The sequence below is a fragment of the Micromonospora sp. NBC_01699 genome (genome assembly GCF_036250065.1).
GTDB lineage: Bacteria > Actinomycetota > Actinomycetes > Mycobacteriales > Micromonosporaceae > Micromonospora_G.
The window spans coordinates 2643997-2758048 of the sequence record NZ_CP109199.1 but is presented as its reverse complement, the minus strand read 5'-3'; the positions used below and the strand labels follow the sequence as shown (position 1 = coordinate 2758048).

The 114052-nt window shown below is 70.4% G+C and carries 106 protein-coding genes, 1 tRNA gene and 2 pseudogenes (2 of these 109 running past the window's edge); 52 read left to right on the top strand and 57 right to left on the bottom strand.

The features are described 5' to 3' along the window. A protein-coding gene (locus tag OG792_RS12410; protein ID WP_329109570.1) for a glycosyltransferase family 2 protein crosses the window boundary here: on the top strand, positions 1 to 904 show its 3' portion. Its footprint begins 110 nt before the window's first position; only the last 904 of its 1014 coding nucleotides appear in the window; the start codon falls outside the window, past its left edge; the stop codon is at positions 902 to 904. Continuing rightward, positions 901 to 1938, top strand: coding sequence for a glycosyltransferase family 2 protein (locus OG792_RS12405; protein WP_329109569.1), 1038 nt, complete (start codon positions 901 to 903; stop codon positions 1936 to 1938). The genes OG792_RS12410 and OG792_RS12405 overlap by 4 nt, the downstream gene beginning before the upstream one ends. Positions 1939 to 2162: 224 nt before the next feature. Here OG792_RS12405 and OG792_RS12400 read toward each other — a convergent pair whose 3' ends face one another. Next, complete coding sequence (locus tag OG792_RS12400) at positions 2163 to 3716, bottom strand: hypothetical protein (protein ID WP_329109568.1); 1554 nt, start codon at positions 3714 to 3716, stop codon at positions 2163 to 2165. A 433-nt stretch (positions 3717 to 4149) separates the two neighbouring features. On the opposite strand from OG792_RS12400, the gene OG792_RS12395 reads away from it, so the two are divergent. Both OG792_RS12395 and OG792_RS12390 read left to right on the top strand, forming a co-directional pair. Then, the gene (locus OG792_RS12395) at positions 4150 to 4506 is read left to right on the top strand and encodes a hypothetical protein (protein ID WP_329109567.1); all 357 of its coding nucleotides are present in this window, start codon (positions 4150 to 4152) and stop codon (positions 4504 to 4506) included. Continuing rightward, positions 4493 to 5518 carry a T3SS (YopN, CesT) and YbjN peptide-binding chaperone 1 gene (locus OG792_RS12390; protein ID WP_329109566.1) on the top strand — a complete coding sequence of 342 codons (1026 nt, stop codon included), beginning with the start codon at positions 4493 to 4495 and terminating at the stop codon, positions 5516 to 5518. The genes OG792_RS12395 and OG792_RS12390 overlap by 14 nt, the downstream gene beginning before the upstream one ends. A gap of 193 nt (positions 5519 to 5711) precedes the next feature. Here OG792_RS12390 and OG792_RS12385 read toward each other — a convergent pair whose 3' ends face one another. Next, positions 5712 to 6209 (bottom strand): MarR family winged helix-turn-helix transcriptional regulator, encoded by a 498-nt coding sequence (locus tag OG792_RS12385; RefSeq protein WP_329109565.1) that lies wholly within the window; start codon positions 6207 to 6209, stop codon positions 5712 to 5714. Between the two features lie 98 nt (positions 6210 to 6307). On the opposite strand from OG792_RS12385, the gene OG792_RS12380 reads away from it, so the two are divergent. The 5 genes from OG792_RS12380 (at position 6308) to OG792_RS12360 (ending at position 13677) form a co-directional block, all read left to right on the top strand. Further along, a complete protein-coding gene (locus tag OG792_RS12380) occupies positions 6308 to 8383 on the top strand; it encodes an MMPL family transporter (protein ID WP_329109564.1) in 2076 nt (691 codons plus the stop codon). Positions 8384 to 8454: 71 nt separating this feature from the next. Next, complete coding sequence (locus OG792_RS12375; RefSeq protein ID WP_329109562.1) at positions 8455 to 9186, top strand: ABC transporter ATP-binding protein; 732 nt, start codon at positions 8455 to 8457, stop codon at positions 9184 to 9186. Further along, positions 9183 to 11759 carry an ABC transporter permease gene (locus OG792_RS12370; RefSeq protein WP_329109561.1) on the top strand — a complete coding sequence of 859 codons (2577 nt, stop codon included), beginning with the start codon at positions 9183 to 9185 and terminating at the stop codon, positions 11757 to 11759. The genes OG792_RS12375 and OG792_RS12370 overlap by 4 nt, the downstream gene beginning before the upstream one ends. A 44-nt stretch (positions 11760 to 11803) precedes the next feature. Then, entirely contained in the window at positions 11804 to 13039 is a 1236-nt protein-coding gene (locus tag OG792_RS12365) for a sensor histidine kinase (protein ID WP_329109559.1), read from the top strand. Then, positions 13027 to 13677, top strand: a complete 651-nt coding sequence (locus OG792_RS12360) for a response regulator transcription factor (protein WP_329109558.1) — start codon at positions 13027 to 13029, stop codon at positions 13675 to 13677. The genes OG792_RS12365 and OG792_RS12360 overlap by 13 nt, the downstream gene beginning before the upstream one ends. 178 nt (positions 13678 to 13855) lie before the next feature. Here the strand turns inward: OG792_RS12360 and OG792_RS12355 are convergent, their stop codons facing one another. After that, a complete protein-coding gene (locus tag OG792_RS12355; protein WP_329109556.1) occupies positions 13856 to 16324 on the bottom strand; it encodes a beta-N-acetylhexosaminidase in 2469 nt (822 codons plus the stop codon). A gap of 315 nt (positions 16325 to 16639) precedes the next feature. On the opposite strand from OG792_RS12355, the gene OG792_RS12350 reads away from it, so the two are divergent. Further along, positions 16640 to 17794 carry a magnesium and cobalt transport protein CorA gene (locus OG792_RS12350; RefSeq protein ID WP_329109555.1) on the top strand — a complete coding sequence of 385 codons (1155 nt, stop codon included), beginning with the start codon at positions 16640 to 16642 and terminating at the stop codon, positions 17792 to 17794. 10 nt (positions 17795 to 17804) lie between these two features. Here the strand turns inward: OG792_RS12350 and OG792_RS12345 are convergent, their stop codons facing one another. Continuing rightward, the gene (locus OG792_RS12345) at positions 17805 to 19229 is read right to left on the bottom strand and encodes a short-chain fatty acyl-CoA regulator family protein (RefSeq protein ID WP_329109554.1); all 1425 of its coding nucleotides are present in this window, start codon (positions 19227 to 19229) and stop codon (positions 17805 to 17807) included. Between the two features lie 209 nt (positions 19230 to 19438). Between OG792_RS12345 and aceA the strand changes: the two genes are divergently transcribed. Together aceA and aceB are read left to right on the top strand one after the other, a co-directional pair. After that, entirely contained in the window at positions 19439 to 20782 is a 1344-nt protein-coding gene (gene aceA / locus OG792_RS12340; RefSeq protein ID WP_329109553.1) for an isocitrate lyase, read from the top strand. An 11-nt stretch (positions 20783 to 20793) separates the two neighbouring features. After that, positions 20794 to 22416: a malate synthase A gene (aceB, locus tag OG792_RS12335; protein WP_329109551.1), complete on the top strand. Its 1623-nt coding sequence runs from the start codon at positions 20794 to 20796 to the stop codon at positions 22414 to 22416. 28 nt (positions 22417 to 22444) lie between these two features. Here the strand turns inward: aceB and OG792_RS12330 are convergent, their stop codons facing one another. Further along, positions 22445 to 23302 (bottom strand): SCO6745 family protein, encoded by an 858-nt coding sequence (locus OG792_RS12330; RefSeq protein WP_329111231.1) that lies wholly within the window; start codon positions 23300 to 23302, stop codon positions 22445 to 22447. Between the two features lie 408 nt (positions 23303 to 23710). On the opposite strand from OG792_RS12330, the gene OG792_RS12325 reads away from it, so the two are divergent. Continuing rightward, positions 23711 to 24187, top strand: a complete 477-nt coding sequence (locus OG792_RS12325; RefSeq protein ID WP_329109550.1) for a hypothetical protein — start codon at positions 23711 to 23713, stop codon at positions 24185 to 24187. 253 nt (positions 24188 to 24440) lie between these two features. On the opposite strand, the gene OG792_RS12320 is transcribed toward OG792_RS12325, so the two are convergent. The 6 genes from OG792_RS12320 to OG792_RS12300 all read right to left on the bottom strand — a co-directional run bounded on the left by OG792_RS12320 (position 24441) and on the right by OG792_RS12300 (position 26518). Continuing rightward, on the bottom strand, positions 24441 to 24629 hold the full coding sequence (locus OG792_RS12320; protein ID WP_329109549.1) for a DUF397 domain-containing protein: 189 nt from the start codon (positions 24627 to 24629) through the stop codon (positions 24441 to 24443). Between the two features lie 50 nt (positions 24630 to 24679). Continuing rightward, on the bottom strand, positions 24680 to 24868 hold the full coding sequence (locus tag OG792_RS12315) for a DUF397 domain-containing protein (RefSeq protein WP_329109548.1): 189 nt from the start codon (positions 24866 to 24868) through the stop codon (positions 24680 to 24682). Between the two features lie 152 nt (positions 24869 to 25020). Beyond that, a complete protein-coding gene (locus tag OG792_RS34675; protein WP_442932407.1) occupies positions 25021 to 25239 on the bottom strand; it encodes a Scr1 family TA system antitoxin-like transcriptional regulator in 219 nt (72 codons plus the stop codon). Continuing rightward, entirely contained in the window at positions 25233 to 25331 is a 99-nt protein-coding gene (locus tag OG792_RS34670) for a hypothetical protein (protein ID WP_442932406.1), read from the bottom strand. Before OG792_RS34670 ends, OG792_RS34675 begins: the two co-directional genes overlap by 7 nt. A 210-nt stretch (positions 25332 to 25541) precedes the next feature. Further along, entirely contained in the window at positions 25542 to 25730 is a 189-nt protein-coding gene (locus tag OG792_RS12305; RefSeq protein WP_329109547.1) for a DUF397 domain-containing protein, read from the bottom strand. Then, complete coding sequence (locus OG792_RS12300) at positions 25721 to 26518, bottom strand: helix-turn-helix domain-containing protein (protein ID WP_442932405.1); 798 nt, start codon at positions 26516 to 26518, stop codon at positions 25721 to 25723. The genes OG792_RS12305 and OG792_RS12300 overlap by 10 nt, the downstream gene beginning before the upstream one ends. Positions 26519 to 27388: 870 nt before the next feature. Between OG792_RS12300 and OG792_RS12295 the strand changes: the two genes are divergently transcribed. The 5 genes from OG792_RS12295 (at position 27389) to OG792_RS12275 (ending at position 29218) form a co-directional block, all read left to right on the top strand. After that, entirely contained in the window at positions 27389 to 27583 is a 195-nt protein-coding gene (locus OG792_RS12295) for a hypothetical protein (protein WP_329109546.1), read from the top strand. A 497-nt stretch (positions 27584 to 28080) separates the two neighbouring features. Next, positions 28081 to 28299, top strand: coding sequence for a hypothetical protein (locus OG792_RS12290; protein ID WP_329109544.1), 219 nt, complete (start codon positions 28081 to 28083; stop codon positions 28297 to 28299). A gap of 11 nt (positions 28300 to 28310) precedes the next feature. Next, positions 28311 to 28595: a hypothetical protein gene (locus OG792_RS12285; RefSeq protein WP_329109542.1), complete on the top strand. Its 285-nt coding sequence runs from the start codon at positions 28311 to 28313 to the stop codon at positions 28593 to 28595. 138 nt (positions 28596 to 28733) lie between these two features. After that, complete coding sequence (locus tag OG792_RS12280; RefSeq protein WP_329109540.1) at positions 28734 to 28943, top strand: hypothetical protein; 210 nt, start codon at positions 28734 to 28736, stop codon at positions 28941 to 28943. Then, positions 28943 to 29218, top strand: coding sequence for a hypothetical protein (locus OG792_RS12275; protein ID WP_329109539.1), 276 nt, complete (start codon positions 28943 to 28945; stop codon positions 29216 to 29218). Before OG792_RS12280 ends, OG792_RS12275 begins: the two co-directional genes overlap by 1 nt. 269 nt (positions 29219 to 29487) lie before the next feature. Here the strand turns inward: OG792_RS12275 and OG792_RS12270 are convergent, their stop codons facing one another. Both OG792_RS12270 and OG792_RS12265 read right to left on the bottom strand, forming a co-directional pair. Beyond that, a complete protein-coding gene (locus OG792_RS12270; protein WP_329109538.1) occupies positions 29488 to 30447 on the bottom strand; it encodes a hypothetical protein in 960 nt (319 codons plus the stop codon). Beyond that, positions 30444 to 30800: a PadR family transcriptional regulator gene (locus tag OG792_RS12265; protein ID WP_329109537.1), complete on the bottom strand. Its 357-nt coding sequence runs from the start codon at positions 30798 to 30800 to the stop codon at positions 30444 to 30446. The genes OG792_RS12270 and OG792_RS12265 overlap by 4 nt, the downstream gene beginning before the upstream one ends. Positions 30801 to 30924: 124 nt before the next feature. Here OG792_RS12265 and OG792_RS12260 point away from each other — a divergent pair, with 124 nt between their 5' ends. The 3 genes from OG792_RS12260 (at position 30925) to OG792_RS12250 (ending at position 33510) form a co-directional block, all read left to right on the top strand. Beyond that, entirely contained in the window at positions 30925 to 32064 is a 1140-nt protein-coding gene (locus OG792_RS12260; RefSeq protein ID WP_329109535.1) for a sensor histidine kinase, read from the top strand. Continuing rightward, positions 32061 to 32723, top strand: coding sequence for a response regulator transcription factor (locus OG792_RS12255; protein WP_329109534.1), 663 nt, complete (start codon positions 32061 to 32063; stop codon positions 32721 to 32723). The genes OG792_RS12260 and OG792_RS12255 overlap by 4 nt, the downstream gene beginning before the upstream one ends. A 112-nt stretch (positions 32724 to 32835) precedes the next feature. Continuing rightward, positions 32836 to 33510: a DUF2306 domain-containing protein gene (locus OG792_RS12250; RefSeq protein ID WP_329109533.1), complete on the top strand. Its 675-nt coding sequence runs from the start codon at positions 32836 to 32838 to the stop codon at positions 33508 to 33510. A 72-nt stretch (positions 33511 to 33582) separates the two neighbouring features. Here OG792_RS12250 and OG792_RS12245 read toward each other — a convergent pair whose 3' ends face one another. Beyond that, entirely contained in the window at positions 33583 to 38811 is a 5229-nt protein-coding gene (locus OG792_RS12245; protein ID WP_329109531.1) for a ThuA domain-containing protein, read from the bottom strand. Positions 38812 to 39159: 348 nt separating this feature from the next. Between OG792_RS12245 and OG792_RS12240 the strand changes: the two genes are divergently transcribed. The 3 genes from OG792_RS12240 to OG792_RS12230 are packed head-to-tail and all read left to right on the top strand — an operon-like array spanning position 39160 to position 40786. Beyond that, positions 39160 to 39588, top strand: coding sequence for a hypothetical protein (locus OG792_RS12240; protein WP_329109529.1), 429 nt, complete (start codon positions 39160 to 39162; stop codon positions 39586 to 39588). Continuing rightward, positions 39582 to 39818 carry a helix-turn-helix transcriptional regulator gene (locus tag OG792_RS12235; protein ID WP_329109528.1) on the top strand — a complete coding sequence of 79 codons (237 nt, stop codon included), beginning with the start codon at positions 39582 to 39584 and terminating at the stop codon, positions 39816 to 39818. The genes OG792_RS12240 and OG792_RS12235 overlap by 7 nt, the downstream gene beginning before the upstream one ends. Continuing rightward, a complete protein-coding gene (locus OG792_RS12230; protein ID WP_329109526.1) occupies positions 39815 to 40786 on the top strand; it encodes an NAD(P)-dependent alcohol dehydrogenase in 972 nt (323 codons plus the stop codon). Before OG792_RS12235 ends, OG792_RS12230 begins: the two co-directional genes overlap by 4 nt. Here the strand turns inward: OG792_RS12230 and OG792_RS12225 are convergent. From OG792_RS12225 to OG792_RS12200, 6 genes and pseudogenes are all read right to left on the bottom strand, one after another. Continuing rightward, on the bottom strand, positions 40779 to 40985 hold the full coding sequence (locus tag OG792_RS12225) for a low temperature requirement protein A (protein ID WP_442932466.1): 207 nt from the start codon (positions 40983 to 40985) through the stop codon (positions 40779 to 40781). The two genes, OG792_RS12230 and OG792_RS12225, sit on opposite strands and share 8 nt — an antisense overlap. Positions 40986 to 41032: 47 nt before the next feature. Beyond that, positions 41033 to 42040, bottom strand: a complete 1008-nt coding sequence (locus OG792_RS12220) for an SDR family oxidoreductase (RefSeq protein ID WP_329109525.1) — start codon at positions 42038 to 42040, stop codon at positions 41033 to 41035. Continuing rightward, positions 42037 to 43806, bottom strand: a complete 1770-nt coding sequence (locus OG792_RS12215) for a thiamine pyrophosphate-dependent enzyme (protein ID WP_329109524.1) — start codon at positions 43804 to 43806, stop codon at positions 42037 to 42039. Before OG792_RS12215 ends, OG792_RS12220 begins: the two co-directional genes overlap by 4 nt. A 116-nt stretch (positions 43807 to 43922) precedes the next feature. After that, a complete protein-coding gene (locus OG792_RS12210) occupies positions 43923 to 44102 on the bottom strand; it encodes a hypothetical protein (RefSeq protein WP_329109523.1) in 180 nt (59 codons plus the stop codon). 147 nt (positions 44103 to 44249) lie between these two features. After that, the gene (locus OG792_RS12205; RefSeq protein ID WP_329109522.1) at positions 44250 to 45671 is read right to left on the bottom strand and encodes an Nramp family divalent metal transporter; all 1422 of its coding nucleotides are present in this window, start codon (positions 45669 to 45671) and stop codon (positions 44250 to 44252) included. 76 nt (positions 45672 to 45747) lie between these two features. Continuing rightward, positions 45748 to 46014 (bottom strand): annotated as a pseudogene (locus tag OG792_RS12200) (GNAT family N-acetyltransferase); the annotation flags it as partial. A 17-nt stretch (positions 46015 to 46031) separates the two neighbouring features. Here OG792_RS12200 and OG792_RS12195 point away from each other — a divergent pair. After that, positions 46032 to 46418 (top strand): metalloregulator ArsR/SmtB family transcription factor, encoded by a 387-nt coding sequence (locus tag OG792_RS12195; RefSeq protein WP_329109520.1) that lies wholly within the window; start codon positions 46032 to 46034, stop codon positions 46416 to 46418. Then, a complete protein-coding gene (locus OG792_RS12190; protein ID WP_329109519.1) occupies positions 46415 to 46924 on the top strand; it encodes an SRPBCC family protein in 510 nt (169 codons plus the stop codon). Before OG792_RS12195 ends, OG792_RS12190 begins: the two co-directional genes overlap by 4 nt. A gap of 14 nt (positions 46925 to 46938) precedes the next feature. On the opposite strand, the gene OG792_RS12185 is transcribed toward OG792_RS12190, so the two are convergent. Together OG792_RS12185 and OG792_RS12180 are read right to left on the bottom strand one after the other, a co-directional pair. After that, entirely contained in the window at positions 46939 to 47412 is a 474-nt protein-coding gene (locus tag OG792_RS12185; RefSeq protein ID WP_329109517.1) for an SRPBCC domain-containing protein, read from the bottom strand. A 46-nt stretch (positions 47413 to 47458) separates the two neighbouring features. Continuing rightward, positions 47459 to 48547: an FAD-dependent oxidoreductase gene (locus tag OG792_RS12180; RefSeq protein ID WP_329109516.1), complete on the bottom strand. Its 1089-nt coding sequence runs from the start codon at positions 48545 to 48547 to the stop codon at positions 47459 to 47461. 144 nt (positions 48548 to 48691) lie between these two features. Between OG792_RS12180 and OG792_RS12175 the strand changes: the two genes are divergently transcribed. Then, entirely contained in the window at positions 48692 to 49546 is an 855-nt protein-coding gene (locus OG792_RS12175; protein WP_329109515.1) for a helix-turn-helix domain-containing protein, read from the top strand. 40 nt (positions 49547 to 49586) lie between these two features. On the opposite strand, the gene OG792_RS12170 is transcribed toward OG792_RS12175, so the two are convergent. From OG792_RS12170 to OG792_RS12155, 4 genes are all read right to left on the bottom strand, one after another. Next, positions 49587 to 50099, bottom strand: coding sequence for a DinB family protein (locus tag OG792_RS12170; RefSeq protein ID WP_329109514.1), 513 nt, complete (start codon positions 50097 to 50099; stop codon positions 49587 to 49589). Between the two features lie 253 nt (positions 50100 to 50352). Continuing rightward, a complete protein-coding gene (locus OG792_RS12165) occupies positions 50353 to 51462 on the bottom strand; it encodes an AAA family ATPase (RefSeq protein ID WP_329109513.1) in 1110 nt (369 codons plus the stop codon). Then, positions 51459 to 52106 (bottom strand): nicotinamide riboside transporter PnuC, encoded by a 648-nt coding sequence (gene pnuC, locus OG792_RS12160; RefSeq protein ID WP_329109512.1) that lies wholly within the window; start codon positions 52104 to 52106, stop codon positions 51459 to 51461. Before pnuC ends, OG792_RS12165 begins: the two co-directional genes overlap by 4 nt. Positions 52107 to 52214: 108 nt before the next feature. Then, the gene (locus tag OG792_RS12155) at positions 52215 to 52979 is read right to left on the bottom strand and encodes an SDR family oxidoreductase (RefSeq protein WP_329109511.1); all 765 of its coding nucleotides are present in this window, start codon (positions 52977 to 52979) and stop codon (positions 52215 to 52217) included. A 91-nt stretch (positions 52980 to 53070) separates the two neighbouring features. On the opposite strand from OG792_RS12155, the gene OG792_RS12150 reads away from it, so the two are divergent. Continuing rightward, the gene (locus OG792_RS12150) at positions 53071 to 53553 is read left to right on the top strand and encodes an RrF2 family transcriptional regulator (RefSeq protein WP_329111227.1); all 483 of its coding nucleotides are present in this window, start codon (positions 53071 to 53073) and stop codon (positions 53551 to 53553) included. Between the two features lie 114 nt (positions 53554 to 53667). Here the strand turns inward: OG792_RS12150 and OG792_RS12145 are convergent, their stop codons facing one another. After that, a complete protein-coding gene (locus OG792_RS12145) occupies positions 53668 to 54159 on the bottom strand; it encodes a hypothetical protein (protein ID WP_329109510.1) in 492 nt (163 codons plus the stop codon). Positions 54160 to 54460: 301 nt separating this feature from the next. On the opposite strand from OG792_RS12145, the gene OG792_RS12140 reads away from it, so the two are divergent. Together OG792_RS12140 and OG792_RS12135 are read left to right on the top strand one after the other, a co-directional pair. Then, on the top strand, positions 54461 to 55645 hold the full coding sequence (locus OG792_RS12140) for a hypothetical protein (RefSeq protein WP_329109508.1): 1185 nt from the start codon (positions 54461 to 54463) through the stop codon (positions 55643 to 55645). A gap of 101 nt (positions 55646 to 55746) precedes the next feature. Then, positions 55747 to 56553: a phosphatase gene (locus OG792_RS12135; protein WP_329109506.1), complete on the top strand. Its 807-nt coding sequence runs from the start codon at positions 55747 to 55749 to the stop codon at positions 56551 to 56553. Positions 56554 to 56697: 144 nt separating this feature from the next. Here OG792_RS12135 and OG792_RS12130 read toward each other — a convergent pair whose 3' ends face one another. Next, entirely contained in the window at positions 56698 to 57219 is a 522-nt protein-coding gene (locus OG792_RS12130) for a GNAT family N-acetyltransferase (RefSeq protein ID WP_329109504.1), read from the bottom strand. A 208-nt stretch (positions 57220 to 57427) separates the two neighbouring features. On the opposite strand from OG792_RS12130, the gene OG792_RS12125 reads away from it, so the two are divergent. Both OG792_RS12125 and OG792_RS12120 read left to right on the top strand, forming a co-directional pair. Then, entirely contained in the window at positions 57428 to 58027 is a 600-nt protein-coding gene (locus tag OG792_RS12125) for a hypothetical protein (RefSeq protein ID WP_329109503.1), read from the top strand. Positions 58028 to 58113: 86 nt separating this feature from the next. Further along, complete coding sequence (locus tag OG792_RS12120; protein WP_329109501.1) at positions 58114 to 58521, top strand: hypothetical protein; 408 nt, start codon at positions 58114 to 58116, stop codon at positions 58519 to 58521. A 54-nt stretch (positions 58522 to 58575) separates the two neighbouring features. Here the strand turns inward: OG792_RS12120 and OG792_RS12115 are convergent, their stop codons facing one another. Continuing rightward, complete coding sequence (locus OG792_RS12115) at positions 58576 to 59157, bottom strand: CGNR zinc finger domain-containing protein (RefSeq protein ID WP_329109500.1); 582 nt, start codon at positions 59155 to 59157, stop codon at positions 58576 to 58578. 107 nt (positions 59158 to 59264) lie between these two features. Here OG792_RS12115 and OG792_RS12110 point away from each other — a divergent pair, with 107 nt between their 5' ends. Continuing rightward, the gene (locus OG792_RS12110) at positions 59265 to 59975 is read left to right on the top strand and encodes an SDR family oxidoreductase (RefSeq protein ID WP_329109499.1); all 711 of its coding nucleotides are present in this window, start codon (positions 59265 to 59267) and stop codon (positions 59973 to 59975) included. A 77-nt stretch (positions 59976 to 60052) separates the two neighbouring features. Here the strand turns inward: OG792_RS12110 and OG792_RS12105 are convergent, their stop codons facing one another. The 5 genes from OG792_RS12105 to OG792_RS12085 all read right to left on the bottom strand — a co-directional run bounded on the left by OG792_RS12105 (position 60053) and on the right by OG792_RS12085 (position 71011). Next, entirely contained in the window at positions 60053 to 60439 is a 387-nt protein-coding gene (locus OG792_RS12105; RefSeq protein WP_329109498.1) for a TSCPD domain-containing protein, read from the bottom strand. Between the two features lie 186 nt (positions 60440 to 60625). After that, positions 60626 to 64696, bottom strand: coding sequence for a ThuA domain-containing protein (locus tag OG792_RS12100; protein ID WP_329109497.1), 4071 nt, complete (start codon positions 64694 to 64696; stop codon positions 60626 to 60628). A 72-nt stretch (positions 64697 to 64768) separates the two neighbouring features. Then, positions 64769 to 66043 carry a multicopper oxidase domain-containing protein gene (locus tag OG792_RS12095; protein WP_329109496.1) on the bottom strand — a complete coding sequence of 425 codons (1275 nt, stop codon included), beginning with the start codon at positions 66041 to 66043 and terminating at the stop codon, positions 64769 to 64771. 67 nt (positions 66044 to 66110) lie between these two features. Continuing rightward, the gene (locus OG792_RS12090; protein WP_329109495.1) at positions 66111 to 69248 is read right to left on the bottom strand and encodes an OmpL47-type beta-barrel domain-containing protein; all 3138 of its coding nucleotides are present in this window, start codon (positions 69246 to 69248) and stop codon (positions 66111 to 66113) included. A 506-nt stretch (positions 69249 to 69754) separates the two neighbouring features. Then, positions 69755 to 71011, bottom strand: a complete 1257-nt coding sequence (locus tag OG792_RS12085; RefSeq protein WP_329109494.1) for an alanine racemase — start codon at positions 71009 to 71011, stop codon at positions 69755 to 69757. 150 nt (positions 71012 to 71161) lie between these two features. Here OG792_RS12085 and OG792_RS12080 point away from each other — a divergent pair, with 150 nt between their 5' ends. Genes OG792_RS12080 through OG792_RS12050 form a run of 7 tightly spaced genes read left to right on the top strand, consistent with a single transcriptional unit; the run spans position 71162 to position 78833 of the window. After that, complete coding sequence (locus OG792_RS12080; protein WP_329109493.1) at positions 71162 to 72460, top strand: helix-turn-helix domain-containing protein; 1299 nt, start codon at positions 71162 to 71164, stop codon at positions 72458 to 72460. Next, the gene (locus OG792_RS12075) at positions 72457 to 73737 is read left to right on the top strand and encodes an amidohydrolase/deacetylase family metallohydrolase (RefSeq protein ID WP_329109492.1); all 1281 of its coding nucleotides are present in this window, start codon (positions 72457 to 72459) and stop codon (positions 73735 to 73737) included. The genes OG792_RS12080 and OG792_RS12075 overlap by 4 nt, the downstream gene beginning before the upstream one ends. A gap of 3 nt (positions 73738 to 73740) precedes the next feature. Further along, positions 73741 to 74121: a RidA family protein gene (locus tag OG792_RS12070; RefSeq protein ID WP_329109491.1), complete on the top strand. Its 381-nt coding sequence runs from the start codon at positions 73741 to 73743 to the stop codon at positions 74119 to 74121. Between the two features lie 56 nt (positions 74122 to 74177). Beyond that, positions 74178 to 75464, top strand: a complete 1287-nt coding sequence (locus tag OG792_RS12065; RefSeq protein WP_329109490.1) for an extracellular solute-binding protein — start codon at positions 74178 to 74180, stop codon at positions 75462 to 75464. Continuing rightward, positions 75464 to 76360, top strand: a complete 897-nt coding sequence (locus OG792_RS12060) for a carbohydrate ABC transporter permease (protein WP_329109489.1) — start codon at positions 75464 to 75466, stop codon at positions 76358 to 76360. The genes OG792_RS12065 and OG792_RS12060 overlap by 1 nt, the downstream gene beginning before the upstream one ends. After that, positions 76357 to 77193, top strand: a complete 837-nt coding sequence (locus tag OG792_RS12055; protein WP_442932404.1) for a carbohydrate ABC transporter permease — start codon at positions 76357 to 76359, stop codon at positions 77191 to 77193. Before OG792_RS12060 ends, OG792_RS12055 begins: the two co-directional genes overlap by 4 nt. Further along, positions 77193 to 78833: a beta-N-acetylhexosaminidase gene (locus OG792_RS12050; protein ID WP_329109488.1), complete on the top strand. Its 1641-nt coding sequence runs from the start codon at positions 77193 to 77195 to the stop codon at positions 78831 to 78833. The genes OG792_RS12055 and OG792_RS12050 overlap by 1 nt, the downstream gene beginning before the upstream one ends. A gap of 37 nt (positions 78834 to 78870) precedes the next feature. On the opposite strand, the gene OG792_RS12045 is transcribed toward OG792_RS12050, so the two are convergent. Next, positions 78871 to 79521 (bottom strand): formylglycine-generating enzyme family protein, encoded by a 651-nt coding sequence (locus OG792_RS12045; protein ID WP_329111224.1) that lies wholly within the window; start codon positions 79519 to 79521, stop codon positions 78871 to 78873. Positions 79522 to 79656: 135 nt separating this feature from the next. Here OG792_RS12045 and OG792_RS12040 point away from each other — a divergent pair, with 135 nt between their 5' ends. The 6 genes from OG792_RS12040 (at position 79657) to OG792_RS12015 (ending at position 84541) form a co-directional block, all read left to right on the top strand. Further along, a complete protein-coding gene (locus tag OG792_RS12040; RefSeq protein WP_329109486.1) occupies positions 79657 to 79881 on the top strand; it encodes a hypothetical protein in 225 nt (74 codons plus the stop codon). A gap of 129 nt (positions 79882 to 80010) precedes the next feature. Beyond that, the gene (locus OG792_RS12035; RefSeq protein WP_329109485.1) at positions 80011 to 81147 is read left to right on the top strand and encodes a hypothetical protein; all 1137 of its coding nucleotides are present in this window, start codon (positions 80011 to 80013) and stop codon (positions 81145 to 81147) included. A 217-nt stretch (positions 81148 to 81364) separates the two neighbouring features. Further along, the gene (locus tag OG792_RS12030; RefSeq protein WP_329109484.1) at positions 81365 to 82036 is read left to right on the top strand and encodes a response regulator transcription factor; all 672 of its coding nucleotides are present in this window, start codon (positions 81365 to 81367) and stop codon (positions 82034 to 82036) included. Further along, positions 82036 to 83319, top strand: coding sequence for a sensor histidine kinase (locus OG792_RS12025; RefSeq protein ID WP_329109482.1), 1284 nt, complete (start codon positions 82036 to 82038; stop codon positions 83317 to 83319). The genes OG792_RS12030 and OG792_RS12025 overlap by 1 nt, the downstream gene beginning before the upstream one ends. Before the next feature lie 207 nt (positions 83320 to 83526). After that, positions 83527 to 83910: a hypothetical protein gene (locus OG792_RS12020; RefSeq protein ID WP_329109480.1), complete on the top strand. Its 384-nt coding sequence runs from the start codon at positions 83527 to 83529 to the stop codon at positions 83908 to 83910. A 163-nt stretch (positions 83911 to 84073) separates the two neighbouring features. Beyond that, positions 84074 to 84541, top strand: coding sequence for a DoxX family protein (locus OG792_RS12015; RefSeq protein WP_442932403.1), 468 nt, complete (start codon positions 84074 to 84076; stop codon positions 84539 to 84541). Positions 84542 to 84665: 124 nt separating this feature from the next. On the opposite strand, the gene OG792_RS12010 is transcribed toward OG792_RS12015, so the two are convergent. Continuing rightward, entirely contained in the window at positions 84666 to 84893 is a 228-nt protein-coding gene (locus tag OG792_RS12010; protein WP_329109477.1) for a hypothetical protein, read from the bottom strand. Between the two features lie 367 nt (positions 84894 to 85260). On the opposite strand from OG792_RS12010, the gene OG792_RS12005 reads away from it, so the two are divergent. After that, positions 85261 to 86730 carry a phosphoesterase gene (locus tag OG792_RS12005; protein WP_329109476.1) on the top strand — a complete coding sequence of 490 codons (1470 nt, stop codon included), beginning with the start codon at positions 85261 to 85263 and terminating at the stop codon, positions 86728 to 86730. A gap of 247 nt (positions 86731 to 86977) precedes the next feature. Here the strand turns inward: OG792_RS12005 and OG792_RS12000 are convergent, their stop codons facing one another. From OG792_RS12000 to OG792_RS11990, 3 genes are all read right to left on the bottom strand, one after another. Continuing rightward, entirely contained in the window at positions 86978 to 87244 is a 267-nt protein-coding gene (locus OG792_RS12000; protein WP_329109475.1) for a superoxide dismutase, read from the bottom strand. Positions 87245 to 87249: 5 nt separating this feature from the next. Continuing rightward, positions 87250 to 87864 carry a superoxide dismutase gene (locus OG792_RS11995; protein ID WP_329109474.1) on the bottom strand — a complete coding sequence of 205 codons (615 nt, stop codon included), beginning with the start codon at positions 87862 to 87864 and terminating at the stop codon, positions 87250 to 87252. Positions 87865 to 88192: 328 nt separating this feature from the next. After that, the gene (locus OG792_RS11990) at positions 88193 to 88870 is read right to left on the bottom strand and encodes an ABC transporter permease (RefSeq protein WP_329109473.1); all 678 of its coding nucleotides are present in this window, start codon (positions 88868 to 88870) and stop codon (positions 88193 to 88195) included. An 83-nt stretch (positions 88871 to 88953) separates the two neighbouring features. Between OG792_RS11990 and OG792_RS11985 the strand changes: the two genes are divergently transcribed. Next, positions 88954 to 89724 (top strand): Crp/Fnr family transcriptional regulator, encoded by a 771-nt coding sequence (locus OG792_RS11985; RefSeq protein WP_329109472.1) that lies wholly within the window; start codon positions 88954 to 88956, stop codon positions 89722 to 89724. A 1070-nt stretch (positions 89725 to 90794) separates the two neighbouring features. Then, a complete protein-coding gene (locus tag OG792_RS11980) occupies positions 90795 to 91433 on the top strand; it encodes a hypothetical protein (RefSeq protein WP_329109470.1) in 639 nt (212 codons plus the stop codon). Positions 91434 to 92088: 655 nt separating this feature from the next. Here the strand turns inward: OG792_RS11980 and OG792_RS11975 are convergent. Further along, positions 92089 to 92910 carry an SAM-dependent methyltransferase gene (locus OG792_RS11975; RefSeq protein ID WP_329109469.1) on the bottom strand — a complete coding sequence of 274 codons (822 nt, stop codon included), beginning with the start codon at positions 92908 to 92910 and terminating at the stop codon, positions 92089 to 92091. Between the two features lie 387 nt (positions 92911 to 93297). Continuing rightward, positions 93298 to 93936, bottom strand: a complete 639-nt coding sequence (locus tag OG792_RS11970) for a TetR/AcrR family transcriptional regulator (protein ID WP_329109467.1) — start codon at positions 93934 to 93936, stop codon at positions 93298 to 93300. Positions 93937 to 94001: 65 nt separating this feature from the next. Between OG792_RS11970 and OG792_RS11965 the strand changes: the two genes are divergently transcribed. From OG792_RS11965 to OG792_RS11955, 3 genes are all read left to right on the top strand, one after another. Then, complete coding sequence (locus OG792_RS11965) at positions 94002 to 94670, top strand: class I SAM-dependent methyltransferase (RefSeq protein ID WP_329109466.1); 669 nt, start codon at positions 94002 to 94004, stop codon at positions 94668 to 94670. Positions 94671 to 94869: 199 nt separating this feature from the next. After that, positions 94870 to 95280 carry an SAM-dependent methyltransferase gene (locus OG792_RS11960; RefSeq protein ID WP_329109465.1) on the top strand — a complete coding sequence of 137 codons (411 nt, stop codon included), beginning with the start codon at positions 94870 to 94872 and terminating at the stop codon, positions 95278 to 95280. A gap of 160 nt (positions 95281 to 95440) precedes the next feature. Continuing rightward, the gene (locus OG792_RS11955; RefSeq protein ID WP_329109463.1) at positions 95441 to 95794 is read left to right on the top strand and encodes a tyrosine-type recombinase/integrase; all 354 of its coding nucleotides are present in this window, start codon (positions 95441 to 95443) and stop codon (positions 95792 to 95794) included. Positions 95795 to 95907: 113 nt separating this feature from the next. Here the strand turns inward: OG792_RS11955 and OG792_RS11950 are convergent. From OG792_RS11950 to OG792_RS11875, 16 genes and pseudogenes are all read right to left on the bottom strand, one after another. Beyond that, a tRNA-Pro gene (locus OG792_RS11950) sits at positions 95908 to 95981 on the bottom strand. Between the two features lie 192 nt (positions 95982 to 96173). Then, the gene (gene der / locus OG792_RS11945; protein WP_329109462.1) at positions 96174 to 97574 is read right to left on the bottom strand and encodes a ribosome biogenesis GTPase Der; all 1401 of its coding nucleotides are present in this window, start codon (positions 97572 to 97574) and stop codon (positions 96174 to 96176) included. A gap of 64 nt (positions 97575 to 97638) precedes the next feature. Next, complete coding sequence (cmk, locus tag OG792_RS11940; RefSeq protein WP_329109461.1) at positions 97639 to 98319, bottom strand: (d)CMP kinase; 681 nt, start codon at positions 98317 to 98319, stop codon at positions 97639 to 97641. A gap of 484 nt (positions 98320 to 98803) precedes the next feature. Then, positions 98804 to 99634, bottom strand: coding sequence for a pseudouridine synthase (locus tag OG792_RS11935; RefSeq protein ID WP_329109460.1), 831 nt, complete (start codon positions 99632 to 99634; stop codon positions 98804 to 98806). Then, entirely contained in the window at positions 99621 to 100538 is a 918-nt protein-coding gene (scpB, locus tag OG792_RS11930) for an SMC-Scp complex subunit ScpB (RefSeq protein ID WP_329109459.1), read from the bottom strand. The genes OG792_RS11935 and scpB overlap by 14 nt, the downstream gene beginning before the upstream one ends. Next, a complete protein-coding gene (locus tag OG792_RS11925) occupies positions 100535 to 101692 on the bottom strand; it encodes a segregation and condensation protein A (protein WP_442932402.1) in 1158 nt (385 codons plus the stop codon). The genes scpB and OG792_RS11925 overlap by 4 nt, the downstream gene beginning before the upstream one ends. A 40-nt stretch (positions 101693 to 101732) precedes the next feature. Further along, a complete protein-coding gene (locus OG792_RS11920) occupies positions 101733 to 102662 on the bottom strand; it encodes a ParA family protein (RefSeq protein ID WP_329109458.1) in 930 nt (309 codons plus the stop codon). Positions 102663 to 102851: 189 nt separating this feature from the next. Continuing rightward, positions 102852 to 103856 (bottom strand): site-specific tyrosine recombinase XerD, encoded by a 1005-nt coding sequence (locus OG792_RS11915; protein WP_329109457.1) that lies wholly within the window; start codon positions 103854 to 103856, stop codon positions 102852 to 102854. A gap of 91 nt (positions 103857 to 103947) precedes the next feature. Further along, on the bottom strand, positions 103948 to 105063 hold the full coding sequence (gene ald, locus OG792_RS11910) for an alanine dehydrogenase (RefSeq protein ID WP_329109455.1): 1116 nt from the start codon (positions 105061 to 105063) through the stop codon (positions 103948 to 103950). 314 nt (positions 105064 to 105377) lie between these two features. Beyond that, positions 105378 to 105992 carry an NUDIX hydrolase gene (locus OG792_RS11905; protein ID WP_329109454.1) on the bottom strand — a complete coding sequence of 205 codons (615 nt, stop codon included), beginning with the start codon at positions 105990 to 105992 and terminating at the stop codon, positions 105378 to 105380. Next, positions 105989 to 107794 carry a CTP synthase gene (locus OG792_RS11900; protein WP_329109453.1) on the bottom strand — a complete coding sequence of 602 codons (1806 nt, stop codon included), beginning with the start codon at positions 107792 to 107794 and terminating at the stop codon, positions 105989 to 105991. Before OG792_RS11900 ends, OG792_RS11905 begins: the two co-directional genes overlap by 4 nt. After that, positions 107719 to 110219, bottom strand: a pseudogene (locus tag OG792_RS11895) (hypothetical protein). The gene OG792_RS11900 and the pseudogene OG792_RS11895 overlap by 76 nt, the downstream one beginning before the upstream one ends. After that, positions 110219 to 111394, bottom strand: coding sequence for a glycosyltransferase family 4 protein (locus OG792_RS11890; RefSeq protein ID WP_329109451.1), 1176 nt, complete (start codon positions 111392 to 111394; stop codon positions 110219 to 110221). Before OG792_RS11890 ends, OG792_RS11895 begins: the two are co-directional and overlap by 1 nt. Before the next feature lie 52 nt (positions 111395 to 111446). Further along, on the bottom strand, positions 111447 to 113129 hold the full coding sequence (gene murJ, locus OG792_RS11885) for a murein biosynthesis integral membrane protein MurJ (RefSeq protein ID WP_329109450.1): 1683 nt from the start codon (positions 113127 to 113129) through the stop codon (positions 111447 to 111449). Between the two features lies 1 nt (position 113130). Next, positions 113131 to 113997, bottom strand: coding sequence for a hypothetical protein (locus OG792_RS11880; protein ID WP_329111221.1), 867 nt, complete (start codon positions 113995 to 113997; stop codon positions 113131 to 113133). Continuing rightward, on the bottom strand, positions 113997 to 114052 hold the 3' end of the coding sequence (locus tag OG792_RS11875) for a copper transporter (protein ID WP_329109448.1). The gene runs 889 nt beyond the window's last position; only the last 56 of its 945 coding nucleotides appear in the window; its start codon lies beyond the right edge, outside the window — the gene reads right to left on this strand; the stop codon is at positions 113997 to 113999. The genes OG792_RS11880 and OG792_RS11875 overlap by 1 nt, the downstream gene beginning before the upstream one ends.

The following is a 114052-nucleotide window of genomic DNA, read 5'->3' as shown; positions in this document are numbered from 1 at the left end:
CGTGGTGGACGATTGCAGCACCGACGACTCGGTGACGGTCGCTCAGTCGTACGGCGCCCGCGTCCTGCGTACGCCGGAGAACTCCGGACCGGCGGCGGCCCGCAACCTGGGTGCGGCGAACGCCACCGGCGAGATCCTCTTCTTCATCGACTCGGACGTGGCGGCCAAGCCGGACGCGGTCGCGAACGCGGTCGAGGTGCTCGCCTCCGACCCCGAGATCGGGGCGGTCTGCGGCAACTACGACCCGGTGCCGCTGATCCGGGACAGCCTGGTCGAGGAGTACCGCTGCCTGCAACAGTCCTACTGGCTGATCGCCGACGAGGGCCGGATCATGACCCTCTACACCGCGCTGCTCGCCATCCCGGCCCCGGTCTTCGCCGAGATCGGGCCGTTCAACCCCCGGCTGCGCGAGACCGAGAACGCCGACTACGGCCTGCGCCTGGCCCAGCGCTACCAGATCTGGCTCACCCCACGGGTACGCGGCGTGCACGACCACGACCACGAACTGCGGGTGCTGGTCCGCAAGGTCTTCACCCGCACCGCCCTGCACATCCCCATGTACGCCCACAAACCCGAGTTTCCCGGCGGGCTGAGCAGTGGGCCCCGGGCCTGGGTCAGCATCGCCGCGCTGCTGACCCTGCTGACGCTGGTCCTGCCGGTGCTGTTCGGGCCGGTGTTCCTGCTGGTCCCGCTGGCCGCGTTCGCCGCCTTCGTCGCCGGTGACCTGCCGATGTACCGGTTCGTGCTGCGGGAACGCAACTCGCTGTTCCTGGTCTACTTTGTCGCGATGCACTTCTTCCTCAACCTGGTGATCGCGGCTGCCGCGATGACCGGGGTGATCGCCTGGCTGGCCTCGGCACGGTTCCGCCGGCTCTACAACCGACCGGAGGCGGCGACCCGATGAACCCCCAACCACTCGTCTCGGTGATCGTGCCGAACTACAACTACGCCGAGTCGCTCGACCTGTGCCTGCGCTCCATCCTCGACCAGACGTACCCGAACGTGGAGATCCTGGTCGTCGACGACTGTAGTACCGACCAGTCGATCGAGGTCGCCGAGCGGCTCGGCGTACGGGTGATCAGCACCGGGGTGAACAGCGGCTGCGGCCAGGCCCGCAACATCGGCGCCGCGAACACCAGCGGCGACCTGCTCTGTTACGTCGACTCCGACCTGGTGATGGCGCCCGACGCGGTGGCCAACGCCGTACGCCTGCTCGCCGGCGACTCGACCATCGGGGCGGTGTGCGGCATCGAGGACCCCGAACCGCTGCTGCACGACACCGCTGTGGCCCGCTACCGGGGCCTCCAGTACCACTACTGGTCGATCAGCTCCGAGGGCGACATCTCGTTCCTCTTCCCGGCGGTCTGCGTCATCCGGCGGGACGTCTTCGACGAGATCGGCCCGTTCAACCCGGCGCTGCGACAGACCGAGGAGGTCGACTACGGCTACCGGCTGACCCGGCGCTACCGGATGGTGCTCACCTCCGACGTGCACGGCCGGCACGACCACGACCACGAGCTGCGCGGACTGCTGCGCAAGCTGTTCCACCGGGGTCGGCTGCGCATCCCGCTGTACGCCCGCGCCCGCCGGTTCAGCAAGGGCTTCGAGACGGCGTCCCGGGCCGGGGGCAGCCTGGCCGCGTTCGCCGTACTGCCCGCGCTGGTGGCGCCGCTGCTGTTCGGCCCGTGGGCGGCGGTGCTCCCGGCCGGTCTGCTGGTCACCTCGCTCGCCCTCGACGCCGGCATGTACGGCTTCGTCTACCGCAGACACGGCCTGCCCTTCCTGGCCTTCTTCGCCGTGCTGCACTTCGTCGTCAACGTGACCATCACCCTCGGGGTGGCCACCGGCGCGTTGCAGTGGCTCGGCTCGCGGACCTTCCGGGGGCTCTACGACGCGTCGTTCCCGGTCGACGGGCGGCCGCTGCGGGGGGCGGCGTAACAGGCACCCGCTCGTGGGTGGCGCGACGGCCGCGATCGTGCTTACATTGGTGGCGGAACGGCCGGTCATCTCCCCCCGTGGATGCCCGGCCTTTCTTTTTGCCTTCCGCGCGGCCGTGGCGCACCCGCCGCTGTGACGAGCCGCCGCCCGCACCCGGGCTTCCACACCCGGGCCGGGCGGCGGCTTGTCGAGCTACCGCTGATCATCGCGGGACGGTGCGACGGTCAGCCGAAGCAGTTCGGCACCGTGACCGGGCTGCCCACGCAGTTGGTCGGGCGGTTGTCGACGATGACCGCCCGGTCGTCGACCGTCACCTGCGAGGCGCTGGCGAAGACACCGCCGCGTGGCAACGCCGAGTCGTTGCGGCTCACCCGGGCCTCGGTCAGGGTGAGGCTGCCGGTGATGGTGTAGATGCCGGCACCCTGCGACTGCGCGCCGTTGGCCCGGTTGGAGTCGACCAGGCTCTTGCGGAGGATCACGTTGCCGAGCACGTTGTAGACGCCACCACCACTGCTCCGGGTGGTGTTCTCGCTGATCCTGCTCTCCTCGATGACGGCCTGACCGTTGGCGTTGTAGATCCCGCCGCCGAAGCCGCCGGCGCCGTTGCGGACAACCTCCGTGTGCCGGACGTGCAGGGCGGCGGAGATGTTGAAGATGCCGCCGCCGGCCGCCGTGTCGGCAGTACTCTCGTTGTCGGTCACCGCGCTGTACTCGATCTTCGTGACGCTGCCGTCGGTGGCGTAGACCCCGCCGCCCAGCCCCGTCGCGACGTTGTGCAGGATCTCGGCCGAACGCAGTACGGCGCTGCCGCCCCCGTTCACGAGCCCGCCGCCGTCACGAACGGTGTTGTTGCCGCCCACCTCGGCACCGTCCACACCGAGGAACCCGGTGCTGTAGACGCCGCCGCCGTCGTCCTGGGCGCTGTTGTTGTTGACCTTGGTGACGTACTCGTGGGTATCGTGGTCCCAGCCGTCCTTGCTCCAGGCATCATCGGTCCAGCCGTCCAAGCGGGCGCCGGCCTCGTCCGCCGCCCCGTTCGCCGCCCCGTCCTCCGCGCCGTTCGCCGCGCCGCTTTCGGAGGCGGCGCCGCTCGACTCGGGCGAGGGATCCGGGTCCTTCGGCTCGACCGAAGCCTCCGGGTCGCCACCACCCATGCCGCCCCTACCACCCTTGCCGTCCTTCGAGGAGACGATCCAGGTGATGCCGTGGTTGGTGATCCCGCCACCGGTCGTGGCGCTGCGGTTCTCGACGATCCTGCTGTCCTCGACGGTCGCCTTGCCACCGGACTGGACCAGCAATCCGCCACCGCCGAGATCGCTACGATCGTCCCCGCCCCGGACCGTGACCCCGTGCAGGGTCAGCTCCCCACCCGGACCGACATTGAAGACGCGGAACGGCGCCGCGCTCGCCGCCCGCTCGATCGTCGCCCCTTCGCCCTTGATCGCAATCGGTTGGGTGATGACCGGCAACCCGTCCTGACCCTGGTACGCCGTCAGCGAGTACGTGCAGCCCTTGCTGAGCTTGAGCTTGGCCCCGTCGCGCGCGTTTGCCTCGACGAGAGCGGAGATCAGCTCGTTCGGGTCGCAACCGACCTCCCTGGCCTCCCCGTCCCATTCGACGCGCCAACCGCCCGGATCCTGACCACCGGTGTCGTCGCTCGCGACACCGCCGTCCCGGGCCAGCGCGCTGCTGCCCAGCCGGGGCAGGCCCATCGCGTCCGTAGCCCTCACCACGGCCGGCACACCGCTCATTCCCGCCACGGCCGCCAGGCTGGCCACACCCACCAGGCTGGTCGCACCCGTCACGTACCAGCGCGCCCGGCGCCCGGCTCCGTCAGGTGTCGAGCGACCGTCGCCCGTACGCCCCAGAAAACGCAGATGTTTCGGTAGTTGGTTGGACATCATCGTTACCTGACCCCTCCTCCTACGTGACATGCCGACACGGCCACAAACAGGGTCGTGCCCACTGATCGCCACCGTAGGCGGAGGTTCCCGGCCAATGCCGGCTTATATGAAGACTTCACACATTTGGTTCAAGGTGCTTCGGGAAGAGCCCTGACCAGGTACGCCGCCACCCCGGTTGCCCTCGGAGGGGAGCACGAGCGCTTGTCTTCGGCCGCTACCGTTCAGGCGTGGCCGGCGGGCGCACGGTCGCCGACACGGCCAGACGCCGGGTAGGTAGGCAGGCGACCACAATCAGTACAGTAGGGGCGTGTCTCTATGGATCGCCGCGACTTGGGGACTTGTCGGCAGCGCCGTCTCCGAAGCACTGAACCTCTACGCCATGATGCGCCCGACAACCGAGTCGAAGGGACGATGGCAGTGGCCGTGGCGAGACAAGCGGGACCGTCCAATCGTGATGTTCGCGGTGGCACTGCGGGCGCTCGCCGGCACCGGGCTGGCCGCCGCCGCCTCCGCCGGCGGACTGGCCACGACGGCCTTCGCCACGTTCACCTTCGGAGTGGCGGCCCCCCTGGTCATCGCCAAGATGTTCGACCAGATCCGGGTGCTGGACCGACCGTCGACAGAGGACAATCAGCCGGGACGGAGCGACGATGACGCGGCCTGACGGATTCTTCCGCCGGCTGAGCTGGGCCCTCGCGGCCCGGCCGTCCACCACCACCGCCTCCGTGCCGTTGCCGACCCGTACCCGGCTCGCCGCGGCGCTCGCCGCCAGACCGGTGACCCAGACCCGCGGCCTGGCCGACCTGACCGCCGGGGCCGGCGACAAGCTCACCGACCAGGTCAAGTGGGTGGTGGCCCATCTGCTCGGCACCACCCCGGACCAGTTGCGCGTCGACTCCGACGGAGACATCGGCGTCCGCGCGGGGTCGGCCATCATTTTCGTACGCGCACAGGAGGAGCCGCCGCTGGTCGACGTCTTCTCGCCGCTGCTCACCGGCGTGCAGCCGACCGAAACCCTCTACCGGCGCCTGTCCGACCTGACCAACGAGATGCCGATCGGCCGGATCTACTGCACCGGGGACACGATCTGGGCCTCCGTACCGGTCTTCGGGCAGGACTTTCAACCGTCCCACCTGTTACTCGCGATCCAGACGATGATCAGGCTCGCCGACGATCTCGACGATCACCTCCGACAGGAGTTCGGCGGGAGCCGGTTCTTCGGGGCGGAGGCGTCCGGGCTGGTTCCCGTACCGGATCCGACCGGGTATCTGCGCGACCTCGCCGACTCCGGTGAGTCTCGCGCGGGCCGCATACTGGCGGATCTGTTGGCCGATCGGGGCCGTATCGACGAGCTGCGGATCCGCGCGGAGAGCGGCAACGGACACGCCGCCGCCCGGCTCGCCGCGCTGCTCCTCGACCAGGGCCACACCGACGAGGCCGAACACTTCTGGCAACTCGCCGTGGAACAGGGCGAGCCGAGCGCCCGCCCCGAGTTGGCCGAACTACTCATCGCACGCGGCCGGATCGAAGAGGCGACCGACCTGCTGCGGTCCGGCCCGGCAGACGACTGGCGCTCCACCGGCCTCCTCCTCGCCCTACTCACCAAACACGGCCACACCACCGAAGCCCTCCACCTCCTCCACACCCAAACCCCACCCCCCACCCCCCTCCCCTAAACCTCCCTCCCCCCACCCCTCCCCTCCCCCCTCCCCCCCCCGCCGCGCCCCACCCCCCTGCGCGTCGATCTAGGGCAAATACGTGTCGATAGAGATCAACACGCACGTATTTGCCCTAGATCGACGGGGTGAGGTGGGCGCGGGGGGAGGGGGGAGGGAGGGAGGGAGGGAGGGGGGAGAGGGGAGGGAGGGGTTACTTGGGGTGGGGGGAGGGGCGGAGGGTGTCGCGGTGGTGGCGCATTGAGGTGACCATCATGCGCATGAAGCGGTGGACGACTTCCAGGTCCTCGTCGGTGAACTGGTCCATCACCAGGTCGGTGCGCTGGCCGAGCGGGCGGAAAAACTCCACCGCTACCCGGGCGCCCTGGTCGGCGTACCGGAGGAAGACCTTGCGGCGATCGGCGGTGTCCCGGTCCCGGCGGATGTGGCCGGTCCGCTCCAGCCGGTCGATCAGCGCGGTGACCGACCCGGAGGAGAGGTTGAGCTGCTCCCCCAGCCGGCCCGGCGTGATCAGCTCGCCCCGGCGTTCCGCGTGCATGACCGCGATCAGCGCTTGCAGGTCGGTCACGCCCAGGCCGTGCAGGGCGGCGAACGCGTGCCCGATGTGTTGGGCGTCCACGGTGTAGTTACGCAGGTCGGAGACTATCTCGCCGGAGAGGACTGCCCGTCGGGTGTCCCGCGGTCGATACATGCCGTCCACCACTGTGCCGCTTCCCTCCACCCGGCTTGCACCTTACCTCACCCGCCGATAATCTCGGCCATCGAGATACTCGACCGTCGGGAGTTATCATGGGTACGTTCGGGTCAAGGATCGCGCAGGCCGTCAGCGGGCGGTGGAGCGCCTGGCTCGTGCTGGTGATCGCGACGGTCCTCTCCGGGATCGTGATCGCCCTGGGCGGCGAACCACACGCCGACAACGACCCCACCTCCGCCCTGCCCGACTCCGCCGAATCCGTACGGGTCGCCGCACTCCAGCGCCAACTGCCCAGCGGGCAACTCAACCCGGCCCTGGTCGTCTACTCCCGCGACGGCCAGCCCCTGCGCCCCGAGGACGAACGCGCCATCGCCGACGACGCCCGCGCGTACGTCACCGAGGCGACCGGTGGACAGGTCTCGCCACCGGTCCTCTCCCCCGACCGGCGGGCCGCCCTGCTGGCCGTACCGCTGCCGGCCGACCTGCCCAACGACGAACTCGCCGGCATCGTCGAACAGCTGCGCGCCACCGCCCGCGACGGCCTGCCCGAGGGCACCGTCGCCCAGGTCACCGGCGGCGCCGGCTTCACCACCGACGTCTCCTCCGCCTTCGACGGAGCCAACGTCACCCTGTTGCTGGTCACGGTCGCGGTGGTCGCGGCCCTGCTGATCGTCACCTACCGCAGCCCGTGGCTGTGGCTGGTGCCGCTGGCCGTGGTCGGCACCGCCGACGTGGTCGCCAACGCCGTCATCGCGATGGTCAGCCGGGCCGCCGCGCTGGACATCGACGGCTCGACCACAGGCATCGTCGACGTACTCGTCTTCGGCGCCGGCACCAACTACGCGCTCCTGCTGATCGCCCGCTACCGGGAGGAACTGCGCGGCACCGCCGACCGACGCGTCGCGCTGCGCCGCGCGCTCGCCTCGGCCGGGCCGGCGATCGCGGCCAGCGCCGCCACCGTCTGCCTGAGCCTGCTCACCCTGCTCACCGCGGTCCTCGGCAACGACCGGACCATCGGCGTCACCGGTGCGATCGGCATCGTGATCGCCGCGCTGTTCGGGCTGGTCGTGCTCCCGGCCGCGCTGTCGGTCTGCGGGCGCGGCCTGTTCTGGCCGTTCGTGCCCCGCGAGGGGCAGACCGACCCGACCCGTACCGGGGTCTGGTCGCGGATCGGCGCCCTGGTCGCCCGGCGCCCACGAGCGGTGCTCGTCGGCACGCTGGTCGTACTCGCGGTGCTGGCGACCGGGCTCGGCGGTGCCCGACTCGGGCTGAGCAAGACCGAGCAGTTCCGGGTGCAGGCCGAGTCGATCGACGGGCTGGAGACGCTGAGCCGCTACTTCCCGGCCGGTTCGGCCGACCCGACCGTGGTCGTCACCCGCTCCGGCGGCGAACGGGCGGTGTTGGAGACGATCGAGGCGACGCCGGGGGTGTCGAGCGCCCGGGTCACCGAACGCGCCGGTGACCTGGTCGCCATCGACGTCGTACTCGACGCGGAGCCGGACAGTGCCGCCAGCTACCGGACCATCGAGGACCTGCGCGACCGGGTCGGCGCCGGGTCCGGGGCGGAAACGCTGGTCGGCGGTACGGTCGCGGCCAACCTCGACACCCGGCAGGCGGCCGTACGCGACCTGCGGGTGGTCGTACCGCTGATCCTGGCCGTGGTCCTGCTCGTGCTGGTCCTGCTGCTGCGTTCGCTGCTCGCCCCGCTGGTACTGGTCGCCACCGTGGTGGCCACCTTCTTCGCCGCCCTCGGCGCCAGCAACTTCCTGTTCACCAGGGTCCTGGACTACGCCGCCCTGGACACCTCCGTACCGCTGCTGGCGTTCCTCTTCCTGGTCGCGCTCGGGGTGGACTACAACATCTTCCTGGCGACCAGGGCCCGGGAGGAGGCGTTGGCCGGGGACACCCGGCAGGGCATGCTCACCGCGCTCGCCGTCACCGGCGGGGTGATCACCAGCGCCGGCGTCCTGCTCGCCGCCGTGTTCGCCGTACTCGGGGTGCTGCCGCTGGTGACGCTGACCGAGATCGGGGTCATCGTCGGGCTCGGCGTGCTGCTCGACACCCTGCTGGTGCGTACGCTGCTGGTCCCGTCGATCGCGATCACCCTGGGCCGCCGGTTCTGGTGGCCGGGCACACTGTCCCGAACGCCTGCGGCGGAACTCCGGAGGTAGGGACAGCCCCACCACCGGGTTCATGGTTGGCCATGTGTTGCCCGGACGGGCCCTGCACCAGGCTGATCACCATGGGAAACACAGCGGTGGTCGAAGTGGTCGAGGTGACGAAGACGTACCCCGGAGGTGCCGGGATACGCGCGCTCGCCGGGGTTTCGGTGGCGTTCGCCGCCGGTACGTTCAACGCGGTGATGGGGCCCTCCGGCTCGGGCAAGTCCACTCTGCTGCACTGCGCCGCCGGACTCGACACACCGGACAGCGGCCGGGTGCTGCTGGCCGGGCAGGAGATCAGCGGATTGCGCGAGCCCCGGCTGACCGAGGCCCGTCGCCAACGGGTCGGTTTCGTGTTCCAGTCCTACAACCTGCTGGACTCGCTCTCGGTGTGGCACAACATCCTGCTGCCGCAGCGGCTCGCCGGGGTACGCCCCGACCTCGCCCTGGCCCGTGAGGTGATGCGGCGGGTCGGTCTCACCGGCCGGGAGAACGACCGCCCGGCGCGGCTCTCCGGCGGGCAGCGCCAGCGGGTGGCGCTGGCTCGGGCGCTCGCCGCCCGACCGGAAGTGATCTTCGCGGACGAGCCGACCGGGGCGCTGGACCTGTCCACCGGCCGGGAGGTCCTGGGACTGCTGCGGGAGGCGGTCGACTCCTTCGGCACCACGGTTGTCATGGTCACCCACGATCCGGCCGCCGCCGCCCGAGCCGACCGGGTGGTCTTCCTCGCCGACGGGCGCATAGTCACCGAGTTGGCGGACCCGACGGCGGAGAAGGTCGCGGCGGAGATGATGTCGGTGAGCGCCCGATGATGCGCCTGGCCCTCGGCACGCTGCGCCGCCACCGTGGCGCGTACGCCGGCACCTTTTTCGCCGCGTTCCTCGCGGTCGCCCTGCTCGCCGGCAGCGGTCTGCTGCTGTTCTCGGTGCTCACCGCGAAGCCACCGGCCAACCGGTTCGCCGCGACGGACCTGGTCGTCTCCGGTGCGCGGCAGGTGAGCCTGGAGACGGTGACCACGAAGGAGAAAAAGGACAAGGTCAAGGTCAAGCGGAAGGTCAAGACCGAACGGCTCACCGGCGCCGGGGTCCTACCGGCCGACCTCGCCGGCCGGATCGGGGCGCTGCCCGGTGTCGCGTCCGCCGTCGCCGACGCCGCCTTCCCGATCCAGGTGACCACGTCGACCGGACGGGTCGTGCGCGCAACGGACGACGCGCCCGTCATCGGCCACGGCTGGGCGTCGGCGGCGCTGACGCCGTACACGCTGGTCCGGGGCAGCGGGCCCGATGCCGGCCGGGTGGTCGTCGACGCGGATCTCGCCGCGCGCGGCGGACTCGTCGTCGGCAGCGAACTCGTGCTCACCACCCGCACCGGAACACGCACCGTGCAGGTCAGCGGCATCGCCGCGCCCGCCGGTCGGTCCGGCCTGGCCGCACAGGGCGCGCTGTTCCTCGCCGACGGCGAGGTGCCGACGGTGTCCGGACTCGACGGTCCGACCGCGGTCGGGGTGGTCGCCACGCCCGGCGTCGACCGGGACGCGCTGTTGGCCGCCGTACGCGAAACCGCCGGCGGGGCAGACGTGCTGACCGATGCCGAGCGGGTACGGGCCGACCTGCCCGGAGCACTGCCCGACTACATCGGACCGATCTCCATCTTCGGCTTCGTCATCGGCATCACCGCCTTCGCCGCGGTGTTCGTGCTCACCGGCACGGTGACCCTCGGCGTACGGCAACGGCTGCGTGAACTGGCCCTGCTGCGTACGGTGGGCGCCACGCCGGGCCAGCTGCGCCTGCTGCTCGGACTGGAGAGCGTTGTCCTCGCCGCCGTCGCCGCGATACCGGCCGCCCCGCTAGGCGTGCTCTTCGCGCACCTGGTGGCCGATCGGTTCCGGACCCTCGGGGCGGTGCCGGCCCAGTTCACGGTCCGGGTCAACGTACCGGTGCTGCTGGTGGCGGGGCTGGCCGGCGTACTGGTCACGTTCGTCGCCGCCCGGATCGCCGGCCGGCGGGCCGTACGGGTCGCGCCGACCCAGGCGCTCGCCGAGACTGCGACGGCACCGGCCGGCGGCACGGCCGTCCGGGTGCTGCTCGCCCTGGTGACGGCCGGCGGTGCGATCAGCGTGCTGACGTTCGTGCCGCTCGACGGGGTGCTCGGCATGGGCATGAGCTTCGTGTCCTGCGCCCTGCTGCTCTGCACGGTCGCCGCCCTCGGTCCGGTCCTGGTACGGATCCTGACCGCGCCGCTGGCGCAGCTGGCCCGGCTGGGCGGCGCGACCGGTTGGCTGGCCGGGCTCGTCACCCGCGCCGAGAACCGGCGGGTGGCGGCCGTCGCGGTGCCACTGGTACTGATCTTCGCGATCAACGCCACCATGCTGCTCAACGGCGCCCTGCTGGAGCGGCTGACCGCGCGGGAGCAGACGGCGCGAACGGCCACCGCGACCGCTCAGGTGACCGCGACCGGCGGGCTGCCGCTGAGCACCGTCGACCGGCTGGCCGCCCTGCCCGGGGTGACCGGTGCCGCGGCCACCCTGCCGACCAGGGTGATCGTGGCGCAGGGCGGCAAGCCCGAGGACTACCCGGCTCAGGGACTGCTCGTCGCCGGCAGCGAACCAGCACTCGACCTGGGCGTACGGCGCAGCCCCGCGGCCGGCGCCGGTACGGCGTCCGTCCCGGACGTACTCGGCGGGGACGACACCTTCGCCGCGAGTGCCGCCCTGGTCGGCCAGTACGGCTGGCGGGTCGGTGACGAGGTGCCGCTCTGGCTCGCCGACGGGCACCGTACGGAACTGCGGCTGACCTCGGTGTACGAGCGGGCCCGAGGGTTCGGCGAGCTGGTTCTTCCGGCCCCGCTGGTCGCCGCGCACGACCCCCGTGGGTTGGTGAGCACGGTCGCTCTGCGCTACCAGGGGAACGCGGCCGCCCGGATCCACGACGACTGGCCGGGCCTGCGGGTGACTCCCACCGCCTCGGCGTCCCCGGCCGGAGACGCGCAGAACCAGCAGGGCGCCTGGGAGCTGATGGTCGTCATCTCGCTCGGCTTCACCGCGATCGCCGTACTCAACACCTTCGCCGTCGCCACCGCCGCCCGCCGCCGCGAGTACGCCGACCTGCGGCTGGTCGGGGCGACCACCGGACAGTTGCACCGGCTCGCCGACCGGGAGGCGCTGATCACCGTCACGGTGGGGCTGCTGCTCGGGGTCGCCGTCACGGCGATCGTGGTCGGTGCGTTCAGCATCGCGCAGGACGGGGCCTTCCGGCTGATTGTCGACCCCGGCACGTACGGCGGCATGCTCGGCGGCGTCGCGCTGCTCGGCCTGCTCGCCGGGGCGCTGCCGGCCAGGTTCATCCTGCGCCGGCGCGGCCTGCCGGCACTCGCCGACGGGCGCTGACGGTGCCGTTCGGGGTCCGCGCCGCCGCCACTAGCATCCTGGCGATGACAAAGGCGACGGCGCGGGCCCTGGTGTACCTGGTCAGTGGGGTGGTTGCCAGCGCCGCCGGGTTCGCCTTCAGCCTCGCCGCGCTCGTCGGCGTCGGCCTGCTGGCCGTCACCCAGCTCGGCGGGCCCGCGTTCCTCGGCGCCGCCCGGGTCAGCCGTACGCTCGCCGGCATCGAGCGGCGGCGCGCCGGCTGGGTGCTCGGAGCGACGATTCCCGCACCGTATCTGCCGGGCACCGCCGGCACGATCCGCCAACGGGTCACCGCCGTGGGGACCCAACCGGCCACCTGGCGCGACCTCGCCTGGCTGGTGCTGCTGATCCCGCTGGGTCTCGCCGGTGGATGCGCCGCGCTCGTGGTCACCGCGGTCGACCTCGGCGCCATCGTGGCACCGGCCTGGGCGTGGGCGGTGCCCAACCCGCGCGCACCGTTCCCGATGAAGCCGCTGATGACGACACCGTCCGGCCGGATCGTCCTCACCGTACTCGGGCTGCTGCTGGTGCCGGTGGTCGCGTGGCTGCTGCGTACCCTCGCGGTTTTGCAGGCCCGGTTGGCGCGGGCCCTGCTCGCGCCGGGCACCCACCGACGCCTGGTGGAGCAGGCGGCCCACCTGGCCGCGACCCGGCAACGGGTGGTCGACGCGCAGGCCGCGGAGCTGCGCCGGATCGAACGCGATCTGCACGACGGGGCGCAGGCCCGGATCGTGGCCGCCGGCATGACCCTGGCCCTGGCCGCCCGCAAACTGCGCACCGGCGGCGGTACGGGCGGCGGAGCGGAGGCCGACGTCGCCCTCGCCCGGCGGCAGCTCGACGAGGCGCTCGCCGAGCTGCGCCGCCTGGTACGCGGCATCCACCCGCCGATCCTGACCGATCGCGGCCTGCACGCCGCACTCGCCGCGCTGGCCGGCGACAGCCCCCTCACCGTCGAGGTACGCGCAGACACCGCCGACCGTTACCCGGCCGCGATCGAGTCCGCGGCCTATTTCGTGGTCGCCGAGGGGCTCGCCAACGCCGGCAAGCACGCCGACGCCACGACCTGCACCATCGACATCTCCCGGACCGTCGACACGCTCCGGATCCGGCTCGCCGACAACGGGCGGGGCGGGGCCGACCCCGGCGGTTCCGGACTCGACGGACTGCGCCGACGGGTCGAAGCGCTCGACGGCGTACTCACCCTGACCAGCCCGGTGGGCGGGCCGACCATCCTGGACGCGGAGTTCCCATGCGCATCGTGATCGCCGAAGACCTGCTCCTGCTCCGCGAGGGTCTGGTGCGGTTGCTGACCGACACCGGTCACACCGTCGTGGCGGCCGTCGACAACGCCGACTCGCTGGTGGCGGCGGTGACGGAGCAGCGACCCGACCTGTCGATAGTCGACGTACGGCTGCCGCCCGGATTCCGGGACGAGGGCCTGCGCGCCGCCCTGCGGCTGCGGGCCGCCGACCCGGACACCAGGGTGCTCATCGTCTCCCAGTACGTCGAACGCGCGTACGCCGCGGAACTGCTCGCCGACGGCCACGGCGGTGTCGGTTACCTGCTCAAGGACCGGGTCACCGCGCTGGACGACTTCCTCGACGCGGTCGAGCGGGTCGCCGCCGGTGGCACCGTAATGGATCCCGAGGTGGTCCGGCAGCTGTTCACCCGCAACAGCCGCAACCACGGCATCGACGGCCTCACCCCACGCGAGCGCGAAGTGCTCGCCCTGATGGCAGAAGGCCTGTCAAACTCCGCAATCTGCGCACGCCTGGTGCTGGCCCCCGTCTCGGTGGAGAAGCACATCACCAACATCCTCGCCAAACTCGACCTCCCACCCGCCACCACCGCCCACCGCCGCGTCCGCGCCGTCCTCGCCTACCTCAACGCGCCTCTCTAACCCACCCCCACCCCCGCCCCCCACCCCCCGCCCCTCGCCCCCCACGCCCCCACCCCGCCGCGCCGATCTAGGGCGAATACGTGTTTGTTGATCTCTGATCACCCCCATTCGCCCTAGATCGCGGGAGGGGTGGGGGTGGGGGGGGAGGGGGGCGCGGGGGGCGCGGGGGCGGGGGGGGTTAGAGGCCCTGGCACTGGGGGGTGGTTGGGCCGTGGACGGTGTTGGGGAGGTTGGCGTTTACCGGGGCGGGGGTGTTGGTGGTGCAGGTGAGGGGGCCGTTGATGGTGTTGGCGGCCAGCAGGGGTGGTGGGGTGGTGGCGGTGGCGGTCAGGGTTAGTGGGCCGTTGACCCCGACTCGTTCCACGATCACATCGCCGGTGGTGCCGGTGATGGTCAGCGGGCCGTTGACCGAGCCGCCGAGCAGTTCGACCACCACGGCGCCGGTGGCGGTCACCGGGCCCCGGATCGAGGCGCCGGTGGCGATCAGGGAGGCGCCCGGTCGTACCACCACGGGGCCGGAGACGGTGGCGCCGGTCAGGCAGGTGACGCCGTCGGCGACGACCAGGGGACCGTTGTGGTGGCCCGAAACCGTGGCGGTGCAGGTGTTCACGACCACGGTGAACCGGGCGGTCGTGCTGCCGCCGGGGCGGGTGGCGGTGATGGTGGCCCGGTAGACGCCGTCGCGGGCGTACGCGTGCTGCGCGGTTGCCGAATAGATGCCGTTGATGCTCTTGTTGGTGCCGGCGGTACCGCTCAGGGTCGCCGCCGACGTGGTCCCGTCGCCCCAGTCGACCGTCGCCGTCACCTGGTCGAGCGGCGCGCCCGGGGTGACCACCGAGGCGATTTCCCCCGACACCGTCCGACGGTCGCTGGTGATGTCCGGCGCCGACACGTCGACCCGCCACGGCACCTGCGGGGAGGCGTAGAAGTTCTGGCCCTGCACCTGCCGGCGTACGCCGTGACCGGCGATCCGGGAGACGAAGGAGGCGAGGTTGCGTTCCGGGTGGACGTTCGGTGACCAGCCGATCTCCGCCGTCGCCGGCATCCGGGGGAAGACCTGGAACTCGATGTCGGCCAGGGTCCGCAGCGTCTCGGACCAGATCGGCGCCTCGACACCGAGGATGTCGGCGTCGGTCACCGCCGGCAGGGTGACCCCACCGGTGGTCCGCGCCGGGATGTAGGTGGCCGGGTCGCTGCTGGTGCCGGTCCAGTTGTAGAACTGCGACACGTCCAGCCGGCCGGCCCAGCTCAGCCCGAGCGGGCTGCCGACGAACTGCTGCATGTCCAGATAGGTGTGGTTGGCCGGTGACATGACGACCTTCATGCCCTTCTGCACCGCCCGCCGGGCCGAGTCGCCACCGGCGCCGGTCGGGTTGCCGTTGTTCCAGAACTGGGCGACGGACTGCGGCGATCCGGGCTGGCCGAAGTTCGCCTGGGAGATCTCGGCCCAGCCCATCACGATCTTGTCCTGCGCCTTGACGATCTGGGACTCGCGGTCGACGAAGTCGACGTACCGGGCGCTCGACAGGATCGACGCCGGCACCTCGTCGCCGCCGAGGTGGTAGTACGGGCCGGGGCTCATCGCGCTGAGCTGGTTGACGATGTCGGTGATGATCGCCCAGGTGTTCGGGCTCTCCGGGCACATCGCGCTGTAGCCGACGGCGGTGGTCAGGTTCCACTGCGGCGGGGTGCGGTTGGTGCAGTTGACGTCGGGCAGGACCGGGTCGGCCTGCGGTCCGGCGTACGACATGACTATCGCGTTGGTGTGCCCCGGCGTGTCCACCTCGGGGATGACGGTCATATGGTGTGCGGCGGCGTAGTTGACGACGTCGACGTACTCGGCCTGGGTCCAGTAGCCGCCGGGATCGTTGTTGATGGAGAACTGGCCGCCGATGGTGGTGAGTTCGGGCCGCCCGTTGATCGCGATCCGGAACCCCTGGTCGTCGCTGACGTGCAGGTGCAGCACGTTCATCTTGTACGCCGACGCCTGCTCGATCAGCCGCTTGGCGACCTCCGGCGACTGGTAGTGCCGGGCGATGTCGAGCATCACGCCCCGGTAGGCGTACCGGGGGCGGTCGGAGATCCGTACGCCGGCCACGGTCCACGGGCCGGGGCGTACGGTCGGGCTCTCGATCCACGGCGAGAGCAGTTGGCGCAGGGTCTGTACGGCGTAGAAGAGCCCGGCCGGCTCGGCCGCTGCCAGCCGTACCCCGGTGTTCGAGACGTCGATCCGGTAGCCCTCGGCGCCGAGATCGCCCGGTTCGCCGAGGTGGAACGCGATGTCGCCGGGCCGGGAAGGGGCGATCGAGACCGGCAGTGGGTAGCCGGTCGACGGGCGCAGGATCGCCGCCAGGGTGTCCGCGACCGGCAGGGCCCCGGCGCCGCCGGTGGCCACGACTATCCGGGTCGTCGGTCCGACCACGAAGGACTGACCGGGTACGTCGACCGCGCTGACCGGGATCGGTACGAGTTGGGCCGGGCCGGTCGGCGCGGTGTCGGCCAGTGCCGGTGTCGGCGACGGGCCGGCGAGCACCATCGTCTGCACCACGAGCGCGAGCGCGAGTACGGTGCCGCCGAGGCGCCGTCGTCGTACCCGGGTGGTCCGCCTGTCCCCTGTTCCCGCCAACAACCGGCCGGACGTCTGCATGTCACGCTCCCTGCTCCGGGGTGCGCGGCGTCCGCCGGGCATCCACCGACCGCTGGCTCACTGGTCGGTGCGGACGCGGGCAGTGGCGGTCGACCGGCGCGGGTTGGGTGATCAACGCGAAGGACGCTGGTCGAATGATAGGCGCCGATGGAACCTACTGTAAAGACTCCTTACATTGAGTGACGCGGGTCAGCCGGCAGACCGCACAGGAACCACAGCTGAATCCTCCGGATCCGCCGGGGCTGGTCCGGGCACCGGCGATCTCTGGAACTGTGGGTACGAGGGTTGTCGGCCCACCGGGGGTGGAGGCGTGGCATGTCCGATTGGCGGTCCCGCGCCCAGCGTCCGGCAAAACGCGCCTGGCGGCGGTCGCACGAGCGCTACCCGCAGCCGTCGCCACCGGAACTGTCGATGGACCCCCGCGCCGCCAACCAGTCGGCGCCGGTCGAGGCGAGCGTGGTCACCTCCGGCATCTACCGGGACGGCCACCGCGTCGACGCGCCGGCCAGCGTCACCGGGACCTGCGAACTGCTCCGCCGACAGCCCGGCACGATGGCCTGGATCGGCCTGTACCGACCGGCCGAGGCGCAGCTCATGGCGGTGGCCGAGGAGTTCGGCCTGCACGAACTCGCGGTGGAGGACGCCGTCGTCGCCCACCAGCGTCCCAAGCTGGAACGGTACGGCGAGACCCTGTTCGTGGTGCTGCGCGCCGCCCGCTACCTCGACGAGATCGAGGAGGTCGACTTCGGCGAACTGCACGTGTTCGTCGGCCCGAACTTCGTCCTCACCGTCCGGCACGGTGAGGCACCGGACATGGGCGCGGTCCGGCGCCGGCTGGAGGACGACCCCGACCTGCTGCGACGCGGCCCGGAGGCGGTGCTGTACGCGATCCTCGACGCGGTGGTCGACGGTTACGCCCCGGTGGTCGCCGGGCTGCAACACGACATCGACGAAATCGAGACCGAGGTTTTCGGCGGCGATCCGAAGGTGACCCGGCGGATCTACGAACTCTCCCGTGAGGTGATCGAGTTCCAGCGCGCCTCCCGGCCCCTGCTGGACATCCTGCGGGCGCTGACCGCCGGCTTCGCCAAACACGGCACCGGCGAGGAGCTGCGCCGCTACCTGGGCGACGTGGCCGACCACGCCACCACCGCCGCCGAACGGGTCGACGGCTTCCGGCAGATCCTCACCGACATCCGCACCCTGAACGCCACCCTGGTCTCGCAGGCACAGAACGAGGAGGTCAAGCGCCTGACCGAGGCCAGCTACACGCAGAACGAGGAGGTCAAGAAGATCTCCGCGTGGGCGGCGATCCTGTTCGCCCCGACCCTGATCGGCACCATCTACGGGATGAACTTCGACCACATCCCGGAACTGCACTGGAGCTTCGGCTACCCGTTCGCGCTGTCGCTGATGGCCCTGGTCTGCACCTGTCTCTACCTGGTGTTCAAGCGCCGCAACTGGCTCTGAACGGAGACGGTCAGCGGTCCGGGTCGGCGACCGGGTACGGCGCGAAGGTGCTGTGGTTCTCGTCGATGGACAGCCCTCGCCCGATCTGGGGGAAGGCCCGCTGCGCACAGCCGCTGCGTTCGCAGACCTTGCAGCCGATGCCGATCGGCACGGCGGCGTCGGCGTTGTCGAGATCCAGCCCGGTCGAGTAGACAAGACGACCGGCCTGGCGCAGGTCGCAGCCGAGGCCGATGGCGAAGGACTTGCCGGGGCGCCCGTACCGGCCGGGGGCGCGGGTGACGGTTCGGGCGATCCAGAAGTAGCGCCGGCCGTCGGGCATCGCCGCGATCTGGGTCAGGATCCTGCCCGGTGCGGCGAACGCCTCGTAGACGTTCCACAGCGGGCAGGTCCCACCGGTACGGGAGAAGTGGAAGCCGGTCGCCGACTGCCGCTTGGACATGTTGCCGGCCCGGTCGACCCGGACGAACGAGAAGGCGACCCCGCGCGCCCGTGGGCGCTGGAGCGTGCTGACCCGGTGACAGACGGTCTCGTACCCGACGCCGTAGTGGGTGGCGAGCCGGTCGAGGTCGTAGCGGAACTCCTCTGCCCGCGCGTGGAAGTCGCCGTACGGCAGGATCAGCGCGGCGGCAAAGTACTTGGCCAGCCCGATCCGGGCCAGTGTCTCGGAGTCCGGGCTGCTCAGCGATGCCGCGTCGACCAGGTTGTCGAGGCTGTCACCGACCTCGGCGAAGGCGAGCTGGGTCGCCATCCGGATCGCCAACTGCCCCGGCCGCAGGTAACCGGACAGGTGCAGCAGCTGGCTCCTCGGGTCGTACCGGTGCAGTTCGTCGCCGTCGCCACCGGAGCCGGGATCGCCGACCCGGACCCTGATCCCGTGTACGCCCAACCGCTGCGCCAGCAGCGGACGCATGTCGCCGGGACGGATGCCGATGACGGCGGCGAGCCGTTCGGCCGCCTCGTCGAGTTCGGCGATGTAGTTGTGCCGCTGGTAGAAGTAGTCGCGGATCTCCTCGTGCGGCCCGGACCCCAGCTCGCCGACCTCGTGCTCGCGGTCGCCGGTGAGGGCGGCCAGCTGTTCGGCGAGCTGCCGGTAGCGGCGGTGCATGGTGACCAGCGCGTGCGCGGTGTGCGGCAGGCGTTGGGCCAGCTCGGCGGCCTCCTCGGTCGGGATGTCGATGCGCAGCGTGTCGTCGGAGGAGACCTCCCGGATCTCGGCGGTCAGCCTGGCCGTGTCGTGGGTGGCGAAGAAACCGGCGTCCACCCCCAGCGACTCGCTGATGCTCAAGAGCACCGGTACGGTCAGTGGCCGCGATCCGTGCTCGATCTGGTTGAGGTAGCTCGGCGAGATGCCGAGCATCCGGGCGAAGGCGGCCTGCGTCATCCGGCGTTCCTCGCGCAGCCTGCGTAGCCGCGCGCCGGCCACGTCCTTCTGCATCAGCGCTCTCCCCTCGCCGTCGGTTCTCCTGCGTTTGTCCGCCCGTGGGCCCGCCAGTTTGCCAACAGTACCTTCGCAACCTTTGCAAAACCGGGGCGAAGATTGGCAACTGTTGGCTGATTGGGGCCGTCGACCAGCGCGTTCACCTATGTCACGGTCGATCCATGGGCAGTGCCGAGTCAAGCAAATCAGGATGGAAGGACATTGACATGGACGAGTTCACCGCACCGACGACAACAAGCACGGCGCCGGAATCGGCATCGGGGACGGCGGGCACGGCCGGGGAACTGGCCCGGCGGTGGGAGCGGGATCCGCGCTGGCGCGACATCCGGCGGGCGTACTCGGCCGACGACGTGGTTCGGCTGCGCGGCAGCGTGGTGGAGGAGCAGACGCTGGCCCGGCGCGGCGCGCAGCGGCTGTGGGAGTCGCTGCACGGCGAGGACTTCGTGCCCGCGCTCGGGGCGTTGACCGGCAACCAGGCGGTGCAGCAGGTGGCCGCGGGCCTCAGGGCCATCTACCTCTCCGGCTGGCAGGTCGCCGCCGACGCCAACCTCGCCGGCCAGACCTATCCCGACCAGAGCCTCTACCCGGCGAACTCGGTGCCGGCGGTGGTGCGGCGGATCAACAACGCGCTGCTGCGGGCCGACCGGATCCGGCACGCCGAGGGCGGTGTGGGCGGGCCGGCGGACTGGTTGGTCCCGATCGTCGCCGACGCCGAGGCCGGCTTCGGCGGGGTGCTCAACGCGTACGAGCTGATGGGTGCCATGATCACGGCCGGCGCGGCGGCGGTGCACTGGGAGGACCAGCTCGCCTCGGAGAAGAAGTGCGGCCACCTGGGCGGCAAGGTGCTGATCCCGACCGGCCAGCACATCCGTACGCTGAACGCCGCCCGGCTGGCCGCGGACGTGGCCGACGTGCCGACGCTGCTCATGGCGCGGACGGACGCGGACGCGGCGACGCTGATCACGACCGACGTGGACGAGCGCGACCGGGAGTTCCTCACCGGTGAGCGCTCGGCCGAGGGGTTCTACCGGGTCCGGCCGGGCATGGCCCCGTGCATCGCCCGAGGGCTCGCCTACGCGCCGTACGCCGAACTGCTCTGGATGGAAACGTCCACTCCCGACCTGGACGCGGCCCGTACGTTCGCCGAGGCGATCAAGGCCGAGTACCCGGACCAGTTGCTTGCCTACAACTGCTCGCCGTCGTTCAACTGGCGTAGGCACCTGGACGACGCGACGATCGCCAAGTTCCAGCGGGAGCTGGGCCATATGGGGTACAAATTCCAGTTCATCACGCTGGCCGGGTTCCACGCGCTGAACCACTCGATGTTCTCGCTCGCCCACGGCTACGCCGCAAACGGCATGTCGGCGTACGTCGACCTTCAGGAGCGCGAGTTCGCCGCCGAGGCCGACGGCTACACCGCCACCCGGCACCAGCGCGAGGTCGGCACCGGCTACTTCGACCTGGTCAGCACCGTAATCAACCCGACCAGTGACACCGTCGCGCTGCGCGGGTCGACCGAGGAGGAACAGTTCACCGGGACGGTGTCGTGATGCCGGCGACGATGCGTTCGCAGCTCACGGTCGTCGGTCCGTACGGTGATCGGTTTGAGGAGATCCTCACCCCGGAGGCGCTGGCGTTCGTCGCCCGGCTGGACGCCGAGTTCGCCGGCCGGCGGGCCGAGCTGCTGGTCGCGCGGGCCCAGCGCCGGGACCGACTGGCCCGGGGCGAGGAGTCGCTGGGCTGGCTGGCCGCAACCGCCCCGATCCGGGCCGACGGGAGTTGGCGGGTCGCCGGTGCCGGACCGGGGCTGACCGACCGGCGGGTCGAGATCACCGGGCCGCCGGACCGGCGGATGACGGTCAACGCGCTCAACTCCGGTGCCCGGGTCTGGCTGGCCGACTTCGAGGACGCCCTCTCCCCCACCTGGTCCAACCTGGTCGGCGGGCAACTCAACCTGCGCGACGCGATCGACGGCCGGTTGGACTTCACCGCCGAGACCGGTAAGCGGTACCGGGTCGGGCCGGACCCGGCGACGATAGTGGTCCGGCCGCGCGGCTGGCACCTGGTGGACAAGCACGTGCTGGTGGACGGGCGCCCGGTGGCGGCGAGCCTGGTCGACTTCGGGCTCTACCTCTTCCACTGCGGTCGGCGGCAACTCGACCGGGGCCATGGACCGTACTTCTACCTGCCGAAGCTGGAGAGTCACCTGGAGGCGCGGCTCTGGAACGACGTGTTCGTGCTGGCACAGCGGCTGCTCGGGATGCCGCACGGCACGATCCGGGCCACCGTACTGATCGAGACGATCACGGCCGCGTTCGAGATGGAAGAGATCCTGTACGAGCTGCGCGACCACTGCGCGGGGCTCAACGCCGGCCGCTGGGACTACATCTTCAGCTTGATCAAGACGTTCGGTGCCCGACCGGAGTTCGTGCTGCCGGACCGGGCACAGGTGAGCATGACGGTGCCGTTCATGCGCGCGTACACCGAACTGCTGGTGTCGACCTGCCACCGGCGTGGCGCGTACGCGATCGGCGGCATGGCCGCCGCCATCCCGAGCCGCGATCCGGACGCCAACGCGCAGGCGCTGGCAAAGGTGCGCCAGGACAAGGAGCGGGAGGCGGCCGACGGTTTCGACGGATCATGGGTGGCCCATCCGGGCCTGGTGCCGATCTGCCGGGAGGTCTTCGACGGGGTGCTCGGGGACAGGGAGCACCAGCTCGACCGGCTCCGCGACGACGTCCGGGTGACCGAGGCCGAGTTGCTCGACGTCGCCGCCACCGGTGGCACGGTGACCGAATCCGGCCTGCGCAACAACATCGCCGTCGCGCTGCGCTACCTCGACGCCTGGCTGGGCGGCAGCGGCGCGGTGGCGATCTTCGACCTGATGGAGGACGCGGCCACCGCCGAGATTGCCCGCTGCCAGGTCTGGCAGTGGATCCACACCGGCACCCGCCTCACCGACGGCCGCGTGGTGGACGAGGACCTGGTCCGCAAGCTGCTCACCGAGGAGTCCGCGATGGTCCGGGAGGCGACGGACGCCGCCGGCCACCGGTGGGCCGAGGCCGAGGAGATTTTCGTACGCACAGCGCTCGGCGAGACCCTGCCAACGTTCTTCACCCCCAATGCGTACGCGACGTACCTGGTCGGTCGACGTGAGTCTGTGCGCGATCGTCGTGCCCTCTGACCGTGCTCAGTCGCCTCGGTCACCGTGCTCAGTCGCCTCGTTTCCGGAGCCGCCCGCCGCCGACATCGTTGCCGTCGGTGGCGGGCAGCCCGATCGGGTTGGCCGGGGGCAACGCGGCCCGGCAGGCGTACGCGATCGGGGTCAGCAGCGCTGTGGCGACCTCCGGATCGACGCCGTCCCAGGCCGTCGCGGCGACATCGTCGGTCACGTCCTCGATCCGCTCGTACGCGGCAACACCGCTGGCCGTGGCAGTGCCGTCACCGTCGAGCCACCCGCGCTCGACGAGCCGCCGTGTCGCGGCGTCCCACTCGCTGTCGGACCAGCCCCGGTTCGGTTGCAGGACCTCACGGCCGAGATCCGTCGCGGCCCGCCAGACCAGCGGCTCGCAGCCACCGAGTCCGGCCGCGACAAGCGCCGCGACATGCCCGTCCCCACGGTGCTCGCGCAGCGTGGTGGCGGCCTGCCAGAGGCGTGCCAGCGGTTCCCTCGGCTCCGGCAGCGCCGCGTTGGCGGCGCCGAGCACCCGACCCGCCGGATCGAGGCGACCGACCACCTCGGTCAGCAGGTCGGCGGCCAGCTCGACCGTGGCGGCCGGAATGCCGGCGGTGAGCCGGGCCAACGCGTCCGTGGCCCCGGTCAGCCGCGCCGCGAGCGTCTCCGCCGTAGTGGCCCGCTGCCAGACGTCGGGCAGGGCACGCGCGACCATGGCGGGCGCGAAGTTGAAGAAGACCGCCACGACCGGTGCCGCCCCGACCGGCCCGAGCGGGGCCGCCCGCCCGGCGAAGTATCCCCGCCAGTAGCCGCGTAACCCGGCCGCCTCGTATGCCTGCCGTGCCTCCGGCGCGAAGTACGTAACGGCATGCACGGGTTCGTAGAGCATCCACATCCGCCGCGCGCTTCTCACCCCAGCAGCATCTCATCCCACGTACGCGCGACCACACCGCGAACCCGCCGAGGGCTACCGGTCCCCTGCGGCTTATCCGAGCCGACCAGCATGGCCTGAGCTGGCCCAACAGCGACCCTTGGAGCGGAAGGGCGGGCCATCCGAAACCCCGTGCGCTAAATATCGTCTCGCGGATCTTGTCGGTCCGGAGCGACGGTAGGCGGTCTTCCGGGCTCTGCACCATTGGAGTCGCCGACCCTTTTGGACCGTATTGCCGGGATCCCTCAACCCGCACGTTCAGCACCTGATCGCCAGTCGCCGCCGTCCCAGCGACGCCCGTAACCGGCGATCAGGTGGCACGGTTTGTTTGGTAACAGCCGAATCGATCACGGGAGTCTCGGGAGTCAGACAGTGAGCAGCGGACAATTTGGTTGGCGCCCGTACCCAGGCGCCTACCGCGCTCCCGAAAATCTTTCCCGAGTCGAACCCGGCCGCATCGTCGCCCTGGGTGCGAGCTGCGATCTCCGAGGGACGTACCCCGAGGATGCGAGCACCCGGAACTTCATAGTCAGTGAGTACGCGATGCTGGAGGACGGTCGGCGCGTGCTCCTGCATGCGGATCGTGGATTCACTGTTACTGCCAGATCAACCGGTGTCCCAGGTGGTGTCGTTCCGCTCGTCGAGACTCGGGAAAGCATCACCCGGTACATCTTGAACGCCGTGCTCCCCGACGATGAGCAGTGCGCGATGGAGCAGGAACACCCCTGGTCATGGCTGGCCGAGCTGGCTCGGGCTCGCGGCCTGGATGCGACCGCGGAGGACTTACGAGGTCTTCCCTATGAGGTGGATTTCACCGACAAAATGATCGAGTGGCTTACACCTACCTGAGCTGCCAAAGCATCCACGTCGGGTCATGCACGTCGTGATCCTGCCCCAAGGATGCGCGAAGGATCAAAACGCCGCGTAGACGCCGGGCGAGCGGCCGAAGACGGCGGGCCCGCCGGGACACTGACGCGGATGACGAAAAACGTCATTCTCTATTTCTCTCTCAAGAGTTCGCTTTTCTTGAGGAGGAATAAGGGAATGACGTTTTTCGTCACAGTCGTCAGCGGACAGGGCGCCCCGTGCCCGCTACGGGCGGTTACTGCTGCTTTGCCAGCCCGACGAACGCGCGCCACGCCTCCGGCCCGAAGGTCAGCGTGCCGCCGTCACGGTCCTTGGTGTCCCGCACGAGCACGATGGCCGCGAGGTTGTCGGCAACCTCGACGCACGCCCCACCGTTTGCATTGCTGCGGGACGACTTCCGCCAGATCAGGGTACCTGTGGTCATAGTTCCTCCACCAGCTTCAAGACAGTGCACTACGGGCCCGCTACAGGCATTTACTGATGCTTCGCCAGCCCCACGAACGCGCGCCACGCCTCCGGCCCGAAGGTCAGCGTGCCGCCGTCACGGTCCTTGGTGTCCCGCACGAGCACGATGCCCGCGAGGTTATCCGCGACCTCGACGCACGCGCCGCCGCTGGCCGAGCTGCGTGTAGAGGTTCGCCAGTTCGGTTCGATCATGTCCATGCCTCCGCTACTCCCTTGATCAGCTCAGCCGTCTGTTGCTGGGGTAACGCCTCACTCAGAATGGGATCCCACGCTCGCTGAGGTCCTGCCAGGTTCTCGGCACCGTCAATCACCTGACCTTGAAGCTGGTTGTCCAGGTAACAAGGTGCTCCTCACTCGACACCATAGCGAGCACGCATGGGCCTCATCCCAAGATAAGCCCTGACTGACAAGGAAACGAGGTGTACACCCACGCGTGGCTCACCTACCGGCCGCCGTGGTGCTCCCTCGTCGATCACCACCGTGAGTAGCGGGGGCTGCTCCCGGTCGAGCACCGATTGCCGATCCAACCGGAGCACGACACCCCCCTCCACCTCTTCATCCGCTAGCACGCCACCGCTCGGAAGACCGCGCGGCCGTAGTCCGCCGTCTGCGGAAGACCAGGAATCACCCTCCCTTCGAGCCAGCGCAGCGAGGTTACCAACCGCTCTACGTCGGCTCACGCACGGAACCATATGGGCTTAACCCCGAGCGCGTCGTGATCCTGTCCCAAGAGAGCACCGAGGACTGGATGACGAAAAACGTCATTCTCTATTTCTCTCTCAAGAGTTCGCTTTTCTGGAGGAGGAATAGAGAATGACGTTTTTCTTCACAGTCGTCAGCGGACAGGACACCCCGTGCCCGCTACGGGCGGTTACTGCTGCTTTGCCAGCCCGACGAACGCTCGCCACGCCTCCGGCCCGAAGGTCAGCGTGCCGCCGTCACGGTCCTTGGTGTCCCGCACGAGCACGATGCCCGCGAGGTTGTCGGCGACCTCGACGCATGACCCGCCGTTAGACGACGAGCGGGTCGACTTCCGCCACTTGGCGCCGGTCATGTCCATGTCTTCGCCACTTCCTTGAGTAGATCGAGGGACTGCCCGCGCGGAAGGGCGACGCCACGGACGCTCTCCCACGTCATGCTCAGGCTAGCAATGTCGTCCGCCCGTAGAACGATCTCCGCCTTGAGCTGGCCGTCAACATGACCGACCCGGACGTTCTCCGGCAGTTCGGCGAGGATGAAGGCACCGGCTAACCCTGGGTACACTCCGACCTCGCCCGGAGCAACGTGCAACTGAATGTGCTCCTGCTCGGCCTGGGTTACGAGGTGTTCGAGTTGCTCAGCCATGACCCCCGGACGGCCGCAGGGACGCCGGATCACCTGCTCATCTATCACGAAGTACGCCTGCGGCAGCGGATCTCGCAAGAGCACGGCCTGGCGTTCGAGTCGCGATAAGACGCGCTGCTCGATCTCGTCGCCGGTCAGCCGCGCGCCCGTGAGCGTTGCCCGTGCGTACGCCTCGGTCTGCAACAGGCCAGGCACATAGGCCGGTTCGTACCACCGCAGCGCCAGCGCTTCGCGTTCGTACTCCAACCACTTCCGAAGCCACCGGGGCGCGGCTTCGTCCTTCACCAGGTCTTCCCACATCGTGAAGAACAGCCCGCTCGTCTGTAGTACGTCGTCGACCGCTGTCAGGTAGTCCTCTTTCGGCGGACGGTTACCCAGCTCAACGGCACTGACGTGGGAGGCCGAGAACTTGATCCGCTTTCCTAGTTCTTCCTGGGTCAGCGGGAACGCCTCGCGGCGCTTTCGCAGCTCCCGAAGGAAAAACTGAAGGGGGGTCATGGGCATCGCCTCTTCTACCTCTCTCCAAAATGAGTCCCGCCGCTCCCCGGCTGCCCAACCTGGCAGCCAGCGCCCGACGCTCACTCATGGTTAGTGATCTCTATCTGATCGCGCTCTGACCGGCCCGTACCTGTTCCGAGAGTAGGCCCCGTCACACCAGAGTGTCACCAAGGAACCGCTCGGACCCTCCCGGTAGGACGACCGGACGTGGACGGGTGGGACTGGGGGTCGTCCCGGACCCACATTCATCGAACTCGGGGCGACCCCACCTGATCCTGAGGAGGTATCACGATGTTTCTGGTTCGCCGTTGGCGGGGCTGTGTCTGGCCGTGGTCCCTCGGGTCTGCCGCGCCACAGCCACCCATTCCGCCGCCGTCCGCCCGCCCGGTGTGGGCTGGTCCGACGCTGTTCCTGGGGCCGTGGCTGACCCTCGGGCAGCGCACGGGCTGCCGGGTGTCCCGTGACGGGGGCTGCCGTGTCGGATGAGCCGTTGGTCAAGGTCGGTGATGTGTTCACGATCGATCCGACGTCGTACCTGCTCGGTCACGGGCCGTTCGAGTGGCCCGAGGGTTGGCAGGACCTACGCCTGCGGGTGACGCACTACCCCGTTGACGTGGACTTGGGGCGTACGGACTGGGTTGCCCTGGTGGGGGTCGAGCTGGGCCCGAACGACGAGCGGGTGGCGGGCTGGGTCGGTGTCGTGCGGACCACGGCGCTTCCGGGTTACCGGCGGCCTCCGTGTCCGCTCGGGTGCGAGCGGTGCCCGACCCTGAGCGACCCGAGTCGATGGTCATGACGCGACGACGCGCTGACCCCACGCACTACCGCGCCTGCCGCGCGATGTTCACCCGGCCGTTCGAGAAGGAGGCGCCACCTATGAGCGATGACGAGACCAACCCGACCGCCGACCCGGAGATCGCCGGCGAGGGGGTGCCCGACCTGCCCCCGGCCCCCGGCACGCGGCGGCGGATGCCCAACGAGGGCCGGTACGACCGCGACCGCCGGAACCCGCCGATGGAGTTCTTCGCCATCGGAGTGTCCGGGCGCATCCGGCGAAACCCCACGGGGTGACCGATGGGCGGGGAATTGAGCATCGACACGTTGAAGTGGATCGCTCGGAGTGAGGTTATGCGGCACCGCAATTCGCGCCTCTGGCGGCCGGTCTGCCTTCATTGCACCCAGTACGGGTGCCCGTACATGGACCGTGCGATCGAGTTTCTTCAGGCGCTCGCGCGGGACGTGAGCACCGGTACGCAGAACGGTGCAGGGAAGGGGGAGTTGTGAGTAGGCAGGATGAGCCGTTGACGAGGGCCGGGATCTGGTGGGCCGCCGGCATGACACTTCAGGGGCATGTCGATGGGCGGCGGTGTCCGCAGTGTCGGGTGGATGGGTGCGCGCAGTTGGCCTGGGCGCAACGCGAACGCCAAAGAATGGCACCGGTGGCCCGGTGACGGAGGGGCCGCTTACCCCGGCGGCGCCGTGCTCGTGCCCGTGTTGGTCGCGTGAGACCCGGCCGCCGGCCCCGACGGTGCCGATGATCGTGGTCGGTAGGCGTCGTGGTTGAGCCGGTGCCGGACCGATCGCTGACGAAGATCACGGTCAACCTGATGCCCCGCGCGGTCGACGCGCTCGCCTCGGCGTGCGCCCGCAGACGGGACACGAAGACGGACACGATCAACCGGGCGCTGGTGGTCTTCGACCTGGTCCTCGACCTGACCGAACGGGGCGGGGGGAGCCTCACGGTGCGGAACCCCGACGGCGGCACCGAGCGGGTCCACCTGCTCTGAACGGAGGAAGCGTGGAACACGACCCAGACGACGGTGGTGTCCCGATGGGTGCCCCGCACCGGCCGGGCGACGACTGGCGGTGCAAGGACGACACCGAGGAATGGCCCTGCCAGGTGTTCCGCCGCCGCATGTGGTCCCTCTACCAGGGCAACCGACCCCGACTCGCCGAGGTGATGGGCGGCTTCCGCGACAAAGCAACCATGGCCCTACCCGACCTGACCCCCGAACAAGCCGAAACCCGCTTCATCGACTGGATCCACGACCCACCGCTCCGCCGCCGACTACGGGCGATCTAGACGTCCCGCGACCACCTGACCACCCGTACACAACGAGAAAAAGGAACGCCACAGGTTGAGGCGGGCTAAAAGCCCGCCGTGTCAAACTGGTCGGATGCCTTAGCGATTGCCCCCCTTTGGACGATTGGACACCTTTCTATGAAAGAGCGAGAACTGTTGGAGCTGGTCGAGAACCTGTTCGAAGCTGCCGCCCACCCCGAGGTCACGGACATCAGCCGTGTCCCCGGCGACTCCTACAGCCCGGCCGGCGTGAAGGTCGCGTTCGAGAACGGGGCAAAGGGCATGCTGCTCCTCTACCCCAGGGACGGCTGGCCGAAGGCCGGCACCCAGATCGGCGGCGGACGCTGATGCGGGCGCCCAGGTTCATCGACTTCACCCGACAGCTCCTCGAACGAGCCAATCACCCCGACATCGCCAAGATCGACACGTTCAATGACCCCGGCACCGCCATGAAGCCGTGCGGCATAGTGATCACCATGACCGACGGCAGCGTCATCCGCCTGAAGGCCGTACGCACCTCCGGCCCAGGCGGTGACAACTGGGACGCAGAAGAGATCATTCCCTACCCGGAATACCAAATCCCCGAGGATCTATCCCAGGGCAGCAGGAAACAGCCGGTGTAGCCACTGCAACGCGATCGTGCACGCGGCGGTTGGCAAGCCCGCCGGCCTCCACCAGGAACAGGGCAAGGGCAACACGTGCCCCGGCGTCGGTCAGAACACCATCCCCATCCAATAAGCCCAGCTAAGCCCCGGCAGTACCCTGCCCGTCCCAGCGCAGCCGTCGTCTTCCCCGAGGACGGTCCTGGGACGGGCCTCCAAGTTCCCCGAATTCCTTCTACCGCTCCTGCGGCCCAGGACCTGGGCGCGACGTACAGGCGCGTCCAAGCTGTTTATAGGGCGACTTGCCGGCGGGCGACCATTCTGCTGACCATGACGTTGATGACAAAGACTCCGAACGCGGCTAAGCGATAACTAAGTCGCGATCCCAATCCCCATTCCCAACCGTAGAGCATCCCGTAGTGCTGTTCCCAGGCCAACATGGGCAGGGTCAGCGCCAGCAGGACTGCGCTGGCCGCGATCGATATCCGCACATCGAGCGCCGCACCCACGAGAGCCGCCACCAGCCCGGCGGGCACGATGAACACCAGGGTGAAATGCTCGACCCAGCCGTTGAGCGGATTGGGCGACAGGACAGCGAAGGTCAACGCCGCACCGACAAGCCAGATCCATGGTCGCGTCGGTCGCGATTGACCCGCTCGAAGTAGTGGCACCATCGCCAGGGCGGCCATCAGGCACGCCCACGTAGGAAGCTGCCAGGGCACGTAAAGCCCCGTCCGGAACCCCAGCAGGTCGTCAAGCCCCCTCCATGGCTCCGCATACCACAGGTAATTCGTCACGGCGTACCAGATTTCCGCGCCGAAGGCGGCAATGGTCAAGGGGAACGCGAGGCGGTAGCGAGCCCATGCCGCGGCGACGAACGCGAGAAGCAACAGTGCCGGCGTGAAGAAGCTCCCCCAGGGCTGAGAGTTGTATGGAATTCCCGGCAACAGCGTCCATAGGCGCCACGTGAGAGGCAGGGCCGAGAGGGCGATTCCGGACACGAGCAGGGACAGGACGGTCAGTCGCAGCGCGGAGGACCGCAGGGTGTCTCGGGAGCCGAGCCGGGCCAGACCGGAGCGGACCCGGAGCCCTCCCACCACGAGGGCCAGGGACTCCCGGAGACTCGGGTGCCGGTGGTCCGTCTCGCCTGTGCCCAGCAGCGTTTCCAGCATTTCGTCGCCTCGGTACTGCCGATAGGCCCGGGGGTAGGCGCGCAGCAGCCACCGGTAGCGGCGCTCCACCCCGGTCATGCCGGCACCGTCCGAACCGTCGCGGCCGTCGACCGCACGGAACGATTTCGTACGACCCGAGCTGCGGCAATCATCCGCGCGGCCTCCTCCTGCAACGCGGACACCCCATGCTCGGTCAGCTCGTACGTGCGACGGGCGCGGCCGTTGACCACCGTCTCCTCGGCCACCTGCACCAGTTCCTCACCGGTGAGCCGGTCCAGCGCGGCGTACAGCGTGCCGGTCGTCAACCGCACCCGCCCGTCGGACAGCTCGTGTGCGCGCTTGACGATGGCGTAGCCGTGCAACGGCTCGTCCTGCAACGCGGCGAGGATGAAGTACGTGGGTTCGCGCATCGGCACGGAGGACTTAGTCATGTCATCAACATAAGCAGATGATCGGAGTATCGGTCAAGCTCGAATCCTCCACTCGACACGGGGAGGGCTGCCGGTCGTACTTTGGGACGATCTGGAGTCGCACCACCGTTCGTACGATGGTTCTATGCACCCTCGCCTGCGCGGTGTGTTGGCCGAACCCCGTGTCCAAGATGCCCCGTCGCGGGTCTGGCGCGACTGGGCGTTGATCGCGGTCCTCGCGCCGGCGATCGTGGTGGAAGGGATCTTCCGGCCCGATCTGCCGTGGCGGGTGGGCTGCCTGCTCATCGCGCTCGCGCTGCTGCCCACGCTGCTGTGGCGGCGTACGAAGCCGCTCGTGATGGTGGCGATCGCCTTCGGCTTCACGACGGTCGCCCCGTTCGTGCTGCCCGGCGATCCCTGCCAGATGCTCACGACGACCTTCCTGGTCCTGCTGGTCTACGCGCTGTTCCGCTGGGGCTCCGGCCGGGATGCCGTGATCGGTTCGTTCTTCGTGGTGGCCAAGGTGACCACGGCCGGGGTGGTCGGCTCGATCGACGGCGGCGAGTTGGTCGCCGGCTTCGCGGTGATGTTCGCCGCCGCCACGCTGGGCACCGCTATCCGGTTCCGCGCCGCCGCCCGGCTGCGCGAGCTTGACCAGGCCAAGCTGTTGGAACGCGAACGGCTCGCCCGGGACCTGCACGACACGGTGGCCCATCACGTGTCGGCGATGGCGATCCGCGCCCAGGCCGGCATCGCCGCCTCGGCGAGCCAGCCGGGCGCCGCCGTCGACGCGCTCCGCGTGATCGAGGCCGAGGCATCCCGTGCCCTTGCCGAGATGCGCGCGATGGTCCGCGTCCTGCGCCGCGACCAGCCCGCCGACCTGAGCCCCAGCCCGCAGGTCGCCGACATCGAACGGCTGGCCGGCAGCTTCCGCACCGGTCCGGCCGTCGACGTGGACATCCGTGGCGACCTCGGCGACCTTCCGCCCACGGTCGGCTCCGCCCTCTACCGCCTGGCCCAGGAGTCGGTCACCAACGCCCGTCGCCACGCCCGTCACGCCACCCGCATCGAGGTCAGCGTCGCGGCCGACGACACTTCCGTACGCCTGCGGGTCAGCGACGACGGCGAGGCCGGCGCCGCTCGCCCGACCGGCTCGCCCGGTTTCGGCCTGGTGGGCATGATGGAGCGCGCCGACCTGCTCGGCGGCACCTGCGAGGCCGGTCCCGATCCCGACTGTGGGTGGACCGTCACGGCCATGCTTCCGCGCGCCGGGCGTGGCGCGTGACCGTACGCGTGCTCGTCGCTGACGACCAGGAAATCGTCCGTACCGGTCTCACCATCATCCTGAACGCGCAGCCCGGCATCGAGGTCGTCGGTGGAGCCGGCGACGGCCGCCAGGCGGTCGAACTCGCCCGGCGGCTGCGCCCCGACGTGTGTCTCTTCGACATTCGCATGCCCGTCATGGACGGCATCGAGGCCACCCGGGCGCTCGCCGGGCCATCGGTCGCGGAGCCGCTCGCGGTGGTCGTCATCACGACCTTCGACCTCGACGAGTACGTGTACGCGGCACTGCGTGCCGGCGCCCGCGGCTTCCTGCTCAAGGAAGCCGGCCCCGACCTGCTCAGCCAGGCCGTGCACGCGGCTGCCAACGGGGACGCGCTGATCGCGCCGAGCGTCACCACCCGGCTGCTGAAGGCGTTCTCCGACGCGGGTCCGCCCGCGCCGCCGAAGCAGCCGATCGACGCGCTCACCGATCGGGAGGAGCAGGTGCTGGTCGCCGTCGCGCGGGGGCGTACCAACAAGGAGATCGCCGACGAGCTCTACATCACGTTGAGCACGGTCAAGTCGCACATCACCAGCCTGATGACGAAGCTCGGCGTACGTAACCGGGTCGAGATCGCGATGTGGGCGTACGACACCAATCGCAGACGGGCGCGCTGGTGACGGAGCCGATCGGGCCGGCGTAAGTACGACGAGGGCGTACGACCATGGGCCGGTTCGACTGCGGCCCATCTGCCGATGAGTCGGGCGGGGTGCGGCGCCCACCATCGATGGCATGACATTGCGTGAGTGGCGGCTACCGGCCGCGTTGATCCTGCTGGGCCTGATACCGATGATCGCCGGTGCGGGGCGGCTCACCGAATTGGGCGCCGGGCCGGAGGTCACTGCGGCGAACGCGCGCTTCGTCGCCGACCCGCTGCCGGTGGTGCTGCACATCGTCGGCGCGGTGGTCTACACGATCCTCGGCGCCTTCCAGTTCGTACCCGGCCTGCGCCGCCGCCGCTGGCACCGCCTCGCCGGTCGGGTGCTCGTTCCCTGCGGACTGACGGTCGCGCTCTCCGGCGTGTGGATGGCGTTCGCGTACGACCTGCCGGCACATGACAACGACGTGCTCGCCGGGATGCGGCTCGTCTTCGGCTCGGCCATGGCCGGCTCGATCCTGCTCGGCCTCGCCGCCGCGCTACGCCGGGACTTCGCCCGGCACCGCAGGTGGATGGTGCGCGGCTACGCGATCGGCCTCGGCGCCGGCACCCAGGCGTTCACGCACGCGCCCTACCTCCTGGCGACCGGCGAGCAGCCGGACGGGAACCTTCGGGCCGGGCTGGTGGTCGCCGGTTGGCTGATCAACCTTGCGGTGGCCGAGTGGTTCCTACGCCGTCCGGCCCGGGCATTGCCTTCCCGACCGGCTCGGCAGCCGCGTGCCGCCGCCCGACGACATGGTGCCGTGTAAGGAGCGGGAACATGGCTGGTCGGGTGGGGGAAGGCGGCCGGGTTCGGCGGCCCTCCCCCACCTGACGATCGACTACAGCTTGCCGTCCCCGGTGGCCCTGGTGGTGTCACCGTCGGGGCGGCCGGTGCCACCCAGTTGGCGGCCGGAGTTCGCGCTGACTCCGGCGGTGCTGGCGGCACCGCCGAGCGACACGATCATGGCGTCGGTGTCCCGGACCAGGACGCCGCGTACGTCGGCGTCGGGGACCAGGGCCGGATCCGAGGCGAGTACGGCGAAGGCGGCGAGTTGCTGGACCGCCCGCCTGTCGTTGCCGGACGCCTCCGAGTCACGGGCCGCGGTCAGCTTGTTGGTGAGCTGGCGGTGTGCCTTGGCGGACAGTCGGCTGGTCGCCTCGAACCGGTCAAGCAGGTGCTGGATGTCCCGGAACGAGGTGGTGACGAAGAACCGGACCGAGCTGGTGGTGCTGTTTCCGGCCTTGTCGGTGGCGGTGACGGTCAACTCGTGCAGGCCCAGGGTGAGGTCGTACAGGGCTTGCAGGGTGTTGCTGGCGTACGGCGTACCGTCGAGTTTTCCGACCGTGGCCGCGACGCCGGAGGTCGGGTCGACGGCCTGGAAGGTGATCCGGACCTCCCCGCTGTCGCCGTAGAGCTGGCCGTCGGCGAGCCCGGAGACGAGCACGGTCGGCTTCGTCCCGTCGATCCGCACCAGCGCGGACTTCAGGGTCTCAGCGTTGCCGGCGGTGTCCTTCGCCCGGTAGAGCAGCTCGTGCTGACCGTCGCCGGTGACGTCGACCGGGGTCGAGTACGCCGTCCACGGCCCGCCGTCGAGCGACCATTCGAGCGATCCGGTGCCCGATCCGGCGTCGGTGGCGGCGAGCGTGACCGGGATGGTCCCGGCGTGCCAGCCGTTGTCGTTGGCCGGGGCGAAGGTCGCGGAGCTGACCGGCGCGGTGGCGTCGACCCTCACCTCGACCTGGCCGGGGCTGGACAGGTTGCCGGCCCGGTCGGTGGCCCGGTACCGCAGCACGTGCTGACCGTCGCCGGTTACCTGGACCGGCCCGGTGTAGACGGTCCACGCGGGATCGCCGTCGAGCTGGTACTCGGTGGAGCCGACGCCGCTGCCGCCGGTCTCGTCGGTCGAGGTCAGCGTCACGGTGGCCGGACCGGTGTACCAGCCGGCGGTGATCGGTCCGGCGACCTCGGCCCCGGTCGTCGGGGCGGTGGTGTCGTCGTCGGCGGAGTCCGTCCTGATCCGGATGTTCCGGTAGTTGATCTCCAGCCCGGCGCCGTCGTTCTGTACGCCGAAGTGGCCGTCGGCGATGTTCCGGGTACTGGTGTAGTCGGTGATCTTCACCCCGTTGAGGAAGATCTCCACCCGCTGCCCGTGCACCCGGACGTCGTACGTGTTCCAGGAACCGGGCGGGTTGAGGTTCGCCTCGCGCAGCGCGGTGTCCGGGGCCCTGAAACTGTAGACACTGCCGGTGGTCCTGGTCGGGTCGTTGTCGCTGGCGTCGATCTGGATCTCGTGCCCGGTGTCGACCGGCTTCCACGGGTCACCCAGCGGATCCGGGAACCCGACGAACACGCCGCCGTTGTCGTCGCCCGGCATCATCCAGTCGACCTTCAGCGAGTAGTTCGCGTACGACCGCTGCGGGTACCAGAGCAGGCCCATTCCGCCGAACGAGCTGAGCGTGCCGTCGGCCAGGGTGAACCCGCCCGGACCGGCCTGCTCCCACTGGTCGAAACTGGCCTGGCTGCCGTCGAACAGGGGCGTGTAACCGGTCTCCGGCCGGCAGTCGGCGTCGGCCTGGTCGGCTGCCAACCGGATGCCGCCGAGCAGCATCTTCGTGTAGTTCTCCTGGGCGAACGACTGCGCGGTGTGACCCATGCCGGTGTACCAGGCCCGGCCGCCGTCGTACTCCTGGCACCAGGTGATCGGGTGGTCCGCGCCCATCCCGCCGCCGCTGTAGGTCGACTCGTCCACGGTGGCGAGCACCTTCACGTTGGCCCGGGGATTGGTGCGGTAGTTGTACCACTCGTCGGTGTGCGTCCAGGTCGGCGCGAAGTGCGCGGTCGACGGGTTGGCCCGGTCCTCGAACCGTACGGTGGCCGGCTGGGTCGCCGGGTGCGAGTCGAACCAGGCGCCGACCAGGCCGCCGTACCAGGGCCAGTCGTACTCGGTGTCGGCCGCCGCGTGCACGCCGACAAAACCACCCCCACCCCGGATGTACGCCTCGAACGCCGCCTGCTGCTCACTGTTGAGCGCGTCACCGGTGGTGGACAGGAACACCACCGCCTCGTACTGGGCCAGGTTGGCGGCGGTGAACGCACCGGCGTCCTCGGTCGCGTCGACCCGGAAGCCGTTCTCCCGGCCGAGCTCCTCGATCGCGGAGATGCCGGCCCCGACCGAGTCGTGGCGGAACCCGGCGGTCTTGGAGAAGACCATCACCTGGTACGTCTCCGGCGGGTTCTCCTCCTCCGAGGGACCGTAGACGTTGAAGTCGAACAGCGAGTAGCCCCACTCGGTGGTGCGCTGGGTGCCGTACATGCGCACGTACCGGCCGGTGCCGCTGACCTGGATGTCGTCGACGCCACCATTGCCGGTGGTGGTGCTGTGCACGGTGGTCCAGGTGGTGCCGTCGGTCGAGATCTGAATCTCGTACGCCTTCGCCGCCGCCGCCTCCCAGCTCAGCCGGACCCGCTCCAACTCGTACGACGCGCCCAGGTCGACCGTGATCGACTGCGGATCGGTGTACTCGCTGGACCAGCGGGTGCTGGCGTCACCGTCGACCGCCAGGCCCGGCACCCGGTACGCCTCGTAGGTGGACGACGCCGTCACCGGTCGGTAGCGGGCCAGGTCACTGTTGCCGGTGCCGCCGCCGGTGAAGGTGAAACTGTCCACGTTGAACAGGCCCTCGGTCGGGTCACCGGCGAAGGTCAGGAACAGCGTGTCGGTGCCGGCCGACGCGGTGACCGTGCCGGTCACGGTGACGAAGTTCTCCCAGCCGCCGGTGCCCGCCACGGTGGCCGAGCCGACCACCGGCCCGGTCGCCGAGCCGGTACGGACCTGGAGCGTGCCACCGGCGTTCGCCGACGACACCCGGGCGGTGAACCCGGTGACCCCGACCAGGTTGTACGGGGAGAACGACACCCACTCGCCGTTGTTGATCGCCCCGACGTAGCCGCCCTCGGCCGCCGGGCTCTGGTAGATCGTCACGTTGCCGCTGGAGTCGGCGAAGTGCTCCGCCTGGCGGTGCCGGGGTTGCAGCACCACCTGGGCGTGTCCGGCCAGGCCGGCACGGTCGGTGTAGGCGGCGTCGATCACGCCGAAGAGGTTGTCGCTCGGCCCGTGCTCGCTGTTGGCGGTGGTCTGGAGGACCCCGGTGCAGCCGGTGGCGCTGGTCATCGGGTGGCCGTGCGCGTCGTGGCCGAGCACGAAGTTGACCGCGACCTTGGTGCAGTCGATCGCCCCGTCCTCCGGGTCGGTGACCGTCACCTGGTACGGCACCGCGTCACCGAAGTTGAACACCGAACCGGCGGCCGGGCCGCTGATGGTGATCGTCGGCGCGGTGTTGCCGACCGTGATGTTCACCGTCGAGCTGCCGAAGTTGCCGGCCGGGTCCTGCACGGTGAGCTTCGCCGGATAGGTGCCGTTCGCGGCGTACGTGTGGGTGGGGTTCGCGGAGGTCGAGGTGCCACCGTCGCCGAACGTCCAGGCGTAGCTGAGCTGGTCGCCCTCGGGGTCGGTCGACCCGGCGGCGCTGAACGTGACCGCGAGCGGCCCCGGTCCGGAGGTCTTGTCGGCGGTGGCGACGGCGGTCGGTGCCCGGTTGCCGTTCGGGGCGGTCTCGATCCGGTAGAGCGCCGAGTTCTCGTCGCCGTTGAACCAGCCGGCGCCGTAGTCGAGCACGTAGAGCGCGCCCTCCGGACCCATCGCCAGGTCCATCGGGTGGGTGTGGGTCCACGGGAAGTCGCCGATCGTGCCGGCGCTGCCGTCACCGTCGGCGGTGATCGTCTTGATCCAGTCCTGGGTGAACTCCCCGGCGAAGAACTTGTTGTCGAAGCTGGCCGGCAGCTTGGTCGGCGAGTCGAGGGCCGGGTCGAAGTGGTAGACCGGACCGGCCATCGGACCGCCGCCGTTACCCAACGGCGAGGACATCCCACCGTCGTACGCGATCCAGGCCGGCTGGGCCGGCGGCAGCTCGGTCAGGCCGGTGTTGTGCGGTGAGTTGTTCACCGGTGCGGCGCAGTCGAACTTCGGCCCCGGCGTATTGGTGGCGAAGTCGAAGTCGTTGTACGGCGAGTTGTAGCCCTGGCAGTACGGCCAGCCGAAGTTGCCCGGCCCGGTGATCCGCTCGAACTCCTGGTGCCCGCCGTCGCCCCGGTTCGGGTCGGCGACCTCGGCGTCGGCCGCGTACGTGCCGACGTAGACGACGCCGGTCTGCTTGTCGACGGACATCCGGAACGGGTTGCGGAACCCCATGGCGTAGATCTCGGGGCGGGTCTTCTGGGTGCCCGGCGGGAACAGGTTGCCGGCCGGCACGGTGTAGCCGCCGTCGTCCTCCGGGTGGATGCGCAGCAGTTTGCCGCGCAGGTCGTTGGAGTTGCCGGAGGTACGCTGCGCGTCGAAGTCCCAGCTGAAGCCGTCGCGCTCGTCGATCGGCGTGTAGCCGCTGGACGACCACGGCTGGGTGTCGTCGCCGGTGGTCAGGTAGAGGTTGCCCTGGGCGTCGAAGTCGAGGTCGCCGCCGACGTGACAGCACATGCCCCGGTCGACGGTCACCTGGAGGATCTTCTTCTCGCTGGCCGGATCGATCGTCCCGTCCGCCCGTACGGTGAACCGGGAGAGCTGGTTGTGGCCCTGCCAGCGGGCGAAGTCGGCGTCGGTGCCGTTGGACGGGGCGTCGCCGGCCGGGGTGGAGGCGAGCACCGGCGAGTAGTAGACGTACACCCACCGGTTGGTGGTGAAGTCGGGGTCGGCCGCGATGCCCTGGAGGCCGTCCTCGTCGTGGGTGTAGACCGCGATGGTGCCGGCGAGCTTCGTGTTGCCGAGCGGGTCGGTGGAGAAGATCCGCCCGTCCCGCGAGGTGTGCAGGACCGTACGGTCCGGCAGCACGGTCAGGGCCATCGGTTCGCCCATCGCGACCGGGCCCTTGGCGAGGGTCACCTCCTGGAGGATCTCCGCTGCCGCTGCCGCTGCCGCTGGCGCGGCGGGCGCGGCGGTGGCGGGCGGGGTGAGGGTGACAAGTGAGGTCAGGACAAGGGCAGCACTGGCGGCGGACGCGAGGAGGCGTCGGCGCATGGGTGCTCCTTCCGAGGAATGTCGGGTCGAGGGAGCGCGCCGCCGCACCTGAGGGGGTTGTTCCGAAAGGCCGCCGAGTCTTTCGTGATACCGCTCGGACTTTGCCGTCCGGTTTCGTGATCGTCAAGCCCTCCGATCAAAGCGTGCTCCGATCTTTGTTTTCTACTGTGGATCAATGGTTGTGAGCTGGAGATATCGGGCGGGGTTTGCGTTCCGGGGGCTGGAGAGGCCCGATGTTTGGGCGGGGTGGGGGTTCGGGGCGGGTGGGGCGAGTAAAGAATTCTTGACATGATGTTGAGATCTCTTTACATTAGGAGTGTCAAGGATTTTTTACATGGGGAGGGTGGCGTGGCGTTCGACGAGAAGCGCGCGTGGATCATGGGGGTGGTCGCGGTCGTGGCGTACGCGGCGTACGTGGCGGTGGTGCTCGGCCGCACGGGAGATGAGCCGCTCAGTGAGGTGGCGTACGCGGCGCCGTTGCTGTGGAGCATCGGTGGGGCGATCGTGGCGGCGATCGTGCTGAACGTGGCGGTGTCGATCGTGGCGCCGGAGGGCGCGAACGAGAGGGACCAGCGGGACAGGGAGATCAACCGGATCGGCGAGCACATCGGGCAGTCGTTCGTGGTGATCGGCGGGGTGGCGGCGCTCGGCATGGCGCTGGCGCAGTGGGCGCCGTTCTGGATCGCCAACGTGATCTACCTGTGTTTCGTGCTGTCGGCCGTGGTCGGATCGGTCGCGAAGGTCGTCGCCTACCGCCGGGGCTTCCAGTCATGGTGAAACCGACCCGGATCACCAACGCGATCCGCGCCCTGCGCTTCGCCCACGACGAGATGACCCAGGCCGAGCTGGGACGGCGCATCGGCGTCACCCGGCAGACCGTCATCGCCATCGAGCAGGGCCGCTACTCGCCGTCGCTGGAGCTGGCGTTCCAGATCGCCGAGGTGTTCGGCGTACCGATTGTCGATGTTTTCCAGTACCCGTCGAACGAGCCGCAGGAGCAGCCATGAGAGCGATCGTCCAGGACAGGTACGGCTCGGCCGAGGTGCTCGCCCTCCGCGAGATCGACGTGCCCGGGGTTGGTGACGGCGAGGTGCTCGTCCGGGTACGGGCGGCCGGAGTCGATCCCGGCGTCTGGCACCTGATGACGGGCCTGCCGTACCTGGTGCGCCCGATGTTCGGGCTGCGCCGCCCCCGCAACCGCGTACCCGGCATGGACCTCGCCGGAGTGGTCGAGGCGGTCGGGCCCTGCGTCACCCGGTTCGCGCCGGGCGACGAGGTGTACGGCACCGGCAGGGGCACCTACGCCGAGTACACGGTGGCGCCCGAGGGCAGGCTCGCCGTCAAACCGGCCAACCTCACCTTCGAGCAGGCCGCGGCCGTTCCCATCTCCGGGCAGACCGCACTGGCGGCCGTGCGCGGCGCGGGCAACGTACGGGCGGGGCAGCGGGTCCTGGTGATCGGTGCCGGCGGTGGCGTCGGGACGTACGCCGTCCAGCTCGCCAGGGCGGCCGGGGCCCACGTCACCGGTGTGTGCAGCACCTCGAAGATCGAACTTGTCCGGTCGATCGGTGCGGCGGACGTGGTCGACTACACCCGCGAGGACATCACCGACCGGGGACACCGGTACGACGTCATCGTCGACACCGCCGGAAACCGTACGCTGTCACACCTGCGGCGAGCCATGACCGAGAAGGGGACGCTGCTTCTGGTCGGTGGCGAGGCCAGCGGCGGCCGGTTGTTACAGGGCTTCGACCGCCAGCTCCGGGCGCTGCTGCTGTCGCCGTTCGTCGGCCAACGGTTGGTGCCACTGGTGTCGGTGGAGTCCACGGCGAACCTCGACACGCTGCGTCAGTTCATCGAGGCCGGTGAGGTCGTCCCGGTGGTCGGCCGGAGCTACCCGCTGGCGGAGCTGCCCGACGCCGTACGCGACATCGGGAGCGGTCACGCGCTGGGCAAGATCGTCGTCGTCATCTGACTGCTCGTAACGGTCGCGGCGCCACTCGGCCTCCCGCCCCGAGGGAGAGCAGGATCAACGCGGCGATCATGGGCAGGTGCAGGTAGACGTAGGCGTCCCGGGCCAACCGGATCCGGACCAGGTCCCGGGTGCCGTGCATGACCTGGTGCGCCGCCACCATGTGCGAGCACCAGCACCACCAGAGCAGGGCCAGGATCAGCAGCCCGTGGTAGAGACCGCACCCGGCGTCACGTCACCCTCCACGGGTCAGCGTCGGCCCAGGGCCGCTCCCACCGCCGCTGTCCCGGCGACGAGCGCGACCGCGCCGGCCGTCAGCGACCGGCGGTGCCGCGACATCCATGCCTGCGGGCTGTGCCGGTGGGCCCGGCCGTCGAACGAACCGTGCGCGCCGAAGTCGACACCCCCGGTGCCGTCGGCGGGATGCCACAGGTTCTCCGGGCGATGCGGGTCGGCGGGCCAGTCCGCCTGCTGGGAGCGGTACCCGGTGCGACCGAGATAGCGGTCCAGCAGGGCCGGGGCGATCCGGTTGGCCAGGATGGTGGCGACGGTGGAGGCGCCGATCCAGTACTCCCGTCGGCCCGGTCGGCTCGCCGCATACACGATCGCCCGCGCCGCCACCTCCGGCTGGTAGATCGGCGGCACCGGCTGCGGGTGCCGGTCCAGCCGGGACAGCACCCAGTCGAACTGCGGGGTGTTGACCGCCGGCAGGTGCACCATGGTCACCCGTACCCGGCTGCGGCTGTGCAGCAGCTCGCAGCGCAGCGACTCGGTGAAGCCGACTATCGCGTGCTTCGCCCCGCAGTACGCGGACTGCAACGGAATCGAGCGGTACGCCAGCGCCGAACCGACCTGCACGATAGTGCCCCGGTCACGGGGCAACATGCGGTCGAGCGCCACCCGCGTGCCGTGCACGTAGCCCAGGTAGGTCACCTCGGTCACCCGACGGAACTCGGCCGGGTCGATCTCGACGAACGGCGCGAACACCGAGGTGAACGCGCCGTTGATCCACAGGTCGATGTCGCCCAGTTCGGCGGTCACCCGCTCGGCGGCGGCCTCCACCTGCGCGTGGTCGGCCATGTCGGTCTCGATCGGCAGCGCCGTACCGCCGGCCGCCCGGATCTCCCGCGCCGCCGCCGCCAGCCCGACCGAGCCACGGGCGAGCAGCGCCACCCGCGTACCGCCGCGGGCCAGCTCACGGGCGGTGGCCCGGCCCACCCCGGCGCTCGCCCCGGTGACCACCGCGACCGAGCTCACGAACGCAGCTCGTTGAACTTGTCCCGGGCGACCGTGGCCAGGGTCGACAGTTTGTGCGGCTCGCCGCGCAGGAACGCCTCGGTGAACTCCTTCGCCTGCTCGTACCGGACCTTGCCCGGCATCGGCGGCTCGTCCGGGTTGACCCGGCAGTCGACCAGGGCCGGACCCGGGTACGTCAACGCCTCCCGGATCGCCGACGACACCTGCCCCGGTTCGGTGACCTTGCAGCCGTAGCCGCCGCAACTGGTCGCCCAGGCGGCAAAGTCCGCCTCCGGCTGCCGGTGGCGTACGGCGTACTCCGGGTAGCCGAGGATGATCTGCTCCCAGAGGATCTGCCCGTACGCGTTGTTGTTGTTGACCACCACCTTGACCGGCAGTTGGTAGCGGGCGGCGGTGAGGAACTCGGCCATCAGCATGGCGAACCCGCCGTCACCGACGTACGCGACAACCTGCCGCCCCGGATGCGCCAACTGCATCCCGATCGCGTACGGCAGCCCCGGAGCCATCGAGGCCAGGTTGCCGGAGAGGTAGAACTCGCGCCCGCCCCGGATCGTCCAGTGCCGGGCCGCCCAGGTGGCGATGGTGCCCGAGTCGCAGGTGAGGATCGCGTCGTCGGCGGCGAGTTCGTCGACGCAGCCGATCACGTACTGCGGTGCGATCGGCCGGCGGGTGCCGTCGCGCAACGACCTCATCTCGTCCCGCCAGGTGTCGCGGATCCGCTGGTACTTGTCGAGGAACGACCGGTCGTCGTGCCGGCGCAGCAGCGGGTGCAGCTGCCTGAGCGTGAGCCGGGCGTCGCCGCTGACCGCCACCTCCACCGGTAGCCGTACCCCGATCTGGCTGGCGTCGTGGTCGACCTGCACCACCCGGGCCTGCCCCGGCGACGGCAGATAGCTGGCGTACGGGAACGAAGTGCCGACCATCAGCAGCGTGTCGCACTCCTCCATCAGCTGCTCGCTCGGCTTGGTGCCGAGCAGTCCGAGGCCGCCGGTGGTCATCGGGTGCTCGTCGGGCACGACCTGCTTGCCCGGCAGCGTCTTGACGATCGGGGCGCCGAGGGCCTCGGCGACCGCCAACACCTCGTCGCGGGCGTCCCGCGCGCCGACCCCGACCAGCATCGCGATCCGCTGACCAGCGTCCAGCACCGCGACCGCCCGTTCGAGGTCCTCGTGCGCGGCGGGCAGCGGCGGACGGGACAGCACCGGACTGCTCTTCGGCGGCGCCCCCGGACTGACCCGCCGGTACGGCTCCTCGGTGGCGGCGGCCACCTGGATGTCGTTCGGGAGGCTCAGGTGCACCACGGTCCGCTTGGCCAGCGCGTGCCGGATGGCGATGTCCAGTACGCCCGGCATCTGCTGCGGATTGGTGACCATCAGGTTGTACGCCCCGGCGACGTCCTGGTAGAGCTGGGTCGTCTGCACCTCCTGCTGGTACTGCGTACCGAGCACCGAGGTCTCCTGCATGCCGGTGATGGCCAGCACCGGTTGGTGGTCCAGCTTCGCGTCGTACAGGCCGTTGAGCAGGTGGATCGCGCCGGGGCCGGAGGTCGCGACGCACACCCCGAGCCGGCCGGTGGCCTTGGCGTACCCGGTGGCCATGAACGCGGCCGCCTCCTCGTGCTGCACCAGCACGAACCGCAGCCGGTCCTGCTGCCGACGGAAGCCCTCCATCAGCCCGTTGATGCCGTCGCCCGGCAGCCCGAAGACGGTGTCGACCCCCCAGTCGATCAAACGCTTGGCCAGGACCTCTCCGACGATCTCCTGCATGGTCACTCCCCCGTCTGCGTACCGCGACCGCGGTGGCGGTCACCCGGCGGGTATCACCGCCGGCCGTGGTCGGTGCCGGGTCAGCGCCGGGACCGCCGGCCGTGGTCGGTGCCGGGTCAGCGCCGGGACCGCCGGCCGATCAGGTAGCCGACGACGAGGGCTGCCACGGCCGCGAGCAGCGCCGGGCCGCTCACGGCGGCCTTCAGCCGGTGGATCCCCTCCTTGGGATCCACCACCGAGCCCGCGGCGTCACCGATCGCACCGGTGGCCACGTCGCCGACACGTCCGCGCGTCATCTGCCCGTTCACCCCCGGATCGGATCCGCGTGCGCAAGCCGCTCGCCCAGCCGACGATAACCGAGCATCAGCGAAATATTGGACATACGGCCCGGCATCTATCCGGCCCGACCTCCGGCGGCACTCCGCCCGGTGGTCCGGTCGGGGTCAGCGCAGCCAGTCGAGCAGCCGGTCGCCCTGCTGCCAGATGGTCAGCGCGGAGAAGACCCCGAACAGCAGCACCGCCCAGACCAGCGCCACCACCCGGTACCTCCGCGGCCGGATCTGCGGCGGCAGCACCTTCCGGTTCAGCACCAGCAGCAGGATCGAGTAGATGAACATCATCAGCCCGCCGACACACGCGGAGATGACCAGCAACAGCAGCGGCTGGTCGAAGCCGGCGAGCAGGATGGCGCAGCCGAGCCCGACCAGGCCCCAGACCAGTACGAAATAGATGCTGCTCTCGGAGCGGCGCGGCAGGTACGACGTCTTGATCACGTCGGCGGCGAGCCGGCTGGTGTAATCGACGATGCCCATCGCCGCCGCGAACAGGGAGATCGCACCGATCACCCAGAACAGGGTGCCGAACCACGGCCCGACCAGCTCGCCGAGCCGGTCCCCCTCCACCCGCAGGAACGAGACGCTGTTGGCGAGTCCGGGTACGCCGTACACGGTCGAGTAGGCGAGCATCGACATCAGCGTGATCGTGACGAACGAGATCAGCACGAAGGTGACGAGCTGTTCCCGGTTCGCCAGCCGCCACCAGCGCCGCCACCGGCCCAGGTTCTCCTCGGTGGGTTCAAAGACGAACCCGGCCGCGTCCGGTGTCGCCTCCGGCCGCCCGGTGACGGGGCTGACCAGCCGGGGAACGTACCGGCCCATGCCGAAGCCCTTGTCCCGGATCCAGTTGCTCTGCACCAGGTTCTGCCCGCCGCCGGCTCCGGCGAAGACCAGCGCGGACAGGATCAGCGCGAACCCCAGCTCGGTCGGGAACTCCGGTGCGGTGACGGTGTCCGGCAACGCCCGCCAGGCGTCCGCGCCGACGGCGAAGACCACCGCGACCACCAGGAAGACCACGACGAGCCCGACCTTGACGAACTCGACCCGCTCCAGCGCGGTGTAGACGACCGGGGCCAGGGTGAGGGTCAGCCCGATCACGACCAGCATGCCGACCGCGATCCAGGTGGCGTCACCACCGAACAGGTACGTGACCATCGTCGCCGAACTGGAGGCCCAGCCCGGCCAGAGGTTCGCGAAGTAGACCATCACCGCGAAGACCAGCCCCCAGTGGCGCCAGAACCGGGAGAAGCCGGTCAGCGCCGTCTCGCCGGTGGCGAGCGTGTAGCGCTCGATCTCCATGTTGAGGAACCACTGGGTCACGATGCCGACCGCGGCGGCCCAGAGGAAGACCAGCCCCACCTGCGAGGCGATGTACGGGAACAGGATGAACTCGCCCGAGGCCAGTCCCACCCCGGCGGCGATCACCCCCGGCCCGATCACCGGCCAGGCCGACGCGGGCGGTTCGGGCAGGTCCCGCACGCTCACCCCGGGCAGGTGCCGGGTGGGGAACCGATCGGTGGCCGGTGTCATCGCTGACCTCCAGGGACGGGACCCTCCCATACCCGGACCCCGCCCACGGCCAAACCACCATGGACGGCCGGGTCGGGGCGGTCAGCCGGACCAGCCCGACGAGCTTGCCGTCCTCGACCACCTCGATGCCGAAGAGGACGTCGGCGTAGTCGTCGCGGGGTCGCTCCGTCAGCCAGGTGGTGACCCGGGCGAGCGTCCGGGCGTAACCGTCGTCCATCCAGCGCATCACCTCCGGGTCGTGGTTCCACCGCCACAGCGCCTCGGCATCCGAGGGCTCCAGCGACACCGGCTCGCGTTCGTGTCGACGCGATTTGCCGCGTTCGCTTGCGAACGCGTAACCCATTGGTTACGGTTTCTCGGATGGACGACGTGGCGGAGTCGATCGCCGACCCGGTGCGGCGCGAGATCCTGCTGATGTTGCGCGACGAGCGGATGTCCGCCGGGCAGATCGCCGACCGGTTCGTGATCAGCCGACCCGCGGTCAGCCGTCACCTGCGCGTGCTCAGAAAGAGCGGGCTGGTACGTGACACCCTCGTGGGCCGGCGGCGGTTCTACGAACTCGACACCACCGCGTTGACCGAGCTGATCGACTGGCTCGCCCAGCTCACCCGGCCCACCGCCTGGGAACGTCGCCTCGACGCCCTGGAGACCGAGGTCTACCGCACCCGCCGCGAACACCGTTCACGCGACACAACGGACCGACGTTCACGCGACACAACGGACCAACGAGAGGAACATTCCGCATGATTCGCCCACCGACCGGCCTGCTGTTTCCCACCGCCACCGGCCGCGACCTCGTCCTGCGCCGGACGTTCCGGGCACCGATCGAGGACGTCTGGGCCAGCGTCACCGAGTCCGAGCGGACGGCCAGGTGGTTCGGCCCGTGGAAGGGTGACCCCGCGCCGGGCCGAACAATCCAGGTGCAGATGGCGTACGAGGAGAACGGTCCCTGGCTCGACATGCTGATCGACGCGTGCGAGCCGCCCCGCCGACTGGCGGTGTCGACGGTTGACGAGGGCGGCTCGTGGCGGTTGGAACTGCTGCTCGCCGAGGCCGACGGCGGCACCGAGCTCAGCCTCGTGCACCACCTCGAAACCGAGGAGGCCATCGGCGAGGTCGGCCCCGGCTGGGAGTACTACCTGGACCTGCTCGTGGCCTCCCGCGAGGGAGCACCCCTACCCGTCTTCGACGACTACTACCCGGCGATGAAGCCCTACTTCGACGGGCTGGCCACCGGCACCGTCCCGAACTGACCGGCGGACACCGGTCAGGTACGGGAGCCCTCCGCCGTCTCGACCAGCCGGGCGAGGTTCGCCAGCGCCATCCGCGTACCGGTCTCGTTGTCGGCGGCGGCAACGCCCTCGGGAAGGCCCTCGTGCAGGACCCGTACCTCGGTGCCGCCGGCCGCGTCGACGAGCGTGGTGGTCATGGTCATCAGCCCACTGAGTGCCGGGTCCTCGGTCTCGAACTCGATCACCTCCACCACCTGCTCGTCGGGCACCAGCCTGGCGAAGTGCCCGTGGTACGTGTCGGTGTGCGGCGCCGACTTGCCGACCCCGTCCGAGGCGTCGTAGGTGAGCGACACCCGGAACGAACCACCCTCGCGGGCCTCGAACTCGTGCACCAGGCCGCTCATCCCGTTGGGCACCCGCCACCTCGCGACCGCGTCCGGATCCAGCAGTGCCCGGTAGACGGCCGAACGCGGGGCTTTGACCTGCCACGAGACGCTCGTCGACTGCATGGGCCGAACATAGCCCGGTGGTCCGACATCGGCCCGACGGATCGGGTCAGGCGCCGGCCGTCAGGCCGAAGATCTCGCGGTAGGTGTCCACGAACAGGCCGCCCTTGATGTCGGAGGTCGGCCCGGCGCCGAGCACACCCGTGTCGGGCGTGTACGTGACACCGCCCTTGGGACCCAGCGGCAGCACCATGGCGTGCGCCTCCGGCCGATGGCTGACCAGGTCCCCACCACCCCCGATCAGCGTACGGATGTTGGCCGCCACCACCTCGGCGTGCTTCTGGGCGAGATAGGCCATCTTGAGCTCGGGAATGGCGGTGACGTCCCCGATCGCGAACACGGTCTCCTGGCCGGACAGCCGCAACTGCGGGGTGACGGCCAGCCGCTGGTCGGGCTGCCGGGCCGGGCGCAGCGCGGCGGCGAGGTAGTCGCTCTCGGTGCTCGCCCCGTGGCAGACGAACCAGATGTCGGCGGTGATGTCGACACCGGATCCGGTCGTCACGGTGAAGGTGGCCGCCCGCCCGTCCGCGACGGCCGGCAGCTCGCGCAGCGACGTACCGAGCAGGAGTTCGACGCCCAGTTCGTCGAGTTGGGCCCGCAGGATCGACCTGAACTCGTCCGGAAAACGTCCGGAGACAAGATCCGGGTGGGGGTCGACGACGGTGACGGCCTTGTCCGGCCACACCGACTTGATCTCACCGGCGAACTCCAGTCCGACCGACCCGGCGCCCAGCAGCAGCACCCGGTTCGCCCGGTTCAAGGCGTCGTGGGTGAGCCGGAGTTTCGTCCGGGCGCCCATGCTGTCCTCGACGTCCATCTTGGCCGGGTACGGGTACGCCGAGCCGGTGGCCAGGACGATGAAGTCGGCGGCGATCACCTCACCGGAGCCGAGTTCGACCTCGGTCGCGGAAACCCGTACCGCCCGGTCGCGGCGCACCCTTCCACGAGCCAGGAGACGGTCGTACGGAAGGAAGATCCGGTCCGCCCAGTCCGGGTCCACCACCGCACGCAACGCCGCCACGTTGTGCACGAACGCGTCGCGGGGCTCGACCAGGACCACGTCGGCGACGTCGTCCAGGGCCTTCGCCACGGTGATGCCGCCGTACCCGCCGCCGACCACGACAACTGTTGGAGCCAAAGCACACCTCCGGGTTGGGTCACGAGGTGACCGTGAAGGTCACGTCCACCACCCTGGCGGCGCCCGTGCCGACGAGGGAGACCGAGCCGAGGGTGGTAGCGGCAGGGATACGATCCGTTGCCCGGCTGCTGTTAGGTTCGGCAGGTGAGCGACAACGAGCTGGGTATGTTCCTGCGTATCCGTCGTGAGACCGTCACGCCCGCCGAGGTGGGACTGCCCGCCGGGCCCCGCCGCCGTACGCCGGGCCTGCGTCGCTCGGAGGTGGCCGTGCTGGCCGGCGTCAGCGTCGAGTACGTGACCCGACTGGAGCAGGGGCACGACCGGCGGCCGTCGGCGCAGGTGCTCTCCACCCTGGCCGACGCGCTCCGGCTGACCGGAACCGAGCGCGTCCACCTGCACCGGCTCGCCAAGGGGGCCGAACGCAACTTCAACTGCCGGGGCGACGCGGCACCCGTGCGCACCGTACGGCCAACCGTGCGCAGCCTGGTCGAGCACCTCGAACCGGCGGCCGCCGTACTGCTCAACCACCTGGGTGAGGTCCTCGCCCACACCGCCGGATACGAGCGGTTGGCCAGACCGGTCGGCCTGCTGGACGGCACACCACCGAACCTCTACCGGTTCGTCTTCGCCGACCGGCGGGCACGCACCGCGTACCCCGACTGGGAGCACGTCGCCGACGAACACGTCGCCGCGCTCAAGTACGGTCCGTTCCGGGCGGATTCGGCCGTGGTGCTGCTCGCCGACGAGTTGACCATCACCGCCGGCGAGCCGTTCACCCGGCGGCTGGACACCGTACCCGGTCTGCCGAAGCCCAACGGTGTTACGCGGCTGGTCCACCCCGAGGCCGGCGAGCTGCGGCTGGCCTACGAGACGCTGGAACTGCCCGTCGACGACCACCAGCGGCTGGTCGTACACCTTCCCGCCGACGCGGCGACGGCCGCCGCGCTCGATCGGCTCGACCGGCGCGGATCGCGCGCATTGCACGCCGTGGCCGGCTGACGGCCGCCGCCGTCCCCTCCGCCGGCACGGCGGACCCGGCTCAGTAGTAGCCGGTCTCGCCGTCGAGCAGTTCCCGGATGGCGTCCAGGTGACCCGCGTGGCGGGCGGTCTCCTCGACCATGTGGATCACCATCCAGCGCAGGGTCGCGGCGGCGGACCGGAAATCCGGGTGGCTACCCACCTGGTCCAGCGGATGGGCCGCGATGATCTCGTTGGAGACGGCGCACTGCCGCTCGTAGTCGGCCAGGAGTTGACCGAGCGGAACGCCCTCGACCCTCATGTCGGCGTCCTCGGGCTCCTCCTGGAACTGGGGCCCGTCGGCCGGGCGGCCGAGGAAGAGCACCTCGAACCAGCACTGCTCGGTCCAGCGCAGGTGCGAGACCAGACCCGCCACCGTCATCAGGGGCGAGGTCGGCAGCACCGACCGGTGGCTGTCCGCCTCGGACAGTCCCTCGCACTTGTAGTGGATGATCGCGCGCTGCATGTCGAGCCAGCCGACCAACTGGGTCCGCTCGTCGGCCACGAACGGAGGACGGATCCGGGAAGGAGACATAGCCCGGCACCGTACCCCCCGCCGTACATCCACCGCGCGCGAGTTCCCGCGAGGACAACGCGCCGATCTTGCACTTGTGGCGGTAGACAAATCCGTATGAATTTCCTAATTCGGGCGCCACAAGTGCAAGATCGGCGAGAAGGGCGGGGGTCAGCAGGACCGGCGGCTGAGCCCCGCATAGGTGTCGTCGGCAACGGGTGTCCACGGGCGACGGAAGCGGGTCGCGCCGGAACGAGCGTGTTCGGCGGTCGGGTCAGCCGCCGGCCTGGGGTAGGGGTGGGGCCAGCGGCCAGCCGTGCGCCAGCAGGTCGGCGCAGGCGGCACGGGCGGCGGCGAGCCGGACCTCGGGCGGGCCGGTCAGTTCGCGTACCGGCACGCCGCTGGCGTGCAGCACCTCCCGGAACCGCCCGGTCATCCAGGCGCGCAGGTGCTCCCCGTCGCGCAGGCCGTCGTCCTCGAACGCCACACCCTCGTGATCGGTGAGCAGGTAGAGGTCGGGGCGCCGGGCGGCGGCGAGCGTCGCGGCGGACACCGAGCCCAGGTAGCGCTCCTCCCAGACGGCGGTGGCACGGGCGTCGGTATCGCCGACCAGGATCGGCCCGCCGGTCCGGGCGGCGGCGTCCTCGGCCCGGTTCTGGGTCCGAGCCACCTCCACGAAGTCCTCCGGCGACCAGGTCACGTCGAAGACGGTGGCGGCCGGGTCGGTGTGCCGCAGCGCGGTCAGCTTGCGGTCGGTCAGTTCGCGACCGAACTCCGGCACCCAGCGGGTCTCCGCCCACGCGCCGCCGTCACCGCGCAACGACCGCGCCAGGTCACGGGCCAGCGTGGTGGTGCCGGTCGACTCCGCGCCGACAACCACCACCCTGCGGGTGAACCAGGCCCGCACCGGCGGTGCCAGGTGTCGCCAGTACGCCACCGGGTCCGCCCGTACCTCGGTTCCGGACACCGTGACGGCGCCTCGGGCCTGGTCGACGCAGACGTGGGTGGCGGAGAACCGCCGGGCCAGTTCGTCCCCGTACGACTCGGAGCTGAACACGGCGTCGACCGGGCCGCCGAGGGCGGCTCGGAAGACGGCGCAGTGCGCGTCCCAGGCCACCGGGTCGCCGTAGTCGACCGGGTGGTCGTCGACGACGCCGACGAAGCGTACCCACGGTGTGCCGGCGTGCACCTCGCGCAGCCAGGCCAGACGCAGGTCGAGCGGGATCGACTCGACGCTCGACGGCGCGACCACCACGGTCAACCGCGCGCAGGCGGCCGCCGCGGTGTCGATCAGGTGGTGGTGACCGGCGTGCGGCGGGTAGAACTTGCCCACCACCATGCCGTGGGCGAATGGAGGGTCGCTCCGGTGCCCGGTCGCGCTCAAGCGGTCACCGGCGCGTTCACCGGGCCGGACCGGGCCGACCGGCCGTGCAGGTCGGCCCGCCACGCCCGCCAGCCGAGCGCGCACAGTCCGAGGAATCCGACGTACAGGATCGCGGTCAGCCACAGGCCCTTGTAGCCGTACAGCGGGATGTAGACCAGGTCGGCGGTCGCCCACAGCCACCAGCTCTCGACCAGCTTGCGCGCCTGACCGTACGTGGCGAGCAGGGACAGTGCGGTGGTGAGCGCGTCCGGCAGCGGCACCGTCGAGCCGGTGAACCGGTCGAGGAAGAGCCAGAGCAGGACGGTCAGCGCGACCCCGGCGACGGCGAGGCCGACCCATTCGGCCCCGGTGGTGGTCCGCACCCCGCTCACCCCGTCGCGTCCGGCGCCACGGGTCCACCGCCACCAGCCGTAGCCGCCGAGCGCGACGTACACGACCTGTAGTCCGGCATCGGCGTAGAGGCCGACGGACCAGAAGACCACCATCAGCAGCAGTACGTTCAGGATGCCGATCGGCCAGTTCGCGACGTGCTGCCGGACGACGAGCAGCACACACAGCATCCCGGTGGCGAAGCCGAGCAGTTCCGCCCACGAGGTCGGTGCCCCGAACAGCGTCACCGCCGGTGAGTTGAGCCAGTCCAGCATCGACCTCGCCGTCCCTTCGGAAGTCGCCATACGCTAGCGGAAGCCGTACGGCGGGCCGCGACAAGGCCGCCTGCGCCGCGCCGACCCGTGAAGGGTGTGTCCGCCCGGTTACCGGGCGTCGGTGAGCCGCCCCAGCCAGTCGGCGAACCGGGTCGCGCCGATGCGGGCGCCGTCGGCGGGGGTGAGGGAGCTGTCGTCTAGTTCGGCGCCGAAGTAGCGGGCCCGGACATCGGTGGTGACCTCGCGTACGGCGTGCTGGGTGCCGGCGGTGTGCAGGAACTGCCGGACGAACTCGTCCAGGCCGATCTTCTCCGGGCCGGCCAGCTCGACGGTGCCGTTCACCGGCGGCTGGGGCACGATGTCGGCGAGGGCGGCGGCGACGTCGTCGGCGGCGATCGGCTGGAGCAGGGCGGCGGGCAGCCGGACCGTGTCGCCGTCGACGGCGGTCTGCGCGATGGCGCCGGCGAACTCGAAGAACTGCGTGGCCCGGACGATGGTGTAGGGCACCGGCGCGGCCTTGATCAGCTCTTCCTGGGCGACCTTCGCGCGCAGGTAGCCGCTGTCCGGTAGACGGTCGGCGCCGACGACCGACAGCGCGACGTGGTGTCCGACCCCGGCCGCCGTCTCCGCCGCGACGAGGTTTCGACCCGCGGTACGGAAGAACTCCAGCACCGCCGTGTCCTCGAAGGAGGGCGAGTTCGCCACGTCGACGACGATCCGGGCGCCGGCCAGCGCGTCGGCGAGCCCCGTACCGGTGATGGTGTCGACGCCCGACGAGGGCGACGCGGCGAGCACGTCGTGTCCGGCGGCGCGGAGCCTGCTCACGAGCTTCGTGCCGATAAGTCCGGTACCACCGATAACCACGATCTTCATGTGAATCTCCCGCATCTCAACTCGGACATCTGATATCCGGGATACTACTCGGATACATCCTGTCCGAGTCAAGTAGGATGGGCCGGTGAAGATGTCCGGTGGGGTGGAGTGGGCGTTGCACTGCTGTGTCGTGCTGACCGCCGCCGAACAGCCCGTACCCGCCGCCCGGCTGGCCGAACTGCACGACGTCTCCGGCAGCTACCTGGCCAAACAGTTGCAGAGCCTGTCCCGGGCCGGCCTGGTCCGATCGGTACAGGGACACGCCGGCGGGTACGCGCTCACCCGCGCACCGGACCTCGTCACCGTGCTCGACGTGGTCGAGGCGGTGGACGGCAGCCAACCGGCCTTCATCTGCACCGAGATCCGGCAACGGGGTCCGTTGGCGACCCCGCCCGAGGCATGCACCTCGGCCTGCGCGATCTCGCGAGCGATGAGCGCGGCAGACGACGCCTGGCGGGCCGCGCTGCGCGCCGTGACCATCGCCGACCTGGCTCGGGACGTCACCACCGACTACGGCCCCGGCATCCTCGCCGGAATACGCGGCTGGCTCGGGACACCGGACAGCCACGACTGACGACAACAGACGGCACGGTGAGCGGGTGGTGTTTCACCCACCCGCTCACCTTTCACCCACCCGCTCACCTTTCATCCTCCACCGACTCGTCCCGGCTCCCCCGGACTCGACCCGTCAGGAGAACTTGATCGAACTGGCCCGATTGCTCCAGCCGCTACCGACGGCGGCCAGATTCGCCGACTGGTCGATCCAGGTCGAGACGGCACCGGCGAAGTCAACACCGTCGTACAACCTCACGTCGCAGCTGTTGTAGGTGTGCACCGAGCTGGCTCGGTTGCTCCAGTTTCCGCCACTGGTGTTGCGCAGGTCGTCCCACTGCCACTCGGTGTCGTACGAGGGTGTGCACGCCCGGGACTGGACGAAGGTGTGCGATGCTCCCTTGTAGTTCGGCAGGTCGTAGAGCCTGGCGATGGTCAGACTCGCGGCCGGGACGGCCGCCGCCCGCCGAGCCTCGGCCTCGGTCGCCGCGCAGGTCACCGTCTTGTCGTCCAGGTTTACCACGCAGTCGCGGGCCGCCTCCGCAGCAGCCGCCGGTGAGCCGGCCAGTGTCGGCAGGCCCGTCGCGGCGGCCAGTGCCACGGCCGTGACGATCATCCGTACCCTCATTGTCGTTTCCTCTCCACTGGGCCATCGGCTCCGATTGCCGGTGGCGTCGCTCATCTCCAGTGCTAGTCGCCGATCCGGTTGTCCGGAAAGATCAGCGGCCACAATCAATCAACTCCGGTCAAGTCCACGGGTACGCCAAGAATCCGACAGCGATTGGGCATGCCCCGGTGTTGTCGGCGAGCATTGGTGGGGACTGCCCGGACATTCATTCGTTGGGGGCGAGAATCACGTGGCGCGTCGAGAGAGAGCGATTGATCCCAGCAGTGGTCCACTACCGGCATTCGCGTACGAGCTGAGGAAGTTGCGGGCCGAGGCGGGCAACCCGACGTACCGGGTGCTCGCCCGGTCGGCGGGGTACAGCGCGACGACCCTGTCCGAGGCTGCCGGCGGGACCCGGATGCCGACCCTGGACGTGCTGCTCGCGTACGTCGGTGCCTGCCGGGGCGATCTCGAACAGTGGCAACGGCGCTGGGACGAGACAACGGCCCAACTGCGGTCGGCCGACGAGACGGCTCAGCCGCGGTCGGCCGACGAAGCGGCTCAACCGCGCTCGGTCGACGACGGGAACGGACCGCAGGTACTGCCGGAGGGCGAGGCGACGTCGATTCCGCCGGGGTCCGGGCGGCCGACGACGACCGGGCGGGTGGGGCGGCGTACCGGAACGGATGCCGGACCTCGGCGGCGGCGCGGCATCGCCGTGCTGGCCCTCGGCGCCGTGACCTCGCTGGTCGCGGCGGTCGCCGCGGCCGAGCCGTCACGACCGAGAGGCACCCCGGTCGGCGGCACGGCGCCGGGCGCGCCGACCTGCCCCGGTACGCCGTCAGGTGCCCTGTTCACCGGTGTCACCTACGGCGGCGGGGCGCACGTACGCGGCGGGGCGACCCGGGACGACCCGCTGCTGACGACGATCCCGCCGAACTGCACCGTCGGCTTCACCGGCTTCTGCGTCGGCGAGAAGGTGTACGACAACACCGGTGGCACTCCCGACGTGCGCTGGTTCAAGACCTCCGGTGGCGGGGTCGTCTCCTCGGCGGTCATCCACGGCAACCCGCCGCGGACCGAACCGGCGTCGGACTGTCCGAACGGGCGGGCCACGCCCAGCGCCATCGCCTTCTCCGTCCTGGCCGGAACCGGGCTACCGGGCGCGGTGACGCTGCACGCCACCGGTACGGACCTGGACATCGTCGGGTTCGCCAGCTCGACCGGGACCGATCCGGTCCCGCCCGGCCCGGGGACCTGGCGGCAGGTGGGCCTGGCCGACGTGCGGCAGCCGACCACCGGGGCACAGGTCCGGCTCGACGGCACCGACGTCGAGCGCCCCGTCCTGGTCGCGGCCGCGTGCCTCGGCGGCGACAGCCCGACCGGCCTCGTGGAAGCCCGGCAGGCGCACCCCGACCAGCCGGGCCGGTACGTCCCGGTCGCCCTCTCGCCGGAGCAGCGCCTCGCCGCCGCCGGCTCGGCCTGCCGCTACCCCGGCCGGGGATAGTCGCACCGCCGGGAAGCGCGGCAACCCTCGAATCGGATTGGCGGATTGCCGGCCGGGGCGGGCAGGATCGATGCCGCCGGAACCACACCGCGGGAGGCCCCATGACCGACGCCCCGAGCCGGGACGCCCTGTTCGACTATCTGATCGAGTCCCGGATCGCCGGCCGGGTCGCCACCCCGCGCGAGAACAACCTCGACCACTTCCGGCAGATGAGCCGGCGCCAACCGCTCTACCTGTTCGGGCTCGATCCGGCCGGCAGTTGGACCCCGGCCGAGGTGCTGGCGCTGATGGTCGAGCGCTGCGGCGTCTCCCCCGACCTCAACCACGTACGCGGCACCGACACCATCGACCCCGAGCGCACGATCGAACGGCTGGAGGCAATGTCCACCCTGGTACGCGACGCCGCCCGGCACCGGCAGCGGGTACTGGTGGCGACCGGACATCCGCACGGGGTGCTGTCCATCCACCGCGCGCTGGCGAAGGCACTGCGGGCGGCGGGCTGCTTCCTGCTCTCGGCGGCAGCGGACTGGCAGCACCCCGACGAGCCGTCCTACCGCAGCCACCGCAGTTCGATCCGGTTCGTCGACGACGTCGCCGTACTCGCCAAGTCGGACGGCCGGCTGGCGCACACCCATTCACCGCTGCCGATGACGGCGATCCTGGACGAGCTGGCGGCCACCGGTCAGCCGCTGCCCGAGTTGGTCATCGCCGACCACGGTTGGGCCGGCGCCGCCGCGCAGGCCGGCATCCCCACCGTGGGCTTCGCCGACTGCAACGATCCGGCCCTGTTCGTCGGTGAGGCGGAGGGCCTGGTACGGGTCTGCGTACCGTTGGACGACAATGTCGATCCGGGCCTCTACGCGCCGCTGACCGCGTACCTGCTGCACCACGCGGGTCTGTCCGGCTGACCGGTCGCCCCGATACCGCTTGTTACCTGTTCGGAACACCTCGGGCGGACCCACACACGCGTCAATCTCGTACACCATTTTTGGTGTACACACACAAGGGACGGTGTACGACCCTGGAACGTTGGTCTCCCTGGAGGCGCAGGACTAGCGGCTCGGGCCGCCCGAGGGGAACCCGGCCCGGTCGCGGGTGAGTTCGGCGACGATCTCCCCATCCTCGTCCGGTTCCAGTTCGGCGAATCCGACGGACGCGTAGAGCCGGCGGGCCGCCGTGTTCGCCCGGTCGACGGAGAGGCGGACGGCGGGACAGTCGGGGCGATCCACCAGCCAGCGCACCAGGCTCAGCACGGTGGCCCGTCCGAGTCCCCCGCCCTGGTGTGCCGCGTCGATGAGCATGCCGCCGATCCAGTAGGTCCGGTCCTCCCGGTCGTACCCCCACATGACGTGGCCGACCACCGCGTCGTCCGCGTAGACGGCGAACGACCGCCAGACGTCCTCCCGCATGCCGAGCAGCAGATAGCGGGCCGCCGACGGCGCGACGAACTCGCGCTGGTTGTCGAGCGGCACCACGTCGGCGACCGCACGCCAGTTCTCGTCGTCCACCGGCCGCAACGTGACCCGTCGGGCCGCCCGGTCCGTCAACCCGTAGTCGATCACAGCCCCGTTCATCCGGGTAGCCTGCCACGCGGCCGACCGGTGCCGCCAACCTCGCGGCGTCACACCCGTCCCGCCAGGAGATTCAAGATTCAGCCAAGGTATCCGCATGGCCACGCCGACACGATGTGAGCAGCTCCTGGTACGTGCGTCTCGCTGAGCCCACGGGGGCACAGGACCGGCTCAGCCTGTTTTCCATCGGAAGACCTAGAAGGGATCAGCCGTGAAACAGAGCACCAAGCACAACACCGGGAACACGGGAAGCATGCGAGCACGATCATCTGGCACCGCTGCGTCACCTTCTTGGCGCCGATCAATCGCCTTGGCACTCGGGGTGTTCTTCGCCCTTGCCGTCCTGCCTGCGGCCCCTGCCGCTGCCGACAACGGCTCGGCACCCCGGGCTGCCCGTCCCGCAGTTGCGCCGTTGAGCGAACGCGGCAGCGACCTGAGCACGGCCGACGTATTGGCGCAGGCCGGATGCTTGTTCATTTCGGACGGCGACTTTGTCCACAAGACCGGCAACGATGCCACCGGCCACGGGTACTGGGGCAACATCAACTGCCCCGCAGGCACGCGGGCGAAGGTGACGATCTGGCTTGAGGAGTACTACGACGACGGCAGTTGGCGAGTCAAGGGCGAGGGCGAGAAGAGCCCCGTTTACGCCGGTGGCGGATCCGCGAACCGCGCGAACGCGCGAGCAACGTGCCAGGGTACCGCTCAGGTGTCGTGGCGGAGTCGCATCGACGTCGATCTGATCGGCCAAGTGGATTCGAGCGAGCAAGCTGTTACCGAGACACGTAACCTGGCCTGCGTCGTCAACTGATTGCAACAACTCGGGGTACGCTGTGACGTTGCAACTGGTCACAGTGTACCCCGAGTGGTTCGCTTGCCACCCACGGGATGTTGCTCATGACCACTCGAATAGTCGGCCTGTACGCGCTGTGCGACCTGCATTCTGCGGGCGGCGCGAGCGCGAACCCGGACAGCAGACTCGACTTCACTGTCGATGAGTTTGCGAAGCTTTCCGAAGGGCAGCCTGTACTGCTGCGGGAACTGGGGTGGACCAGCGTGCCGTCCACCGGCGGCGCGGCCACTCTTGCGCTTTACCTGAACGAGGAGCAGGTGGTGGGCAGCGTTCGAAACGTCGTGCTGCCGGACGACGCGGAGACGTCGAACGAGGAACACCCATGGCATCAGCTCGCCGCGACCCTCACGGAAATGGGCTTCTCGACGACCGCGGACGAGCTTCGCGACCTGCCTTACGAAATCAAACTCACTCCGCGCCTGCGCGCACGGCTGTCCACTCCGGAAGCCTAGAGCCGGCACCAGCCGGCCCGCGCTTCGGGGGGCCGGGAATTACGCGTACGCGGATCAGTCGGTTACTGCCGATCGGCGTCGTTTGCGTTCTCGGGAGGCCCGCAGGTTGGCGACGTTGCCGCAGGTGGTGACGTCGTGCCAGACACCGCTGCGGTTGCGCGAGGAGTCGTAGAAGGCCGTACGGCAGTCTTCGTTGCGGCACAACTTGATCCGGGACCAGACATCCGTCTGCTGGGCGAGCAGTGTCTCCGACCACAGGGCCGACGCCAGCCAACGGGAACCATCACCGGTCGGTACCGGTCGCACCAGGCCGTCGTCCCCCAGCGCAAGCGTCACCGTGACCCCCGCCGCCACCGCCGGCGCATTCCCGTCACGGGCGAGGAGTGCATCGAACGTCGCCCGTAGCTCACGGAGAGCGGCCACATCCTCATCCGAGAGCGCCCCCGCCGGAACGGTCACCCCCCGCATCGCCGCCCACCCGCGGACACTCTCGTCCCACCACGCCCGCGCGGACTCGCGCTCGGCCAACAGGTCCGGTACGTCCTCCACCGCGCGGGTGCCGATCAACTCCTGCACCAACACGGCTCCCGTGTCGGTCGTCCGTACGCCGTACCGGCCGGTCGCCATCCATGACATAACCCAACACTAGTTGGTTCTGTCGGCGGGTGCTAGCATCGGCGACACAGGCAAACACCTTTTGGTTCTGTCAGGCATGGCGGAACCCGTCCCCCGAAGGAATCGACATGAAGATCCAGGATTCAGTGGTGTTCGTCACCGGTGGCAGCCGCGGCCTCGGCAAGGCGCTGGTCGAAGAGGTGCTGGCGCGCGGGGCGGCCAAGGTGTACGCCACCGCCCGCGACCCGAGGACGATCAGCAACCCGAACGTCGTACCGCTGACGTTGGAACTCACCGACCCGGCCTCGGTGGCCGCCGCGACCGCGCAGGCCCCGGACGTCAATCTTCTGATCAACAACGCCGGTGTGCTGCTCGGCGCGGATTACCTCAACGGGGACCTGGACGAGATCCGGCGGGAAATCGAGATCAACTTCTACGGACCACTACAGGTGACCCGGGCCCTCGCGCCCCGCCTGATCGCGAACGGCGGCCACCTGCTCAACATCCACACGGCCCTGTCCTGGTACGCGACCCTCGGCGCGTACGCGGCGTCCAAGGCGGCGCTGTGGTCGATGACCAATGGGCTGCGGCAGGACCTGCACCCGCACGGTGTGGGCGTGACCGGCCTGCACGTCGGCTGGATCGACACCGAGCCGGCGGCGCGGTGGGCGCCGCCGACCGACCCGAAGACCACCCCGACCGAGGTGGCCCGACAGGCGATCGACGGCGTCGAGGCGGGCCGGCACGAGGTGCTCGTCGACGACTGGACCCGGATGGTCAAGAACGGCCTGGCGGCGGAGATCACCACGCTCTACCCGCACGTGGCGGTCAACGGCTGATCCACCCGCACCGGGGGGCCACGATCACCGGCCCTCCGGTGCGGGCGCGACTGCCGGCGCCGCTCACCCGAACACCGTCACCGGTGCTCGGACCGGCGCACACCGGCCGGGTAGTCGACGTCCAACCGCCGTACGAGGTAGTCCCCCAACGACGTCGTGCGCGGGATGTCCGGGTCGTCGGTCGGACCGGCCGGCGGGTATCGGGTCACCCGCAGTTCCTCGACGTACGCCGACAGGGGCGCCCCGGCCCGCAGCCCCGTGGTGAGCGCCAGGGACAGGGCCTCGGTCATGCCGGCGAGCGTGGAACCCTGCTTGTCCACCGACAGCAGCACGTCACTGAGCCGACCGTCGGGAAGCGCCGCCGTCACCAGGTGGCCCTCGGTGCCGTCGACCACGAAGCCGACGGTCACTCCCTGCCGGCGCCGGGGCACCGACGCCCTGGCCCCGACCTGCACATCTGCCATGGACTCCCCCTCGTGACCGGCCGCCGGGCGGCACCCCTGATCCGCCAAAACCGTAGGTTGCCCCGGCCCCGATCGCCAGCACGACACGACACCCATTCGTACACGTGAACGAATGGGTGTCGGTACGGGCGGCGACGCGGCGGTGCCGGGTACGGGCGTGAACGCCCGTACCCGGCACCGGTCGAATCAGAGCTGGCGCACCCTGATGTTGCGGAACTCGATCAGGTCGTTGTTGCCGTGGTTCTGCAACCCGACGAAACCGCTGAGGAACTGCCGCAGGTCGGTGGACGGGTCGCCCTGGCGGGACGACTGCTTACCGGGCGTGTTGTCGAACTCGCTGATCACCACACCGTTGCGGATCATCGTGTAGTGCTGGCCGATGACGCGTACCTCGTAGTCGTTCCACTGGTTCTTCGGGGTCGCCCCGGCCCGGTCCAGCGTGTTCGGCGAGAAGTTGTACACCGAGCCGGTCTTCTGCGGCTCACCGGTCTCGCCGTCGTAGATCTGGATCTCGTGGCCGCAGTAGATCGCGACCCACGCCTGGGAACTGCGGGCGTTTCCGACCGTGCCACAGCTGCCCGGCGGCCGCTGGTCCAACGGGGTCCGCGGATCCGGGAACCGGACGAAGATCCCGCTGTTGGCCCGGACGTTCTCCGGGGAGATGTCGCGGAACTGCACCTTGATCGAGTAGTCGGCGAGCTGCTGGTCGGCGTACCAGAGCATGCCGAGGCCGCCGGAGCTGCGGATCGTCCCGTCGGGACGCAGGGCGAACGACCCGCTGGGTGCCTGCCGCCAACCGGCGAGCGACTTCGCCGAACCGTCGAAGATCGGCTCGTACCCGTTGGTGGCGCCGATCGGGGACTGGGTCCCGGCCCGGCGCAGCTGCGTCGCCTCCCGGTTGTCGATGACGTGGGCCGCGCTCAGTTCGGCGAGGACCGCGTCGAGGTGGGTGACGAACGAGGCCCGGTTCGGCCAGGTGGTCTCGTCGTCGATCAGGTCGTTGATCGTGCAGCCGCCGCCGGCCTGGCGGTTGACCACCGCGGTGTCGGTGTCCAGCATCCAGACCGTCGGCCGGGCGTCGGCCGCCGCACAACCGGCGTTGACCGGGACCGTCCCGGTGACGACCTCACCATCGGCGTACGTGACCTTCACCGTTGCCTGGAAGGTGCCGTACCGCTTGTAGGTGTGCGTCGGGTGAGCCGCGGTCGAGACCTTGCTGCCGTCGCCGAAGTTCCACTCCCAGGCCACGCCGCCGACCTTGGCGGCGGAGAACGCGACCGTACGCGGCTGGCTCGGCGCCACCGACTGCGCGGTCGCCAGGCTCGGGTTCGGGGTGGCCTGACCGCCCTGGTAGGTGATCCGGATCAGCTTCTGGTTCTGGTGCAGGCTGAAGAAGCCACCGGCGTAGTCGAGCAGGTAGAGCGCGCCGTCGGGGCCGAACTTCGCATCCATCCAGGACTGGAGCTGGGTGGTGCCGCTGCCGCCCTGGATGATGCTGCGCAGGTCCTCGGCGAACGCCGGTGCCCCCGCCTGCTCGACCTTGCTCGGGTCGACGGTGACGGCGATCCGGTTGTTGGAGTTGGACTGGTCGCCGATGAACCACTTGTTGTCCCAGTACGCCGGCCAGGCGACGCCGCTGTTCACGTCGACCTTCGACCGCTGGTAGGTCGGGCCGTCCATGATGGCCTGGCCACCACCGCTGAGGTACGGCTGGGTGAACGTCGACTCACTGGCCACGTACGTCGGCAGGTTGCTGCCGTCGGTGCGCTTCGGGAAGACCGGGCCACCGCCCTGCGGCGAGTACCAGATCATGTTGTCCCGGGCCGGCGGGATGTTGACCAGACCGGTGTTGCGCGGCGACTCGTTCTTGAGGTTGTCGCAGTCGTACCAGCCGGTCAGTACGGTGGCGTCGGTGGTGCTGCGGTCCCGGTACGGCTGCCGGTTGCCCATGCAGTACGGCCAGCCCTGGTTGCCCGCCGAGGTGATGATCGTGGCGGTCTCGTACTTCGCCGGGCCGAGGGTCGGGCTCGGCGCACCCGCGTCCGGGCCGACCCATGCGGCGGTCAGCCAGTCGTTCACCGGGTCCCAGGCGATCCGGGCGATGTTGCGTACGCCCATCACGTAGATCTCCGGGCGGGTCTTGCCGCCGCCCTGTTCCTGACCGGTGAACAGGTTGCCCTCGGGGATCGTGTAGGTCCCGTCGGCCTCCGGGTGGATCCGGATGATCTTGCCGTTGAGGTCGTTCGTGTTACCCGACGTACGGCGGGCGTCCTGGAACGAGATGCCGGCGTACTCCTGGGTCCAGTTGTTCCCGGAGTAACCGTCCGAACCACCGGAGGAGTTGCTGTCACCACTGCCGATGTAGAGGTTGCCGGACTCGTCGAAGGTCATCCCGCCACCGGCGTGACAGCAGCTGTGGATCTGGGTCTCCCAGTTCAGCAGGTCCTTGCGGGTGCCCTGGTCGATCGTCTGCTGCGCGTGGTCGTACGTGAACCGGGAAACCGTACGCTCGCCGACCCGCCGTTCCCGGTCGATCGACTCGTGCGGCATCCAGTAGACGTAGAACCAGCCGTTCTCGGCGAAGTTCGGGTCGAGCGTGATGCCGACCAGACCCTCCTCGTTCTTCACCAGCTCGCTGCCGCTGCCCCGGTTGCCCATCACCTTGAGCGTGGTCAGCAGCTTGACCTGCTTGTTCGTCGGGTCCCACTGGTGGATCGTGCCGCATCCCAGACCCACGTTCGGGTTGGCCCAGTCGGCGACCGGCCCGGTGGCGCAGGCGGCCTTGCCGATGTAGAAGACCTTGCCGTCGGGAGCGATGGTCAGGCCGTGCGGCTCGCCGATCTGGTCGAGCTGACCGGTCTGGTTGGTGGCGGTCAGCCGCTCGATCTTGTAATTCGACGCGATGGTCGCCTGGCAGTCGCCCCGGACCGTGCCGGTGGTCCACTGGATCGCACCGAGCAGGTGGCTGCGGAACTGCGTGTCGGTGGTGTAGCTGGCCTCGGTACGACCCATGCCGGTGTAGAACGACCGACCACCGTCGTAGTCCCGACACCAGGAGATCGGGTGGAAGGCGCCGTTGCCGGCCAGCCCCGGGTTGTACGACTTCTCCTGGACCTGGGCGACCGTGTGTACCCGGCCGACCGGGCTCGGGTTCCAGTTGATCCACTGGTCCGACCGGGTCCAGTTCAGCGGCAGACCCTCGTTCGCCGGGTGCTGCCGGTCGACGACGTCCACCACCGCCTGCTGCACCGTGTTCTCCGGCGCCGGCCCCGCGTCCGGGCCGATCAGCCACAGCTCGGCGAGCTGGATCAGCGGCTCACCGCTGTTCGCGGTGATGTTCAGCCGGTAGTGCTGGTAGGCCGTGGTGTTGGCGAACGTGTACTGCTTGGTCTGGAACCGCCCCGAGAACGTCTCGCCGCTGCGGGTGTCCAGGTTCGTCCAGCTGGTCCCGTCCGTCGACCCCTGGAGGGTCCAGTCCTTCGGGTCCCGCCCCTGGAAGTCGTTCGCCGACGTCAGGGCGTACTGGGCGATTGCCTTCGGCGCGGCGAGCTTGGCCGCGACCCAACCCGTCGGCGTGCGGGTCAGCCACTTGGTGCCGGTCGAGCCGTCGATCAGGTTGCCCTCGCCCTCGTTGGGCGGGTTGGCTCCGCTGGCCGTGACGCTCTGGATCTTCTCGGCGTTCGGCAGGCTCGCCGCCGGGCGGGTGCCGATCAGACCGGTGAACCACTCCGAGCTGGGCTGCGCGCGGGCGGCGTCGTGGATGCCGACGAACCCGCCGCCGCCCTTGACGTACGCCTGGAACGCCGCCTCCTGCGCGTCGTTCAGCGTCACCCCGTTGGCCGACAGGAACACCACGCTGCGGTAGCGGTCCAGGTTGTCGGCGGTGAACACCGACGGGTCGTCGGAGTCGTGGACGTAGAAGCCGTTCTCGCTACCGAGCTTCCGGATGGCGTTGACGGCCTTGACGACCGGGTCGTCCTGCGATGCCGCCGGCCCGTGGAAGACCAGCACGTTCACCACCTGGCCGCCCCAGGCGGGTGCCACCGAGGTCCCGCCGACACCCGGATCCGGGGCGGCGGATACCGGCGTGGTCAGCAGACCGAGCGTGAGTACGGCGCCCGACGCCAGGGCGACCGCGCGGCGGAACGGACCGGCGCCGCGACGCGACGACCGGAGTACGCGGGGGGACGGGTCGTCGGGGTCGGGACGACGTCGCCCGACCGATCGGGACAGTTGGAAATGGCGTTCGTGAGCCATTTCTCCTCCTCCAGAGGTACGGAAGTCCTTCGGGTGGTGGGATGCGTGGTCAGGGTTGGCGGCGGGCACGGATCAGCGGTGGTTCGTGTGGGCGGGCTGTCCCGGATTGGCCTGTGCCGGAGCGGGCTGGGCCGGATTGGCCTGGGCCGGAGCCGGCTGTCCCGGGGCGGTCGGCATCGGGCCGCCGTGCGGCGGCATCGCCCCGTTCTCGTCCAGCACGTGCATCGTGGTCGACATGCCCATGTCGGAGTGGAACTGCATGTGGCAGTGCAGCATCCAGTGCCCCGGTCCGACCGAGTCCCCGGCGACGAACTGCACGCCGAAGGTGTCACCGGGCCCGAGGGTCTTGTTGTCGATCACCGGGATCGAGTCGACCAGGGCCTTGTTCTCCCCCGTGATCAGACCGGTCCGGGTGTCCGCCCAGGAGTGACCGTGCACATGGAAGGTGTGCATGTCGTTCCCGAGGCCGATCACGATGATCTCGACCCGCTCGCCGATCTTCGCGACCATGCAGGTCGGGCCGGGCACCGGGTTCACCGGGTCACAGGTGTCCGCCTCCGTGCTGCGCCGCAGGTTGATCGTCTGCCGGTCGCCGAAGGCGGTCACGTACGTCCGGTCCGGTCGCGGGTCGCCCTGTCGGCGTACGACGAGACCGCCGAACAGCCCGGCGCCGAGGCCCTGGGTGCCGTGCGGCCCACCGACCACGTGGTCGTGGTACCACCAGTAGCCGGCCGTACCCGGCGAGGTGGCGGTACGCGGCTTGGCGAACCAGACGTACGTCCGCGACCCGCCCGGCGGGATGAAGGAGTTGCTGTGCACCGTGCCGTCAGACATCTGGGTGTACTTGACCCCGTGCACGTGCAGCGAGACGCCGATCGGATGCGCCGGGTCGGTACGCAGCGCCTCCAGGGTCGCGGCCGGCACCTGGTTGTGCACGGTGATCGCCAGGCACTCGCCCTCGATCATCTCCATGGTGGGGCCGGGGTAGGACGCGGTCTGCGGCGTGAGGCCGTAGCCGAGCCGGACCTGGTTCGTGATCGGGTCCCGGGGCAGCTCGACCGCGTACATGGTCAGCCGGCGATCCGGCGCGATGCAGCCCTCGGGCCGCTCGGCCGACCGGGCGGCGGCCTTCGCACCCGCGGCCAGTTCGGCCGGCCGCTGGGTGGTGCCGCCGGCGAGGGCCAGCCCGCCCGCGCCGACGAGGGTCGCCAGCAGAACGGCCACCACCATCACCGCCCGGCCGGCGCTCGATCCGAGCAGTCGCACCGGCGACGCCGGGCGGGTCTCCGGCGCGTCGACCGTCGACAACGGCTCGGGTTCGCCGGTGTCGTTCAATTCCCTGTCCAAGATTCTGTCCAATCGCTCGGCCTGCCACCGCCGCGGCGGTGGCAGGAGAGAACGTGCGGTGTGGGCGTCACGGGGTCAGCGGGGCGACCCGGATGTTGCGGAAACTGGCGATGTCGGCGGCACCGTGGTTCTGGAGGCCGACGTAACCGGTCGCGCTCTGCCGTCCGGCGCCGCCGGGATCGTCCGACCTCGGCGGATCGAAGACCGCCCCGGGTACGTTGACGTACTCGTTGATCAGCTCACCGTTGCGGAACACGGAGTAGTGCTGACCGACCACCCGGATCTCGTAGTCGTTCCAGGTGCCCTTCGGGGTGACCTGCGCACCGTCGAGATCAACCCGATCGAAGCCGTACACCGATCCGCTCTTGTACTGGTCGCCGTCGGCGCGGTCGTTGATCTGGAGTTCGTGGCCGTACCTGATCGCCACCCACTCCGGACGGGACTCCTGCGGGTGCTGGTGCACCTGCGGGAAACGGACGAAGACGCCACTGTTCGCGCGGCCGTCACCGGGGGCGTCGTCGCGCCACTGGAGCTTCAGCGAGAAGTCGCCGTAGCTGCGGATCGGGAACCAGAGCAGGCCCATGCCGTCGACCGCCCGGCTGGTGATCGACCCGTCGGCGTTGCGCCCGAAGCCGCCCGCGCCGACCTGCTCCCACTGCCGGAACGAGGCGACCGAGCGGTCGAGCAGCGGCTGGTAGCCCTGCTTGTCCTCGGCCTTGCCGACGCCGGAGGCGCTGGCCGTACGGATCAGCTGGTTGTGCTCCTTGAGCAGGATCTTCCCCCGGTGGTGCAGGTGCTCGGCGATCGCCCGGACGTGGTCGACGAACTCGGCGTGGGTGGGCCAGGCCCGCTCGTCGGAGATCAGGTCGTTGATCGAGCAGGCGCCCTCGACCACCCGGTTCGCGACGGTGCTGTTCAGGGTGCCGAGCCAGACCGTCGGCCGGGTGTCGGTCACCCGGCAGCTCGGGGCCGGCGGGCCGCTCTCCACGACGGTGAAGGTGGTCGACGCGGTGCCCGAGGTGTTGCCCGCCCGGTCGGTGGCCCGGTAGCTGACCGTGTGCGCACCCACGGTGTTGACCGTCAACGGACCGCTGTAGACGGTGTAACCGCTTCCGTCGAGGGCGTATTCGAGCCGGTGCACACCGGAACCGGAGTCGGAGGCGGTGAGCACGACGGTGGCACTGCCGACGTACGCCCAGCTCCCGTTCTGCTGCCCGGTGATCGCCGCGCTGACCGTCGGCGCGGTGGTGTCCGGGTTCGGCGGCGCGACCACGGTGAGGGTGACCGACGCCGGGGTGGAGGTGTTGCCGGCGACGTCCGTGGCCCGGTACGAAACCGTGTGCTGGCCGGGCTGGTTGACCGTCACCGGCGCGGTGTACTCCGCGTACGGCTGACCGTCGAGGGAGAACTCGACCAGGTCGACGCCCGACCCCGCGTCCGTGGCGGACACGGTGACCGTGGCGGCGCCGACGTACGCGCCGTTGCCGTCCCGGTTGCCGGTGACGTTGGCGGTGGCGGTCGGCGGAGTGGTGTCCGGGTTCGGCGCGCTGACCACCTGGAAGGTGACGGTCTGCGGGGCCGAGGTGTTGCCGGCCAGGTCGGTGGCCCGGTAGCTGACGCTGTGCTGACCGGGGGTGTTGACCGTCACCGGCGCGGTGTACGCGACGTACGCCTGCCCGTCGACGGCGTACTCGATCCGGTCGACGCCGGACTCGGTGTCGGTGGCGGAGACGGTGACCGTCGCGGCGCCGAGGTAGGCGCCGCTGTCGTCGCGGTCACCGGTGACGCCACCGGTCACCGTCGGCGGGGTGGTGTCGTCCGGTTCCGGCGTGCCGACCACCTGGAAGGTGACGGTCTGCGGGGCCGAGGTGTTGCCCGCCCGGTCGGTGGCCCGATAGCTGACCGTGTGCTGGCCCGGCTGGTGGACCATGACCGGCGCGCCGTACGTCGCGTACGCCTGTCCGTTGAGCGAGTACTCGATCCGCTCGACGCCGGACTCGGTGTCGGTGGCGGCCAGGGTCACCGTCGCCATCTCGACGTACGCGCCGTCGGAGTTCCGTTCACCGGTCACGGTGGCGGTCGCCGTCGGTGCCGTGGTGTCCGGGTTCGGCGGCGCCACCACCGTGAACGCGCTCGACTGCACCGGCGAGGTGTTACCCGCCACGTCCGTTGCCCGGTAGGTCACCGTGTGCGTGCCGACGGCGCTGACGCTGACGGGCGCGGTGTAGGTGGCGTACGCGCCACCGTCCAGCGAGTACTCCACCCGCTCGACGCCGGACTCGGTGTCGGTGGCGGAGATGGTCACCGTCGCGGTGCCGACGTAGGCGCCGTCATCGTTGCGGTCACCGGCCACCGAGGCGGTCACCGTCGGTGCCGTGGTGTCCGGGTTCGGCGGCGCCACCACCGTGAACGCGCTCGACTGCACCGGCGAGGTGTTACCCGCCACGTCCGTCGCCCGATAGGTCACCGTGTGCTCGCCGGGGGCGCTGACCGTGACCGGCGCCGAGTACGTCCCGTAGGGACCGCCGTCGAGTGCGTACTCGACCCGGCCGACGCCGGATCCGCTGTCGGTGGCCGACAGGGTCACGGTGGCGGCGCCGACGTACGCGCCGTCATCGTCCCGGTCGCCGGTCACCGACGCGCTCACCGTCGGCGGGGTGGTGTCCTCGCTGCCGCCGGTGACCACGAGCAGGCCGGTCATCGTGCCGTGGCCGGGGATGGCGCAGAAGTAGCGGTACGTGCCCGGCGCGAGCACCACGTCGACGGTCCACCGGCCCTGGTTGCTGTCGAACGGGTCGGCCAGGATGTTCACGTCGACGTCGCTGTTGTACGCCCCACCGGTGTCGAACGTGAGGGTGTGCTGCATGCCGCTGGTGTTGCCGGTCGCGGCGCTGTTCTCGAAGACGAGGGTGGTCGCGCCCGCGACGGCGGTGCTCGGGGCGGAGGCATATGCCTGGGTGCTGTTGTTCGCCGTCCAGGTGAGCACCTGGGCCTGGAGTTGCCCCGTCGACGCGGGGGCGTTGGCCGTACCCGAGGCGGTGTCGACCGGGGCGGCGCCCACCGGGACCGAGGCCAGGGTGGAGCTGACCAGCAGCACGGCCGCTGCCGCCAGCACCGTGAACGGGCGGCGGAGGCGGCCGGCGGCGTGTCGGCGGAACAGGCGCAGGCGAGGTGGTGAACCGCGTCGCACGGGGAGAGTTGGCATGTCGCCATACCTTTCGCGAGTCTTCCTGGAACTTCCGGCGTACTCGTGGGGGTTCTTGCGAGGATCGACGGGGGACGGGCAGCAGCGGGCGGACCCGCCCGACCCACGCGACCGCAACCGGTGCGGCCGAGGCCACCCGGTCCGACATGTGGACAGGCGTGTCTGTGATCTGGGACGACCATGGACGGTGGCGAGGTCCGACCGCGACCGACCACGGGTCGATCACGTGTCGCTGGGCGGAGGAACGGGCCAGGTTGCGGGCATGGCGCGCACCGTCGCGCCGGTTCGGTCTGCGGGCAACGCCGACCTCGGGGAGTGCCGCTCCCCCGGTCGACGATGAGCTAACCGCGCCGCCGGTTACCTCGACGAAACATCTTGATGTTGACCGACACTAACGGGCTTAGCATCAACATGTCTACATCTTTCGACGGGACGGACCGCACTTTTATCCGATATGACAAAAGCGCCTGGTGGATCTTGCGCACCCGTCCCGGCCGCACTCCGGTTCAGAGGTACGTGTGCAAAATGTCCACAATGGTGTGCGTGTCGTCGACGACCGGGATGGACCGCCACTTGTCGAACGCGGTGCACGGGTGCGAGATGCCGAAGCAGACCAGGTCACCGGGTCCGATCTCGACGTTCGACGCCAGGTCCAGATAGGTGTGGTGATCGTTGAGGCGGGTCACCCGCACCCCGTCCGCACCGCCGACGGCGCCACCGACCCGCCGGACCCGCAGCGGCACCGGCAGCCCCTCGTCGTACGGGGCGTCGCGCTTGCCCATGCCGACGATCGCCAGCCCCGGCTCGGGGGTGGAGGTGACCTGCGCCCAGAGCTCCAGCGCCGGCTCCAGCGCCGGCTCCAGCGCACCGGCACCGGGCAGCCGGCGGAACGGGGTGCGGTCGGCGTAGAAGCCGTGGTCGTGGACGACCGAGGCGCCACTGCGCAGCACCACGCGCAGCCGGTGACCGGGCAGCCAATCGCCGCCGAGCCGCTCCGCCACCACGTCGAACCAGGCGCTGCCACCGGCGCTGACGATCACCTCGTCGGCCAGCAGACCCCGCTCGGCCAGCTCGGTCACCGCCGACCGGGTCAGGTCGAGGTACGCCGCGACGGCGCCCACGTCCGGCAGCCCGCCCTCGTACGCGGTGACACCGGCCAGGCGTACCCGAGGGTCGGCGACGGCGGCCTCGGCGACCGCGACGAGCTGCTCGACCGAGCGACAGCCGGTACGCCCACCGGCATGCCCCAGCTCGACAAGGACCGGCACCGAGGCGTGACCGGGATGGTCGCCGAGCGCGGCGCCGATCACCTCGACGCCGGCAACCGAGTCCACGAAGATCAGTGCCTCGAAGCCCCGGTCGAGTTCACCCGCGAGCCAGCGCAGCGGCACCGGGTCCAGCAACTGGTTGGCCAGCAGGACCCGGTCCACCCCGAGGGCACGGCAGGCCAGCAGTTGGTTGGCGGTGGCCACGGTGATCGCCCAGGCACCGGCGGCGAGCTGCGCGGCGAACAGGGACGGGGACATCGCGGTCTTGCCGTGCGGGGCGAACAGGAGGCCGTGCCGGGCGCAGAAGTCGGCCATCATCGCGACGTTGTGCGCGATCGCGTCCCGCCGGGCGACCAGCACCGGCCAGGTGACCGCGCCGTCGAAGAGGTGGTGGCCGGCCGCGACGAACTCGGCGTCGGGCACCGGTGGACCGGGCTGCCAGAACCCCTTCGCCCGCCAGTCGACGGGCTGGTCGTCGAACGGGTGGTGCCGCACCGGCCCTCCCACAGGTTCGGATGTGGCTCGCTGTCGGACGCACAGACTGCCCGATCCATCCCGGAGCGTCAATGTCTTGACGGGAGCGCGACGAACACCGCAGGCTATCGAGACCCGTCTCAACGAGCCACTTCCGAACCTGGAGGACCGATGGTGATCGGTCTGGTCATCCACACCAGTCACCGCGCCGTGTTCGAGCACGCCGCGCGCACCCTGGCCGGGGTGACCCTGAAGTGGGTCGTCTACGAACACGAGGACGAGGTACGGATAAGGGTCGACCGGCTGCTCGCCCGGCAGCGGGTCGACGGCCTGTTGCTCGGCCCCGTCCCGTACGCGAAGTGTCGGCACCTGCTCCCCGCGGACCTGCCGGTCGCCGTCCTGCGCTCGGCCGGTCTCGACCTGTCGCTGGCCCTGTTCAGGGCGGTCGCCCGGGGCTGGTCGGCCACCCCGGTCAGCGTCGACACCTTCGACGCGCAGACGGTGGACGAGGTCGTCCGGGCGGCCGAGCTGGACCCGTCCCGGGTGAGCTGCCTGCCGTACGACCCGGAGCAGAGCGTGGCCGAGATCGTCGCGTTCCACCGGGAGGCGCTGGCCCGCACCGGCGCCGACTACGTGATCAGCCTCCGTACGGCGGTCGCGGCGCAACTGGCCGGCGAGACGCGCGTGCTCGGCGGCCTGCCCGGACCGGCGACGCTCCGGGCCCAACTGCACGAACTGGCGCTGCGGGTGCAGTCCAAACAGGCCAACGCGCTGCGGCTGGCCGCCGGGGTGTTCCTGGTCGGGAAGGCCGGGCCGCAACTCGACCTGGACCGGGCCCGGGTGGGCCTGATGAACCTGCTGCTCAACACGCCGGAGTTCGCCGACGCGTGGATCGAGAACCGGGGCCGGCGAGGGGTGGCGGTCTTCGCACACCAGGCGCTGTTCGAGGCGGCCACCGGCAGTTGGGTGTCCCTACCGGCGCTGGCCCAGGCGCACGAGACGCTCGGCATCCGGGTCGCCGCCGGCTTCGGCGTCGGCGCGTCCGCCCGCAGTTGCGTACACCTGGCCGAGCGGGCCGCCAACCGGGCCGAGCAGGAGGAGTCGCCGAGCGCGTACCTGATCGAGGACGGTGGCGTGATCATCGGTCCGATGAGCCCGGCCGGCGCGGCGCTGACCTTCACCTACCGGGAGCACGGCGCCGAGTTGGAGCGGCTGGCCGGCGAGGTCGGGCTGAGCGCGGCGACGCTGTCCCGGCTGGCGGCCATCGAACGGGGCCAGATGGGCCGGGCCATCTCCCCCAGCGACCTCGCCCAGCAGCTCGGCATCACCGATCCCAGCGGCCGGCGGCTGATCCGCAAGCTCGGCGACTCCGGGCTGGTCGAGGTCGAGGGCAGCACGCAGGTGCACCGCAAGGGCCGCCCGGCCCGGCTGTACCGGCTGCGCATCGGCGCCGCGATCGAGCACCCGTGACCCACGACCGGACACCCGTACGGTGGGACCTGCTGCTCACCGGCGGGGACCTGCTCGATCCGGGAGGTGGCCGGACCGGCCGGCACGACATCGCCGTACGGGACGGGCGGGTTGCCGAGGTGGGCGTTTCGCTGCCCCGCGCGGACGCCGCCGAGGTGGTCGACGTACGCGGCCGGCTGGTCACGCCGGGGCTGGTCGACCTGCACACCCACGTATACGCGGGCGCGACGTACTGGGGCATCGACCCTGATCCGGTGGCCTGGCACTCCGGGGTGACCACCTGGGTCGACGCCGGATCGGCCGGCGCCTACTCGTTCCCCGCCTTCGCCACCGCCACCGCCGGGTACGCGGTCCGGGTGCCGGCGTGGCTGAACATCTCCGCGGTGGGCCTGATCGCACCGGTCGGCGAGTCACGCGAGCTGGCGAACTGCGACGTCGACCTGGCGGTGGCGACCGTGCGGGCGTACCCGGGCACGATCGTCGGGATCAAGGTACGGATGGACCGGCACAACGTCGGCGCACACGGCACCGAGCCGCTGCGCCGGGCGGTCGAGGCGGCACGGGCGTGCGGGCTGCCGGTAATGGTCCACATCGGAGCGGCACCACCGTCGGTCGCGCAACTCCTGCCGCTGCTCCGACCGGGTGACCTGATCACGCACTGTGCCAGCGGCATCGCCGCCGGACCGACCGGGTTCGACCCGGCGGCGAGGCAGGCGTACGAGGCCGGGGTGCTGTTCGACATCGGACACGGCTCCGGTGGGTTCGCCTTCGACGTGCTGGAGGCGCAACTGGCCGCCGGCATGCCGCCGCACACCGTCTCCACCGACCTGCACAGCCGGTCGCTGCACGGCCCGGCGTTCGACCTGCCCACCACGATGGCGAAGATGCTCGCCGCCGGGCTGACCCTGGAGCAGGTGGTGGCGGCGACCACGGTCGGGCCGGCTCGCGCGCTCGGGCTGACCGATGGCGTCGGCACGCTCGCGCCGGGCGCACCGGCCGACATCGCGGTGTGGGTTGTCGAGTCCGGCCGGTTCGAACTGGTCGACGTGCACGGGCAGCGCCGCACGTCGCCGCTGCGCCTGGTGAACGAGGCGACGTATCGGGCCGGGCGGCCGCTGCCGGCCCGGCTGCCGGCACCCGCGCCGCCGTGGGTCCCGCTCACCGGGGCGCAGCGCGACGCCCTGCGGCACCGCGAACAGGCGGTACGTCAACTGCTGACCTCGCCCCTGGTGGGTCCGGACGGGCTCGCCGAACAGTTCCCCCGACACGGAGGTTGATCCATGCCCAAGAAGATCGTGGTGGCCGACCGGGCGGCGCCGCCCGGTGGCCCGTACTCGCACGCGGTGGTCGCGGGCGGGTTCGCGTACCTCGCCGGGGCGTGCCCGGTGCTGCCGGACGGGACCTGGGTCACCGGTGACTTCGCCGCGCAGGCGCGGGCCGCGTTCACCAACCTCGCCAGGGTGGCCGAGGCGGCCGGCGGCGACCTGAGCGGGGCCGTACGCGTCGGCGTCTACCTGCGCGACTTCGCCGACTTCCCGACCATGAACGAGATCTACGCGGAGTTCTTCGGCACCGAGAACCTGCCCGCCCGCACCACCCTGCCGGTCGCCCTGGAGGGCTTCGACATCGAGATCGACGCGGTGCTGTACCTGGGCGACTGAGCATCGACATCGGACCTGACTACGAACCTGGCTCGTTATTGGAGAGGAGAGAGTCCGTGCGGAAACCCCGAGCACTCACCGCGCTGCTCGTCCTGGCGCTGGCCGCCGGCGCCTGCGCCCCGTCGACCGGCACGCCCACCGACAGCGCCGACGCCAAGACCGGCACCCTTCGGGTCTGGCTGTTCGACGAGGCGAACCGCGCCGCCAAGGAGGCCGTCGTCGCCGAGGCGGTCACCGAGTTCACCGCCGCCCACCCCGACGTCACGGTCGACGTCAGCTACCTGGCGACCGACACCCGCGCCGAGAAGTACAAGGGAGCGCTCAACGATCCGGCCAGCGCCCCGGACGTGACCGAGGTCGGCAACACCGACCTGGCCGGCTTCGTCGCCGCCAACGGCATGGCCGACGTCAGCGCCGACCTGAAGAACTGGTCCGAGGCGGGTGACCTGCCGGCCGACCTGGTGAGCACGGTGACCGTGGGCGACAAGGCGTACGGCGTACCGTGGTGGATCGGCGTGCGGGCCCTCTACTACCGCACCGACGTCTTCACCGAACTCGGCCTGACACCCCCCACCTCGTACGCCGAGCTCGTCAGCACGGCCAGGAAGATCCGCGCCGAACGCAGGGACATGCTCGGCATCGCCGTCGGCGGGCTCTACGTCTTCGGCGCCCTGCCGTTCGTCTGGGACACGGGCGGCGACATCGCCACCGGTTCCACCGGCGCATACACCGCCACCATCGACTCGGCGGCGTCGAAGGCCGGCATCACCGCGTACACCAGCCTGTTCGGCGACGACATCTGCCCGGCGCGGCAGTGTGTCGACCTGACCGGCGGCGGCACCGTCGAGGCGTTCGCCGCCGGCCGGGCCGGCATGGGCATCCTCGGCAACTTCAACCGCTCCGCCGTCGAGGCCGGCGCGGTCAAGGGAAAGTACGCCGTCGTGCCGCTGCCCGGCGCGAAGCCCGGCTCGATCGCCCCCGCCTTCGCCGGCGGCAGCAGCCTCGGTGTCTTCCGCTCCACCGGTCACCGCAGCCTGGCGGTCGAGTTCATGCAACTGCTGGCCAGCCGGAAGTACACCCTCAAGCTCTACGACGCGATGGGCTTCGTGCCCGCGATGAAGTCCGCCCGGACCGAGGTGACCACGAAGGATCCGCGGCTCAAGCCGTTCGTCGACACGATGGCGGCGGGGACCCGGTTCGTGCCGGTGGACAAGGCGTGGACCACCATCGACGCCGAGAAGATCCTGCCGACCATGTTGCAGAAGGTGATCACCAAACAGGCGACCGTGGACGCGGCGGCGGCCGAGGCGAACAGCCGGATCACCACGGCTTTCGGCAAGTAATGACGGTCTCCGTTTCGATCCGCCGGCAGCGGCTGACCCCACTGTGGCTGCTGCTGCCGGCGCTCGCCGTGCTGGTGCCGATGTTCGCGTACCCGCTCTACCAGCTGGGCCTGCTCTCCCTGTTCGAGTACGGGCAACCGCAGGTGAGCGGGGGCGAACCGGCCCGGTTCGTGGGTACGGGCAACTTCCGGGCGCTGGCCGGCGACCCGACGTTCCGCACCGTACTCGGCCAGACGGTGCTGTTCGCCGCCGGCTGTGTGCTGGCCACGCTCGCGGTCGGCGCGGCGCTGGCCGTACTGCTGACCCGGATCGGCCCGGTGGCGCGGGCGGTGCTGTCGTTCGCCGCGCTGACCACCTGGGCCGCACCGGCGATGACCGGCTCGGTGGTCTGGGCGTTCCTGTTCGACAGCAACCTCGGCCTGGTCAACGAGGTGCTCGGGCTCGACGGCTACAACTGGTTCTATCGGCGGGAGGTGGCGTTCGCGCTGGTCGGTGCCGTGGTGGTCTGGCACTCGTTCCCGTTCGTCATGATCACCCTGTACGCCGGGATCCAGGCCGTACCGGCGTCGGTGCTGGAGGCCGCCGCGCTGGACGGCGCGGGCGCGTTCACCACGTTCCGCCGGGTGACCGCCCCGATCCTGCGCCCGCTGATCGTGATCGTGGTGATCCAGTCGATCATCTGGGACTTCAAGGTGTTCACCCAGATCTACGTGATGACCGGAGGCGGCGGCATCGCCGGCCAGAACCTGGTGCTCAACGTGTACGCGTACCAGAAAGCCTTCGCCTCGTCGCAGTACGGCCTCGGCTCGGCGATCGGCATCGTGATGACGGTGATCCTGCTCGCGGTGACCCTGTTCTACCTGCGGGCGCTGCGCCGTACCGGGGAGGTGCTGTGATCCGCCGCCGGCTCGCGGACGCCGTCGCGATCGTGGTCGCGGCCGTGACCGTGTTCCCGATCTACTGGATGGTGCTGTCGGCGCTCAAGCCGACCGGCGAGATCCGGTCCGCCGACCCGCGTCCGTGGACCCTGCACCCGACCCTGGACCACTTCGCCTCCGCGCTCGGCGTCAGCGGCTTCGGCCGCTACTTCGTCAACAGCGCGGTCGTCGCGCTGGCCGTGGTCACGCTGAGCGCGCTGATCTCGTTCCTGGCCGCGGTCGCGCTGACCCGCTACCGGTTCCGCACCCGGACCACCATCCTGGTGCTGTTCCTGGTCGCCCAGATGGTGCCGGTGGAGGCGCTGAGCATTCCGCTCTTCTTCCAGATCCGCGACCTCGGCCGGACGATACCCGGCATCGGGCTGAACACGCTCGGGTCACTGGTGCTGGTGCAGCTGGCGTTCAGCCTGCCGTTCGCGATCTGGATGCTGCGCGGCTTCGTCGCGGCGGTGCCGCAGGAGGTCGAGGAGGCGGCCACCCTGGACGGCGCCGGGCGCTTCACCATCCTGTGGCGGATCCTGTTTCCCCTGGTGGCGCCCGGTTTGGCGGCGACCGGGGTGTTCTCCTTCATCACCGCGTGGAACGACTTCCTGTTCGCCCGGACGTTCATCATCAGCGCCACCGAGAACCAGACCCTGCCGGCCGCGCTGCTGGTGTTCTTCAAGCCGGACGAGAACGACTGGGGCGGGATCATGGCCGCCTCCACCCTGATGACCATCCCGGTGCTGGTCTTCTTCGTCCTGGTCCGGCGCCGGCTGGTCGCCGGGCTCGGCGGGGCGGTGAAGGACTGATGCTGCCGCTGCCGGCCGATGTCCGTACCGGAACGGGCTCGTTCGCCCTGACCGGGACCACGACGATCGGCGCGGAACCGGCCTGCGCCGGGGTCGCCGACTGGCTGACCGGGGCGCTGCGCCGCCCCACCGGCCTGCCGCTGGGTGCCGGGACCGCCGCCGACGCCACCATCCGCCTGGCCGTCGATGCCGCGCTGCCCGCCGAGGGATACCACCTTCGGGTACGCCCCGAGCGGATCACCATCACCGGCGGCTCCCCCGCCGGGGTCTTCTACGGGGCGCAGAGCCTGCTGCAACTGCTGCCGCCCGAGGTGCACCGCCGCGCCCCGGTGCGCTCCGGCCCGTGGCGCGTGCCCGCTGTCGAGATCTCCGATCGGCCCCGGTTCGGCTGGCGCGGCTGCATGCTCGACGTGGCCCGGCACTTCATGCCGGTCGCCGGTGTGAGACGCCTGGTCGACCTGCTCGCCGCGCACAAACTCAACGTGCTGCACCTGCACCTCACCGACGACCAGGGCTGGCGGGTGCAGATCCGGCGCTACCCCCGGCTCACCGAGGTCGGCGGGTGGCGCCCCGAGTCGATGGTCGGATCACGCCAGCACGAGCGCTTCAACGGCCGACCGCACGGCGGCTACTACAGCCAGGACGACCTGCGCGAGATCGTCGCGTACGCGGCCGAGCGGTTCGTCACCGTGGTCCCCGAGATCGACCTGCCCGGCCACACCCAGGCGGCCATCGCGGCGTACCCGGAACTGGGCAACAACCCGGACGAGCCGGTGGGGGTGTCGACCCGCTGGGGCGTCTCCCGGCGCGTACTGAACGTCTCCGACGAGACCGTCACCTTCTTCCGTCACGTGCTCGACGAGGTGATGGAGCTGTTCCCGAGCCGGCACATCGGCATCGGCGGCGACGAGTGCGCCAAGGACGAGTGGCGGGCCAGCCCGGTCGCCCGGCAGCGGCTGCGCGTACTCGGCCTGCGTGACGCGGACGAGTTGCAGGGCTGGTTCGTGGCCCAGTTCCAGCACCACCTGGCGGCCAACGGCCGAACCCTGTTCGGCTGGGACGAGATCCTGGAGGGAAACCTGCCGCCCGGTGCCACCATCGCGGCGTGGCGCGGCCCGGCGCTGGCGGTCGCGGCCGTACGCGCCGGCCACGACGTCGTCGCCTGCTGGGACAGTGCCGCCTACCTGGACTACCGCCAGTCCGACCACCCGGACGAACCCGTCCCGGTCGGCACCGTGCTCACCGTCCGGGACATCCGCGCCTTCGAACCGGAGCCGGCGGCCCTCCCGGCCGACCTGCGGCACCGTGTCCTCGGGGCGCAGTGCAACATCTGGACCGAGCACGCCGACCACCCGCGCGCGGTCGACTACCTGGCCTTCCCCCGCCTGTCCGCGTTCGCCGAGGCGGTCTGGTCACCGGCCGGCGCACCACCCTGGGACGGCTTCGACGACCGCCTCGCGCGGCACCTGCTCCGCCTCGACGCGCTGGGCGTCGAGTACCGGCCGCCCGATGGACCGCTGCCCTGGCAGCGGCGCCCGGACGCGGCCGGCTGGCCGCGCGAGCGCACCGACCGGGAGACCGAACTCGCCGCGCTCACCCGCAACGTCCTACCGCCGGACCGACCGAGGTCCGCCGGTTGAACCGCTATCGCGGGTGTCCGCGCAGGCCCCCGGTGGGTCAGTGCGGGCCGGACCGCGCGACGCGGAAGCCCACGTCGTCGATCCGGTACGTCGGGAAACTGCGCCGCCGGACCGAGGCCCGGCAGCTCCAGTGCTCGTCGAACCAACCGCCGCCACGCAGCACCCGGTAACTGCCGTAGACCTCGGCGTCGTAGATGTCCCAGCACCAGTCCCAGACGTTGCCCAGCATGTCGTACAGGCCCCAGGCGTTGGGCCGCTTGCCACCCACCTCGTGCACCCGCTCGTCGGAGTTGGCGCGGTACCAGGCGATCTCGTCCAGTGGTCCGTACCTCGGGCCGGTCGTGCCGGCGCGGCAGGCGTGTTCCCACTCGGCCTCGGTGGGCAGCCGGTACCCGTCGGCGGAGGCGTCCCAGTCGATCCCCTCGCCGTCGGCGTGCAGCAGGTACGCGGGGGTCAACCCCTCGCGCAGCGACCGGGCGTTACAGAACCGGACCGCGTCCCACCAGGTGACCTGCTCGACCGGCAACCGTTCCCCCGTGCCCGCGCTCGGCCGCTCGCCGGTGACCAGCGCGTACTGGGCCTGGGTGACCGGGAACGCGGCGAGCCGGTACGGCGCCAGCTCGACCGACCAGCTTTGCTGGGTCCGCCGGTCCGACAGGGTCACCCGCCCCGACGCGATGGCGACCATCGTCGTATCCACGCTCGCGTCCACGGCAGTGGACCCTACCGAACTCCGCCCCGAAAACCGGCGTGTTTTTGCGTCGGGGCAGGCGCGGGCATACGCCACCGGGATCCGGGTAAGTGCGGGCTGCCGGCAGGGCCAGTGCTCGGCGCGCAAGTCGCAGGTGCTCACCCAGGAGTACAAGAACGCGCGCGTACGAATGCCACGTCGGTCGAGCGGCTGTCGGAGCTGCCGGTCGCCGAGGCGGCCAAGCTGGTCCGGCACCTCGACCCGGGCCAGCTCAGGACGGCGCTGCGGCGCGAGCGCGACGGCAAGGGCCGCAAGACGCTCATCCAGCGGCTGGAGGCGGAGCTCGGCAAGCGTTGAGCCGGCCGGGTCCGTGGTACCGCCGCGACCGCCGGACGGGAAGGACCGGATCGGCCCGGCCGTCGATATCTCCACGGCACACCCGGCCGGGTCAACCGCACAACGCCCGTCGCCTGCGAGAATCGGGAAATGGGCGACAGCGAGCAGATCAATAACCGCGCCTCTGCGGGGGCGGACTTTCTGGAATGGAACCTCTCCCTCAAGGCGGACAGTTCACCGTGGTCGGTAGAGCAGACGATGACGCAACTGCTCGCCTACGAAACCGCGGAAGGCCCCACGTTGTCCCTGACCGTCGCGGCCCAGGAGGACGCCAGGGTCATACACGAGTTGGGTAAGCGAAAGACATGGACCGCCGTCGCCGCCTTGCGGGGCTTCCAGGCGATGAGCATGGTCGACACCCAACGCGAACTTGCCCGGCTGAACGCCGACCGACTCGTCGAACAGGGACTACCCGAGCCACCCTGGACCCCCACGATCGGCCGGGTCCGAATCGACGGCTGCTGGTGGGCGCACGACGAGTTCGACGAGACCGCGATCGTGCTCTGCGCGTTCTCCTATGACGGGGCCGACGAACACGCCATCCTCGCGATGATCGACCGCACCCTCGGCGACGGACTCTTCCGGGAACTGACCCTCAGCACACATCCCGACTCCCTGCGGGACGTCCTCCGCCACGCGGAGAAAGGCAACGACGGCCTCGTCAGCGAACCACTCGACCACGCGCACGCCCGGCGACTACTCCAGGACGCGATCAGCACCACCGACGAACTGACCGAAAACCGGGAGTACAAGGTCAAACCCGTGCCGGCGGCGTACCGGAAGATGCGCGCGCTGACCCTCGCCCGCGCCCACGCGTTGAGCCCGGTCGCCGCACCGGTGGAACCCTTCCCCGGCAGCGTCGAGATCGAACTCCTGAAGCGGTCCTTCCTCGTCTCCGGCGCCGTAACCGGACTCCCCCCGCGCGACGCCACGGCCCGGGCCGTCGACCTGCTCGTCACGCAGTTCGTCGAACAGGCGGGCTGCCACCCACTCAACCTCGGCCCCCGCCGCGTTCTCGCCGTCCTCGGCCTGCCAGCCCTCACCCCCGAACACATCGACGATCCCGACGTCGCACGGATCCTGCCCGATGTCGCCGAGGCATGGATCTCCTGGACCGCAACCGAACGCGGACTTTCCGCAGACGCCACCGAACGCCTCCGAAAGGCCGCGAAACAGGCCTGCGCCGAACTGCGCTCCACCATGTCGAAGGGCAGCGAGACAACCTGACCACCGGTACGTGCCGGCCGGGCGGCGCCCAGGATCCGGGGCGCCGACACCGGTCGCGCCGGCCTGCACGCCGATCACAATGCCACCGCTCATCTTGATCGAGCGCGGGACGTCCGATCGCCCATTTCTCCACGCACGCCGGCCCGTGCCGGTTCGAAGGATTGAGGAGACAACCGTCACTGCTTTCATCGGGCTTGACCTATGCGATCGTTGATGAATGCGCGGCGGAAGATCAAACCGGCTGCTGCTGGTCGAGGATGACGCGGACCTGACGGAATTGCTCACCGAGATGTTGATCGATGAGGGCTATGTCGTCGACCGCGCACCGGACGGTCAGCGTGGGCTGCATCTTGGACTGACGCGGCCGTACGACGTGATGGTCATCGACCGGCTGCTGCCCGTACTCGACGGGCTCGACCTGGTCACCCGACTACGCTCGCGGGCCGTACCGGCGAAGGCGCTGATGCTCACCGCGCTCGGCACGGTCGACGACCGGATCGCCGGGCTCGACGCGGGCGCCGACGACTACCTGGTCAAGCCGTTCGACCTGGACGAGCTGAGCGCCCGGCTACGGGCGCTGTGCCGGCGTACGTCCGACTCCACGGAGGTACTGCGGATCGGTGGCGGCCTGCTCGACCTGGCGCCGCGCGAGGTCGTACTGGCCGACGGCAGCCGGGTGGCACTGTCCGCCCGCGAGTTCGAGTTGCTGCGGGTGCTGGCGGCCCGGCCGAACAGCGTGCACTCCCGGGCCGAACTGCGCCGCCGGGTCTTCGACGAGGCCGCTGCGGCATCGATCGTGGACACCTACGTCTACTACCTCCGGCGCAAGCTCGGCCGCGCGGTGATCCGCACCGTACACGGGCTCGGCTACCGGCTCGGCGGGCTCTGATGGAGTCGGCCGAGCGGATGATCGTCCGGCGGGCCCGGCTACGGATCGGCCTGCTCGTCGGCCTGGCCATCGGCGGGCTGCTGCTGCTGGGCGGAGGCATCTCGTACCTGGCCCTGATCCGCAGCCAGGAGGCCCAGATACAGCGTGAGCTGGAGTGGGGCACGACGTACGGCACGATCGCCGGTCCACCCGCGTGCAGTTGGATCTTCCAGTACGACGGCAGCACGGTGTACACCGGCACCAACCCGCCGCCACCGGGGTTCCCGTTGGGCGATGCGCTGGCCGCCGTGGCGACCACCCGCACCACCGAGATCACCACCGTCGCCCGCAACGGAACGGTCTACCACGTCCGCACCGAGGCCCGCGGCGACACGGTGGTGCAGGCGGTGTTCGACGCGCGCTTCCAGTTGTCCGACCGGCGGCACCTGCTGCTCGCGTTCAGCCTCGCGGCCACCGTCGGACTGCTCGCCGCCGTGCTGACCGGCGTACTCGTCGGCCGCCGGGCCGTGGCACCGCTCGCGGAGGCGCTCACCCGTCAGCGCCGCTTCGTCGCGGACGCCAGCCACGAGTTGCAGACCCCGATCGCCCAGGTGCACACCCGGGCCCAGCTGCTGGCCCGACGTGCCCGCACCGGCGGATCCGCGGCCGACCTGCGTGACCTGGAAAGACTGGTCGGCACCACCCGGCGACTCGGCGAAATCGTGGACGACCTGCTGCTCTCGGCCCAGCTCGCCGCGGCGCCCGCCAGCCAGCCGCCGAAACCGCCGGTCGATCTCACCTCGCTGATCGGGTCGGCGGTCGCCGCCGAGACCGAACGCGCCGCCGAACGCCAGGTCACCGTCACGCTGAAGACGCCCGACGGCCCGCTGCCGGTGCCGGGGGTCGAGTCGGCGCTGCGCCGGGTCGTCGGTGAACTGCTCGCGAACGCGCTGACCCACACTCCGGCCGGCGGCCGGATCAGCGTGACCCTGCGCTCCGGCGACGAGCACGCCGAACTGGTGGTCGCGGATACCGGCGAGGGCTTCGACCAGGCGGACGCCCGGCGCATCTTCGACCGGTTCCACCGGGGCGCGGGCTCCGGGGACCGCCGCTACGGCCTGGGGCTCGCCCTGCTGCGCGAGGTCGTGACCAGCCACAACGGCACGATCGAGGCCGAGGGCTATCCGGGCCGTGGCGCGATCTTCACGGTACGACTGCCCACGACGCGGTTGCCCGTGTCCCGACCGGCACAGCTTCGGGGCATCAGGCGTCTTCGGGTACGGCAGCTCCGCGCCGACGCGTAGCGGACCGGCAGGTCCGTACGGCGTCCCTCGGCGGAGCCGCGCCGTACGGCCGACGAACCGCCGGCGGACGCGACCAGACATCGATGACTTTGAGATCGGTCTGAAAAACGACCTGTACAAAACTTGGAATCGCATCTTCTTGGCAACGCCGTCGCGTTGCCCGGTTGGAGATGAATCATGCGCGGTTCAAAGAGCACGGGAGGATCCATGCGCCTTCGCAAACCATCGCGCGTCAGCCGGATCGCGGCAACGTTCGCCTCGGCAACGTTCGCCTCGGTCGCGCTCGCCAGTCCGGTGTTCGCCTCCACCGCACCCCAGACGGCTCCCGCCTCCGCCGGCAGCTGTAGCTACGGCAAGGAGACGGTCTGTTTCTCCGACTCGATCTGGTTCACCGGCAACGAGGTGGAGTTCTCGTCGCCGTTCGGTGTCGGCTGCGTCAACAGTCCGATCGCCATCCACAGCCACGTCAACCTGACCGATCGGACCCTGCTGCTCTTCCCGGGTACGAACTGCACCGGCAGCGCGATCACCGTCCCGGCCGGTGATCTGCACAGCCACAGCACCGCCCTGCGGAGCTTCCGGGTCGCCTGACCCTGCGGCAGGAACCGGATGAGGCGCGTTCGCTCGTAGCACCTGTGACGCCGTACCAGCGCGGTGCCGTACGGCACCACCGGCGGCGACCCAGCACGAGAGCGGGTCGACGGGAAGTCGACTCCGTTGCCGAGCTGGGGCGGCCGCGGGAACAGCACCATTGATGTCCGCTGACCCGAGGAGAATCATCGTGAACTCCGTCCGTCTACCCGACCTGGTCACGTCCCTCTACCGGATAGTGGTGGGCCTGCTCTTCACGCTGCACGGCGCGTCGTCGCTGTTCGGCGTCTTCGGCGGCAGCCGTGGCACCGGCGACGCCATCCCGTTCGGCGCCTGGCCGGGATGGTGGGCCGCGCTGATCCAACTGGTCGGAGGACTGCTGGTGCTGGTCGGACTCGGTACCCGCCCGGCCGCCCTGCTCTGCTCCGGCTCGATGGCGTACGCATATTTTGTGGTTCACCAGCCGGCCGACCTGCTGCCGCTGAACAACGGCGGTGAGTTGTCCGCCCTGTTCTGCTGGTCATTCCTGCTGATCGCGGTGCTCGGCCCCGGACCGTGGTCGCTCGACCGCGGGCTGGTCGCCCTACAGCGGTCGCGTCGGACGGAACCGCAACCCGCGTCGGTGGCCTGACCCGGCGTCCCCGTCGACCTCGTCGGCCGGTGGGCACTCCCGGAGATCCCGGACGTGCCCACCGGTCGACAACGCCCGGATCAGATCGGTGGTGTGGCCCGGTCCGGTGCCCGACCGCGCCCGATCAGCAGGGGGTGAAGTAGAGGGTGCGGTAACCGCCCAGGACTCCCCAACTGCCCGGGGGCTGCCCACAGCCATACCACTGCTGTCCGATTATCTGGGTTTTCTCCGGGTCGGAGAAGTAGGCGAGCACGATGAGGCTCTCACCGGGCGGAATCGCCTGCACGGGGGCCGCGGTGGCGGCGAGCAGACCGGCGGCGAGGAGGGCGGCCACGAGGCCACGTCGGAGCATGGGAAAGTCCTCTCATTCGCGGTGACGAATTAAAAGCCATCCTCGCCATTCACCGCCGTCTTCGTCAACGACCATCGTCTCCCCCGCCGATCAGGGATGGCGGCTGTTGCCTCCGGGGAGCTACGGCGAGCAGGCGAACCGACGGGCCCACGACGGGCGTGCGGCCAGGGGCGGTGAACCACGCTCTCGGTGACCCCAAAAGTCGATCTTCAACCGGGCGGGGTGAGCTGTTCGCGGGCTTTCCGGCCTGTGTTCACCGGATCTTCAACGCGGCCTTTGATGCTCACCGGTTGGCACGGCCATCGCTGTATCGAGGAAAGGTTCCACCTTGAACGACAAGGATATCGAAGACACCGAACGTTCGCAGATGTCGCGCCGTCGATTGGTCAAGTACGCCGGTGTCGGCGCGACCCTCGCCGCCGCGAGCCCGCTGATCGGAAGCGGCGCGGCGTTCGCCAACGACGACGATGACCGCAAGGGCGACAAGCAGGGCGGTGGAGACTCCGGTAGCCGGGCGTGGCGGGCGGGCGACCACCACATCCACTCGGAGTACAGCGGCAACTTCGACACCTCGGTCAACCCGCCGAAGTTCTCCAAGGGCGCGGACGCGGTGTACCCGATCGTCACCAACGCGATCATGGCGAAGAACTTCGGCCTGACCTGGGCGATGTGCACCGACCACGGTGGGCCGACGCACTCGAAGGTGAACCTGGAGCAGGCGTACCCCGACCTGCTGCTCTCCCGCAAACTGGTGCCCGAGGTGCTCCAGTTCTGGGGCATGGAGTTCGACGCGCCGGCCCTGGACCACCACACGCTGATGATCCCGCGGCATGACGACGAGGCGAAGCTGCTCTTCGAGTTGGAGAGCCGGTTCGCCAAGAACGACCCCTTCCCGGCGGACCCGACCCGGGACACCGAGGCCAAGATGGTCGAGTTCCTCAAGTACGCCCGCGGCCTGGAGCAGCGCCCGCTGGTCATCGCCCACCACGCGGCCCGGTCCGCGCCCGGCCTCGGCGTCTACGGGCAGGACACTCCTCGGGAGTTCCGCAACGGCAACAACGCCGCACCGGAGATCTACGTCGGGTTCGAGGGCGCCCCCGGCCACCAGGCCGGTCCGCTCAACGGTGGCGCCCGGGGTGGCTACGGCAACTACCCGACCCACGGTGGCTTCGACCAGATGACCGCCCGGGTCGGCGGGCTGTGGGACTCGCTGCTCGGTGAGGGCCGGCGCTGGTGGATCACCGCCACCTCCGACTCGCACGTGCACTGGACCCGCGGCGGCTCCGACTTCTGGCCCGGCGAGTACAGCAAGACCTACGTGCACGCCCGCCAGGGCTACGCCGACATCATGGACGGGCTGCGCAACGGCCGGATCTTCGTCACCACCGGCGACCTGGTCACCGGCCTCGACCTGACCGCGTCCGGCCAGGGCCGCAACGCCTCGGTGAGTGAGACCATCACGCTCAACCGCCGCAACCGGACCGACGTCGAGATCGAGATCAAGTTCCGGCCGCTGGAGGGCAAGAACGCCAACGGCGACCGCCCGCAGGTCCGCCGCGTCGACCTGATCACCGGCCAGATCACCGGCCCGAACAGCAACCTCGACGCCGACACCAACCCGACAACCAAGGTCGTCGCCCGGTTCGGTCCCCGCGACTGGCGCAAGCAGGGCCGCGACTACGTCATCCGGCACACCCTGCGCAACGTCGAGACCGACATGTACGCCCGGGTACGCGGCACCAACACCGACGAGGCCGAACCCCTCGCCGACGGCCTGGAGAGCCCCTGGGACGACCTCTGGTTCTACTCGAACCCGGTCTTCGTCCAGGTCCGCTAACTCCCGATTCACGGCCCGCTTCGGGCAGCGGAGAGAAACCGGGCTGAGATCGAGGTCCACGGGTGCCCGAGCCGCGCACGGTCGCGGGTCCCGGGGCAGATGCTCGGGGCGGGTGATGCCGGCGGCATCACCCGCCCCGAACCGCCTCCCGCCGGACCCGGACTCAGTCGCGCCGGGTGACGAAGACGCTTGCCGCTCGGTCCACACGTCCCCGCCGGGCCGGGCCCGGCGGGGACGTGTCACGTGGTCAGTCGCCCGGTGGTGGCTGGCCTGACGAGGTCGCCAGGTGCAGGGACAGTTCCTGGATCAGTTCGTCCATGCTCTGCCCGCTCTGCGCTCGGACCAGGCCGAGGGCCAGTTCCGCGAGCAGGTAGAACCCGAGGGTCTTGGCCTGCTCGCTCGGGAACGCGGCGAGCAGCGCCTCGGCGCCGTCGAGGTCCCCGCGGTGCCGGGCCGCGATGGCGCCGGCGGCCCGCTGTACCGCCTCGGAGGCGGCCGGCGTGGGGTGTTCCACCCTGGTCAGATCTTGGGCCGGGTGGCGCGGGCGGCGTCGAACCGACCGGTCACGTCGGTCCAGTTGACCAGGCTCCACAGCCGGTCGACGTAGTCCGGGCGGACATTGCGGTACTGAAGGTAGTAGGCGTGCTCCCAGGCGTCGAAGACCAGCACCGGGATCGAGCCCTGGCCGACGTTGCCGTGGTGGTCGTAGACCTGCTCCACGATCAACCGCTGGCTCAGCGGTTCCCAGGCGAGGACACCCCAGCCGGAACCCTGCACGCCCTTGGTCGCGGCGGAGAGCTGTCCGGCGAAGCCGTCGAACGAGCCGAAGTGCTCGTCGATCGCTGCCGCCAGCTCACCGCCGGGGCGGTCACCACCGTCCGGGGACAGGTTGTTCCAGAAGATCGAGTGCAGGACGTGACCGGACAGGTTGAACGCGTACGTCTTCTCCAGCCCGACCAGGGTCGCGTAGTCGCCCTTCTCGCGCGCCTCGGCGAGCCGGTCGAGTCCGTCGTTGGCGCCCTTGACGTACGCGGCGTGGTGCTTGCTGTGGTGCAGCTCCAGGATCTCCCCGGACATCGCCGGTTCGAGCGCGCCGTAGTCGTAGGGCATGTCGGGCAGGGTGTACACGGCCATGGGTACGTCCTCTCACAAAACTGCCAAGTAGTAGCTGTTGCCATTATCTTGCAATAAGGACGAGCTGTCATGGGGTGAAGTCGTTGATCACCGCGGGGCCGCGGGTAGCTCGACAACCCGGTCGGTCCAGCGTTCCAGCAGGGCGGGGTCGTGCGTGATGACGAGGACCCCGGCGGTGTGGATCCGTTGGTAGTCGCCGATGACGGCGGCGTCACCGCGTTCGACATGCAGGTTGACCCGTTCGAGTACGGCTTGGCGTCGACCGTGAGCAGCGGCCCTTCCGTGCTCGCGGCTGGGGTCGCGGGGTTGGTGGTGGTTCGGGTGGCGGTCACAGGTGCAGCTCCGCTCGTACGCGGGGATCGAGGCGGTCCCGCCAGCGGACGGCGAGCGTCGCGATGGCAAGGGTGACGGCGACGATGACGGCGACGGGGGCGAGGCTGGCCCACCACGCGCCGGTGAGCAGCGACCCCTGGCCGTCGTTGATCATGTTGCCGAGGGAGACGAGGTGCGGTGGCAGCCCGAGGCCGAGGAACGACAGGGCGGTCTCGTGCCACACGGCGTGCGGGATCATCAGCGTGGTCGCCAGGGCCAGCCGGGGTAGCACGTGTGGCAGCAGGTGCCGGGTCAGCACCCGGGTCCGGCTGGCGCCGCCGGAGATCGCCGCGTCGATAAACGGCCGGGTGCGCAGGCTCAACAGTTCCGACCGGACGATCCGGGCGGTGGAGAGCCAGTGGGTGAGCCCGACCGAGGCGATCACCGCGCCGAGGCTGGCACGCATCATGGCGACGATGCCGCCGACCAGGCCGCCGATGACGGTGGCGACCAGCGCGGCCACCACGCCGACGAGCAACGAGACCCGCAGCCCGTAGAGGGCACGCAACGCCACACCCCGGCCCAGGTCGTCCGTGCCGGCCAGGTGTGCCCACGAGGGTGGTTGCCGGGTCTGGTCGAGGGCGATGGCGCTCTGGTCCAGCGGCCGTTCACAAAGGTCACCTACACACCCCATCTACGCTGAGCCACACTTCCCGGAAGTCGGCACATCCGGAAACCGTGCCGGAAACGACGACGACAACCAACGTGGAGACCTGCTTGCGGCATCGAAAGGCACCCTCGACCGGCAGGACGAACTCCGGCCACCCGGATAGCCGGGACGTCACCGACCATCCGCCGCCCCTACCGGGTACGTTCCTCGCCCACCTACCGCCGGCCGACCGGGATCGGCTCGCCACCATCGCGACGACCAGGCGCCACGCCGCCCGTACCGACCTGTTCCACCAGGGGGACCCGTCCCGGTACGTGATGATCCTGCTCAGCGGCTGGATAAAGGTCACGTCGGTTTCCCGGGAGGGTCAGGAGGCACTGCTCGCCCTGCGCGGGCCGGGGGACATCATCGGCGACCTGGCCGCGATCGACGGAGGCGTCCGGTCGGGCACCGTGACCACACTGACCGCACTACAGGCGTACGTCATCGACGGCAACCAGTTCGTCGACCTGGTGGTCAACCAGCCCAGACTCGCCCTCGGCCTGCTGCGGCATCTCGTCCGGGGGCTGCGCCAGTCCGACGTCAAACGACTGGAGTACGTCTCCGCCAACAGTTTCGCCCGACTCGCCGGACTGCTGGCCAACCTCGCCGACGAGCACGGTCGGCTTACCCCCGAGGGCATCGTGATCGACCTTCCGCTGTCCCAGCGGGAACTCGCCACGGCCGCGGCGGCCTCCCGGGAGGCCGTCGCCCGAGCCATGCGGGCACTGCGGGACCGGGACATCGTCCGGACCGGCCGGCGCCGGATCCTCGTCGTAGCGCCCCTGGTGCTCCGGGCGCTGAGCCGGTCGACCTCCGACGACCCGCCGGGTAGCTGACCGACGCCGCCGGTCGGGCCGACCGCGACGTCCGGTGTGGACAGCCGGTCGAGCCGTGCCCCTACCCCGTTCCGACGCGACCCTTTGCGATACCGACCGACGGACATCTGTCGCGACTCTGTCCGACTTCCGAAGGGCAGCGGTCGTGCGTTACACGGTCACCCGTGCCATCGCCGACGGCCCGGCGCTACCCGGTCGGGCGGTGCTCGACGAGGTCCCCCCACCACCCCGCCCGCCGTGGCGGCGACGGCTGCTCCGCCGATTGCCGAGCGCGCTGCTGATCCTGGGTCCGCTCGCCCTCTGCGGCATGCAGATACACGAACGGCTGGGTCCGCCGACGCGAGCAGGCCGTCGAGCAGCTCTTCCTGTTCGCCCACCGCGAACTGCGGCCAACCGACCAACTCGCCGAGGCGGTGTTCAGCGGCTCCGCGTCGGCGGGCATCGAGGAAGGCCGTCTGTCGCTGTCCCTGGACCGCGCTCGGACGGTCCAGGCGTTGCTGGAGGAACAACAACACGCTCCTGCCCGGACCGGCGGCCCGGAACCGTTCGGTGATCGTACGGATCGTCTGCGGTTGAGTCGCGGGGCCGTCCCTTCCCGTTCCGGCGAGGCGAACGGGAAGGGACGCGAACCCCGCGTTCGACATCGACGTCCCGCAGGTCCGGTCCCCGAAGCGGTAGAGCCAATCCGCCATGACCGATTGCAGAATTGTGCAACGTCTCTTCGGATGCGGAACCTTTCGTTGACCGCCCGACGCAACGGCCATCCGCTCCCCCCACGAGGCATTGCACGAGTTCAGGGATCAGCGTTCCGCCAGGAATACGTCGGCGTGGGACACGAAAACCCCTGGCCGGATGCGGTTACCTCGGGAGCTCGACATCGACTCGGCGGTCTTCATAACCCCAAGATCACCAACTCCGCGCCGTCGACACTCACCGGCACTACAACCAGATTTCGACGTGGCCACCATAATGTCGATCCAAAATCTTGACAGTCACGACGGTCAATCATAGCCTCTGGGCGGCAGTTGCGCAGCCGCCGTCGCAAGCTCTCCACCATTGAACGGGGAATCATGGAATCGAAAACAAAACGCCAGCGGTTCATGCCGATGAGCGCCGCACGTTTGTGCGCCGCCGCCGTCTCCGCACTCCTGATGCTGGTCGGCGTCGCGTCTCCGGCAAGCGCCGCAGACGGCAGTTCAGCCGTCCGGAGCATTGTCGTGGAAAGCACCCAGGGCACGATGGTCAGCACCGTCCGACTCGATTTCGACAAGCCCGTGTCCAGCCAGCAGGCTGCCACCTTGAAAGCCTCGCTCGCCGCAACGCCGCCCGTGACAACCGCAGCCGCGGGCGAGAGCATGTGGTGCTTGGGTTCGATCGGCGTAGGGGACGCCAACAGCTTCTTCACCATCCAGTACAGCTGCGGCTCCCGGCGCCGGCTGGCATGGAGTTGGAAGCTGAGCGCCGCACTGCGAGCGATCATCGTCAGCCCGGTGTCCGAGCGCGGTCTGGAGTGGTGGCGCAACGGTGCCTTCGCCGGCCAGAACGCTCCACACTCGGCTCCCAAGGACTATACGTTCCACGGGAACATGAATCCGGTGTACGCCGGAAATGACATCGACTACCAGGACTACGCCACCTTCCGACACAACGTCGGTCCCGGTGGAACGGGCTCGGTTATCTGGTCCGGCTCGGTAATCTTGGAAAACTAACTCATTCCGAAACGTGTGGGCAGGGCACTCAGAGCGCCCTGCCCACACGTCTGCAACGTCCCGCTTGCACCCCGTAACAACAGGGACTAGGTTCGGAAACATGACAACGGTGGGTTCCGTACGGGAATGGCATGAGGACGAGGGCTGGGGAGTCATCGATTCGGACGAGACTCCGGGTGGTTGCTGGGCGCATTTTAGTGCCGGGGCGCTGGACGGATATGTATTCCTGACGGCCGGCCAGAAAGTTTGTCTGGACTGGGAAAGTCCGGGCCAGGAAAGTTACGATTTCCGCGCCCGACGATTCTGGCCCTACGGATCGGAACCGAAGGAAAGAGACAGCAGACAGGGGCCGGGCGGCGCTTATCGGAGCACCCTGTTCCTATCGTTTGACGACGCGGCGGGCGAGTCACCTGGTTCACCCAAGCCGCCTCCGACACCGGGCCCGCCGCCGGCTTCACGGTAATCGGTCACCATGGTCGATCGGCCGCACGGCCTGCGGGTCAGATCCGGTCCGCGACCTTGCGGGCCAGATTCTCCAGCGGCTGGTGGCTCTCCGCCGGGTCGTTGCTTGCGATAGACCCGGGCCGGGTTCGCCTCCACCGTCTTCGGGCCGATGAACAGGGCAGAGGCGATAACCCGACTCCACGAGACAGGTCTAGACCTTACGCGCGACCGCCCCGTACATGGCGATGTCCTTGTCTGCGATCCCCGGAGCCTCGGACCCGTCCGGGCGCCACTTGTGGACCTGGACCAGCCCCGGCTCGACCAACTCCAAGCCGTCGAAGAACCCCAGCGCCGTCATACGGTCACGGAAGATGAGGGTCTCACCGAGCCTGTTGTACTCCCGCTGCACCTGGGCCAGCGGGAGCGGGTCGAACTCGTCGGTCGCGATGGACATCGCCAGGTAGCTGCCCACCGGCAGCACGTCCAGGACCTGCCGTACGACCCGCAGTGCCTCCGCGTCGTCCTCGATGAAGTGCACGATCGCGATCAGCAGTAGCCCGACCGGCTGATTCAGGTCGAGGGTTCGCAGGAACTCCGGCGCGGAGATGATCGTCTGGGGGTCGCGCATGTCCGCCGCCACGTAGGCCGTGCTTCCCGGTGCTGTCCCGACCATCAGCGCACGTGCGTGCGCGAGCACGAGCGGATCGTTGTCGGTGTAGACCACCTGTGCGGTCGGGTCAACCGACTGCACAATCTCATGGAGATTCGGTGATGTCGGCAGTCCGGTGCCGATGTCGAGGAACTGCCGGATCCCGCGATCGGCGGCCAGGAAGCGCGCCACCCGGTGCATGAAAGACCGGTTGGCCTGCATGTGCACCCTCAACGCGGGCCATATCCGCAGCGAGCCCTCGCCGGCCTCGCGGTCAGCGGCGAAGTTGTCCTTGCCGCCCAGGATGTAGTCGTAGATCCGTGCGCCGTGCGCCCGGTCGGTTCGCAGATCGACTCCGCGAACATCCTCGCCACGACGTTCCACCAAGACCTCCGTAAACGATGTTGCCAGTCGTGCAGGCGACCCTACCCGGTCACGCACCGTACCCAACTCCTCTGTGGACGGTTAGCACCAAACGGCACCCGGTCAGGGGTTACTCGCCCCAGTCAGCCCACCTCAGCACGAGTCGATGCGGCACGGTCGAGGACGAGGCGACACGTACCCTCCTCAAAGGACGCAAGCTGGTCTTCATCAACCCCTGCGCCCGCCTGAGCGCACCCCACGAACGCCGAATCACCCCAGCCGTGGACCTGCGGCGACTACGTGACAACCTCACCTCCGACAATCCGGCCACCGCCGCCCTCGCCGCGCTGCTCGCCTTCCACGCCGTGCGACTCAAACAGCTCCACACGATGCGTGACGTCCGTCTGCTTAGCCGGGTTCGGCGCAGAGTTGGGAGGTCAAGGCGTTGCGGGCCCACTCTTCCCACGTGTCCGGTGACCAGTCGCGGTCGCGGACGAAGATCAGGTAGAGCTGCGGGCTGAGCAGGCCGAACAGCAGGTCCGCCGCCATCTCGATGGAGAGGCCGGGACGGGTGTCGGGCTTGCCGGCCAGGGCCTCGGCCGCTGCGTACTGCACGGTGTAACGCGGGTCGGGGCCGTCCGGCCATTGTGCGGCGATCTCAGGGTCGGTGGCTGCGGCTGCCGCGATCAGCGGCATGATCGGGGCGACCCGGCCCAGGATCTCGCGGGTGCCGTGCACGTGCGCGCGCAATTGCCCGGCCGCGGTGGGCTCGGCGCACGCGGCGCGAAACCAGTCACGATCCATGGTGGCGACCGGCTCGGTGTCCCCGGCGATGGACGTGTCGACGACGTCCTTGAACAGCGTGCGCTTGTTGCGGAAGACGAAGTAGACCGTCTGGACGGCCACGCCCGCGCGGTCCGCGACCTCCTGCAGGCTCGTCGCCCCGTAACCCTGCGCGACGAACAGCTCGCGAGCTGCCTCGACGACCTTTTCACGAGTGCGGCGCGAGCGCTCGGCTCGCTTGTCCGGCCGCTTGACCTTGTCCATATTGCGAGTCTATCTTTAGGGTTCCTCACTAGAGTTAAACTCTATATTGTTGGAGGAGAGAGACGATGAACCACCCCAACGCCACCCAGAAGCCGGAACCGGACCTGGCCTCAACACAGCGAGACCCGGAGGAGGAGTCCGTCCACCGCGCACTGGAGGGCTACTACCGCACCGGCAAGCCACCGTGGGACACCGGCGTGACGCCGCCCGAGCTGGTCGACCTGATAGAGGGGCACGGCGCGCTGTCGCCCGGCCGCGCCCTCGAACTCGGCTGCGGCACGGGGACCAACGCCACCTACCTCGCACGGCACGGCTGGGAGGTGGCGGCCGTCGACCTGATCGACCGCGCCGTCGTCCAGGCCAGGGAAAAGGCTGCGGCGGCGGGAGCGACGGTACGGCTGCTGCACGGAGACGCCACCCGCCTCGACGAGCTGGACGTTCCGGGCCCCTTCGACCTGTTCTTCGACCTGAGCTGCTACTGCGGGGTCCCGCTGCACCGCCGCGACGCCTACGCCGCCGGGCTCACCCATCGCGCCGCTCCCGGAGCACGGTTGCTGATGTTCGGGTACGGTCCCGAGCCGCTCGGCAATCCGATCCCCGAGGTCACGTCGTGGGCGGCGGGCGTCACAGCCGACGAGCTTCGCGCCAGGTTCCCCGGCTGGGAACTAATCGACGTCACACCGGGCACCAACTCGGTGCCCACCTTCTGGTTCACGCTGCGCCGCGCCGCCTAGCAATCTCCGGTCGCGGGTTTCTGTAGGTCGTGGCAGGTTTCATGCCGCCCGAGCAAGTCGAGCTTGGGCGGCGTAGTGGTCGACGTGCCGGGTGATGGCCCGCGTGCCCCTCGGGAGCTACTAGAACATGGAGATCACCATGACAACCGACACCGTGGCCCTGCGACCGGTCGGCCGGGTGGTGGGAGGTCGCGGTGAGATGGTCGAAGACGACTGGCACGACGTTCGAGCCGTGATCCGGCTGGACGGTGAGACCTTCACCGCCTCGGCGGTGCTCGGCCTGGAGGGCTTCTCCCACCTGGAGGTCGTCTTCCTCTTCGATCGGATCGACCCAGCCAAGGTACGCACCGATCCCCGTCCCCCACGAGGGAACCCGAGCGCGGCCCCTGTAGGGATCTTCGCCCACCGGGGGCCATACCGTCCCAACCGTATTGGTGTCTCCCGCTGCCGACTCCTCGCCGTGGACGGCCTGAACTTGCACGTCGCCGACCTGGACTCGCTGTCAGGCACCCCCATCTTGGATATCAAGCCGTACCTGATCGAGTTCGCCCCCCGCCATCCGGTCACTCAACCGACCTGGGCCACCGAGCTCATGAGCTCCTACTACTGAGGTTCCGGCCGGCGGGCCCCGCCGTCACCGTCCGCCCAGTGATCAACCTGCTCTCAGGGTCGGGGCCTCTCGTAGACGACACCCATCACCCGTGTCTGCGACCAGGCCGAGCACCTCTTCATCGTCCAACGGAGAGAGCTACTGATATGAATGTATTCCTGTGGATACTGCAAGCCATCCTGGCCGCGCCGCCGACAACCCTCATGACGCGATATTCGCCTCCCGACGCGGCACCTGGCTGTCACCCAACAACGTCCACCGTCAGTGGCGCCAGGCCCGAGCCGACGCTGACCTCGCCTGGGTCACACCACACACCTTCCGCAAGACCGTGGCCACCCTCATCAGGGAGGAGACAGACACCAAGAGCGCTGCCGCCCAGCTTGGACACTCCAGCGAAGAAGTCACCGACATGTACTACATCGCCAAGCTCGTCCAAGCCCCGGACCTCTCCGAAATCCTGGAGCGCCTCAGCGCCAACCACCCGTGCCCAGCGCGCAACGACCCTCACGGATGACAAACGCGGCTGTCGACTCCAGTAAGTGGGGGGTTTTCGGGGGAAGGTTCAAAACTCTATAGATAAAGATAAAGCCCTGATCAGCGTTTCCGCTGGTCAGGGCTTTATGTCTGTCGGGACGGCGGGATTCGAACCCACGACCCCTTGACCCCCAGTCAAGTGCGCTACCAAACTGCGCCACGTCCCGTTGCTACCGCTTAATTCTCGGTGCGACAGCCGCTACAGCGTAGCGCAGCCTGATCGGTTGCCGCGCACGCCCCCTTGCTACCCGAACCACCCCACACCCCCTATGCCATCCTAGGAAGATAGGCGGGTTTTGTGTTTGGGTGAGCACCCGAAGCGGGGCCAGGGGACCTGCGCGGGCGCCCGGCGTACGGAATCAGCCGTGGGCCTTGCCGCGACCACCCGGGCCGAGCTTCTTGCGCGGCCGGACCGACACCTCGACCGGGCTGCCCTCGAAGCCGAACTCCTCGCGCAGCTTGCGCTCGACGAACCGCTGGTAACCGGCGTCCAACGGGCCGGTCGTGAACAGCACGAACCGCGGCGGCTTGGTGCCGGCCTGGGTGGCGAACAGCACCCGTGGTGCCCGCCCGCCACGCACCGGGTGCGGGGTGGCCTGTACCAGCGCGGTCAGCCACTGGTTGAGCTGGCCGGTCGGCACCCGGGTCTCCCAACTCGCCAGCGCGGTCCGTAGCGCCGGCGCGAGCCGGTCAACGGCACGTCCCGTCTTCGCCGAGACGTTGACCCGGATCGCCCACGGGATGCGTCGCAGTTCCCGTTCGATCTCCTTGTCCAGGTAGTATCGCCGGTCCGCGTCGACCAGGTCCCACTTGTTGAAGGCGATCACCACTGCCCGACCGGATTCGGTGACCATCGCCAGCACCCGCTGGTCCTGCTCGCTGATCGGTTCGGCGGAGTCGAGCAGGACGACCGCGACCTCGGCCGCCTCGATCGCCCCGGCGGTACGGAGACTGGCGTAGTACTCGGTGCCGCTGGCCTTGCCCACCCGCTTGCGCAGGCCGGCGGTGTCGACCAGTTGCCACGTCTCGCCACCGATCTCGACCAGGCTGTCGACCGGGTCGACGGTGGTGCCGGCCACCGCGTCGACCACCGCCCGGTCTTCCTTGGCAAGTCGGTTCAGCAGGCTGGACTTGCCGACGTTCGGCCGACCCACCAGGGCGACCCGACGTGGGCCACGGGGGGCGTTCTCGTTGATCGGCGGCGGGTCCGGCAGCGCCTCAAGGATGGCGTCGAGCAGGTCGCCGGCGCCCCGGCCGTGCAGTGCCGAGATCGGGAACGGCTCGCCGAGACCGAGCGACCAGAGCGAGGTCGCCTCGACCTCGATGGCGGCGTTGTCCACCTTGTTGGCGATCAGGATCACCGGCTTCGCGCTGCGGCGGAGCATGCGTACCGCCGCCTCGTCGACGTCGGTGGCACCGACCACGGCGTCGACCACGAACAGCACCACGTCGGCCGTGGCTACCGCGATCTCCGCCTGCGCGGCGATCGCCGCGGCGCGATCACGCGCGTCCGGTTCCCAGCCGCCGGTGTCGACCACGGTGAACTGCCGGCCGGACCACTGGGCGTCGTACGGCACCCGGTCCCGGGTCACGCCCGGTACGTCCTCCACGACCGCCTGGCGACGACCGATGATCCGGTTGACCAGGGTGGACTTGCCGACGTTGGGGCGACCCACGACCGCCACCACCGGTACCGGCCCGGTCTCCTCGACCTTGAGATCGGGCTCTCGCAGCTCGATCCAGCCATCGTCCGGGCTCATGCCACTGCCTCGTTCCACTCGTTGACACTGTTGGACACGGCCCTGGGCCGGTTGATCGGGGCGCTCACGCGTCCACCTTGCCGTCGAGCAGGTCACGCAGCCTGGTGACGACCTGGTCGATGTTCATCGCGGTGGTGTCGAGCACGACCGCGTCGCTGGCCTGCTGCAACGGATCGGCCGCCCGGGTGGAGTCGAGCCGGTCCCGGCGGGCCAGGTCGGCGGCGGTGGCGGTGACGTCGGCGGCGTACTCGGCGCTGCGGCGCTGTGCTCGGGCGTCGGCGGAGGCGGTGAGGTAGACCTTCAGGTCGGCGTCGGGTGCGACCACCGAGCCGATGTCGCGGCCCTCGACCACTATCCGTTCCGCCGCCGAGATGATGCCACGCTGCATGGCCACCAGCAGCTCACGGACGGCGGGTACGGCGGACACGGCGGACACGGCGGCGGTCACCGCCGGGCCCCGGATCTCCTGGTCGATCCTGATCCCGTCCGCGCTCACCCAGGGCGCGTCCGGCTCCACGCCGATACCCAGGTCGACCTCGCCGGCGATCTTGACTACCGCCTCGGCGTTGTTCGGATCCACCTCGGCGTGCAGCACGGCCCAGGTGATCGCCCGGTACATGGCGCCGGTGTCGAGGTAACGGGCGTCGAGTGCGCTCGCCAGTCGTCGGGAAACGGTGGACTTGCCTGAACCGGACGGGCCGTCCACGGCGACCACGCATCGCCCGGTCCGCACCTTTTCCGCCACCGTTCCTCCTTCGCCAGTTTGGGGACGTACACGCCATTGTGCCGGCCGCTCCAGCCGGCCAGCCGGGCGGATTTGCGTCCACTCGTCGTCGTCCATCATGCCCCGTCGGTCGGACCGCCCCGCGTGCGCCTCAGGAGGCGCGACGCAGACCACGCGGGAAGACCGCTCGCGCTCCCCGGCCGCGCGTCAACGATCTTCCCGCCCGGTCGCGCGGAATGACCGAGCGTCGTGGTCGGCCTGTTCCGCAATCAACCGACTCGTACGGAGTAAGCACCGTTTCCGGCGCCGCACGACGTCCGGAGCGGAATCCAACCGAGTATCCGGTTCGGTCCGTACCCGGACAGACGCGGGCCAGCGCACAGCTCGCCACGGTGAGTACGCCCGGTGCCGTTCCGGGCGGAATCAGCACCACCATCCGGATCACCCGATGCCAGCGGGGCGGAGCCGGTTCGGCTTCCTGCCCGGCCGCCCGATCCCGCCGTGGTCAGTCGTCGACGTCGACCGCTTTGAACAGCGCGGCCACCTCGGCGTTGGTGAGGCGACGGGTACGCCCGGAGCGCAGATCCCCCAGCCGGATCGGTCCGATCTCGGTCCGGATCAACCGGGACACCGGGTGCCCCACCTCGTCCAGCAACCGGCGCACGATGTGCTTGCGCCCCTCGTGCAGGGTGATTTCGATCTGGGCGGTCTTCCCGAGCGTGTCGATCAACTTGAACGAGTCGACCCGCGCCGGCCCGTCCTCCAGTTCCACCCCGCTCTGGAGTCGCCGACCGACGGAGCGGGGCAGCGGCCCGGCCACCTCGCACAGGTAGGTCTTTGACACCCCGTACGAGGGGTGCATGAGGCGGTGGGCCAGGGTGCCGTCGTTGGTGAGCAGGAGCAGGCCCTCGCTGTCGGCATCGAGCCGCCCGACGTGGTAGACCCGTTGCTCCACCCGGTCGAGGAAGTCGGCGAGTGCCGACCGCCCCTTCTCGTCGGCCATGGTCGAGACCACCCCACGGGGCTTGTTCATCGCCAGGTAGACCAGCCGGGTGTCGGTGACCAGCCGCTCGCCGTCGACGTGGATCACCGCCGTGGCCGGGTCGACCTTGTCGCCGAGCTGGGCGACCTTCCCGTCGACGGTGACCCGACGGCGGAAGATCAGATCTTCGCAGGCCCGGCGGGAGCCGACTCCCGCCGCGGCGAGCACCTTCTGTAGCCGCTCGGCGCCCTCCCGTGCGTCCGGTTCCCCCCGTTGGGCACCGCCGCCGCTCGATGGACCGGTCGCCCTCACTGCGGCGCGGGTCACACGGGTACGGCTGTCATCGCGGGGCATCGGCTATCTCTTCCAGATCGTCGGGGAGGAACGGGGCCAGCGGGGGGAGCTCGTCGGCCGTGTTCAGCCCGAGCTTCTCCAGGAACAGCGTCGTCGTACGGTAGAGGAAGGCACCGCTGTCCGGTTCGCTGCCGCACTCCTCGACCAGGCCACGCGCGACCAGGGTACGGATCACCCCGTCGCAGTTGACACCTCGGATGGCCGAGATCCGTGACCGGGTGACCGGTTGCTTGTAGGCCACCACCGCCAGGGTCTCCAGCGCAGCCTGGGTGAGTCTTACCGCCTGCCCGTTGAGTACGAACCGCTCGACGTACGTGGCGTATTCCGGACGGGTGTAGAGCCGCCAACCGCCGGCCGCCCGCCGAAGGTCGAACCCGTGCCCGGCCTCGGTGTAGTCGGCGGACAACTGTTCGAGCATAGCGGCGACCCGATTGATCGGCTGCTCCAGTACCTGGGCGAGCACGATCTCCGCGACCGGTTCGTCGACCACCAGCAGGATCGCTTCCAGCGCCGCCCGCAGTTCGTCGCTGTCACTCAGCGCCGGGGCGTCGGCCGTTTCCTGTTCCGCCGCGCTCCGCGCCGTCTCGGGTGCGGCGAGAGGAGGAACGTCCACGGGGCCGGCTGCGGCCGCCGAGGACACCGGGTCAGCGGAATCGGACCGAGCCGACGCACCATCGACCTCGTCCACGTCGACCTCGTCCGCGACATCCTCCGCCGGCTCAACCGGGTCGGCAGCCGGCTCGGCTGCGGCGGAATCGGGTGGATTCGCGGACCGGTCGGGTGGATTCGCGGACCGGTCGGCCGGCACCGCCGCCTGCCGGGCCCACGGCGGCACCCAGGCGGCGGCCTGGTCGGCCAGGGAGTCCGGGGCATCCGGGGCGTCCCGACGCTCGTCGCTCGTCATTGCGGTAGGTCCTCCTCCGCGGTCGGACCGCTGCTTCCCGTCTCGCGAGGCCGCGCCGCCCCCGGTCGCACCACCTCGGCGACCTCCGGCATTGACGTACCGTCCGTCGCCACCGGCAGCGAACCCTCCGGCGTTGACGTACCGTCCGTCGCCACCGGCAGCGAGTCCTCCGGCGTCGCCGTATCGTCCGTCGCCACCGGCAGCGCCGCCGACTCTTCCGGCGCTGACGGGTCGTCGGGAGCCGGCGGGGCGGGCGCGCCGGCGTACTCGTCGATGTCGAGTTCGGCGCCGCCGTGGGCGGGGCCGGTCCACCGTACGGTCAGCTCGCCCAGGGCCTGCACCTGGGTGAATCCGACCAGGCCGTCCCGGTACAGCTCCAGCAGGGCCAGGAAACGGGCGACCACCTCAAGGGTGGTCTCGCAGTCGGCGCAGAGCAGTTCGAAGGTCGCGGTGCCCATCCGGCGCAGCCGGTCGCGCAGGATCGCGGCGTGTTCCCGGACGCTGACCCGCACCTGGTGGATGTGCGCGACGGAGACCACCGGCGCCGGTTTCGGGGTCATCACCCTGATGGCGAGCTTCAGCAGCCGCGCCGGTCCGATGCCGAGGACCAGGTCGGGCAGCGCCTGGGCGTACCGGTCCTCCAGGCTGACCGCCCGCGGGTAGCGATGGGACCCGACCGCCTCCAGGCCGGCGATGTGGCTCGCCGCCTCCTTGAACGCCCTGTACTGAAGCAACCGGGCGAAGAGCAGGTCACGCGCCTCCAGCAGGGCGAGGTCCTCCTCGTCCTCGACCTCGGCGGCGGGCAGCAGCCGGGCCGCCTTGAGGTCGAGCAGGGTCGCGGCGATGAGCAGGAACTCGCTGGCCTCGTCGAGGTCCCAGTCGTCGCCCATCGCCCGGATGTACGCGATGAACTCGTCGGTGACCCGGTGCAGGGCGACCTCGGTCACGTCCAGCTTGTGCTTGCCGATCAACTGCAACAGCAGGTCGAACGGTCCGGTGAAGTTGGCCAGCCGTACGGTGAACCCGGTCGCCGGCACCTCCGCCGTTGCGGCGGCGGGATCCGACGGTTGCGTGGGTGGGATGACGGGGTCCGGCTGCGTGGCGGCTGCGTCGGTCGGGTCGACCGGTGGCGGCTCGGCGGGCTGGACGGTCACCCGACGACCGTAGTCTACGGGTTGGGTGGGCAATGGCCGGCTACCGCTCGGCCTGCTGCGCGATCACCTCGCGGGCCAGTTGTCGGTAGTTGCGCGCTCCCGACGAAGCCGGGTCCATCGTGGTGATCGGGGCACCGGCGACGGTGGACTCGGGGAACTTCACGGTCTTGGTGATCACCGTCTGGTAGACCTTGTCGCCGAATGCCTCCACCACGCGTTGCAGCACCTGCCGGCAGTGGGTGGTACGGCTGTCGTACATGGTGGCGAGGATGCCTTCCAACTCCAGGTCGAAGTTGAGCCGCTCGCGCACCTTGTCGATCGTGTCGAGCAGCAGGGCCACCCCGCGCAGGCTGAAGAACTCGCACTCCAGCGGGATGAGCACCCCGTGGGCGACGGTCAGCGCGTTGATCGCGAGCAGGCCCAGTGACGGCTGGCAGTCGATCAGGATGTAGTCGTATTCCTTGCGCACCGTGCGCAGCACCCGGGCCAGGGCCATCTCCCGGGCGACCTCGTTGACGAGCTGGATCTCGGCCGCGGAGAGGTCGATGTTGGCGGGCAGCAGGTGCAGTCCGGCCACGTCGGTCTTGATCAGGACGTCCTCGGCGGTGACGTCGTCCTGCATCAGCAGGTTGTAGACCGACAGGTCGAGGTTGTGCGGGTTGACGCCCAGCCCGACCGAGAGGGCGCCCTGCGGGTCGAAGTCGACCAGCAGGACCTTGCGGCCGTACTCGGCGAGGGCGGCGCCCAGGTTGATGGTGGTGGTGGTCTTGCCCACACCACCCTTCTGGTTGGCCAGCGCCAGGATCCGGGCCGGTCCGTGCCGGTCGGTCGGCATCGGCTCCGGGATGGGCTTGCGCATGGTGTACGCGGTCGGGTCCGCGGGGGCGAGGTCGTTGCCGAAGTCCAGGGCGGACTGCTGTTCACGGAGTGTGGAGGTCCACGCCTCGGCCCGGTCACCGTTGCCAGCCATGTGCTTGTCCGCCCCCTTACCGACGACTGCGCGTCGGAGCCGTTTGGCGTCCTGCGCGGCGCCGCTACGAACCTCGATTGCCGCCCCAGGAGGCCCGCGCCGATCCCGACTGTACGCCACGTCCCGTCACCCCTGCGGGCACCGGGCCGGCGTGTCGACGCTACGGGATGCCAAGGGTAGATCCGCCGGTCAGGCTCGGGCCCGCGGGTGCGCCGTAGCGTACACCTCGCGCAGCCGCTCCACGGTCACCAACGTGTACACCTGGGTCGTGGTCACCGAGGCGTGGCCGAGCAGTTCCTGCACCACGCGTACGTCGGCGCCGCCGTCGAGCAGGTGGGTCGCGTACGAGTGGCGCAGGGTGTGGGGTGAGACCGCGCGCGGGCCGTCGACCGGCAGGCCGGCGCGCTGTGCCGCCCCGCGCAGGATGGTCCAGGCGCTCTGCCGGGACAGCGCCCCGCCACGGGCGTTGAGGAAGACCGCGGGGGTGCCGCGGCCGGCGGCCACCAGCAGCGGCCGGGCCCGGAGCAGGTAGGCGCGCAGCGCCTCGGTGGCGTATCCGCCGATCGGCACGGTGCGGGTCCGGCCGCCCTTGCCGTGCAGGATCGCGGTTCCCTCCACCGGTGCCCCGCCCGAACCGCCCGTCGGCGTCGGGTGGTCGAGGCCGAGGTCCAGGTCGTCGACTGCCGCGCCGACCGCTTCGGAGATCCGGGCCCCGGTGCCGTAGAGGAATTCCAGCAGGGCCCGGTCCCGCAGCGCCAGCGGGCCGGCGACGGCATCCGCGCCGTCCGGTGTCGGCGTCTCCAGCAGCCGGACCACCTCGGTCACGTCCAGCGCCCGGGGTAGGCGGCGGGTCGGCACGGCCGGGCGGACGTCCCGGCTGGCGTCCTCGCCGACCAGCCCCTCGCGCAGCGCGAACCGGTGCAGGCCCCGGACCGCGCTGGCCGCGCGGGCGGCCGAGGCCGCCGCCAGCGGCGGGTGCCGGTCGTCACCGTCGCGCAGCCGGGCGACGTAGCCGGTGATGTCGGCCGGCGCGACCACGGCCAGGTCGATCACCCCGCCGCCGGCCAGTTCGACCAGGTAGCGGTCCAGATCCCGACGGTACGCCGAGAGCGTGTTCGCCGACAGCCCACGTTCGACGGTGAGGTGGTCGAGGTAGCCGCGTACGGCACGACGCAGGGCCGGAGACGGTTGCACCGCCCCGTCTCCGGTCTCCCGCGTCTGACGTCCGGTCAGGCTCCGATCCCTTCCGTGTGCCCGCGACCCGTTGCGCCGGCTGTGCGCCGGCTCAGGCCAGCACGTCCGCGAGGGCGACGCTGGCCATGCCGTGTGCCTCGGCGACCGGGCCGTAGGTGACCTGGCCGTCGTGGGTGTTGAGGCCGAGGGCCAGGGCCGGGTCCCGGCGCAGCGCCTCGCGCCAGCCGTGGTTGGCCAGTTCGAGGGCGTACGGCAGGGTGACGTTGGTCAGCGCGTAGGTGCTGGTGTGCGGGACCGCGCCGGGCATGTTCGCCACGCAGTAGAACAGCGAGTTGTGCACCGGGTAGACCGGGTTGTCGTGGGTGGTCGGCCGGGAGTCCTCGAAGCAGCCGCCCTGGTCGATCGAGATGTCGACCAGCACGCTGCCGGGCTTCATCCGGGAGACCAGGTCGTTGGAGATCAGGGTCGGGGCCTTCGCGCCCGGCACCAGCACCGCGCCGATGACCAGGTCCGCGTCGAGCACGGCCCGTTCGATCTCGTACGCGTTGGAGGCCACCGTTTGCAGGTGGCCCCGGTAGATGGCGTCGGCCTGGCGCAGCCGGTTGACGTTGCGGTCCAGCAGCAGCACCTCGGCCTGGAGGCCGAGCGCGATGGCGGCGGCGTTCATCCCGGAGACGCCGGCACCGATCACCACCGTCTTGGCCGCGTACACGCCGGAGACGCCGCCCATCAGCACGCCGCGCCCGCCGCCGGAGCGCATCAGGTGGTACGCGCCGACCTGCGGGGCGAGCCTCCCGGCGACCTCGGACATCGGGGCGAGCAGTGGCAGCGCCCGGTCGGCGGTCTCCACCGTCTCGTACGCGATGCCGGTGACGCCCCGGGTCAGCAGCGCGTCGGTGCACTCCTTCGACGCCGCCAGGTGCAGGTACGTGAAGAGCACCTGCCCCGGACGCATCCGGTGGTACTCCTGCGCGATCGGTTCCTTGACCTTGAGGACCAGTTCGGCGGTGCCCCAGACCTCGTCCGCGCTGCCCAGGATCGTCGCACCGGCCGTGGCGAACTCCTCGTCGGTGATCGACGAACCGATCCCGGCCCCGGCCTCGACAAACACCTCGTGGCCGCCGCGGATGAACTCGTGCACCCCCGCCGGGGTGATCGCCACGCGGTACTCGTGGTTCTTGACCTCGCGTGGGATTCCGACCTTCACGATGAGACACCTTCCTTCCGGGGTCGGGGTACCCCCGGCCGTTGGGCGCGCGCCGGCTCCGTTGCCGTCGCGGTCCGCCAGTACCGCCGGCGGCAGTCTAGAACCGCCGCGAGGGTCGAGCAGCCGCCAGTGTGACAGCCAGTAACGGTTGATCTTGACGATGTGTCAGCCGTACCGGCGGTTGGCACGCCCACCACGGTGGCCCGGATGCCGAAAAAGCCGGTCCCCGCCGTCTCGTCCAACAACGGCGGGGACCGGCTTACTCCAGATCAGCTCTCGACCGGAACCACCGGAGCGGGCCGGCGAGCGACCGGTCAGCCGGGCAGCGGGGCGTCGGCCGGGCGCAGCGGGGCCCAGTCGGCGTCGCGGGCCCGAGCCGCAGCCAGCACACCGGCGACACAGGCCGCGTTGGTGATCTCGCCGGCCAGCGCCATCGCCACCGCCCGGTCGAGCTCGACCCGGACCACCTGCATGTCCGCCTCCTCGTCCCGGCGCTCGTGCCGCTGCTCCGCCGGCACCTCGGCGAGCTGCCGGGCCAGGAAGACCCGGATCAGCTCGGTCGAGGCACCCGGCGAGGTGTGCAGGTCGACCAGGAGGTCGATCCGGCCGGCGGTGAGGTCGACCTCCTCGCCCAGCTCGCGCAGGGCAGCCGCCGGCAGCGCCTCCCCCGCCACGTCGACCAGGCCCGCCGGCAGCTCCCAGAGCATCCGGCCGACCGCGTGCCGGTACTGCCGGATCAACACCACCCGGCCCTCGTCGTCCAGCGCGACCACCCCGACCGCGCCCACGTGCCGTACGTAGTCGCGGTCGGCCACCCGACCACCGGGCATGGTGACCTCGTCGGTGACGACCGAGAAGACCGGGCCGGAGAATCTTTCCGTACGGGAACGCACCTCGTAGCGGTGCTCGCCCGGCGCCGGGGCGCTCACGAGGTCGACCGCGCCTTCGACTGACGCCCGCTGCCGTTCTGGCCGGCGCGGGGAGCCTGCTGATCCGGCTCAGCGGAGTCCCCGGTGACCCTGGCCGGCTCGGCCACCGCCACGGTGGCCGCTCCGCTCAGCTCCACCGGGAGCTGGTCGGCGGCGGAGTACCCGACGACCGCGCCGACGAACGCGGCGAACAGCGGATGCGGCCGGGTCGGCCGGCTCTTCAGCTCCGGATGCGCCTGGGTCGCCACGAAGAACGGGTGCAGCGTCCGGTCCAGTTCGACGAACTCGACCAGCCGGCCGTCCGGCGAGGTGCCGGAGATCGCCAGACCGGCCTTGGTCAACGCGTCCCGGTAGGCGTTGTTCACCTCGTACCGGTGCCGGTGCCGCTCGCTGACCTCGGTGTCGCCGTACGCCTGGGCCACGATCGAGCCCTCGGCGAGCCTCGCCGGGTACGCGCCCAGCCGCATGGTGCCGCCCAGGTCGCCCTTGCCGGCGACGATGTCCTCCTGGTCGGCCATGGTGGCGATCACCGGGTGCCGGGCCTGCTCGTCGAACTCCAACGAGTTGGCCCCCTCCAGCCCACCGAGATGGCGGGCCACCTCGATGGTCATGCACTGGAGGCCGAGGCAGAGCCCGAGGATCGGGATCCCGTTCTCCCGGGCGTACCGGGAGGCGCCGATCTTGCCCTCGATGCCGCGTACGCCGAAGCCGCCGGGAATGACGATCCCGTCCACGCCGGCCAGCGCCGCGGCGGCACCGGACGGGCTGACGCACTCGTCGCTGGGCACCCAGCGCAGCTCCACCCGGGCCCGGTGGCCGAAGCCGGCGGCCCGGATCGCCTCGCTCACCGACAGGTACGCGTCCGGCAGGTCGACGTACTTGCCGACCAGGGCGACCTTGACCGTGTGGTGCGGGTGGTGCACCCGTTCCAGCAGGTCGTCCCAGCCGCGCCAGGCCACGTCCCGGAAGGAGAGCCCGAGCCGGCGTACGACGTACGCGTCGAGCCCCTCGTTGTGCAGCACCTTCGGGATGTCGTAGATGCTCGGCGCGTCCGGGGCGGCGATGACCGCCTCCCGGTCGACGTCGCAGTAGAGCGACAGCTTGTGCTTGAGCGTGTCCGGGATCTCCCGGTCCGAACGGCACACGATGGCGTCCGGCTGGATGCCGATGTTGCGCAGCGCGGCCACCGAGTGCTGGGTCGGCTTGGTCTTCAGCTCGCCCGACGGCGCCAGGTACGGCACCAGCGAGACGTGCAGGTAGAAGCAGTTGTCCCGACCGATGTCGTGGCGTACCTGGCGGATCGCCTCAAGGAACGGCAGCGACTCGATGTCACCGACCGTGCCACCCACCTCGGTGATCACCACGTCCGGCGTACGGCCGTCCTCGTCGGCGTCGGCCATCGACCGGATCCGGGCCTTGATCTCGTTGGTGATGTGCGGGATCACCTGGACCGTGTCGCCGAGATACTCCCCGCGCCGCTCCTTGGCGATCACCGCCGAGTAGATCTGGCCGGTGGTGACGTTCGCCTTGCCGGACAGGGCCCGGTCGAGGAACCGCTCGTAGTGGCCGACGTCGAGGTCCGTCTCGGCACCGTCGTCGGTGACGAACACCTCACCGTGCTGGAACGGGTTCATCGTGCCCGGGTCGACGTTGAGGTACGGGTCCAGCTTCTGCATCACCACCCGCAGACCGCGCGCGGTCAACAGGTTGCCGAGGCTGGAGGCGGTCAGGCCCTTGCCGAGCGAGGAGGCGACGCCCCCGGTGACGAAAATGTGCTTGGTCGTCCGTGCTGATGGGGCCAACGCCTGCTCCCGTGGTCGTCCGTTGCGGTCGTGCAGACCGTCGTGTTGATCAGGAAAATGATCACGCGATCCACGGGATTCCACGGTAACACCATTGCGGCCGGGCCCGCCGGTCGCACCCACCTACCCGCCCTGACCGGGACCAACCCGCCCCGGCCTGACCAGCCCACCCCGATCCGGGCCAACCCGCCCGGCGCGGCTATGACCGGCTGGCCTCGGCCGAACCCGGCGCCGGCGTCTTCCGGGCCGACTCCGGTGTTTTCCGGGCCGACTCCGGCGGTGGCGGTTCGGAGGGGATCCGACCGATCTCGGCCGCCGCCTCGACCGACGGCTGGGTACGGTCGGCCGCGTGGTCGAGCACCCGCAGCGCGGCCAGCGCGGCCAGCGGTACGGTCAGCGCGGCGGCCGCCCCGGCGACGTTCAGGGCCGAACCGCCGAGCAGCCCGCCGATCAGCGCGGCAACCGCTATCCCGGCCATCCCGGCCCGAATCGCCGGATAGATACCGAACAGGCGCTTGAGCCCACCCCAGGGCCGTAGCTGGGCGAACCACACCAGCACCGCGCCGACCAGGGCGAGTACGGTCAGCGGGCTGCCGAACAGCGCGTCCAGGTTCGCCGTACCGGAGCGGTGTACGGTCAGGCCGCTCGTACCGTCGGCGACCGCGCCGAGGAACCGGCCCAGGCTCCCCTGCTGGCCGTCCGGCCGGCGCATGTCGAGTACGGCGAACCCGATCGTCACCGCCAGCCCGGCCAGGGTCGCCCAGGTCAGCCGGCCCAGCGTCAACCAGCCACCGGTACTCATCGCCGCGGCGACGCAGACCCCGGCGGTGAGCGCGACCGCGCCGACCGGGTCGGCACCGAGATACGGGCTGCCGATCACGACCAACCCGATGCCGCCGACCAGCACCACGACCGCCGGCCGCCAGCTGCGGCGGACCTGCTGCGCCAGGCAACCGGCGGTGAGCAGGATGCCGGCGACGAAGACCCCGAGCCCGACGGTGCCGAGCCCGGCGTACCGGCCGCCCGCCAGGGCGGAGTAGCCGGCCACCCCGTTGAGCTGCAACCGGGCACCGGTCACCACGTCCACCCCGACCACGAGCACGGCCAGCCCGGCGACGCTGCCCATCGGACCGAGCGTACGTCCGTAGCTCCCCGCGAGCCGGACCGCTGCCGTACCGATGGCCAGGACCAGCACGGTGACCAGGCCGAAGTAGAGGCCGCCGAGGTCCGCCCGCCACCACGGCACCACGTCGGCGACCAGGGCCGCCGGGATCGCCAGCGCGGCGGCGATGAGCAGCACCTCGACCACCGCGACCACCCGCCGGGAGACCGGGGCGGGGCCGACCGGACCGGCTCGTCGGCGGGCCCGCCGCAGCAGCGGCAGCACCGCGATGGCCAGCAGGGTCTGGAACCCGGCCAGCAGGGCGAAGAACCAGCTCGCCACCCGCCGCTGCGCGCCCGCCTCCCGGTCCGCGTCCGCCGGTCGGGCGATAGCCGTGGCCAGGTCCGCCGGTCGGCCGGGTGCGGCGGTCGCCGCCTGGCCGAGGAACAGTCGCTCGGGCATCGGCCGGCCGACCGCGGCCAGCGCGGTCGGTGCCAGGTCGATGAGCTGGACGTAGCCGTCCCGGCCGGTGCCGGACGAGGTGAGCCAGCCGCCGGACCAGCCGGGACCGTCGGCGACCGCGACGTGCAGCCGGGACGTCTGGTCGGTGTCGGAGATGCCGGCCACCAGGACCAGCGAGCGTGCGGGTCGGGCCGCCAGCACCCGGGCCAGCGCGGCGTCGGCGCGGCGGGCGGCGGCGGCGCGTACGGCCGGGTCGTCGCCGGTGACGGCGCCCAGGTCGACGATGCTGAGCACGCACGAGGCGAGCAGTTCGGCGGGGTTCGCCGGCAGCGTCGGGGCGTACCGGTCGACCCGGCCGAACGGGCGGGCGGCGGCGACCGCGGCGCCGGGACCGACCGCGACCGTGCAGCGGACCGACTCGGCCAACGCGCCGGGGATGGCCCCCCACGGTTGCCGTTCCTTGTTGTAACGGACGGCGGCCTGCTGACCGGGCAGGTTGGCGCCGATGCCGTCCGGCTGCTCGACGGTCACCTGCGCAGCCGTGCAGTCGCCGTTGAGCGGCGTACCGTCCCAGGCCGCGTAGTTGCCGGCGCCGAGGGTCAGCCAGCCGTCCACCGGGCAGGTCGGCTGCCGCCCCGAACGCACCGACAGCGAGCCGATCGATCCCCGCTCGGCCATTCGCCACAGGGTCGGCGTGGTCTGCGGGCTGACGTCCTCCCAGCGCAGCCCCGCCACCCCGGCCACCACCACGTAGTCGGCGGTGCGCTGCGGGGCGCCACCGGACGGCCGGACCACCAGCGCCGCCACGGCCGACACCACGACGGCCGCGGTCAGCAGCACCGGCACGAGTCGACGCAGCATCAGCCGCGCCCGTGGTCGCGGCGGGGCGACAGGTCGGACGGCAGCGCGGGGGTGGGCGCCAGTTCGGCGTAGAGCGCGGCGACCTCGGCGACGGTGTGCGCCTCGGTGGGCCAGGTCCCGGCCCGGGCCATCCCCCGCCGGCTCAGGTCGGCCCGGCGTCCGTCGTCGGCGATCAGGTCGCGCACCGCCCGGTCGAGGGCGTCGACGTCACCCGCGGGCACCAGTACGGCGGCGTCCCCGACGAGTTCGGGAATGCCACCGACGGCGGTGGCCACCAGCGGTACGCCGCTGTGCAGCGCCTCCTGGGTGAACAGCTGACGTGCCTCCCAGTCGCTGGTCACCAGGGCGAGATCGGCCCCGGCCAGCAGGTCGGCGACGTCGGTACGGTGCCCGAGCAGGGTGATCGGGGCCCGCACCTGCGAGATGTGGGCGGCCAGGGGCAGGTAGGACGGGCCACTGCCGGCGATCAGCACCACCGGGGGCGGGTCGAGGTCACGCCACTGCGCCGCGGCCTCGGCCAGTACGTCGTACCGCTTCTGCGGGTGCAGCCGACCGACCGACAGCAGCAGCGGCTGGTCCGCCGCCACCCCGAACTCGGCCCGTACGGCCGCGCGGCCGCGGGACGGGGTGGGCAGGGTCGGTGCCGCGACCGGCGCCAGCCGGGCGTCGGTGGCGCCGAGGGTGACGGCCCGCTCGACCAGGTCGGCGGAGGCTCCGAGGGCGACCCGGGCCCGCCGGGCGACGAGCCGTTCCACCCAGCGGGAGACGCGGCCGCGCAGTCCACCGGCGAGTACGGCGTTGTGCCAGGTGACCACGAGCGGCTGGGTCGGCCGGGCGAGCGCCGCGACCAGGCCGGCGCGCAGGCCGTGGGCGTGCACGACGTCGACCGGGCCGGCGAGCACCCGGCGCAGCCCGGCGATCGCGCGGGCGTCGGCCGGGGTCGGGTTGGCGGGAATCTCGATCGGGACGAACCGGGCTCCGGTGGCGGTGAAGGCGAACTGCGCCTCGGTCGCCACGGGCCCGCACACGATGACCGTGGCACCGCCCGCGACCAGTCCACGCGCGAGCGAGGTGACGTGCTGCCCGACGCCCCCGGTGCTGGAGGCGAGAACCAGGACCACACAACCGGCCCAGCCGCCGTCGACCGGCCGCGAATGCCCGCTCCTCGCGCTCACCAATCCGGCCTTCCGCTCGCGACTGCGGGGCTCGCAAGCTCACTCCTCGCGCTCACCCCGACACCGTCTCCTTTTCGTCTCCCCGGCCGGGGCGGGGCCCGTCGGGGCCGCCGCCGGATCGTCGTCGGCGGGTCAGTCGGCTCAGCCGCCGCCCCACCGAACCGATCATCGGCCGTACGTCGTGCCGGTCCAGCGGGTACGCCACGGCGACGAACACCGCCCCCACGACAACTCCGGACAGCATGCCCTGAAGCAGCGCGTCCACCTTCGCCGGGGTGCCGGCGAACAGTCCGGGCAGCAATCGCAGCACCGCGATGCCGGCCAGGGTGGCGGCGGCACCGGCGGCGAGGCCGACCAGGCCCGAGCGGGCCAGCCCGTCGAGCATCGGCCGACCGGCCCGGCGGGCCACCACCACGACCAGCAGGGCACCGAGGACGAGCATGCCGAGGGAGTTGGCGGAGGTGACCGCCACCAGCCGGTCGGCGTCCGGCAGCAGCTGGGACAGCAGTACCGCGGCGACCGGCACGACCAGCCAACCGACGGCGGTGGTGAGCGCCGCGGTCCGGTTGTCGCCGCGGGCGTACAGGGCCCGGGACAGGACGGCGAAGACACCGTAGCCGAGCAGACCCGGCCCGAATCCGGCGATCGCGGCGGCGGACGAGGTGCCGAAGTCGAAGAACCGGGCGACCGGTTCGGCGGTGACGACCAGGGCGGCCGCGCCGAGGCAGCTCAGCAGCAGCACGCCGCGCGTGGTCGGGGCGAGGGTACGCCGGAACGTCTCCTCGTCCCCGTTCGCGTACGCGGCCACCAGGGTCGGGTACGCCGCCACCGCCAGCGGCACCGCCAGCACCGCCCAGGGCAGCAGGTACATGGTCTGGGCGAGGTTGAGCACCACCGGGTTGTCGACCTGTGCCTCGACGGCGAGGCGGAGCATGACCAGCAGGGCGATCTGTTGCCCGGTGACGGTCACCGCCCCGGCCAGCGCGAGCCCGCCGATCCGGCGTCGGTTCTCGGCACTGAAGCCGTAGCCGGGTCGGGGGCGCAGGCGCAGCCGGCGGACCGGGATGAGCAGGCAGCCGGAGAGCACCACCACGCCGAGGGTGGTGCCCACGGACAGGATGAGCTGGCCGCTCACGTCCACCTGGGCGATCGAGCCGTGCCGGCCCTCGATGCCGCCGAAGAGCAGGTAGACGCCGATCACGGTGAGGCTGGACAGCAGTGGGGCGAGCACCGGCCAGGCGAACCGGCGGTGCGCCTGGAGCACGCCGGTGAGCACGATCCCGATCCCGTACAGCGGTAGTTGCGGGGCGAAGACCTGCAACATCCGGGCCCCGGCGGTGCGTTGCGCCGGGGTCGGGTCGCCGATGATCAGCGACACGATCGGCCCGGCGAAGACCGCCACCAGCACCGCGAGCGGCACCAGCAGCGTCACCGTCCAGGTCAGCAGCGCCCCGGTGGTCCGGGCGACCGCGGGCCGGTCACCGGCCGCGACCGCGCCGGCCAGCAGCGGTACGACCAGACTGGCCAGCGCCCCACCGGCGACGATCTCGAAGACGATGTTCGGCACGGTGTTCGCGACGACGTAGACGCCGCCGAGGTCCGTCTTGCCGACGACCCAGGTGAAGATTCCGGTACGCCCGAAGCCCGCCAGCCGACTGGCCACGGTGAGTACGGCGATGAGCGCGGCTGCCCCGGCGACCCGGCCGGCGCCGGCGAGGGGTGCCGGTGCCGCCACGTCAGGAGGGTCGCCGGCCCAGGGCGTCCAGCTCGCGCAGCCCCCGGGTGTTCTGGATGACCTGGGTGAAGCTGACCTTCTCGCTGGCGGCGGTCAGCGCTACCAGGGCGGTCAGGATCCCGGCCCGCCCCACCGGCCCGGTACGGGCGGCCAGCGCCACCCCGAGCAGCGCGCCGAGGGCGTTGGCTCCGCTGTCGCCGAGCATGATCTCCTCGTTGAGGTCGGCCGGCAGCAGTCCGGCGGCGGCGCCGACCGCACCGGCGGCGAGCCCACCGGTCGGGCCGGGCAGCAGCGGGGTGCCGAGCAGGACGCCGGCCTTGAGGGCCCGGCCGGGGCGCAGGTCGAACAGGTTGACCAGGTTGGCCGTACCGGCGATCACCCCGGCGCCGAGCAGTACGTCGGTGACCAGGCCGATCCGGCCTCGCCGGGACCGCCGGGACCGTACGGTCGGGTCGGCGGCGAGCAGGGCGGCGGCGGCCAGGCCGGCGGCGCCGACACCGGCGACCTTGACCAGACCGCTGGTGACCCGCCCCTGGCGCAGGGCGCCGACGTGTCCGGCGAAGCCCTTCGCGGTTTTCTGTTCGGGCCGGTTGCCGACCACGTCGTCGTAGAGCCCGACCGCGCCGGAGCCGAGACCGGCGACCAGGGCGGCGGCCGCTACCGGGGCGCTGGGCGCACCCAGGGCGGCGGCCGTGGACGCGGCGGTGGCGAGCGCCGGTCCGCCGGCCAGGGTGACGGTGCGGCCCCGGAAGTTGGTCCGTTCCAGGGCCGGTGCCACCGGTAGGCCGGTGACGGCGCGCAGGGCGATCCGTGCGGCCAACGCCGCACCGCCGGCCACCCAGCGGCGGCCGGCCCTCCGCTGGCCGATCACTTGGGGCGCTGGGGCAGTTGGGGCAGCAGGTCGGTGGCGCCGGCGCCGAGGC

Bases quoted from the DNA above. Each gene is read 5' to 3' on its own strand.
- OG792_RS12405 (WP_329109569.1), top strand. From the start codon at position 901: ATGAACCCCCAACCACTCGTCTCGGTGATCGTGCCGAACTACAACTAC.
- OG792_RS12390 (WP_329109566.1), top strand. From the start codon at position 4,493: ATGACGCGGCCTGACGGATTCTTCCGCCGGCTGAGCTGGGCCCTCGCG.
- OG792_RS12385 (WP_329109565.1), bottom strand. From the start codon at position 6,209: ATGTATCGACCGCGGGACACCCGACGGGCAGTCCTCTCCGGCGAGATA.
- OG792_RS12380 (WP_329109564.1), top strand. From the start codon at position 6,308: ATGGGTACGTTCGGGTCAAGGATCGCGCAGGCCGTCAGCGGGCGGTGG.
- OG792_RS12375 (WP_329109562.1), top strand. From the start codon at position 8,455: ATGGGAAACACAGCGGTGGTCGAAGTGGTCGAGGTGACGAAGACGTAC.
- OG792_RS12370 (WP_329109561.1), top strand. From the start codon at position 9,183: ATGATGCGCCTGGCCCTCGGCACGCTGCGCCGCCACCGTGGCGCGTAC.
- OG792_RS12365 (WP_329109559.1), top strand. From the start codon at position 11,804: ATGACAAAGGCGACGGCGCGGGCCCTGGTGTACCTGGTCAGTGGGGTG.
- OG792_RS12360 (WP_329109558.1), top strand. From the start codon at position 13,027: ATGCGCATCGTGATCGCCGAAGACCTGCTCCTGCTCCGCGAGGGTCTG.
- OG792_RS12355 (WP_329109556.1), bottom strand. From the start codon at position 16,324: ATGCAGACGTCCGGCCGGTTGTTGGCGGGAACAGGGGACAGGCGGACC.
- OG792_RS12350 (WP_329109555.1), top strand. From the start codon at position 16,640: ATGTCCGATTGGCGGTCCCGCGCCCAGCGTCCGGCAAAACGCGCCTGG.
- OG792_RS12345 (WP_329109554.1), bottom strand. From the start codon at position 19,229: ATGCAGAAGGACGTGGCCGGCGCGCGGCTACGCAGGCTGCGCGAGGAA.
- aceA (WP_329109553.1), top strand. From the start codon at position 19,439: ATGGACGAGTTCACCGCACCGACGACAACAAGCACGGCGCCGGAATCG.
- aceB (WP_329109551.1), top strand. From the start codon at position 20,794: ATGCGTTCGCAGCTCACGGTCGTCGGTCCGTACGGTGATCGGTTTGAG.
- OG792_RS12330 (WP_329111231.1), bottom strand. From the start codon at position 23,302: ATGTGGATGCTCTACGAACCCGTGCATGCCGTTACGTACTTCGCGCCG.
- OG792_RS12320 (WP_329109549.1), bottom strand. From the start codon at position 24,629: ATGACCACAGGTACCCTGATCTGGCGGAAGTCGTCCCGCAGCAATGCA.
- OG792_RS12315 (WP_329109548.1), bottom strand. From the start codon at position 24,868: ATGGACATGATCGAACCGAACTGGCGAACCTCTACACGCAGCTCGGCC.
- OG792_RS12305 (WP_329109547.1), bottom strand. From the start codon at position 25,730: ATGGACATGACCGGCGCCAAGTGGCGGAAGTCGACCCGCTCGTCGTCT.
- OG792_RS12300 (WP_442932405.1), bottom strand. From the start codon at position 26,518: ATGCCCATGACCCCCCTTCAGTTTTTCCTTCGGGAGCTGCGAAAGCGC.
- OG792_RS12295 (WP_329109546.1), top strand. From the start codon at position 27,389: ATGAGCGATGACGAGACCAACCCGACCGCCGACCCGGAGATCGCCGGC.
- OG792_RS12280 (WP_329109540.1), top strand. From the start codon at position 28,734: ATGAAAGAGCGAGAACTGTTGGAGCTGGTCGAGAACCTGTTCGAAGCT.
- OG792_RS12275 (WP_329109539.1), top strand. From the start codon at position 28,943: ATGCGGGCGCCCAGGTTCATCGACTTCACCCGACAGCTCCTCGAACGA.
- OG792_RS12270 (WP_329109538.1), bottom strand. From the start codon at position 30,447: ATGACCGGGGTGGAGCGCCGCTACCGGTGGCTGCTGCGCGCCTACCCC.
- OG792_RS12265 (WP_329109537.1), bottom strand. From the start codon at position 30,800: ATGACTAAGTCCTCCGTGCCGATGCGCGAACCCACGTACTTCATCCTC.
- OG792_RS12260 (WP_329109535.1), top strand. From the start codon at position 30,925: ATGCACCCTCGCCTGCGCGGTGTGTTGGCCGAACCCCGTGTCCAAGAT.
- OG792_RS12250 (WP_329109533.1), top strand. From the start codon at position 32,836: ATGACATTGCGTGAGTGGCGGCTACCGGCCGCGTTGATCCTGCTGGGC.
- OG792_RS12245 (WP_329109531.1), bottom strand. From the start codon at position 38,811: ATGCGCCGACGCCTCCTCGCGTCCGCCGCCAGTGCTGCCCTTGTCCTG.
- OG792_RS12235 (WP_329109528.1), top strand. From the start codon at position 39,582: ATGGTGAAACCGACCCGGATCACCAACGCGATCCGCGCCCTGCGCTTC.
- OG792_RS12230 (WP_329109526.1), top strand. From the start codon at position 39,815: ATGAGAGCGATCGTCCAGGACAGGTACGGCTCGGCCGAGGTGCTCGCC.
- OG792_RS12215 (WP_329109524.1), bottom strand. From the start codon at position 43,806: ATGCAGGAGATCGTCGGAGAGGTCCTGGCCAAGCGTTTGATCGACTGG.
- OG792_RS12210 (WP_329109523.1), bottom strand. From the start codon at position 44,102: ATGACGCGCGGACGTGTCGGCGACGTGGCCACCGGTGCGATCGGTGAC.
- OG792_RS12205 (WP_329109522.1), bottom strand. From the start codon at position 45,671: ATGACACCGGCCACCGATCGGTTCCCCACCCGGCACCTGCCCGGGGTG.
- OG792_RS12195 (WP_329109520.1), top strand. From the start codon at position 46,032: ATGGACGACGTGGCGGAGTCGATCGCCGACCCGGTGCGGCGCGAGATC.
- OG792_RS12190 (WP_329109519.1), top strand. From the start codon at position 46,415: ATGATTCGCCCACCGACCGGCCTGCTGTTTCCCACCGCCACCGGCCGC.
- OG792_RS12185 (WP_329109517.1), bottom strand. From the start codon at position 47,412: ATGCAGTCGACGAGCGTCTCGTGGCAGGTCAAAGCCCCGCGTTCGGCC.
- OG792_RS12170 (WP_329109514.1), bottom strand. From the start codon at position 50,099: ATGTCTCCTTCCCGGATCCGTCCTCCGTTCGTGGCCGACGAGCGGACC.
- pnuC (WP_329109512.1), bottom strand. From the start codon at position 52,106: ATGCTGGACTGGCTCAACTCACCGGCGGTGACGCTGTTCGGGGCACCG.
- OG792_RS12155 (WP_329109511.1), bottom strand. From the start codon at position 52,979: ATGAAGATCGTGGTTATCGGTGGTACCGGACTTATCGGCACGAAGCTC.
- OG792_RS12150 (WP_329111227.1), top strand. From the start codon at position 53,071: ATGTCCGGTGGGGTGGAGTGGGCGTTGCACTGCTGTGTCGTGCTGACC.
- OG792_RS12145 (WP_329109510.1), bottom strand. From the start codon at position 54,159: ATGAGGGTACGGATGATCGTCACGGCCGTGGCACTGGCCGCCGCGACG.
- OG792_RS12135 (WP_329109506.1), top strand. From the start codon at position 55,747: ATGACCGACGCCCCGAGCCGGGACGCCCTGTTCGACTATCTGATCGAG.
- OG792_RS12130 (WP_329109504.1), bottom strand. From the start codon at position 57,219: ATGAACGGGGCTGTGATCGACTACGGGTTGACGGACCGGGCGGCCCGA.
- OG792_RS12120 (WP_329109501.1), top strand. From the start codon at position 58,114: ATGACCACTCGAATAGTCGGCCTGTACGCGCTGTGCGACCTGCATTCT.
- OG792_RS12115 (WP_329109500.1), bottom strand. From the start codon at position 59,157: ATGTCATGGATGGCGACCGGCCGGTACGGCGTACGGACGACCGACACG.
- OG792_RS12110 (WP_329109499.1), top strand. From the start codon at position 59,265: ATGAAGATCCAGGATTCAGTGGTGTTCGTCACCGGTGGCAGCCGCGGC.
- OG792_RS12105 (WP_329109498.1), bottom strand. From the start codon at position 60,439: ATGGCAGATGTGCAGGTCGGGGCCAGGGCGTCGGTGCCCCGGCGCCGG.
- OG792_RS12100 (WP_329109497.1), bottom strand. From the start codon at position 64,696: ATGGCTCACGAACGCCATTTCCAACTGTCCCGATCGGTCGGGCGACGT.
- OG792_RS12090 (WP_329109495.1), bottom strand. From the start codon at position 69,248: ATGCCAACTCTCCCCGTGCGACGCGGTTCACCACCTCGCCTGCGCCTG.
- OG792_RS12080 (WP_329109493.1), top strand. From the start codon at position 71,162: ATGGTGATCGGTCTGGTCATCCACACCAGTCACCGCGCCGTGTTCGAG.
- OG792_RS12070 (WP_329109491.1), top strand. From the start codon at position 73,741: ATGCCCAAGAAGATCGTGGTGGCCGACCGGGCGGCGCCGCCCGGTGGC.
- OG792_RS12060 (WP_329109489.1), top strand. From the start codon at position 75,464: ATGACGGTCTCCGTTTCGATCCGCCGGCAGCGGCTGACCCCACTGTGG.
- OG792_RS12050 (WP_329109488.1), top strand. From the start codon at position 77,193: ATGCTGCCGCTGCCGGCCGATGTCCGTACCGGAACGGGCTCGTTCGCC.
- OG792_RS12045 (WP_329111224.1), bottom strand. From the start codon at position 79,521: ATGGTCGCCATCGCGTCGGGGCGGGTGACCCTGTCGGACCGGCGGACC.
- OG792_RS12035 (WP_329109485.1), top strand. From the start codon at position 80,011: ATGGGCGACAGCGAGCAGATCAATAACCGCGCCTCTGCGGGGGCGGAC.
- OG792_RS12030 (WP_329109484.1), top strand. From the start codon at position 81,365: ATGCGCGGCGGAAGATCAAACCGGCTGCTGCTGGTCGAGGATGACGCG.
- OG792_RS12025 (WP_329109482.1), top strand. From the start codon at position 82,036: ATGGAGTCGGCCGAGCGGATGATCGTCCGGCGGGCCCGGCTACGGATC.
- OG792_RS12020 (WP_329109480.1), top strand. From the start codon at position 83,527: ATGCGCCTTCGCAAACCATCGCGCGTCAGCCGGATCGCGGCAACGTTC.
- OG792_RS12015 (WP_442932403.1), top strand. From the start codon at position 84,074: ATGTCCGCTGACCCGAGGAGAATCATCGTGAACTCCGTCCGTCTACCC.
- OG792_RS12010 (WP_329109477.1), bottom strand. From the start codon at position 84,893: ATGCTCCGACGTGGCCTCGTGGCCGCCCTCCTCGCCGCCGGTCTGCTC.
- OG792_RS12005 (WP_329109476.1), top strand. From the start codon at position 85,261: ATGTCGCGCCGTCGATTGGTCAAGTACGCCGGTGTCGGCGCGACCCTC.
- OG792_RS11995 (WP_329109474.1), bottom strand. From the start codon at position 87,864: ATGGCCGTGTACACCCTGCCCGACATGCCCTACGACTACGGCGCGCTC.
- OG792_RS11990 (WP_329109473.1), bottom strand. From the start codon at position 88,870: ATGGGGTGTGTAGGTGACCTTTGTGAACGGCCGCTGGACCAGAGCGCC.
- OG792_RS11980 (WP_329109470.1), top strand. From the start codon at position 90,795: ATGGAATCGAAAACAAAACGCCAGCGGTTCATGCCGATGAGCGCCGCA.
- OG792_RS11970 (WP_329109467.1), bottom strand. From the start codon at position 93,936: ATGGACAAGGTCAAGCGGCCGGACAAGCGAGCCGAGCGCTCGCGCCGC.
- OG792_RS11965 (WP_329109466.1), top strand. From the start codon at position 94,002: ATGAACCACCCCAACGCCACCCAGAAGCCGGAACCGGACCTGGCCTCA.
- OG792_RS11960 (WP_329109465.1), top strand. From the start codon at position 94,870: ATGGTCGAAGACGACTGGCACGACGTTCGAGCCGTGATCCGGCTGGAC.
- der (WP_329109462.1), bottom strand. From the start codon at position 97,574: ATGAGCCCGGACGATGGCTGGATCGAGCTGCGAGAGCCCGATCTCAAG.
- OG792_RS11935 (WP_329109460.1), bottom strand. From the start codon at position 99,634: ATGCCCCGCGATGACAGCCGTACCCGTGTGACCCGCGCCGCAGTGAGG.
- scpB (WP_329109459.1), bottom strand. From the start codon at position 100,538: ATGACGAGCGACGAGCGTCGGGACGCCCCGGATGCCCCGGACTCCCTG.
- OG792_RS11920 (WP_329109458.1), bottom strand. From the start codon at position 102,662: ATGGCTGGCAACGGTGACCGGGCCGAGGCGTGGACCTCCACACTCCGT.